This window comes from Extensimonas perlucida, assembly GCF_007655255.1.
GTDB classification, from domain to species: Bacteria; Pseudomonadota; Gammaproteobacteria; order Burkholderiales; family Burkholderiaceae_C; genus Extensimonas; species Extensimonas perlucida.
This window is the reverse complement of sequence record NZ_VMYE01000001.1, coordinates 274099-386481: the sequence shown is the minus strand read 5'-3', so window position 1 is coordinate 386481 and position 112383 is coordinate 274099. Positions and strand designations below refer to the sequence as shown.

At 64.4% G+C, this 112383-nt stretch carries 112 protein-coding genes and 1 tRNA gene (2 of these 113 cut by a window edge); 54 read left to right on the top strand and 59 right to left on the bottom strand.

Annotated features, from left to right (window positions below; translation table 11 throughout):
• Positions 1-1016, bottom strand: partial view of a type IV pilus assembly protein FimV gene (locus tag FK527_RS02070; protein WP_246072624.1) — the start only. The gene continues 1132 nt to the left of window position 1, outside the view; the window shows 1016 of its 2148 coding nt (coding positions 1-1016); it begins with the start codon at positions 1014-1016; its stop codon lies off the left edge, out of view.
• 107 nt (positions 1017-1123) lie between these two features.
• Between FK527_RS02070 and FK527_RS02065 the strand changes: the two genes are divergently transcribed.
• The 4 genes from FK527_RS02065 (at position 1124) to FK527_RS02050 (ending at position 5154) form a co-directional block, all read left to right on the top strand.
• Complete coding sequence (locus tag FK527_RS02065; protein ID WP_144729163.1) at positions 1124-1903, top strand: oxepin-CoA hydrolase, alternative type; 780 nt, start codon at positions 1124-1126, stop codon at positions 1901-1903.
• A 104-nt stretch (positions 1904-2007) separates the two neighbouring features.
• Positions 2008-2727, top strand: a complete 720-nt coding sequence (locus tag FK527_RS02060) for a Crp/Fnr family transcriptional regulator (protein WP_144729161.1) — start codon at positions 2008-2010, stop codon at positions 2725-2727.
• 28 nt (positions 2728-2755) lie between these two features.
• Complete coding sequence (locus FK527_RS02055) at positions 2756-3841, top strand: phosphotransferase (protein ID WP_144729159.1); 1086 nt, start codon at positions 2756-2758, stop codon at positions 3839-3841.
• Between the two features lie 38 nt (positions 3842-3879).
• Positions 3880-5154: an acyl-CoA dehydrogenase family protein gene (locus FK527_RS02050; RefSeq protein WP_144729157.1), complete on the top strand. Its 1275-nt coding sequence runs from the start codon at positions 3880-3882 to the stop codon at positions 5152-5154.
• Positions 5155-5181: 27 nt separating this feature from the next.
• Here the strand turns inward: FK527_RS02050 and FK527_RS02045 are convergent, their stop codons facing one another.
• The 3 genes from FK527_RS02045 to FK527_RS02035 all read right to left on the bottom strand — a co-directional run bounded on the left by FK527_RS02045 (position 5182) and on the right by FK527_RS02035 (position 7796).
• Positions 5182-6111 (bottom strand): LD-carboxypeptidase, encoded by a 930-nt coding sequence (locus tag FK527_RS02045; protein WP_281287814.1) that lies wholly within the window; start codon positions 6109-6111, stop codon positions 5182-5184.
• Positions 6112-6240: 129 nt separating this feature from the next.
• On the bottom strand, positions 6241-7506 hold the full coding sequence (gene tadA, locus FK527_RS02040) for a tRNA adenosine(34) deaminase TadA (RefSeq protein WP_222116113.1): 1266 nt from the start codon (positions 7504-7506) through the stop codon (positions 6241-6243).
• Between the two features lie 77 nt (positions 7507-7583).
• Entirely contained in the window at positions 7584-7796 is a 213-nt protein-coding gene (locus tag FK527_RS02035; RefSeq protein ID WP_144729151.1) for a hypothetical protein, read from the bottom strand.
• Positions 7797-7918: 122 nt separating this feature from the next.
• Here FK527_RS02035 and FK527_RS02030 point away from each other — a divergent pair, with 122 nt between their 5' ends.
• From FK527_RS02030 to argG, 3 genes are all read left to right on the top strand, one after another.
• Positions 7919-8602: a glycine zipper 2TM domain-containing protein gene (locus tag FK527_RS02030; RefSeq protein WP_144729150.1), complete on the top strand. Its 684-nt coding sequence runs from the start codon at positions 7919-7921 to the stop codon at positions 8600-8602.
• Positions 8603-8750: 148 nt separating this feature from the next.
• The gene (gene ppnP / locus FK527_RS02025) at positions 8751-9068 is read left to right on the top strand and encodes a pyrimidine/purine nucleoside phosphorylase (protein ID WP_144729148.1); all 318 of its coding nucleotides are present in this window, start codon (positions 8751-8753) and stop codon (positions 9066-9068) included.
• A gap of 22 nt (positions 9069-9090) precedes the next feature.
• Complete coding sequence (gene argG, locus FK527_RS02020; protein ID WP_144729146.1) at positions 9091-10422, top strand: argininosuccinate synthase; 1332 nt, start codon at positions 9091-9093, stop codon at positions 10420-10422.
• A gap of 127 nt (positions 10423-10549) precedes the next feature.
• On the opposite strand, the gene murB is transcribed toward argG, so the two are convergent.
• Positions 10550-11623 (bottom strand): UDP-N-acetylmuramate dehydrogenase, encoded by a 1074-nt coding sequence (gene murB / locus FK527_RS02015; protein WP_144729144.1) that lies wholly within the window; start codon positions 11621-11623, stop codon positions 10550-10552.
• Positions 11624-11735: 112 nt separating this feature from the next.
• Here murB and FK527_RS02010 point away from each other — a divergent pair, with 112 nt between their 5' ends.
• From FK527_RS02010 to FK527_RS02000, 3 genes are read left to right on the top strand one after another with little or no spacing between them, the layout of a single operon-like run.
• Positions 11736-12221 (top strand): YajQ family cyclic di-GMP-binding protein, encoded by a 486-nt coding sequence (locus tag FK527_RS02010; RefSeq protein ID WP_144729142.1) that lies wholly within the window; start codon positions 11736-11738, stop codon positions 12219-12221.
• Between the two features lies 1 nt (position 12222).
• Entirely contained in the window at positions 12223-12891 is a 669-nt protein-coding gene (locus tag FK527_RS02005; protein WP_425460392.1) for a retropepsin-like aspartic protease family protein, read from the top strand.
• An 18-nt stretch (positions 12892-12909) separates the two neighbouring features.
• Positions 12910-13932 (top strand): HD-GYP domain-containing protein, encoded by a 1023-nt coding sequence (locus FK527_RS02000; RefSeq protein WP_144729140.1) that lies wholly within the window; start codon positions 12910-12912, stop codon positions 13930-13932.
• On the opposite strand, the gene FK527_RS01995 is transcribed toward FK527_RS02000, so the two are convergent.
• From FK527_RS01995 to FK527_RS01875, 25 genes are all read right to left on the bottom strand, one after another.
• Entirely contained in the window at positions 13913-14383 is a 471-nt protein-coding gene (locus tag FK527_RS01995) for a DUF1178 family protein (RefSeq protein WP_144729138.1), read from the bottom strand. The two genes, FK527_RS02000 and FK527_RS01995, sit on opposite strands and share 20 nt — an antisense overlap.
• The gene (locus tag FK527_RS01990) at positions 14370-14681 is read right to left on the bottom strand and encodes a DUF2818 family protein (RefSeq protein ID WP_144729136.1); all 312 of its coding nucleotides are present in this window, start codon (positions 14679-14681) and stop codon (positions 14370-14372) included. The genes FK527_RS01995 and FK527_RS01990 overlap by 14 nt, the downstream gene beginning before the upstream one ends.
• A 21-nt stretch (positions 14682-14702) precedes the next feature.
• The gene (gene nuoN, locus FK527_RS01985) at positions 14703-16196 is read right to left on the bottom strand and encodes an NADH-quinone oxidoreductase subunit NuoN (protein WP_144729134.1); all 1494 of its coding nucleotides are present in this window, start codon (positions 16194-16196) and stop codon (positions 14703-14705) included.
• 24 nt (positions 16197-16220) lie between these two features.
• Entirely contained in the window at positions 16221-17696 is a 1476-nt protein-coding gene (locus tag FK527_RS01980) for an NADH-quinone oxidoreductase subunit M (RefSeq protein WP_144729132.1), read from the bottom strand.
• A gap of 13 nt (positions 17697-17709) precedes the next feature.
• Positions 17710-19734, bottom strand: coding sequence for an NADH-quinone oxidoreductase subunit L (gene nuoL / locus FK527_RS01975; protein WP_144729130.1), 2025 nt, complete (start codon positions 19732-19734; stop codon positions 17710-17712).
• A gap of 28 nt (positions 19735-19762) precedes the next feature.
• Entirely contained in the window at positions 19763-20071 is a 309-nt protein-coding gene (gene nuoK / locus FK527_RS01970; protein WP_144729128.1) for an NADH-quinone oxidoreductase subunit NuoK, read from the bottom strand.
• A complete protein-coding gene (locus tag FK527_RS01965; RefSeq protein WP_144729126.1) occupies positions 20068-20730 on the bottom strand; it encodes an NADH-quinone oxidoreductase subunit J in 663 nt (220 codons plus the stop codon). The genes nuoK and FK527_RS01965 overlap by 4 nt, the downstream gene beginning before the upstream one ends.
• Positions 20731-20778: 48 nt before the next feature.
• A complete protein-coding gene (gene nuoI / locus FK527_RS01960) occupies positions 20779-21288 on the bottom strand; it encodes an NADH-quinone oxidoreductase subunit NuoI (RefSeq protein WP_144729124.1) in 510 nt (169 codons plus the stop codon).
• 12 nt (positions 21289-21300) lie between these two features.
• Entirely contained in the window at positions 21301-22383 is a 1083-nt protein-coding gene (gene nuoH / locus FK527_RS01955) for an NADH-quinone oxidoreductase subunit NuoH (RefSeq protein WP_144729123.1), read from the bottom strand.
• Positions 22380-24524, bottom strand: coding sequence for an NADH-quinone oxidoreductase subunit NuoG (gene nuoG, locus FK527_RS01950; RefSeq protein ID WP_144729121.1), 2145 nt, complete (start codon positions 24522-24524; stop codon positions 22380-22382). The genes nuoH and nuoG overlap by 4 nt, the downstream gene beginning before the upstream one ends.
• Before the next feature lie 14 nt (positions 24525-24538).
• On the bottom strand, positions 24539-25909 hold the full coding sequence (gene nuoF, locus FK527_RS01945; protein WP_144729119.1) for an NADH-quinone oxidoreductase subunit NuoF: 1371 nt from the start codon (positions 25907-25909) through the stop codon (positions 24539-24541).
• Positions 25906-26397, bottom strand: coding sequence for an NADH-quinone oxidoreductase subunit NuoE (nuoE, locus tag FK527_RS01940; protein WP_144729117.1), 492 nt, complete (start codon positions 26395-26397; stop codon positions 25906-25908). The genes nuoF and nuoE overlap by 4 nt, the downstream gene beginning before the upstream one ends.
• Entirely contained in the window at positions 26394-27647 is a 1254-nt protein-coding gene (locus FK527_RS01935) for an NADH-quinone oxidoreductase subunit D (RefSeq protein WP_144729115.1), read from the bottom strand. Before FK527_RS01935 ends, nuoE begins: the two co-directional genes overlap by 4 nt.
• A gap of 6 nt (positions 27648-27653) precedes the next feature.
• The gene (locus FK527_RS01930) at positions 27654-28271 is read right to left on the bottom strand and encodes an NADH-quinone oxidoreductase subunit C (protein WP_144729113.1); all 618 of its coding nucleotides are present in this window, start codon (positions 28269-28271) and stop codon (positions 27654-27656) included.
• A 10-nt stretch (positions 28272-28281) separates the two neighbouring features.
• Entirely contained in the window at positions 28282-28764 is a 483-nt protein-coding gene (locus tag FK527_RS01925; protein ID WP_186298362.1) for a NuoB/complex I 20 kDa subunit family protein, read from the bottom strand.
• Positions 28765-28791: 27 nt separating this feature from the next.
• On the bottom strand, positions 28792-29151 hold the full coding sequence (locus FK527_RS01920; RefSeq protein ID WP_144729109.1) for an NADH-quinone oxidoreductase subunit A: 360 nt from the start codon (positions 29149-29151) through the stop codon (positions 28792-28794).
• A gap of 75 nt (positions 29152-29226) precedes the next feature.
• Positions 29227-29311 (bottom strand) — tRNA-Leu (locus FK527_RS01915).
• Positions 29312-29415: 104 nt separating this feature from the next.
• Positions 29416-29784 (bottom strand): preprotein translocase subunit SecG, encoded by a 369-nt coding sequence (gene secG / locus FK527_RS01910; protein WP_144729107.1) that lies wholly within the window; start codon positions 29782-29784, stop codon positions 29416-29418.
• Between the two features lie 41 nt (positions 29785-29825).
• A complete protein-coding gene (tpiA, locus tag FK527_RS01905) occupies positions 29826-30575 on the bottom strand; it encodes a triose-phosphate isomerase (protein ID WP_144729104.1) in 750 nt (249 codons plus the stop codon).
• Between the two features lie 2 nt (positions 30576-30577).
• A complete protein-coding gene (locus tag FK527_RS01900) occupies positions 30578-31564 on the bottom strand; it encodes an NAD(P)H-quinone oxidoreductase (protein WP_144729102.1) in 987 nt (328 codons plus the stop codon).
• Positions 31565-31654: 90 nt separating this feature from the next.
• Entirely contained in the window at positions 31655-33898 is a 2244-nt protein-coding gene (gene pnp, locus FK527_RS01895; protein ID WP_144729100.1) for a polyribonucleotide nucleotidyltransferase, read from the bottom strand.
• A 202-nt stretch (positions 33899-34100) separates the two neighbouring features.
• Complete coding sequence (rpsO, locus tag FK527_RS01890) at positions 34101-34367, bottom strand: 30S ribosomal protein S15 (RefSeq protein WP_114483383.1); 267 nt, start codon at positions 34365-34367, stop codon at positions 34101-34103.
• Positions 34368-34528: 161 nt separating this feature from the next.
• Positions 34529-34795 (bottom strand): BrnA antitoxin family protein, encoded by a 267-nt coding sequence (locus tag FK527_RS01885; protein WP_144729098.1) that lies wholly within the window; start codon positions 34793-34795, stop codon positions 34529-34531.
• The gene (locus FK527_RS01880) at positions 34779-35078 is read right to left on the bottom strand and encodes a BrnT family toxin (protein ID WP_144729096.1); all 300 of its coding nucleotides are present in this window, start codon (positions 35076-35078) and stop codon (positions 34779-34781) included. Before FK527_RS01880 ends, FK527_RS01885 begins: the two co-directional genes overlap by 17 nt.
• Positions 35066-36274, bottom strand: coding sequence for a pyridoxal phosphate-dependent aminotransferase (locus FK527_RS01875; protein ID WP_144729094.1), 1209 nt, complete (start codon positions 36272-36274; stop codon positions 35066-35068). The genes FK527_RS01880 and FK527_RS01875 overlap by 13 nt, the downstream gene beginning before the upstream one ends.
• Positions 36275-36461: 187 nt before the next feature.
• Here FK527_RS01875 and FK527_RS01870 point away from each other — a divergent pair, with 187 nt between their 5' ends.
• The 10 genes from FK527_RS01870 (at position 36462) to FK527_RS01825 (ending at position 45955) form a co-directional block, all read left to right on the top strand.
• The gene (locus FK527_RS01870; RefSeq protein ID WP_425460395.1) at positions 36462-36686 is read left to right on the top strand and encodes a hypothetical protein; all 225 of its coding nucleotides are present in this window, start codon (positions 36462-36464) and stop codon (positions 36684-36686) included.
• Between the two features lie 89 nt (positions 36687-36775).
• Positions 36776-37381, top strand: coding sequence for a GspH/FimT family pseudopilin (locus FK527_RS01865; RefSeq protein WP_246072622.1), 606 nt, complete (start codon positions 36776-36778; stop codon positions 37379-37381).
• The gene (locus FK527_RS01860; RefSeq protein WP_246072621.1) at positions 37378-37959 is read left to right on the top strand and encodes a GspH/FimT family pseudopilin; all 582 of its coding nucleotides are present in this window, start codon (positions 37378-37380) and stop codon (positions 37957-37959) included. The genes FK527_RS01865 and FK527_RS01860 overlap by 4 nt, the downstream gene beginning before the upstream one ends.
• Positions 37950-38573, top strand: a complete 624-nt coding sequence (gene pilV / locus FK527_RS01855) for a type IV pilus modification protein PilV (RefSeq protein ID WP_144729090.1) — start codon at positions 37950-37952, stop codon at positions 38571-38573. The genes FK527_RS01860 and pilV overlap by 10 nt, the downstream gene beginning before the upstream one ends.
• A 21-nt stretch (positions 38574-38594) precedes the next feature.
• Positions 38595-39434, top strand: coding sequence for a PilW family protein (locus FK527_RS01850; protein ID WP_144729088.1), 840 nt, complete (start codon positions 38595-38597; stop codon positions 39432-39434).
• Positions 39435-39452: 18 nt separating this feature from the next.
• Complete coding sequence (locus FK527_RS01845) at positions 39453-40139, top strand: pilus assembly PilX family protein (RefSeq protein ID WP_144729086.1); 687 nt, start codon at positions 39453-39455, stop codon at positions 40137-40139.
• Between the two features lie 25 nt (positions 40140-40164).
• Positions 40165-43575 (top strand): pilus assembly protein, encoded by a 3411-nt coding sequence (locus tag FK527_RS01840; RefSeq protein ID WP_144729084.1) that lies wholly within the window; start codon positions 40165-40167, stop codon positions 43573-43575.
• A gap of 30 nt (positions 43576-43605) precedes the next feature.
• Entirely contained in the window at positions 43606-44058 is a 453-nt protein-coding gene (locus tag FK527_RS01835; RefSeq protein WP_144729082.1) for a type IV pilin protein, read from the top strand.
• A gap of 39 nt (positions 44059-44097) precedes the next feature.
• Positions 44098-45267 (top strand): bifunctional diaminohydroxyphosphoribosylaminopyrimidine deaminase/5-amino-6-(5-phosphoribosylamino)uracil reductase RibD, encoded by a 1170-nt coding sequence (gene ribD / locus FK527_RS01830; RefSeq protein WP_144729081.1) that lies wholly within the window; start codon positions 44098-44100, stop codon positions 45265-45267.
• A gap of 52 nt (positions 45268-45319) precedes the next feature.
• Positions 45320-45955, top strand: a complete 636-nt coding sequence (locus tag FK527_RS01825; RefSeq protein ID WP_144729079.1) for a riboflavin synthase — start codon at positions 45320-45322, stop codon at positions 45953-45955.
• An 80-nt stretch (positions 45956-46035) separates the two neighbouring features.
• Here FK527_RS01825 and selD read toward each other — a convergent pair whose 3' ends face one another.
• Positions 46036-47100 (bottom strand): selenide, water dikinase SelD, encoded by a 1065-nt coding sequence (selD, locus tag FK527_RS01820; protein ID WP_144729077.1) that lies wholly within the window; start codon positions 47098-47100, stop codon positions 46036-46038.
• 42 nt (positions 47101-47142) lie between these two features.
• Here selD and mnmH point away from each other — a divergent pair, with 42 nt between their 5' ends.
• Positions 47143-48261 (top strand): tRNA 2-selenouridine(34) synthase MnmH, encoded by a 1119-nt coding sequence (gene mnmH / locus FK527_RS01815; RefSeq protein WP_144729075.1) that lies wholly within the window; start codon positions 47143-47145, stop codon positions 48259-48261.
• Here the strand turns inward: mnmH and FK527_RS01810 are convergent.
• Positions 48209-49354, bottom strand: coding sequence for a trypsin-like peptidase domain-containing protein (locus FK527_RS01810; RefSeq protein ID WP_144729073.1), 1146 nt, complete (start codon positions 49352-49354; stop codon positions 48209-48211). The genes mnmH and FK527_RS01810 overlap by 53 nt on opposite strands.
• 104 nt (positions 49355-49458) lie before the next feature.
• Between FK527_RS01810 and FK527_RS01805 the strand changes: the two genes are divergently transcribed.
• Positions 49459-49881 carry a potassium channel family protein gene (locus FK527_RS01805; protein ID WP_144729071.1) on the top strand — a complete coding sequence of 141 codons (423 nt, stop codon included), beginning with the start codon at positions 49459-49461 and terminating at the stop codon, positions 49879-49881.
• Positions 49882-49939: 58 nt separating this feature from the next.
• Here FK527_RS01805 and FK527_RS01800 read toward each other — a convergent pair whose 3' ends face one another.
• From FK527_RS01800 to rpsP, 7 genes are all read right to left on the bottom strand, one after another.
• Positions 49940-50392 (bottom strand): hypothetical protein, encoded by a 453-nt coding sequence (locus tag FK527_RS01800; protein WP_246072620.1) that lies wholly within the window; start codon positions 50390-50392, stop codon positions 49940-49942.
• Between the two features lie 143 nt (positions 50393-50535).
• Positions 50536-51522 carry a CobD/CbiB family protein gene (locus tag FK527_RS01795; protein WP_144729069.1) on the bottom strand — a complete coding sequence of 329 codons (987 nt, stop codon included), beginning with the start codon at positions 51520-51522 and terminating at the stop codon, positions 50536-50538.
• Positions 51523-51733: 211 nt separating this feature from the next.
• A complete protein-coding gene (locus FK527_RS01790; protein ID WP_342778949.1) occupies positions 51734-52348 on the bottom strand; it encodes a CoA pyrophosphatase in 615 nt (204 codons plus the stop codon).
• Positions 52349-52533: 185 nt separating this feature from the next.
• Positions 52534-52923, bottom strand: coding sequence for a 50S ribosomal protein L19 (gene rplS / locus FK527_RS01785; protein WP_144729065.1), 390 nt, complete (start codon positions 52921-52923; stop codon positions 52534-52536).
• Positions 52924-53051: 128 nt separating this feature from the next.
• Entirely contained in the window at positions 53052-53834 is a 783-nt protein-coding gene (gene trmD / locus FK527_RS01780; RefSeq protein WP_144729063.1) for a tRNA (guanosine(37)-N1)-methyltransferase TrmD, read from the bottom strand.
• 37 nt (positions 53835-53871) lie between these two features.
• A complete protein-coding gene (gene rimM / locus FK527_RS01775) occupies positions 53872-54606 on the bottom strand; it encodes a ribosome maturation factor RimM (protein WP_144729061.1) in 735 nt (244 codons plus the stop codon).
• Between the two features lie 84 nt (positions 54607-54690).
• A complete protein-coding gene (gene rpsP / locus FK527_RS01770; protein ID WP_144729059.1) occupies positions 54691-54942 on the bottom strand; it encodes a 30S ribosomal protein S16 in 252 nt (83 codons plus the stop codon).
• 230 nt (positions 54943-55172) lie between these two features.
• On the opposite strand from rpsP, the gene FK527_RS01765 reads away from it, so the two are divergent.
• Both FK527_RS01765 and FK527_RS01760 read left to right on the top strand, forming a co-directional pair.
• On the top strand, positions 55173-55694 hold the full coding sequence (locus FK527_RS01765) for a GNAT family N-acetyltransferase (protein ID WP_144729057.1): 522 nt from the start codon (positions 55173-55175) through the stop codon (positions 55692-55694).
• A 9-nt stretch (positions 55695-55703) separates the two neighbouring features.
• Positions 55704-56171, top strand: a complete 468-nt coding sequence (locus FK527_RS01760; RefSeq protein WP_144729055.1) for an NINE protein — start codon at positions 55704-55706, stop codon at positions 56169-56171.
• A gap of 73 nt (positions 56172-56244) precedes the next feature.
• Here the strand turns inward: FK527_RS01760 and FK527_RS01755 are convergent, their stop codons facing one another.
• The 4 genes from FK527_RS01755 to pgi form a co-directional block, all read right to left on the bottom strand.
• Positions 56245-57255, bottom strand: a complete 1011-nt coding sequence (locus FK527_RS01755; protein WP_144729053.1) for an inorganic phosphate transporter — start codon at positions 57253-57255, stop codon at positions 56245-56247.
• Positions 57256-57277: 22 nt separating this feature from the next.
• Complete coding sequence (locus FK527_RS01750; protein WP_144729051.1) at positions 57278-57925, bottom strand: DUF47 domain-containing protein; 648 nt, start codon at positions 57923-57925, stop codon at positions 57278-57280.
• A gap of 145 nt (positions 57926-58070) precedes the next feature.
• Entirely contained in the window at positions 58071-58433 is a 363-nt protein-coding gene (locus FK527_RS01745; protein WP_144729049.1) for a DMT family protein, read from the bottom strand.
• A gap of 4 nt (positions 58434-58437) precedes the next feature.
• Positions 58438-60030 carry a glucose-6-phosphate isomerase gene (gene pgi / locus FK527_RS01740; RefSeq protein ID WP_144729047.1) on the bottom strand — a complete coding sequence of 531 codons (1593 nt, stop codon included), beginning with the start codon at positions 60028-60030 and terminating at the stop codon, positions 58438-58440.
• Between the two features lie 172 nt (positions 60031-60202).
• On the opposite strand from pgi, the gene zwf reads away from it, so the two are divergent.
• Positions 60203-61660 (top strand): glucose-6-phosphate dehydrogenase, encoded by a 1458-nt coding sequence (zwf, locus tag FK527_RS01735; protein WP_144729045.1) that lies wholly within the window; start codon positions 60203-60205, stop codon positions 61658-61660.
• A gap of 97 nt (positions 61661-61757) precedes the next feature.
• Here the strand turns inward: zwf and glk are convergent, their stop codons facing one another.
• A complete protein-coding gene (gene glk, locus FK527_RS01730; protein ID WP_144729043.1) occupies positions 61758-62903 on the bottom strand; it encodes a glucokinase in 1146 nt (381 codons plus the stop codon).
• Positions 62904-63175: 272 nt separating this feature from the next.
• On the opposite strand from glk, the gene arnB reads away from it, so the two are divergent.
• From arnB to FK527_RS01690, 8 genes are read left to right on the top strand one after another with little or no spacing between them, the layout of a single operon-like run.
• On the top strand, positions 63176-64315 hold the full coding sequence (gene arnB, locus FK527_RS01725) for a UDP-4-amino-4-deoxy-L-arabinose aminotransferase (RefSeq protein ID WP_144729041.1): 1140 nt from the start codon (positions 63176-63178) through the stop codon (positions 64313-64315).
• Complete coding sequence (gene arnC / locus FK527_RS01720) at positions 64312-65385, top strand: undecaprenyl-phosphate 4-deoxy-4-formamido-L-arabinose transferase (RefSeq protein WP_144729039.1); 1074 nt, start codon at positions 64312-64314, stop codon at positions 65383-65385. The genes arnB and arnC overlap by 4 nt, the downstream gene beginning before the upstream one ends.
• 4 nt (positions 65386-65389) lie before the next feature.
• Positions 65390-67444, top strand: coding sequence for a bifunctional UDP-4-amino-4-deoxy-L-arabinose formyltransferase/UDP-glucuronic acid oxidase ArnA (arnA, locus tag FK527_RS01715; protein WP_144729037.1), 2055 nt, complete (start codon positions 65390-65392; stop codon positions 67442-67444).
• Positions 67444-68346, top strand: coding sequence for a 4-deoxy-4-formamido-L-arabinose-phosphoundecaprenol deformylase (gene arnD / locus FK527_RS01710; RefSeq protein ID WP_114482927.1), 903 nt, complete (start codon positions 67444-67446; stop codon positions 68344-68346). The genes arnA and arnD overlap by 1 nt, the downstream gene beginning before the upstream one ends.
• Positions 68343-69983 carry a lipid IV(A) 4-amino-4-deoxy-L-arabinosyltransferase gene (arnT, locus tag FK527_RS01705; RefSeq protein ID WP_144729035.1) on the top strand — a complete coding sequence of 547 codons (1641 nt, stop codon included), beginning with the start codon at positions 68343-68345 and terminating at the stop codon, positions 69981-69983. The genes arnD and arnT overlap by 4 nt, the downstream gene beginning before the upstream one ends.
• On the top strand, positions 69980-70324 hold the full coding sequence (gene arnE, locus FK527_RS01700) for a 4-amino-4-deoxy-L-arabinose-phosphoundecaprenol flippase subunit ArnE (RefSeq protein ID WP_114482925.1): 345 nt from the start codon (positions 69980-69982) through the stop codon (positions 70322-70324). The genes arnT and arnE overlap by 4 nt, the downstream gene beginning before the upstream one ends.
• Entirely contained in the window at positions 70321-70749 is a 429-nt protein-coding gene (gene arnF, locus FK527_RS01695) for a 4-amino-4-deoxy-L-arabinose-phosphoundecaprenol flippase subunit ArnF (protein WP_144729033.1), read from the top strand. Before arnE ends, arnF begins: the two co-directional genes overlap by 4 nt.
• Positions 70750-70771: 22 nt before the next feature.
• Positions 70772-72142 carry a UDP-glucose dehydrogenase family protein gene (locus tag FK527_RS01690; RefSeq protein ID WP_144729031.1) on the top strand — a complete coding sequence of 457 codons (1371 nt, stop codon included), beginning with the start codon at positions 70772-70774 and terminating at the stop codon, positions 72140-72142.
• A gap of 13 nt (positions 72143-72155) precedes the next feature.
• Here FK527_RS01690 and FK527_RS01685 read toward each other — a convergent pair whose 3' ends face one another.
• Positions 72156-73313: a PA0069 family radical SAM protein gene (locus FK527_RS01685; RefSeq protein ID WP_144729029.1), complete on the bottom strand. Its 1158-nt coding sequence runs from the start codon at positions 73311-73313 to the stop codon at positions 72156-72158.
• A 133-nt stretch (positions 73314-73446) separates the two neighbouring features.
• Between FK527_RS01685 and rnk the strand changes: the two genes are divergently transcribed.
• On the top strand, positions 73447-73863 hold the full coding sequence (rnk, locus tag FK527_RS01680) for a nucleoside diphosphate kinase regulator (RefSeq protein ID WP_144729027.1): 417 nt from the start codon (positions 73447-73449) through the stop codon (positions 73861-73863).
• 246 nt (positions 73864-74109) lie between these two features.
• Here rnk and FK527_RS01675 read toward each other — a convergent pair whose 3' ends face one another.
• From FK527_RS01675 to FK527_RS01665, 3 genes are read right to left on the bottom strand one after another with little or no spacing between them, the layout of a single operon-like run.
• Positions 74110-74523 carry a helix-turn-helix domain-containing protein gene (locus FK527_RS01675; protein ID WP_186298354.1) on the bottom strand — a complete coding sequence of 138 codons (414 nt, stop codon included), beginning with the start codon at positions 74521-74523 and terminating at the stop codon, positions 74110-74112.
• A gap of 20 nt (positions 74524-74543) precedes the next feature.
• Entirely contained in the window at positions 74544-74837 is a 294-nt protein-coding gene (locus tag FK527_RS01670) for a type II toxin-antitoxin system HigB family toxin (RefSeq protein ID WP_144729025.1), read from the bottom strand.
• A gap of 58 nt (positions 74838-74895) precedes the next feature.
• Entirely contained in the window at positions 74896-76014 is a 1119-nt protein-coding gene (locus tag FK527_RS01665) for an acyltransferase family protein (RefSeq protein ID WP_144729023.1), read from the bottom strand.
• Between the two features lie 245 nt (positions 76015-76259).
• Between FK527_RS01665 and FK527_RS01660 the strand changes: the two genes are divergently transcribed.
• Positions 76260-76466, top strand: coding sequence for a hypothetical protein (locus FK527_RS01660; RefSeq protein ID WP_144729020.1), 207 nt, complete (start codon positions 76260-76262; stop codon positions 76464-76466).
• Here the strand turns inward: FK527_RS01660 and FK527_RS01655 are convergent.
• The 7 genes from FK527_RS01655 to FK527_RS01625 form a co-directional block, all read right to left on the bottom strand.
• Complete coding sequence (locus FK527_RS01655) at positions 76463-77434, bottom strand: NAD(P)H-dependent flavin oxidoreductase (protein WP_144729018.1); 972 nt, start codon at positions 77432-77434, stop codon at positions 76463-76465. The genes FK527_RS01660 and FK527_RS01655 overlap by 4 nt on opposite strands.
• Positions 77435-77531: 97 nt before the next feature.
• Entirely contained in the window at positions 77532-79352 is a 1821-nt protein-coding gene (locus tag FK527_RS01650; RefSeq protein WP_144729016.1) for an acyl-CoA dehydrogenase, read from the bottom strand.
• A gap of 100 nt (positions 79353-79452) precedes the next feature.
• A complete protein-coding gene (locus FK527_RS01645; RefSeq protein ID WP_144729014.1) occupies positions 79453-80385 on the bottom strand; it encodes an electron transfer flavoprotein subunit alpha/FixB family protein in 933 nt (310 codons plus the stop codon).
• A gap of 13 nt (positions 80386-80398) precedes the next feature.
• Positions 80399-81148 (bottom strand): electron transfer flavoprotein subunit beta/FixA family protein, encoded by a 750-nt coding sequence (locus tag FK527_RS01640; RefSeq protein ID WP_144729012.1) that lies wholly within the window; start codon positions 81146-81148, stop codon positions 80399-80401.
• A gap of 186 nt (positions 81149-81334) precedes the next feature.
• The gene (locus FK527_RS01635; RefSeq protein WP_144729010.1) at positions 81335-82690 is read right to left on the bottom strand and encodes a mechanosensitive ion channel family protein; all 1356 of its coding nucleotides are present in this window, start codon (positions 82688-82690) and stop codon (positions 81335-81337) included.
• 87 nt (positions 82691-82777) lie between these two features.
• Complete coding sequence (locus FK527_RS01630; RefSeq protein ID WP_144729008.1) at positions 82778-83581, bottom strand: enoyl-CoA hydratase; 804 nt, start codon at positions 83579-83581, stop codon at positions 82778-82780.
• A 41-nt stretch (positions 83582-83622) separates the two neighbouring features.
• The gene (locus FK527_RS01625) at positions 83623-84576 is read right to left on the bottom strand and encodes a histone deacetylase family protein (protein ID WP_246072619.1); all 954 of its coding nucleotides are present in this window, start codon (positions 84574-84576) and stop codon (positions 83623-83625) included.
• Positions 84577-84612: 36 nt separating this feature from the next.
• Between FK527_RS01625 and FK527_RS01620 the strand changes: the two genes are divergently transcribed.
• The 7 genes from FK527_RS01620 to FK527_RS01590 all read left to right on the top strand — a co-directional run bounded on the left by FK527_RS01620 (position 84613) and on the right by FK527_RS01590 (position 96786).
• Positions 84613-85542, top strand: a complete 930-nt coding sequence (locus FK527_RS01620; RefSeq protein WP_144729006.1) for an AAA family ATPase — start codon at positions 84613-84615, stop codon at positions 85540-85542.
• 46 nt (positions 85543-85588) lie between these two features.
• Entirely contained in the window at positions 85589-86806 is a 1218-nt protein-coding gene (locus FK527_RS17415) for a DUF58 domain-containing protein (RefSeq protein ID WP_246072618.1), read from the top strand.
• Positions 86807-86932: 126 nt separating this feature from the next.
• Positions 86933-89041 (top strand): transglutaminase TgpA family protein, encoded by a 2109-nt coding sequence (locus FK527_RS01610; RefSeq protein WP_144729004.1) that lies wholly within the window; start codon positions 86933-86935, stop codon positions 89039-89041.
• Between the two features lie 15 nt (positions 89042-89056).
• Positions 89057-90268, top strand: coding sequence for a lytic murein transglycosylase B (gene mltB / locus FK527_RS01605; RefSeq protein WP_144729002.1), 1212 nt, complete (start codon positions 89057-89059; stop codon positions 90266-90268).
• Positions 90269-90591: 323 nt separating this feature from the next.
• Positions 90592-91785, top strand: coding sequence for a CaiB/BaiF CoA transferase family protein (locus tag FK527_RS01600; protein WP_144729000.1), 1194 nt, complete (start codon positions 90592-90594; stop codon positions 91783-91785).
• A 93-nt stretch (positions 91786-91878) separates the two neighbouring features.
• On the top strand, positions 91879-93039 hold the full coding sequence (locus FK527_RS01595) for an acyl-CoA dehydrogenase family protein (RefSeq protein ID WP_144728998.1): 1161 nt from the start codon (positions 91879-91881) through the stop codon (positions 93037-93039).
• Between the two features lie 240 nt (positions 93040-93279).
• On the top strand, positions 93280-96786 hold the full coding sequence (locus tag FK527_RS01590; RefSeq protein WP_144728996.1) for an indolepyruvate ferredoxin oxidoreductase family protein: 3507 nt from the start codon (positions 93280-93282) through the stop codon (positions 96784-96786).
• Between the two features lie 11 nt (positions 96787-96797).
• Here FK527_RS01590 and FK527_RS01585 read toward each other — a convergent pair whose 3' ends face one another.
• A complete protein-coding gene (locus tag FK527_RS01585) occupies positions 96798-98018 on the bottom strand; it encodes a M20 aminoacylase family protein (RefSeq protein WP_144728994.1) in 1221 nt (406 codons plus the stop codon).
• Between the two features lie 474 nt (positions 98019-98492).
• On the opposite strand from FK527_RS01585, the gene gshA reads away from it, so the two are divergent.
• The 4 genes from gshA to gshB all read left to right on the top strand — a co-directional run bounded on the left by gshA (position 98493) and on the right by gshB (position 104166).
• Complete coding sequence (gene gshA / locus FK527_RS01580; RefSeq protein WP_144728992.1) at positions 98493-99788, top strand: glutamate--cysteine ligase; 1296 nt, start codon at positions 98493-98495, stop codon at positions 99786-99788.
• A gap of 153 nt (positions 99789-99941) precedes the next feature.
• Positions 99942-101813, top strand: coding sequence for a potassium transporter Kup (locus FK527_RS01575; protein ID WP_144728990.1), 1872 nt, complete (start codon positions 99942-99944; stop codon positions 101811-101813).
• Between the two features lie 177 nt (positions 101814-101990).
• Complete coding sequence (locus FK527_RS01570; protein WP_144728988.1) at positions 101991-103178, top strand: benzoate/H(+) symporter BenE family transporter; 1188 nt, start codon at positions 101991-101993, stop codon at positions 103176-103178.
• Positions 103179-103209: 31 nt separating this feature from the next.
• On the top strand, positions 103210-104166 hold the full coding sequence (gene gshB / locus FK527_RS01565; protein WP_144728986.1) for a glutathione synthase: 957 nt from the start codon (positions 103210-103212) through the stop codon (positions 104164-104166).
• Positions 104167-104176: 10 nt separating this feature from the next.
• On the opposite strand, the gene FK527_RS01560 is transcribed toward gshB, so the two are convergent.
• The 3 genes from FK527_RS01560 to FK527_RS01550 are packed head-to-tail and all read right to left on the bottom strand — an operon-like array spanning position 104177 to position 106430.
• Positions 104177-104950 (bottom strand): crotonase/enoyl-CoA hydratase family protein, encoded by a 774-nt coding sequence (locus tag FK527_RS01560; protein ID WP_144728984.1) that lies wholly within the window; start codon positions 104948-104950, stop codon positions 104177-104179.
• Positions 104951-105006: 56 nt separating this feature from the next.
• Entirely contained in the window at positions 105007-105834 is an 828-nt protein-coding gene (locus tag FK527_RS01555) for an SAM-dependent methyltransferase (RefSeq protein ID WP_144728982.1), read from the bottom strand.
• Complete coding sequence (locus FK527_RS01550; RefSeq protein ID WP_144728980.1) at positions 105831-106430, bottom strand: Maf family nucleotide pyrophosphatase; 600 nt, start codon at positions 106428-106430, stop codon at positions 105831-105833. Before FK527_RS01550 ends, FK527_RS01555 begins: the two co-directional genes overlap by 4 nt.
• Positions 106431-106469: 39 nt before the next feature.
• Here FK527_RS01550 and FK527_RS01545 point away from each other — a divergent pair, with 39 nt between their 5' ends.
• From FK527_RS01545 to fabF, 8 genes are all read left to right on the top strand, one after another.
• The gene (locus FK527_RS01545; protein ID WP_425460390.1) at positions 106470-107045 is read left to right on the top strand and encodes a YceD family protein; all 576 of its coding nucleotides are present in this window, start codon (positions 106470-106472) and stop codon (positions 107043-107045) included.
• Between the two features lie 241 nt (positions 107046-107286).
• Positions 107287-107469, top strand: coding sequence for a 50S ribosomal protein L32 (gene rpmF / locus FK527_RS01540; RefSeq protein ID WP_144728978.1), 183 nt, complete (start codon positions 107287-107289; stop codon positions 107467-107469).
• A gap of 102 nt (positions 107470-107571) precedes the next feature.
• A complete protein-coding gene (gene plsX / locus FK527_RS01535; RefSeq protein ID WP_144728976.1) occupies positions 107572-108621 on the top strand; it encodes a phosphate acyltransferase PlsX in 1050 nt (349 codons plus the stop codon).
• Complete coding sequence (locus FK527_RS01530; RefSeq protein ID WP_144728974.1) at positions 108618-109595, top strand: beta-ketoacyl-ACP synthase III; 978 nt, start codon at positions 108618-108620, stop codon at positions 109593-109595. The genes plsX and FK527_RS01530 overlap by 4 nt, the downstream gene beginning before the upstream one ends.
• 54 nt (positions 109596-109649) lie before the next feature.
• Entirely contained in the window at positions 109650-110600 is a 951-nt protein-coding gene (gene fabD / locus FK527_RS01525) for an ACP S-malonyltransferase (protein ID WP_144728972.1), read from the top strand.
• Positions 110597-111349: a 3-oxoacyl-ACP reductase FabG gene (gene fabG / locus FK527_RS01520; RefSeq protein WP_144728970.1), complete on the top strand. Its 753-nt coding sequence runs from the start codon at positions 110597-110599 to the stop codon at positions 111347-111349. The genes fabD and fabG overlap by 4 nt, the downstream gene beginning before the upstream one ends.
• Positions 111350-111471: 122 nt before the next feature.
• Positions 111472-111711, top strand: a complete 240-nt coding sequence (acpP, locus tag FK527_RS01515) for an acyl carrier protein (protein WP_144728968.1) — start codon at positions 111472-111474, stop codon at positions 111709-111711.
• 154 nt (positions 111712-111865) lie between these two features.
• On the top strand, positions 111866-112383 hold the 5' end (the start) of the coding sequence (gene fabF, locus FK527_RS01510) for a beta-ketoacyl-ACP synthase II (protein ID WP_144728966.1). Its footprint extends 727 nt past the window's final position; 518 of the gene's 1245 nt are visible here — the first part of the coding sequence; it begins with the start codon at positions 111866-111868; the stop codon falls past the right edge of the window.

The window sequence follows — 112383 nt, the reverse complement described above, 5'->3', positions numbered from 1 at the left end:
TGCCAGAACCAGCTCAGTGTCAGCACCGCCGCCGCCAGCAAGCCCAGCAGCGCATAGACCCATGCAGCTGCAAAACGCTCTTTTTCCATGGCGTCGAGCCGCCGCTGGAGCTGGGCCACACCGGTCTGCTGCTCCGCGGAGCGTGCGCGCAAGGTGGCGAGTTCGACCTCAAGGGCGCGCATGCGCTCGGTGTCGCTTTGCACGCCCGAACCGGAAGCGTTCAGCGCCTTCCAGCTCGCAGCTGCCTCTGCCCGCTGCGACGTGGACGCCTGCGACGGCGCGGACGCCAGTTCGCGCGAAGAGTGCAAGGCCGCAGGAGCTTCCGCCCCCAAACCATCGAGCGGCTCCATCACCAGACGCGAGCGCGCCGGCGCCGCAGCGACCGGCACCGCGGCGACAGGGCGTGCCGGCGCAGCAGCCTTGGGCACCTGCGGGGATGGGCGCTCCCGAACTCTGACGGGTCGCGCTGCCGGCCGGGCTGCAGGGCGTGTTCTGTGTCTGGCGCTGGGGTTGGAGCCGTCGGCCGGAGACGAACGGGCGTCGGCGCCGTCTGCCGCCGTGCCCGCCAGCAGACCAGCTTCACGCCCCTCACCCTGGGGCTGTGGCGGCGCAATCCGCGCAATATCCACGGGCGCCGCAGAGCTCGCTCCCACGGGCATATCCGCCAAAAAGATGTAAGTGCGCGAGACCTTGCCAGAACAACCGGCCGAGAGCTTGACTTGAACAACGGGCTCGTCCACGGCGATGGCGGCGCGCACCCGCACTGTCGCCGCACGTCCAGGCACCTCGGGCAAAGGCAAAACCCGCACCTTCTCGCTTGCTATGGACACATCCCCCACCAGCAAGTCGGCCGTGACGCACGAGGACGCCACGCTGGTGCCCGGATCCGGCTCTATCTCGAAAACCAGATCGACGGGCGCACCCAGCAGCACTACGCCCTTGGCTGGCCCCAGAGAAAGGGCCGCAGCGCTGCCTGCCAACAGCATTCCGCCCAATCCCACAATGGTGTAACGCATTTTCACGAGAGTTTCATTTTCTTCGCGCGGATTCTGGCACACAAATGCTTTGGCGCAGGCTCGCCATAATCATGTGGCGAAAAAACCATGCCCACAGGAGACTCGCCATGCCCGCCGAACTTTGGAGCCGCAGCCACGGACAGACTCTGGTTCTGACCATACACAACCCTGAATCGCGCAACGCGATCGAACCGGCCATCTACGCCGCCGGCATAGAAGCCTTGAACATCGCCGAGCGCAGCCCGGAAGTGCGCAGCGTGGTCATCACGGGTTCTGAGGGCATGTTCTGCGCAGGCGGGAATCTGCGCCGGCTGCTCGCCCAGCGCCAGACCGCACCCGAAGTGCAGGCACAAGGCATAGAAGGGCTGCACCAGTGGATCAGCACGATACGCGCCTACCCCAAGCCCGTCATCGCCGCAGTCGAGGGCGCTGCGGCGGGCGCGGGGTTTTCGCTCGCACTGGCTTGCGACCTCATCGTCGCGGCGCGCAATGCAGTGTTCGTGATGGCCTACAGCAACGTTGCGCTGTCGCCCGACGGCGGCGCGAGCTGGAGCCTTGCCCACGCCTTGCCGCGCCAGCTCGCGAGCGAACTGCTGCTGTGCGGCGAGCGCATCTCGCCCGAGCGCCTGCACGCGCTCGGCATCGTGAACCGCCTGAGCGAGCCGGGCAGCGCGCTCGCGGACGCGCTGGCGCTGGCCGCAAATCTCAATGCCCGCGCGCCCAATGTGCTCGCGAGCAGCAAGGAGCTGCTTACCGAAGCGCCGTTCAACCCGCTGACCACGCAGCTCGACCTCGAACGCACGCATTTTTTGCAAAACCTGTACCACCCGAACGCGGGCACAGGCATTTCAGCCTTTCTGGAAAAGCACCAGCCACAGTACGAGTGAACGCCGGTGCGAACGCGCCGTGCCGTCGGTGCGCACGCACGCAGGCTGCAGAGGGTCACCCACGCGACAGAACCCACGCTTGCAAGTCACCCACAAGACAGACCATGGACGAGCCGATTCTTACCATCGAGGAACGAGAGGCGATCAATTCCGGTCGCTGGTTTTCCTCCCTTTCCCCCTCGCTGCGCCACGACATACTCCGATGCGCCTACGTCAAACGCTTCCAGGACGGCGGTTTGATCGCTGCACGCGGCGACCCGCCCCACGAGTGGATCGCCTGTGCGCGCGGCGCGGTGCGTGTGAGCTCGACCTCCCTTTCGGGCAAGCAGATCACGCTCACCTATGTGGAGCCAGGCATCTGGTTTGGCGATGTGGCGATCTTCGACGGCGACCAGCGCACGCACGACGCCTACGCGCATGGCGACACCACCATTCTGTGCGTGGCCAAGGCCGATTTCAAAAAAATTTTGGCCGCGCACGTGGAGTTCTACGAAGCCATGCTGCGCCTGCACGCGCGCCGCATCCGCCAGCTGTATGGACTGGTGGAAGACCTCAACACCCTGCCCTTGCGCGCGCGCCTGGCCAAGCAGCTGCTGCACCTGGTGCGCAGCTACGGCATCCCCAGCCTCGCGGACGGCAGCGAGATGCGCATCGGCCTGCAACTGGCGCAGGAAGAGCTCGCGCAACTGCTCGGCGCCTCGCGCCAGCGCGTGAACCAGGAACTCAAGGGCATGGAGCGCGAGCACATCATCCGCATCGAGCCGGGTGGCTTGGTGGTGCGCGACCGCGCAGCGCTGATGCAGATCGCCGAATCGACCTTATGAATCCGTCACTCAAAAAATGGAGACAGCCTTGAGCCAATACGACCAATTCGTCGGCACGCGCCCCGTCGCACCCCAGCACAGTTTCGATGTTGCTGCGCTCAGCGCCTGGCTGAGCGCGCACCTCGAAGGGTTTCGCGGCCCTTTGCAGGTGGAAATGTTCAAAGGCGGGCAATCGAACCCCACCTACAAGCTCGTGACGCCCACGCAAAGCTATGTGATGCGCGCCAAACCGGGGCCCGTGGCCAAGCTGCTGCCCTCGGCGCACGCGATCGAGCGCGAGTTTGCCGTGATGCGCGGCCTCTATGGCACCGACGTGCCCGTGCCACGCATGTACGTGCTGTGCGAGGACGAATCCGTCATCGGCCGCGCGTTTTACGTGATGGAATACATGCAGGGCCGCGTGCTGTGGGACCAGTCGTTGCCGGGCATGACGCCCGCCGAGCGCGGCGCCATTTACGACGAGATGAACCGCGTGATCGCGGCCTTGCACACCGTGCCCTACGCCGAGCGCGGTTTGGCGAACTTCGGCAAGCCCGGCAATTACTTCGAGCGCCAGATCAGCCGCTGGAGCAAGCAATACCAGGCCTCTATCACCACGCCCATCCCCGAGATGGAGCGCCTCATGGAATGGCTGCCCGCGCACATGCCGGCGAGCGCACGCGACGACAGCCATGTCTGCATCGTGCACGGCGACTACCGGCTCGACAACCTCATGTTCCACCCCAGCGAGGCGCGCGTGATCGCGGTGCTCGACTGGGAGCTTTCCACGCTCGGCCACCCGCTGGCCGACTTCAGCTACCACTGTATGTCGTGGAACATTCCGGCCCATCTGTTTCGCGGCATCGGCGGGCTGGACCTCGCAAGCCTGGGTATTCCGAGCGAAGACGAATACATCCGCCGCTACTGCGAACGCACGCGCATCACCACGCCCGAGGCGCTGCGCGCCGACTGGAACTTCTACATGGCCTACAACATGTTTCGCATCGCCGCGATCCTGCAGGGCATCGCCAAGCGCGCCGAGAGCGGCACGGCGTCGAGCGACCAAGCCAAGGACTCGGGCGCGGGCGCACGCCCCATGGCCGAGCTCGCCTGGTCTTTCGCGCAGCGCGGCTGACGCTGCACCTCTGACACTTTTTTCACTGGAGACCTACCATGGACTTTGAGTATTCCCCCAAGACCAAGGAACTGCGCGCCAAGCTGCTGCAGTTCATGGACGACTACATCTATCCGGCCGAAAAGGATTTCGCCGATGAACTCGCGGCCAACACCGCGGCGGGCAAGCGCTGGACGCCGCTGCAGACCATAGAAAAGCTCAAAGTCAAGGCGCAGGCTGCCGGTTTGTGGAATCTTTTTCTGCCCGTCGATACAGCCGAAGTCTCGGGCTACCACGGTGCGGGGCTCACCAATTCCGAATACGCGCCGCTGGCCGAGATCATGGGGCGTGTGCCTTGGGCGAGCGAGGTCTTCAACTGCTCGGCGCCCGACACCGGCAACATGGAAACCATTGCGCGCTACGGCGACGCCGCCGCCAAGGAGCGCTGGCTCAAGCCGCTGCTCGAAGGCAAGATCCGCTCGGCCTTCGCGATGACCGAGCCCGCCGTGGCCTCGAGCGACGCAACGAATGTGGAGACGCGCATCGAGCGCCAGGGCGATGAATATGTGATCAACGGGCGCAAGTGGTGGATCTCGGGCGCGTCCGACCCGCGCTGCGCGGTGTTCATCACCATGGGCAAGACCAACCCCGACGCCCCCAAGCACTCGCAGCAAAGCATGATCCTCGTGCCCGCCGACGCGCCTGGGCTCAAAATCCTGCGCCCGCTCAACGTGTTCGGCTACGACGACGCGCCGCACGGCCACGTCGAAATGGTGTTCGACAAGGTGCGCGTGCCGGCGTCCAACATCCTGCTCGGCGAGGGCCGCGGCTTCGAGATCGCGCAGGGGCGCCTCGGGCCGGGGCGCATCCACCACTGCATGCGCCTGATCGGCCTGGCCGAGCGTGCGCTCGAGCTGATGTGCAAGCGCACCAGCTCGCGTATGGCGTTCGGCAAGCTGGTGTCGCAGCAAACCGTCACGCAAGAGCGCATCGCCGAGGCGCGCTGCAAGATCGACATGGCGCGGCTGCTCACGCTCAAGACTGCGTGGCTCATGGACGTGGCCGGCAACAAGGTGGCCAAGACCGAAATCGCGATGATCAAGGTCGTGGCGCCCAACATGGCCTGCCAGGTGATCGACTGGGCGATCCAGGCGCACGGCGCCGGCGGGCTGTGCGACGACTTTCCGCTCGCCTATGCGTATTCCACGGCGCGCACGCTGCGCTTTGCCGACGGCCCCGACGAAGTGCACCGCAACGCGATCGCCAAGTGGGAGCTGGGCAAATACGCGCCCGCCCTGCGCGACACGCCGCCGCCCGTCACGCGCGGCTACTGAGCGCAACGCTCCCATCGGGGGCGTCGCTCAGACATGCCCCCAATACAGCAAGGCATCGCGCCCCTGGACAGACAGCGTGACCTTGGCGCCCACGGGCAGCAGCACTTTGGTCGGCACATGGCCAAACGGCAGGCCCGTGAGCACGGGCGCGTCGATGCGGCTGCGCAGCCAATCGACCACCGATTGCAACCTGTAGCCCTTGTCGTGCGGCGCGAGCTTATAGCCCGTGAACTGGCCCAGCAGCACGGCCTTTTGCCGCGCCAGCACGCCGGCATACAAGAGCTGCGTGAGCAGGCGCTCGATGCGGTAAGGGTGCTCGTTCACGTCTTCGAGGAACAAAATCCCGCCCTGCACCTGCGGAAAGTAGGGTGTGCCCACGAGTGACGCGAGCACGGCCAGATTGCCGCCCCACAGCACGGCGTCTTCGACGAGCAGTTCTGCATCGTTCGCCTGCGCCGCCGTGGCGGCTGCGGCGCTACGCTCGCGTGGCAGGCGCCAGCCCGCGCCTTCGCCCTGGCCTTGCAGCAGGTCGTCGAAACAGGCGAGCATGATCTCGTCGGGCTCCCCTGCCACGCCAAAGTCCGCCGTGAGCGCCGGGCCGGCCCAGCTCACGGCACCGGTCTGCGCGAGCAGCGCGCTTTGCAAGGCCGTGAAGTCGCTCATGCCAACGAAGCGCGTACCGCGCGCCACGGCCTGCGCCACTTCGGCGTAGCGGATGCCGTGCAGGATGCGCGTGAGGCCATAGCCACCGCGGGCGATCAGGGCCAGGTCGGCGCCGCTGGCCGCAGCGCGGTGCAATGCAGCCAGGCGCGTGGCGTCGTCGCCGGCAAAGCGCGTGTGGCGCGCGAGCGCATCGGGATCGACCTCGACCTCGTGGCCGAGTGCGCGCAGGCGCGCGACGCCGCGCCGAAATGCCGCTTTGTCGATCACAGCGCTCGAAGGGGCATAGATATAGATGTGGCGCGCACCGGGCGCATGCGCGGCGTGATCATGCGGCGCATGCGCGGCGGCGTGGACGGCGTTGGATTGGGGGGGATGCGCGGGAGACAAAACGCTCGGCCCCGGCGGGCCGCTCCGTGGAAAAGATCAGGCCGCGAAGTATTCCACAGCCTGCGCTGCCAAGGCAGCGCCAGGTTCGAAAGCGCTGGGTAGGCATAGCACCCGCTGGCGCGGTAGTGCCTCCTTGCAGACTTCGGTAGCGGTGGCGGACGCATGCCACTTGCGCCAGGCGCGCAGCGCCGCGCAGTAGCCCGGGTCGGGAAAAGGCGCGTCGTAAGCGGCGCAATTTTCCACCGCTGTCGCGTGCGCAGCGTAGGCGTGCGCCTCGGCTGCGACGTGCGGCGCAAGCTTGGCACGGCGCGCCAGCCAACGGCCCGGCGCCGAAGCGGGCAACTGCTCGGCCCAGCTTCCCTGCAAAATCAGCACACCCTCGAAGCGCCCTGGCAGTGCCTCGAGCAATTCCGGCCCCAGCCAAGCCCCCGTGCCATGCAGCACCAACACGCCGCGCGCAATGTCCAGCCGCTCGACCAGCTCCTGCAGTATCTGGCGGTGCCACGGCAACGAATGCAATTGCTCTTTCTTGGGTTTGTCACTCTTGCCAAAACCGATCAAGTCCGGCGCGATGACGCGGTCGTCCGCGGCCAGGAACACCGGGATCATGTGGCGGTACAGGTAGCTCCAGCCGGGGCTGCCGTGCAGGCACAACCAAGTGCGCGCCGTTGCAGAACGGGTTTGCGGCCCGAGGTCGATGAAGTGCAAGCGCAGGCCGCCCAGCGCGGGCAGATCGTTGACATAGCGCGGCTCCCAGGGGTAGGCGGGCAGATCGGCAAAACGCCCGGGCGGCGTGCGCAGGGCATCGTCGCGCAAAGGATGCGCGGCCACGGCCTGCGCGCGCTGCGCATCGCGCCGCTGCGCAAAAAAATCGCGCAAAAGCGCTGCGCATTCGTGCGCGAGCACGCCGCCTTGCAACTGTGTCTGGTGGTTGAGCGCGGGCTGCGCAAATAGGTTCAGCACCGAACCGGCGGCGCCGGTCTTGGGATCGGCGGCGCCGAACACCACGCGGGCCAGGCGCGCGTGCAGCATCGCGCCGCTGCACATCGCGCAAGGCTCGAGCGTGACGTACAGCGTGCAGCCGTCGAGGCGGTAGTTACCCAGGCGCTGCGCCGCGGCGCGCAAGGCGACGATCTCGGCGTGTGCGCTCGGATCGTGCGCGGCGATGGGCGCATTGCGCCCCGTGGCGATCAACTCGCCGTCCTTGACCACGACAGCCCCCACCGGCACCTCGCCCGCCTGCGCCGCCGCGTGCGCCTGCGCAAGCGCGAGGCGCATCCAGTGCGCATCCTGCGAACGCATGTCGATTGCTTCCATACCAGTAGCTGCCTGTGCTTTACACATGAGGGGAAAATGCCGATTTGACTATGATTTTTGGGTCAACGAGCGTCCTCTGGCATGGGCCGGGGCTGCGTCAGTTCCTGCACCTGCTGCTCCATTTGGCGCGGCGTCTGCGCTGCAGCGCCCGGCTGCGCCGGCACAGACTGGGCCGCTGGCGATGGCCCCCGCAGCGCGGCAAACTGCTGGCGCGCCAGCAAGGCCACCAAAGCCAGCGCGACGAGCAGCGCCAGTAAGGTAAAAACACTTCGCATCTTTTCGAACCCCCACAAAAACACTACCAAGCTGCGACAGCAGTCCCTATCTATCTTTACAAGGCTGTGTCAGCCTTTGCGGCACGTTCTGCGTTAAGCAGCTACCCTCAGGAGTTTTTTTCATGCGCAACATGGCGATTGTTTCCGCTCTGGCCCTCATGGGCACAATGGCCGCGGCCCAAGAGCAGGCCAAGGTAATTTCCTCCACGCCCGTCATTCAGCAGGTGGCCATCCCGCAGCAGGTGTGCAGCAACGAAACCATCTACAACAGCAACGCCCAACCCTCGGGCGCAGGTGCGGTGCTCGGTGCGCTCGCGGGCGGCGCCGCCGGCAACACCATAGGCAACGGCGGCGGACGCGCAGCGGCCACCGCGGTGGGCATCATAGGCGGCGCCCTGCTCGGCAACGCAGTGGAAGGCAATGCCCATCCGGCGCAGCAGAACGTGCAGCGCTGCACCACCGAAACCCGTTACGAAAACCGCACCATAGGCTATGACGTGGTCTATGAATACGCCGGGCGCCGTTACACCACGCGCATGCCCACGGACCCCGGCGCGACGATTCCCGTTATGGTCCAGCCAGTCATCAACACGCCCTCGCCGGCCAACTACCCCGCGCCGACGCAGCAGGCACCCAGCTACTACCCCCCGCCCTCCGGCCCACAAGGGACATACACGCCTGCCCCCTTGTCCTACTACCAGCCTTACTACCCGTCGTGGACGCCGTGGTATGCGGCCATGCCCGCTATCACGCTGCAACTGGGCTATGCCAACATCCGTTCGGGTGGGCACGGGCACCGACACTGAGCCACGCAAGGCGGAACAAACACCGCGGCCCCGCCCGCAGAGCGCGCAACGCGCCTGCGCAGGCCCGGCATCGGGCTGGCTCGTGGTCTCGTCTTGCGCCCCCTCCCCTACAATCGCGCGTTTGTTCTGCTCTTTGCCTTGCGCCCCCATGACCACCGAGAAAATCGACGGCGTCAGCGTCGCCACCCAAGCCAGCGTCTATTTCGACGGCAAATGCATCAGCCACGGTATCACCCTGCCAGATGGCACGCGCAAGTCTGTGGGCGTGATTCTGCCCGCGACGCTCACCTTCCAAACCGGCGCGCCCGAGGCCATGGAATGCGTCGCGGGGGGCTGCGAATACAAGCTTGCGGGCAGCGACACCTGGCTGCGCTCGGGCCCCGGCGACACCTTCAGCATCCCCGGCAACTCCTCGTTCGACATTCGCGTCAGCGAGGCCTATCACTACATTTGCCATTTCGGCTGAAACCCCGCACCCGTTCAATCCCATGGCAACGATCCTCCAAGACCTGCCTGTCGGCCAGAAGGTCGGCATCGCCTTTTCGGGCGGCCTCGACACCAGCGCTGCGCTGCTCTGGATGCAGCGCAAAGGCGCCCTGCCCTTTGCCTACACCGCGAACCTGGGCCAGCCCGACGAGCCCGACTACGAAGCCATCCCGCGCAAAGCGCTCGAATACGGCGCCCAGAAGGCCCGCCTGATCGACTGCCGCAAGCAGCTCGCGCACGAGGGCATCGCCGCGCTGCAGGCGGGCGCCTTTCACATCTCTACCGCGGGGCTGACCTATTTCAACACCACGCCGCTGGGCCGCGCCGTCACGGGCACCATGCTCGTGGCCGCGATGAAAGAGGACGACGTCCATATCTGGGGCGACGGCAGCACCTACAAAGGCAACGACATCGAGCGTTTTTACCGCTACGGCCTGCTCACCAATCCGGCACTCAAAATCTACAAGCCCTGGCTCGATCAGAAGTTCATCGACGAGCTCGGCGGCCGCAAGGAGATGAGCGAATTCCTCATCGCCAACGGCTTCGACTACAAGATGAGCGCCGAAAAGGCCTACAGCACCGACAGCAACATGCTGGGCGCCACGCACGAGGCCAAAGACCTCGAATACCTGAACTCGGGCATCCGCATCGTCAACCCCATCATGGGTGTGCCTTTCTGGCGCGAGGATTGCCAAGTAAAGGCCGAGGAAGTCAGCGTGCGCTTCGAAGAAGGCCAGCCCGTGGCGCTGAACGGTGTCGAGTTCAACGACCCGGTGGCGCTGATCCTCGAAGCCAACCGCATCGGCGGACGCCACGGCTTAGGCATGAGCGACCAGATCGAAAACCGCATCATCGAAGCCAAGAGCCGCGGCATCTACGAAGCGCCCGGCATGGCGCTGCTGCACATCGCCTACGAGCGCCTCGTGACCGGCATCCACAACGAAGACACCATCGAGCAGTACCGCATGAACGGCATGAAGCTCGGCCGTCTGCTCTACCAGGGCCGCTGGTTCGACCCGCAGGCCATCATGCTGCGCGAAACCGCACAGCGCTGGGTGGCGCGCGCCGTCACCGGCATGGTGACGCTGGAATTGCGCCGCGGCAACGACTACTCGCTGCTCAACACCGAAAGCCCCAACCTCACCTACCACCCCGAGCGCCTGACCATGGAAAAGGGCGAGTCGATGTTCTCGCCACGCGACCGCATCGGCCAACTCACGATGCGCAACCTCGACATCGTGGACACGCGCGCCAAGCTCGGTATCTACGCTCAAACGGGGCTGCTCGCGGCAAGCAAGGATTCGCCCTTGCCGCTGCTGGGCAATGATTCCTGAAATGTTGGCACGAATCCTTGCGTTGCCAGTGTAAAAAACCGCCCTTCGGGCGGTTTTTTGTAGTCTTTTGGGGCAATAGTGCTTGATACACAAGCGTAGATAGCTCTCATTAGAAGAGCAATTTCCGTCACACCACCACGGGCTCGGGCTCCAAGCGAATGCCAAAGCGCTCATAGACGCTGGTCTGGATCGCGCGCGCCAGCGTCATCACCTCGCCGCCGGTCACGCTGTCCTGGCCCTGCCCGCGGTTGACCAGCACCAGCGCCTGCTTTTCATACACCCCGGCCTTGCCTATGGACTTGCCGCGCCAGCCGCAGGCATCGATCAGCCAACCCGCCGCCAGCTTGAAGCTGCCATCTGGCATGGGGTAATGCACGATCTTCGGGTCGCGCGCGATGATGTCGGCGCACTGTTCGGGCGTGACGCTGGGGTTTTTGAAGAAACTACCTGCATTGCCAAGCACCTGCGGATCGGGCAGCTTGGCGCGACGGATGGCGCAGACCCAGTCGAACACCTGCTGCGCCGTGGGCTGCGCAATCCCGGTTTCGGCGCTGCGGCGCTGCAGATCGAGGTAGCTCAGTTCCGCCTTCCAGGGCTTGGGCAGGCGCAGGCGCACGCGCGTGATCACGGCGCGCCCGGCCAGCCCCATGCCGCGCGGCAGACCGCCACCCGCCATCGCCAGGGATGGCGCGTGCTTGAACACTGAGTCGCGGTAGGCAAAACCGCACTGCGCGGCATCCAGCGTGAAGCACTGCCCGGTGGCCAGGTCCACGGCGTCCAGCGACTCGAAACGATCCTGCAGCTCCACCCCGTAGGCGCCAATGTTTTGCACCGGCGCCGCGCCCACAGTGCCGGGAATCAGTGCCATGTTTTCCAGGCCGGGCAGGCCGTGGGCCAGCGTCCAGCGCACACAGTCGTGCCAGAGCTCACCCGCCCCCGCCTCCACGATCCAGGCTTGCGCAGTGTCTTCGAGCACACGCAGACCCTTGATTTCGACTTTGAGCACCACCGCCTTCACATCCCCCGTGAGCACGATGTTGCTGCCGCCGCCCAGCACAAAAAAAGGCCCGCGCCCCAGTTCCTTGTGCTCCAGCAATTGCAAAATGTCATCGACGCTGCGCACATGCACCAGGGTCTGCGCGCGCGCTGCGATGCCAAAGCTGTTGAAGGGCTGCAAAGAGCAGTTTTTCTCGACTAACATAGGGCGATTTTCGCATTCCGATGATGCGCCACGCACCTGAGAACAGGTCCACGATCTTTTCGTGGTGCCCGCAAGGCAGCTGCCCCCATCGATCGAACCACCGAGAAACACCATGCCCTCCTTTGACACCGTGTGCGAACCCGATCTCGTAGAGGTCAAAAACGCCGTCGAAAACACCGCCAAGGAAATCGCCACCCGCTTCGACTTCAAGGGTACCTCCGCCGGCATCGAACTCAAGGACAAGGAAATCACGCTGCTGGGTGACGCCGAATTCCAGCTCACGCAGATCGCCGACATCCTGCGCGCCAAGCTCGCCAAGCGCGATGTGGATGTGCGCTTTCTCGATATGGGCGAGGTGCAGAAAGTCGGCGGCGACAAAGTCAAGCAAGTGGCCAAGGTGCGCAGCGGCATCGAAAGCGAGCTGGCCAAAAAGATCCAGCGCCTGGTCAAAGACAGCAAGCTCAAGGTGCAGGCGGCCATCCAGGGGGAATCGGTGCGCGTCACGGGCGCCAAACGCGACGACCTGCAGGCCGTGATGGCGCTGCTGCGCAAAGAGGTCGCAGACGTTCCCTTGTCTTTCAACAACTTCCGCGACTGAAATGCAGCCCTTGCAGCGCCACGCCCTGCGTTTTCTTGCTGCGATGGCTCTGTGCTCCAGTGGCAGTCTTTTTGGCGTGCCCGTACACGCCGAGCAGGCGGTGGCCCTGTCCGGCATTCTGGGGAGCAAGGCACTTCTGGTCATAGACGGCAACCCACCGCGCAGCATGGCGGCGGGCGAAGTCCACCAGGGCGTCAAGGTGCTCTCCGTCGGGCGCGATGATGCCGTGGTAGAAGTCAACGGTCTGCGCCGTAACCTGCGGCTCGGAGAGGCCCCGGTGAGCGTGGGCAGGCAGGGCGGCAGCGGCCGGCGTGTCACACTGCTCGCCGACGGACGCGGTCATTTCGTGGGCAATGGCACCATCAATGGACGCACCATGGACTTCGTGGTGGACACTGGGGCTTCCATGGTCGCAATCGGCCGCCCCGACGCCGAACGCCTCGGCTTGAACTATCAAAATGGCCAGCCCGTGCGCTTGAGCACCGCAAACGGCATTGCGCAAGGCTGGCGCATCAAGCTGGACTCCGTGCGCATTGGCGACGTCGAGGTTTTCGGCATCGACGCCATCGTCACACCCCAGCCCATGCCCTTCGTGCTGCTAGGCAACAGCATTCTCGAAGAGTTCCAAATGACCCGAATGAACGACCGGATGGTGCTGGAAAAGCGCTGAGTCACTGGCCTGGCACCCATGTCACCACCGTCTGCCTTCAGCCACCGCGGCCACGATGGCGAGTACGAGGACTTGCTCGGCCTCTGGGCCGACCTGGAATCCGCCCTCGCGATCTTGTTGTCTGCACCCTTGCAAGCGCTGCACTTTGCAGACAAGGTGCGCCAGCTCGACCGTTGGCTGCAGGACCTGATGGCGCATGACACCGACGCCGGGCTCTACCTCATGTTTCAACTCGCCAGCACCTCCACCGTGGGCTACAGCACCTCGCATGCCCTGGTGTGTGGCACGCTGTGCCACGTGCTGGCGCAAGAGCTGCAACTCGGCCAGCGTGAGCGCGACAGCCTGGTGCATGCGGCACTCACGATGAACATCGGCATGACTGCGCTCCAGGATGAATTAGCACAACAGCGCGAAAAACCCAGCGCAGCACAGCAAAACGCGATCCGGGCGCATGCAGAAAATGGGCGCGACTTGCTCGAGCGCCTGCGCGTGCAAGACGAACTCTGGCTGCGCGTGGTGCAACTGCACCATACCCACCTCCCCCCGCCGGGCAACGCCTTGTCGGCACAAGCGCCGCAAGAGCGACTCGTGCGTATCCTGAGCACCATAGACCGTTACGCCGCAATGATCAGCCCCCGCCAGAGCCGCGCCGGCCGCAGCATCACGGAATCGGTGCGTGCCATTTTCAGCCGCAGCACTGAAGCCACAGACGAAGTCAATCGCGCGCTAGTGCGTGCGCTTGGCCTGTGCCCGCCAGGCGTTTTTGTGCGCATGGACAATGGTGACACCGCACTCGTGTTGCGGCGCGGCACGGCCACCAACCATCCCCTCGTCGCCAGTTTGCTGGATCGCAGCGGCAAGAGCTACCCCAAGCCGTCGATTTACGAGACCGCGGGCGGCAAACCGCGCATCGAGTCATCGCTGCCGCGCGCCGCCGTGCTGTTGAAGCAGGATCACAGAACGATGGTGCGCCTGGGTCTTTATGCCGCGCAGCGCAGCCTGGAACTCGTCAAGCCGCACCCTATTGCAGCGTTTCCTTGAGTGCCGGGGGCACCATCCACGGGATCACGGGAATGCCCTCCGCGCGCAATTGCGCGATCTCCTCAGCGCAGGCTTGGCCGCGGATCGCCCGCTCCTGGGCCGCACCGCTATGCATACGCCGCGCCTCCTCAGGAAATCGCTCCCCAACGTCTTCAGTATGCGCCATGATTTCGCGCGTCAACGCAAGCCAGGCGCCCTGCACGGCAGCTGTCACTCCCTCGAGCGAGGCATTTGCCGCAGGCAACGAATCTTCGTCTGACGCGCCTACAGCACGAGGCGCTTTGGCACCAAGATTCAGGCGCGGAGCACTGAGCTGCTTGTCCACACCCGTGTCGCCACACAAAGGGCACTGCAGCAAGCCCTTGTGCACCTGCTCCTGAAAGTCCGTTTCGGATGCAAACCAGCCCTCAAAGGAATGGTCTTGCCCACACTTCAGGTCAAGCACCTTCATAGCGACGCAACAGATAACGATAAACGAAACCCGGAAACGCGAGTGTCAAAAACAATGTTCCCGTCACGGCATAAAACTCCCAGGTCTGCGGACTGATCTGGCCCAAGCGTCGCTCCAGCAGCAAGGCCAGTGCGCCCACGCAAAAATACAAGACGAGCAATTCCAGGAGGCGCAGCCACAAGGTTTTTTTTCCTCCCGCCCGCGGGCCGACAAAGAAATAACGCTGGCTCAAAAAAGGCAAATTGGCCGCCAGTGCGGCGGCCAATATCACCAGCCATATCGATGCAGTCTGGCTCATGAGGGAATGAAAGCCTACAAATCAGGTGACCAACGCGCGCAACACCGCATCCGAGCACAAAGCCATCAGCCCGCCAGGCAACAGGCCCAGCAAAAGCACCAGCGCACCATTGAGCGTAAGCACCACCCGCACATCCGGGCCCGCAGACACGCTTGTGGCCGTTAGCGGTGCATCGAAATACATCACCTTGATGACCCGCAAATAATAGAACGCACCGACCAGCGACATGATGACCGCAAACACGGCCAAAGCAATGTAAGCCGCCTGCCCCGACGCGATCAAGGCCTGCAAAACCGCAAGTTTTGCGTAAAAACCCACCAGAGGCGGAATGCCCGCCAAAGAGAACAGACAAATTGCCATCACGGCAGCATACAAGGGGCTGCGCTGGTTCAGGCCCGCAAAATCAGAAATCTCCTCACTCTCGAAGCCTTCACGCGCTAGCAACAAAATCACGCCGAAGCTCGCCAAGGTTGTCAACACATAAGTCACCACATAAAACATGGCAGAGCTATAGGCAGTTTGTACCGCAATGGCCTCCACCTGACCATTCACCACGCCCGACAGCAAACCCAGCAGCACGAAACCCATTTGCGCAATGGTGGAATAGGCCAGCATACGCTTCAGATTGGTTTGCGCAATGGCTGCCAAATTTCCCAAAAGCAATGAAGCAATCGCCATGATCGCCAGCATCTGCTGCCAATCGATCGCCATCGGCAAAAGCCCATCCACCAATAGGCGAATGGTGATCGCGAATGCCGCAAGTTTAGGGGCCGCGCCAATCATCAGGGTGATTGCCGTAGGCGCACCATGGTACACATCGGGAATCCAGAGGTGAAACGGCACCACGCCCAGTTTGAAAGCCAAGCCACTCACCACGAACACCAGCCCAAAAACCAGCACCTGATGGCGCACCTGTCCAGAAATGACCGCCTTGAACACCTGTCCGATGTCCAAAGACCCCGTCGCTCCGTAAAGCATGGACAAGCCATACAGCAGGAACCCACTGGCCATGGCACCAAGCACGAAATACTTCATTGCCGCCTCCGTCGCTCTGACATCGTCACGCCGCAGGGCGACCAGCGCATAGCTCGATAGGGTGAGCAATTCCAAACCGAGGTAGATCACCAGCAGATGGTTGCCTGAAATCATGATGAACATGCCGAGCAAGGCGAACATCGACAAGGTGAACAACTCGCCGCCGCGCAGCATGTCTCGATCAGCCGCATAGGACCGGCCATAGACCAAGGTCACCATGACCGCGATCGTGGCGAAGCACTTGAGCCAATTTCCCATGGCGTCACTGACCACCATGTTGCCAAAGCCGTAAAACGTACTCCCGTTGCGCGCGTACATGGCCTGCAATGCAGCCACGACCGCCAGCGTCAACAGCGTCAGCACATAGGTTCCCGTCCGGCGGTGGCTGCGCACACCCAAGTCGACCAACGCGATCACGCACGCCATCACCAGCAGCACAATCTCTGGGTAAACGGCAAGCCAGCTGATGTTATCAATCATCTCGAATCTTTCGGTTCAGTCTTGTCAGTTTAGCTTGGACAGGGCCACATGGCGCAGCAGTTCCGTGACGGAAGCATTCATCACGTCGGTAAAGGGACGGGGATAAATACCCATCGCCAATACCGCCAGAGCGAGCAATGCCAAGATCAAAAACTCCCGGCTCCCGATATCGCTGAGGCTACGCACGTTTTCATTGGCAATCGGCCCCAAATACACCCGCTTGAACATCCACAAGGTATAAGCCGCACCCAGTATGAGTGCCGTGGCTGCGGTCAGGCCAATCCAGAAATTCGATTGCACGGCGGCAAGAATCACCATCCACTCACCGACGAAACCCGCCGTTCCAGGCAAACCGCAGTTGGCCATGAAGAAAAGCAAGGCAAATGCCGCGAACCTGGGCATGGTATTGATAACGCCACCATAGGCGGCAATTTCGCGAGAATGAACGCGATCGTACAAAACACCGATCGCCAAAAACATCGCACCCGACACAAATCCGTGGGCGATCATTTGCACCAGGCCACCCGACACCCCGAGGTCATTGAACACGAAAAAGCCCAGCGTCACAAAACCCATGTGCGCCACCGAAGAATAGGCCACGAGCTTTTTCATGTCGGTCTGCACCAAGGCAACGAGCCCCACGTAAACGACCGCAATCAGCGACAGCGCCACCATCAGCCAGGCCCACTCATGGGCTGCGTCCGGGGTGACAGGCAGGGAGAAGCGCAAAAAACCATACGCGCCAAGTTTGAGCATGATGGCGGCAAGCACTGCGGAGCCACCGGTCGGCGCCTCCACGTGCACGTCCGGTAGCCAGGTATGCACTGGCCACATGGGCACCTTGACCGCAAACGCAGCGAAAAACGCGAAAAACAGCAAGGTTTGCGCGGTGGCACCCAAAGGCATCTTGTGCCAGGTAGCGATATCGAAACTACCACCAGACTGGTTATAGAGGTAGACCAGCGCTACCAGCATCAACAAAGAGCCGAGCAGGGTGTAGAGAAAGAATTTGAAAGCAGCATAAATCTTGTTCGGCCCACCCCAAATACCAATGATAAGGTACATGGGTATCAGCGTGGCCTCGAAGAACACGTAAAACAGCATGCCATCAAGCGCGGAAAAAACGCCGATCATCAGGCCCGAAAGAATCAGAAAGGCGCCCATGTACTGGTTTACACGCTCCGTCACCGACTCCCATGAGGCAATCACCACGATCAGCGTGATGAACGCCGTGAGCGGCACGAACCAGAACGAAATGCCGTCCAGCCCAAGATGGTAGTAAATGTTAAAGCTTTCGATCCAGCTCGTCTTTTCGACGAACTGCATCGCCGCAGTTCCAAGTTTGAACCCTTCGTACAAGGGCAAGGTGACCAAAAGGCCCAGAAACGCGCCCAGCAGGGCAAGCCAGCGCACAGCGGCTACCTGACCCTCACGTCCCATGGCCAGCAGCAGGGTGCCAAAGCCAATGGGCACCCAAATAGCAAGACTCAACAGTCCCATTTTTCTTTTTCTCCTACTTGTTGAGCCAGACAAAATACGTCAAGAACACGAAGACGCCCAAAATCATGAACAAAGCATAGTGGTAAACGTACCCAGACTGCACCCAGCGCACGACACCGGCCACCCAACCCACGATTTTCCAGGAGCCATTCACCACGGCACCATCGATGATGGCGCGATCGCCACCCTTCCAGAGAACCGTACCCAGAATTCTGGCTGCACGCGCAATGATGTTCTCGTTGATCCAATCCAGGTAGTATTTGTTGTCCATCAGGACGTATAGCGGATGCAGACGCCGCTTGATCGCAGCAGGCAAGGCCGGATTCACCAGATACATGTAGTAAGCAAGGGCAACGCCCGCCAAGGCAAGCCAAAACGGCGCCGCCTGCAACCCATGCAATGCCATGGCAACCGGCCCATGAAACGCCTGCGCAAGTTCTGCCATCGCGGGATGCTTGGCAAGATCGACAAAAATGGCATCTTTGAAGAAGTCACCAAACAACATGGGTCCGATGAACAGGAAGCCTGACACCACCGAAGGAATCGCGAGCAACACCAAAGGTACCGTCACCACCCACGGGGACTCGTGCGGCGCATGGTGGTGTGCATCATGCCCGTGCGCGTGCGCTTCCGTCTCATGTGCGTCGGGATTCTGGTCATACCGCTCCTTGCCATGAAAGACCAGAAAATAGAGGCGAAACGAATAAAAAGCGGTAATGAAAACCCCTGCGAGCACTGCGAAATGCGCGAATCCAGCGGCTGGCAAGTGGCTGGCGTGCACGGCCTCGATAATGCTGTCTTTGGAATAAAACCCGGAAAAGAAAGGCGTACCGATCAACGCCAAAGATGCCAACAGGAAAGTGATCCACGTGATCGGCATGTATTTGCGCACCCCGCCCATCCAGCGAATGTCCTGGTTGTGATGCAAGCCCATGATGACCGAACCTGCGCCCAGGAACAGCAGCGCCTTGAAAAACGCATGGGTCATCAAGTGAAATACCGCCACCGAATATGCGGACGCGCCCAGCGCCACCGTCATATACCCCAGCTGCGACAAGGTGGAGTATGCCACCACGCGCTTGATATCGTTCTGAATGATGCCCAGCAAGCCCATGAACAGGGCCGTGACGCCCCCAATGATGAGGATGAAATTGAGCGCGGTATCCGAAAGCTCGAACAATGGCGACATGCGCGCGACCATGAAAATCCCCGCCGTGACCATGGTGGCTGCATGAATCAGCGCGGAGATGGGTGTCGGACCTTCCATGGAATCCGGCAGCCACACATGCAGAGGAAACTGCGCACTCTTACCCATTGCACCGATGAACAGACAGATGCAGATCACGGTAATGAGCAGCCAGTCCGTTCCTGGGAATCCTAATTCCGCCAGCACATGCGCTTTGGCGAAAATCTCGCCGTAATTCAGAGTGCCTGCATAAGCAGCAATCAAACCAATTCCCAGAATGAACCCGAAGTCGCCAACCCGGTTGACCAAAAAGGCCTTCATGTTGGCAAAAATTGCGGATGGCTTGTTGAACCAGAATCCAATGAGCAGATAGGAAACCAATCCCACGGCTTCCCAGCCGAAAAACAGCTGCAGCAGGTTGTTGCTCATGACCAGCATGAGCATCGAGAAAGTAAACAGGGAAATATAGGCAAAAAATCGATCGTAGCCCTCGTCCTCTGCCATGTAGCCAATCGTATAAACATGCACCATGAGCGAAACAAAGGTCACGACGACCATCATCATCGCCGTCAAGCTGTCCACCCAAAAGCCCACTTCCATCTTCAAGCCGCCCGCCACCATCCAGGTGTAGATGGTTTCATTGAAGCGCGCACCATCGAGCGCCACGCTCTTGAGCGTCATGACCGACAGAATGAAGGCCACGAGGACACCCAAAATCGTCAGGCCATGACTCAGGGTGCGGCCAATTTTGTTTCCACCGAAGGAAGTGCCGAAAATACCTACCAGCACGGCGCCGGCGAGCGGCGCCAACGGCACGGTCAGAAGCGTGGAAGCAGAGAGGGTTTGACTCATTCTAGAGGACCTTGCGTAGGGCTACGACTCAACCCTTGAGGGTATTGAGATCTTCCGCATCGATGCTGGCCTTGTTGCGGAACAAAAGCACCAGAATGGCCAGACCAATGGCTGACTCAGCAGCCGCGACCGTCAGAATGAAAAATACGAACACCTGACCGTGCATGTCGCCAAGGTAATGCGAAAAAGCCACGAAGTTGGTGTTCACCGCCAACAGCATGAGTTCTATGGCCATGAGCAGCACAATGAGATTCTTGCGATTCAAGAAAATGCCGATCGCCGCAAGCGCAAAAAGCATTGCCCCCAGTGAAAGATAATGCCCCAAGGTCAAGGTCATACTTTTTTCTCCTCGACCGGCACATCGCTGGCCGGCGCAGCTCGCGGGATTGCCGCGATCTTCAACACTTCCAGCCGATCTGCGGCGCGCACATGCACCTGTTCGGATGGGTCTATCGCCTTGCTGTCTTTGCGCTGACGCAGAGTCAAGGCAATGGCGGCAAGCATGGCCACCAGGAGGATGACGGCAGCAATTTCAATCGGGAAAAGATACTCCGTATAAAGCAGCTTCCCCAAGGCCTTCACATTGGATGCCTGTACCGCGTGTCCCGCCGCATCCGCGACGACAGACGTGGACTTAGGCTCCCCGACACCGCGGAAACCACCCATCAGCACGGCGGCCATTTCAAGCGCGATCAGCGCGCCCACCGTCGCCGCCAAGGGAAAATGATTCCAGAATCCCTTGCGGACGGTGTCAACGCGAATGTCCAGCATCATCACCACGAAAAGAAACAGCACCATCACCGCACCCAAATACACGAGCACGAGCGCAATGGCGAGAAACTCTGCCTTCAGCAACATCCAAAGCCCAGCTGCCTGGGCAAAGGCCAGTATCAAATACAGCACCGCATGCACGGGGTTGCGCGCCGTCACCACCCGAAAGGCCGCAAACAGCAGTACGATCGAGAAAAAATAGAAAAAACCAGTCTTGGCGTCCATGAATCGGTTCTTTATAGAAAGTCTGGCCCAGTTTTTGGTCGCGCCGCTTCAGCGGTATTTTGCGTCTGCAGCCTTGGCCGCAGCAATTTCCGCTTCGTATTTGTCGCCGACGGCCAGCAACATCTCTTTGGTGAAATACAGATCGCCGCGCTTCTCGCCGTGGTATTCGAGGATATGGGTTTCGACGATCGAATCGACCGGGCAGCTTTCCTCGCAAAACCCGCAGAAAATGCATTTGGTCAGGTCGATGTCATAGCGCGTGGTGCGACGGGTGCCATCTTCGCGTTGTTGCGATTCTATGGTGATGGCCATCGCAGGACACACGGCCTCGCAAAGTTTGCAGGCGATGCAACGCTCTTCGCCGTTTTCGTAGCGGCGCAAAGCGTGCAAGCCACGAAACCGCGGTGACAGCGGCGTCTTCTCCTCGGGATATTGCACGGTAACCTTGCGGCGAAACGCATAACGCCCTGTCAAGGCCATGCCCTTGAACAATTCGACTAGCAAAAAGCTCTTGAAAAAATCCTTGAGCGAAAAAGGTGTAGCAGCAACAGCAGCCATTTGTGTCCCCGCTTACTTCCAGATATTCCAGGGCGAAAGCAACCACGCGCCAACGACGAGAAGCCACACCAGCGTCACTGGAATGAATATTTTCCACCCCAGACGCATGATCTGGTCATACCGGAAACGCGGGAAGGTGGCGCGAATCCAGATGAACATGGAAACCACGACGAAAGTCTTGAGGCCCAGCCAGATCCACCCTGGAATGGCATTGAAAAATTCGGTGTTGATGGGCGAGAGCCATCCGCCGAGGAACATGAGCACCGCAAGAATCGACACCAGCCACATGCTCGCGTATTCGGCCAGGAAAAAGATGGCGAATCCCATGCCCGAATATTCGACCATATGACCGGCGACGATTTCCGCTTCGCCTTCGACCACATCGAACGGATGCCGGTTGGTTTCGGCGACGCCGGAAATCAAATACACCATGAACATAGGCAACAGCGGCAGCCAGTTCCACGACAAAAACGCCAACCCCATGTCCGCAGCCATACCACGCGATTGCGCCATGACGATGTCCGTGAGGTTCATGCTGCCGGAAACCATGATGACCACGAGAAAGCAAAAACCCATGGCAATTTCATAGCTCACCATTTGCGCCGAAGCACGCAGTGCACCTAGAAAGGCATATTTGGAATTTGACGACCAGCCTGCGATGATCACGCCATACACCTCTATGGAAGTGATGGCCATCATCAGCAACAAACCGGCATTCACGTCGGCCAAGGCCACGTGCGGGCCAAAAGGAATCACAACCCAGGCCGCAAGCGCAGGCATAATGGCCATGACAGGGCCGAGAACGAACAGCCCTTTGTCAGCCGCTGTCGGCTGAATGATCTCTTTGGTCAGCAACTTCAGCGCATCGGCGATCGGCTGCAGCAAGCCCATGGGACCCACGCGATTGGGGCCGTAGCGCACCTGCATGAAGCCCAACAGCTTGCGCTCCCACAGCGTAAGGTACGCGACTGCGAGCAGCAGCGGGATCAGCACGGCGACGATCTTGAGCAGTGTCCAGACAACAGGCCAGCCGGCGTTCATCCACCATCCCTGGCCACTCAAACCGAGCCCTGCGTTGTAGAGCGCATCGATCATGCCATACCCCCTTCCCTTGCGCTGCGCGCATCGGCAGTGCGCTGCAAAGCGGGAGCGCGGCGCACCAAGCCGTCGAGTTGGTAAATGGATGCCACCACAGGGTCAGCCGCGCTGCTGGCAGCCTCGCCCCCGTCGCTTCCTTGGGCCGGCTGATTGCTCAATGCGGAGGTGGCAATGACGGGCTCCTGCCCGACCGGAGTCTTGGTTGCCAGCATCAGCACTTCCTGCGAGGACTCGAACTCGAAGCCGGGAAGTCCGAGCATGTTTGCCAGCACACGCAACACCTTCCAGGCCGGGCGCGTCTCGCCCAAAGGCCGCACCACGGCATGAAAGCTCTGCAAACGCCCTTCGGCATTCACGAAACTCCCGGAAGTCTCCGTGAACGGCGCGATCGGAAGAAGCACATCGCTGAACTCCATGTTCGCCTTGAAGGGACTCATGGTCACGACCATGTCTGCGGCGTCCAGGGCGGCAACGGCTTTGGCACCCGCTGCGGAGTCAAAGACAGGCTCGGTATTCAGCAATAGCGCAGCTTTCAGTCCACCCGCAAGCATTTGCGCGGCATTTTGGCCTCCCTGCAATGGCTGAGCACGCACGAACTGGGCGCCCACGGTGTTGGCGGCTTCGGTCAGATAGCCGACCGATGCACCTGTCTGTGTACCGATCCAGTGCGCGAGGGCCAACAAACGCGAGGCTTGCGCATGGTGTGCAGCCGCATTGCCCAGCAGCACGGCCTTGCGCTCGCCGCCGAGCAGCGATTGCGCGATCGCCTGCGCTGTGGCATCAAAAGAAGCGCTTGCACCCGCAGGCAGCGGCACCCCTTTTGCCTCGGCAATCGCCGCCGCCACCTGGGCCAATGCCTGCACCCAGTCGGCAGCTGGCTGCAGCAACGTATGGGCCACCGGCATGGCCCAGTCGCGCTGCTGGACATCGATCATGCTGACCACACAGCCCTGGCGCGTTGCCTGGCGAATACGCTGGGCGAAAAGCGGGTGGTCTTTGCGCAAATTCGAACCAACGACCAAGACACGCTGCAGCTTCGAGAGCGATGCAATCAGCGTGCCCAGCCAGCGCACCCCCGCAAAGGGCGGGAACTCCGCATGGCGCAAGCGATGGTCTATGTTGTCACTGCCCAGACCGCGCATGAACTCTGCGGCGAGATAGAGTTCTTCGAGCGTGCTGTGTGGGCTGACCAAAGCGCCTATGCTCGCGGCGCCTTGTTTTTTCTTGATGTCTTGCAGGCCATTTGCCACGTATTCGAGCGCAGTCTGCCAGTTGACCTCTTTCCAGACGCCCCCCTGTTTGAGCATGGGCTGGGTCAAGCGCTCTGCGCTATTGAGCGCTTCATAGGAAAAGCGGTCGCGATCCGCGATCCAGCATTCGTTGACTTCTTCGTTCTCGAAGGGAACGACGCGCATGACCTTGTGGTTTTTGACCTGCACGATCAGGTTTGCCCCGGTGGAATCGTGCGGGCTGATGGACTTGCGGCGCGAAAGCTCCCAGGTGCGCGCGCTGTAGCGAAACGGTTTGCTCGTCAAGGCACCAACGGGGCAAATGTCTATCATGTTGCCCGACAGTTCCGAATCGACCGTGCTGCCGGATACCGTGGTGATTTCGGAATGCTCGCCACGGTGGATCATGCCCAACTCCATGACGCCGGCGATTTCCTGGCCGAAACGCACGCAGCGCGTGCAATGGATGCAGCGGCTCATCTCCTCCATGGAGATCAATGGGCCCACGTCCTTGTGGAACACCACGCGCTTTTCTTCCTGGTAGCGCGAGGCCGAGCCGCCATAACCCACGGCCAAGTCTTGCAACTGGCATTCACCGCCCTGGTCGCAAATCGGACAGTCGAGCGGGTGGTTGATAAGCAAGAACTCCATCACGGACTTTTGGGCCTTGATGGCCTTCTCGCTCGTGGTGCGCACAATCATCCCCTGCGTGACCGGCGTCGCGCACGCCGGCACGGGCTTGGGCGCCTTCTCCACATCCACGAGGCACATGCGGCAATTGGCCGCGATCGAGAGCTTCTTGTGGTAGCAGAAATGGGGAATGTAGGTGCCCGCCTTTTCGGCCGCATGCATCACCATGCTGCCTTCGGCGACTTCCACTTTCTGACCGTCCAGTTCAATTTCAACCATATTCGTTCTCGCGATCAGGCAGACGCGGAGTTGACGGAAACAGCACCCTGCCCGGCCTTATTGCGGATCTTTGCCTCAAACTCGGGACGGAAATGTTTGAGCATGGCGCGCACCGGCATGGCCGCAGCATCGCCGAGCGCGCAAATCGTACGGCCCATGATGTTTTCGCCGACCGAGTCGAGCAGTTCCAGGTCACCCTCGCGGCCTTGTCCTTTGTGGATGCGATCGACGATGCGCCATAACCAGCCCGTACCCTCACGGCACGGCGTGCATTGGCCGCAGGATTCGTGGGCATAGAAGTAGGACAGTCGCAGCAGGCTTTCGACCATGCAGCGCGTGTCGTCCATCACGATGACGGCGCCCGAGCCCAGCATGGAGCCGGCCTTGGAGATGGAGTCGTAGTCCATGGTGCACTCCATCATGATGGCTGCTGGCAGCACCGGCGCTGAAGACCCCCCCGGGATCACGGCTTTGAGCTGGCGCCCTTTGCGCACGCCGCCCGCCAATTCGAGCAATTTGGCAAATGGCGTGCCGAGTGGAATCTCGTAATTGCCGGGATTTTCTACGTCGCCACTGACGGAAAAAATCTTGGTGCCACCATTGTTGGGCTTGCCGCACGCCAGATAGGCTGCGCCACCATTGCGGATGATCCAAGGCACGGCCGCAAAAGTTTCGGTGTTGTTGATCGTCGTGGGCTTGCCGTACAAACCGAAACTTGCAGGGAAAGGTGGCTTGAAGCGCGGCTGGCCTTTTTTGCCTTCGAGCGACTCGAGCAAGGCGGTTTCCTCGCCGCAGATGTAGGCACCAAAACCATGCGCGGCGTGCAACTGGAAGCTGAAATCGCTACCCAGAATGCGCTCACCGAGGTAGCCGGCAGCACGCGCTTCTTCGAGCGCCGCTTCGAAGCGCTCATACACCTGGAAAATCTCGCCGTGAATGTAGTTGTAGCCTACGCTAATGCCCATGGCATAAGCCGCGATGATCATGCCCTCGATGACGGTATGCGGGTTGTAGCGCAGGATGTCGCGGTCTTTACAGGTACCCGGCTCGCCTTCATCGGAGTTGCACACCAGATATTTTTGCCCCGGGAACTGGCGTGGCATGAAGCTCCACTTCAAGCCCGTGGGAAAGCCCGCACCACCGCGTCCGCGCAGGCCCGAATCCTTCACCGTGGCAATGACCTGGTCCTGCGTGAGCCCTTCGCCGCCATCCTTGCCGAGAATTTTGCGCAAAGCCTGGTAGCCACCGCGCGCCTCGTAATCCTTGAGGCTCCAGTTGCTGCCGTCCAGCCCGGCGTATATCTGCGGATTGATGTGGCGCCCGTGAAAACAGGTCTGTACGCCTGTGGCCTGGAACTGCGCCAGAATTTGTGCTGCCGTGGTCATGGGCGCTCCTCAGCCTGGCGCAGGCCATCGATCAGTTGGTCGAGCTTTTCGTCGTCCATAAAGCTGCACATGGTGCGGTCGTTGACCAGCATCACAGGGGCGTCTGCGCATGCGCCCAAGCATTCGCATTGCTGCAGCGTGAACATGCCGTCGGCCGTGGTTTCACCCATCTGGATACCGAGTTTTTGCTCCAAATGGTGCAGCGCCTTGAGACCGTCGCGCAGTTGGCAGGGCAGATTCGTGCAGACGTTGAGCTTGAAACGGCCCACCGGCGCCTGGTTGAACATGTTGTAGAAAGTCGTGACCTCGTGCACGGCGATGGTGGGCATGCCGAGGTATTCGGCCACGTCCTGCTCGGCTTCGGGGCTCACCCAGCCCTGTTCCTGCTGCACGATAGACAGGCAGGCCATCACGGCAGACTGTCTTTGCTCGGCGGGGTACTTGGCCACTTCGCGTGCAAAGCGGGCTTTGGTCGCTTCAGAAATCATCGGTCAATCTCTCCGAACACGATATCCAGGGTGCCTATGATGGCCACGGCGTCGGCGAGCATGTGGCCCCGCGCGATTTCATCGAGTGCGGACAAGTGCACAAAGCCCGGCGCGCGAATCTTCAGCCGGTACGGCTTATTGGCGCCATCGCTGACGAGATAGATGCCGAATTCGCCTTTGGGATGCTCGACGGCCGCGTACGCCTCGCCTTCGGGCACATGGAAGCCTTCGGTGAAGAGCTTGAAGTGGTGGATCAGCTCTTCCATGTTGGACTTCATGGCCTCGCGCGATGGCGGGGCCACCTTGTGGTTGTCGGTGATCACCGGGCCGGGGTTGGCGCGCAGCCAATCGACACACTGCTTGATGATGCGGTTGGACTCGCGCATCTCATGTACGCGCACGAGGTAGCGGTCGTAGCAGTCGCCCGTTTTGCCCACGGGAATATCGAAATCCATGCGCTCATAGACTTCATAAGGCTGCTTTTTGCGCAAGTCCCAGGCGATGCCGGAGCCCCGCAGCATGGGGCCGGTCATGCCAAGATTGAGCGCGCGCTCGGGCGTGACGACGCCGATTCCGACGGTGCGCTGTTTCCAGATGCGGTTGTCGGTGAGCAGGGTTTCGTATTCATCGACGCACTTCGGAAAGCGCTGCGTGAAATCATCGATGAAGTCGAGCAAAGAGCCCTGGCGGTTGCGATTGAGTTCCGCGAGCTCTTTCGGCCCTTTGATCTTGCTGACCTTGAATTGCGGCATGCTGTCGGGCAGGTCGCGGTAAACGCCGCCAGGGCGGAAGTACGCCGCGTGCATGCGCGCGCCGGACACGGCCTCGTACATGTCGAACAGGTCTTCACGCTCGCGGAAGGTGTAGATCAGGATCGTGGAGCTGCCGCAGTCGTTGCCGTGCGAGCCCAGCCACATCAGGTGGTTCAAGAGGCGCGTGATTTCGGCGAACATCACGCGGATGTATTGCGCGCGCAGCGGCACCTCTATGCCCAGCAGCTTTTCGATCGCGAGGCAGTATGCGTGCTCGTTGCACATCATGGACACGTAGTCGAGCCGGTCCATGTAGGGCAGCGACTGGATGAAAGTCTTGTGCTCGGCGAGCTTTTCCGTCGCGCGGTGCAGCAGGCCGATATGCGGGTCGGCGCGCTGCACGACTTCACCGTCGAGTTCGAGCACGAGGCGCAGCACGCCGTGCGCTGCCGGGTGCTGGGGGCCGAAGTTCAGCGAATAGTTTTTGATTTCAGCCATGGTGGATCACAAACGGCGCGCCGCACCCAGGCCGGCGTATTTGTCTTCACGGACGATGCGCGGCGTGTTTTCGCGCGGCTCGATCGAGACCGGCTCATAGACCACCCGGCGCCGCTCCTCGTCGTAGCGCATTTCGACATGCCCCGAGAGCGGGAAATCCTTGCGGAACGGGTGACCCGCAAAGCCATAGTCGGTGAGGATGCGGCGCAGGTCGTCGTGCCCCTCGAAGACGATGCCATACAGGTCGAACGCCTCGCGCTCGAACCAGTTCGCCGAGGCCCACAATTGCGAGACCGAGGGCAGCACCGGAAGATCGTCGTCGGGGCAACGCACTTTGACGCGCACGCGCTGATTCAGGCTCAGCGACAACAAATGCACCACGACGCCGAAGCGGGGGCTTTCTTGCCCTGCAAAGTCTGCGTAGTCCATACCGCACAAGTCGATGAGCTGCTCGAAACGGCAGGCATCGGCATCACGCAAGCGCTGCATCACACCAAGATAGTCAGCGGCCGTCACTTGTACCGTGACTTCTCCGAGGCGAATGGAAATGCTGCGTGCAGCATCACCCAATACGCTGGCGATGGTTTCCTGGAGCTGTTCGGGCCGAATGGCTGTTTCTGTCATCGTCAACCCTTCAAACCCGTGCGATGGTGTGGGTGCGGCGGATTTTCTGCTGCAGCTGGATGATGCCGTAGAGCAAAGCCTCGGCCGTGGGCGGGCAACCGGGCACGTACACATCGACCGGCACGATACGGTCGCAGCCGCGCACCACCGAATAACTGTAGTGGTAGTAGCCCCCGCCATTGGCGCAGGAGCCCATGGAAAGCACCCAGCGCGGCTCGGCCATCTGGTCGTAAACCTTGCGCAGGGCTGGCGCCATTTTGTTGCACAGCGTCCCAGCGACGATCATCAGGTCGGACTGGCGCGGACTGGCGCGAAAGACCTCGGCACCGAAACGCCCGATGTCGTAGCGTGCAGCAGCCGCGTGCATCATCTCGACAGCGCAGCAGGCCAAACCAAACGTCATGGGCCACAGCGAACCCGTTTTGGCCCAGTTCACCACCGCGTCATAGCTCGTGGTGACGAAGCCTTCTTTCATTACGCCTTCAATCATCAGATCCGTCCTCGTTGAAGCCTGTCGCGCTCATTCCCAGTCGAGGGCGCCTTTTTTCCACTCGTAGACGAAGCCCACGACCAGGATGGCGAGAAAGATCAGCGCAGCGATAAAGCCGGTCAGACCGACTTCGCGCATCACCACCGCCCAGGGGAAGAGAAAGGCAACCTCGAGGTCGAACAGAATGAACAGGATGGCGACGAGGTAGTAGCGTACATCGAACTTCATGCGCGCGTCTTCGAAGGCCTCGAAGCCGCACTCGTACGCAGAATTTTTGGCCGCATCGGGCCGGTTCGGCCCCAGCACATAACCGAGAACCAGAGGGACGACACCGATGGCGATGCCGACCAAGATGAACAACAAAACGGGGAGGTATTGATCGAGGTTCATCTTGTGGATTTGCTCACCGCTGTAGCCGCGCCTGCAAGAAACTCGACGGACGCGAGCAACAGGCGGGTTTTTGTATGGTGCCGTCGGCGAGACTCGAACTCGCACAGCTTTCGCCACTACCCCCTCAAGATAGCGTGTCTACCAATTTCACCACGACGGCGGTTTTTTGCTGACTGGATGGCTTGAGGCTTGCGCTCCAGACAGACGCAAATTCTAACCCGGAAAAACCCTCATTCGCCGGCTTCGGGCGTCTTTTGCTGCAGATTATTTGGTGGGAATCTGCGCCGCCCCCGAGGCAGCGGTAGCAGGCGCGGAGGCTGCAGCGGACGCTGGGGCCGCAGGCGCAGCAGGCGCGACAGCGGCGGATTCGAGCACGCTGTTGGAGCTCGTGGGGCGCGCATTGCCGAAGTACGCCAGCGCCAGCGTGGCGACGAAGAAGACGGTCGCGAGCACTGCGGTCGAGCGCGAGAGGAAGTTCGCGCTGCCGCTGGCGCCGAACAGGCTGCCTGCGCCACCGCTGCCAAAGGCGGCCCCCATGTCCGCGCCTTTGCCATGCTGCACCAGCACCAGACCGATCATGCCCACGGCCGCGAGCATCTGCACGACCAAGATCACGTTGACGAGCACATTCATTGTATTTTTACTCCTTTTTCAATAGCTTCTTACGCTGATTTTCACTTGACTGAAGCGATGATTTGCAAAAAATCGGGCGCTTTCAATGAAGCGCCGCCGATCAGGCCGCCGTCGATGTCAGGCTGGGCCAGCAGGGCCGCGGCGTTGCCCGCATTCATGCTGCCGCCGTAGAGCAGGCGGATGCGGTCAGGCTGCTCGGTTGCGGCCGCAAGCTGGCTGCGCAGCACGGCGTGCACCTCCTGCGCCTGTTCGGGCGTGGCCGTGAGCCCCGTGCCTATGGCCCAGACGGGCTCGTAGGCCACCACGATTTCGCTGATGCAGTGGCCGTTGAGGTGGATCACCGCGGCGAGCTGGCGCTTGACCACGGCTTCGGTCAGGCCGGCCTCACGCTCCTGCATGGTTTCGCCCAGGCAGACGATGGGCGTGATGCCCGCGGCGAGCGCCCTCTGCGCCTTGATGGCGACGAGGGAGTCGTTCTCGTGGTGGTATTGGCGCCGTTCGGAATGCCCGACGAGCACGTAGCGCACGGAAAATTCCTTGAGCATCGCGGCCGACACCTCGCCGGTGTAGGCCCCGGCCTCGTGCGCCGATACGTCCTGCGCCGCCACGGCCAGCGACGAGCCGGCGGTGAGCGCCTGCACCTGCGCGAGATACGGCGCGGGCGCCGCCACGGCCACGTCACAGGCGGGCGCCTGCTGCGCCATGCCGTCGAGCACGGCGCGCAGCAGCGCCTCGTTGCTGGCCAGGCTGCCGTTCATCTTCCAGTTGCCTGCAATGAGCTTCTTTTTCATGGTTACCACGTCAAAACGATCTTGCCTATATGTTGGTTGGACTCCATCAACGCATGCGCCTGGGCGGCGTCGGCCGCTGCAAAAGTGCGATGCACGACGGGGCGTATCTTGCCTGCGGCGATGAGCGGCCAGACGCGCTCGCGCAGAGCGCGTGCGATCGCGCCCTTGAACGCCACGGGGCGCGGGCGCAGCGTGGAGCCCGTGATGACGAGCCGCCGGCGCAGCACCAAGGAGGCATCGAAACTGCTTTTAGTGCCACCTTGCACGGCGATGATGAGCAGGCGCCCGTCTTCGGCCAGGCATTCGACCTCGCGCGCGACGTAATCGCCCGCGACGATGTCGAGGATCACGTCCACGCCCCTGCCTTGCGTGAGGCGCAGACACTCGGCGGCGAAGTCTTGGTTTTTGTAGTGGATCGCGTGGCTTGCGCCGAGCTCCACGCAGGCCTGGCATTTTTGCTCGCTGCCGGCGGTGGCGATCACGGTCGCACCGAAAGCGCGCGCCAGCTGGATCGCCGTAACGCCTATGCCACTGGTGCCGCCTTGCACGAGCAGGGTTTCGCCGGCCTGCAGGCGGCCCCGGTCGAACACGTTGCTCCAGACGGTGAAAAAGGTCTCGGGCAAAGAAGCCGCTTCGGCATCGCTCAAACCCTCGGGCACGGGCAGGCACTGCGCCACGGGCGCGACGCAGTATTCGGCGTAGCCACCGCCAGCCACCAGCGCACACACGCGGTCGCCCACCTGGAAGCCCGCTTCGGCCAGCGCAGCCGCGTCACCGCCTTCGATCACGCCCGCAACTTCGAGGCCCGGCAGGTCGGACGCGCCCGGCGGCGGCGGGTAATGACCTTTGCGCTGCAGCACGTCGGGCCGGTTGACGCCGCTCGCGCGCACGCGGATCAGCACCTCGCCCGCGCCCGGCTGGGGCTGCGGGCGCTCGGCCAGACGCAGGACTTCGGGCTTGCCAAAGGCAGGTATTTCTACGACACGCATACAAAAACCATAGCAATTTTGTATGGATGAAAAATGCTAATAGCGCTTGAATGACAAGCGCTAGCAGCTCTCATTGAATGAGCAAAAAGCTCAAACTTCCTCAGGCGCTGAACCCTCTTCGGGCGCAGCTTGCGGCGCAGGCGCGCGGCCGGCGCCGCGGCCGCCTTCACGGCGTTCGCGCTCACCGCGTTCACCGCGCTCGGTGCGTTCGCCACGCTCGGCGCGTTCACCATTGCCCGCGGGCCGATCGGAGAGCGCCTTCATCGACAGCTTGACGCGCCCCTTGTCGTCGGTCTCGAGCACCTTGACCTTGACGATCTGGCCCTCGCTGAGGTAGTCGCTCACGCGCTCGACACGCTCGTTGGCGATCTGGCTGATGTGCAACAGGCCATCCTTGCCCGGCAACACGTTGACCAGTGCGCCAAAGTCCAGAATCTTGACCACCGGCCCTTCATAGACCTGCCCCACCTCGACCTCTGCCGTGAGCTGCTCGATGCGCCGCTTGGCCTCCTCGGCCTTGGCACCGTCGGTCGCGGCGATGGTGATGGTGCCGTCTTCGGCGATGTCGATCTGCGTGCCGGTTTCCTCGGTCAGCGCGCGGATCACGGCGCCGCCCTTGCCGATCACGTCGCGGATCTTCTCGGGGTTGATCTTCATCGTGAAGAGCTTGGGCGCAAAGCTGCTGACCTCGGTATTGGCGCCGGCCATGGCCCCCTGCATCTTGCCCAGAATGTGCATGCGCGCCTCCTTGGCCTGCGCCAGCGCCACCTGCATGATTTCTTTGGTGATGCCCTGGATCTTGATGTCCATTTGCAGCGCCGTGATGCCGCTCGTGGTGCCCGCGACCTTGAAGTCCATGTCGCCAAGGTGATCTTCATCACCGAGGATGTCGGTCAGCACGGCGAAGCGGTTGTCTTCCTTGATCAAACCCATGGCGATGCCTGCGACATGCGCCCTCAGCGGCACGCCCGCGTCCATCAGCGCGAGGCAGCCGCCGCAGACCGAGGCCATGGACGAGGATCCGTTCGATTCAGTGATTTCGGACACCACGCGCATGGTGTAGGGAAATTCGTCCTTCTCGGGCAGCACGGCCGTGAGCGCGCGCTTGGCGAGGCGACCGTGGCCGATCTCGCGGCGCTTGGTGCTGCCCATGCGCCCGGCTTCGCCCGTGGCGAACGGCGGCATGTTGTAGTGCAGCATGAAGCGGTCTTCGTACTCGCCCAGCAAGGCGTCGATGCGCTGCGCGTCGCGCTCGGTGCCCAGCGTGGCCACGGCCAGCGCCTGCGTCTCGCCGCGCGTGAACAGCGCCGAGCCGTGCGTGCGCGGCAGCACCGAGGTGCGGATTTCGATCGGGCGCACGGTGCGCGTGTCGCGCCCGTCGATGCGCGGCTCGCCCGCGAGGATCTGGCTGCGCACGATGCGCGCCTCGATCTCGAACAGCAGGCCCTCGACCTTCACCGGGTCGAACTCCAGCCCGGCTTCGCGCAAATCGGCCATGACCACGGCGTAGGCCTCGCGGCAGGCCTGGGTGCGCGCCTGCTTGTTGCGGATCTGGTAGGCGGCGCGCAGGCGCTCTTCACCGAATTCGGTCACCTTGGCGATCAAGGCTTCGTCACGCTGCGGCGGCTGCCAGTCCCACAGCGGCTTGCCGGCCTCGCGCACCAATTCGTGGATGGCGTTGATCGCGATGTTGCTCTGCTCGTGGCCGAACACCACGGCGCCGAGCATGACCTCCTCAGGCAACTGCTGCGCCTCGGACTCGACCATGAGCACGGCTGCCTCGGTGCCGGCCACGACCAGGTCGAGCTGGCTTTGCTTGCGCGCCGTCTGGCCGGGGTTGAGCACATAGGCGCCATTGACATAGCCCACGCGCGCGGCACCGATCGGGCCGTTGAACGGGATGCCCGAGACGGCCAGCGCCGCGCTGGTGGCGAGCATGGCGGGGATGTCGGCATCGACCTCGGGGTTCAGCGACAAGGTGTGCACGACCACGTGCACCTCGTTGAAAAAGCCCTCGGGGAACAGCGGACGGATCGGGCGGTCGATCAAGCGGCTCGTGAGCGTTTCATACTCGCTGGGCTTGGCCTCGCGCTTGAAAAAGCTGCCCGGAATCTTGCCCGCGGCGTAGGCTTTTTCGATGTAATCCACGGTGAGCGGGAAAAAATCCTGCCCCGGCTTGGGCGACTTGGACGCGGCCACCGTGGCCAGCACCACGGTATCGTCCATGTTGACCAGCACGGCGCCGGTGGCCTGGCGGGCGATCTCGCCCGTTTCCAGGGTGACTTGGTGCTCGCCCCACTGGAAGGACTTGGTGACTTTGTTGAACAGACTCATAAATGCTCCAAATTAAATAGCTAAAAGCGCATACCTATCAAGCGCCAGAGCCCCATTCAGAACACGATGCCATTCCAGTGGCCCTGCGCCAGGACAAGGCCATTGGAATGACACAGCTTCGCTCTGCAGTGGTGACTCCGAAGCAAAAAACGCCTGAGCTAGCGTATGACTAACCCAGGCGTCCCATGCGTACAACGTCGAATTACTTGCGCAGCCCCAGCTTGGCGATCAGCGCGGTGTAGCGGTCGGCGTCCTTGGCTTTGAGGTAGTCGAGCAGCTTGCGGCGGCGACTCACCATGCGCAGCAGACCGCGGCGGCCGTGGTGGTCCTTGGCGTGGGTCTTGAAGTGCGGGGTGAGCTCGTTGATGCGCGCGGTGAGCAGCGCGACTTGAACCTCGGGGCTGCCGGTGTCGTTGGCAGAACGGGCGTTGGCCTGGATGACTTCGGCCTTGATGGAAGATGCGATCATGGGTTTTCCTGAAAGAATCGGGCGCAGACGATGGGCATGAGCCCTTGCAACCCGGGTTTTGACTTGCGCCAGCGGCCGGAACGAGCCACGCGGCGTGCGTTTTGCACCATGCAAAACCTGTGGATTATAGCTGCTCGGTTTTTCTGCCCATTCGGCCGCGCTCAATGCTCCTGCAACTTCTCTTGCAGCCACACCTTGATCAAAGACTGGTAGGGCACGTCCCGTGCGTTGGCGGCAGCCTTGAGCGAATCCAGCAGGTGTTGCGGCAGCCGCAATGAGATAGTTTTGGTCGTGGGCTTCAGGTTTGGCAAGGTCACTCTCTGGGCCTTGGACCAGTCCACATGATCCGTGGAGTCATGCGACTCCCAATAGGCGCGCTCCTCGTCTTCGGAAGCAAACTTGGGAACAGGTTTAGCGGGCTTGTGCATAGATGAGCCTCTCTTTCCGATGCATGTCTCGCGCGGAAATCACGCGAATCAGCGTGCCAGCATGCCGCAACGTGAAAGTGAGGTGCAGCGGCCTTCCTTTGTCCGTTTTCCCCAGCGCGTGAAAACGCGGCTCGTTCAGACTGTGCACCGCATCTTCCACGAACAACAAAGGCGTGCTGAAAAAGACCTGTTCGGCCTCGGCCATGGATACGCCATGTTTTTCGTTCTTTCGGGCATTGCCATCATCCCGGTCGAACCCCGTGATCTTGCTCAGGTCGAGCATTTTTGTATATCACCAACGTATCCTCCCTGGCGCACACTTTGCACCTGCAACCAAGCCTTCAGCCGCTCCACCCCCTGCACCAGACGCTCAGGATCGTGCGAGGCGAAGCACCAGCGCAGCCAGCCCTGCCCCTCGGGGCCGAAGGCGTTGCCGGGGGCCAGGCCCAGCCCGGCCTCGGTGACCAGGCGCTTGGCCGTGGCGAGGGAGTCGCCTTGCCCATGCAGGCGGAAAAACGCATACATGCCGCCCAGCGGCGTAGCCACCTCGACGCCCGGTAGCGCCTGCAACAAGGGCAGCAGGGTATCGCGGCACGCGCGCAGGTGCGCCACCACGCGCGGCGTGATCTCGTCGGCGTGCTGCAGCGCCGCGATGCCCGCGCGCTGCGTGAACACGCTCGTGCACGAGGTGTTGAACTCCACCAATTTGCCCACGTGGTGCACCGCCGCGGGCGGCAGCACCAGCCAGCCCAGGCGCCAGCCCGTCATCAAAAAGCTCTTGGAAAAGCTGTGCACCACCACCAGCCGGTCTTCGGGCTCGGCCAGGTCGAGGAAGCTCGGCGCGCAAGCCTTTGGCGAGGGCGCGTAATACAGGCGCTCGTACACCTCGTCGGCCAGAATCCAGGTGCCCGTGCGGCGGCAATGCGCGAGGATCGCGCGCTGCTCCTCGGGGCGCAAAGTCCAGCCCGTGGGGTTGTTGGGCGCGTTGAGGATCAGCAAGCGCGTGCGCGGCGTGATGGCGGCCAGCAAGGCGTCCAGGTCGAGCGCCCACGCCCCACCCGGCTGCGGGCGCAGCGCCACGCACTGCAGGCGCGCGCCCATGATCTGCGGCTGCGCCGTCAGATTGGGCCACACGGGCGTCACGGCGACCACCTCGTCGCCCGCATCGACGAGCGCCTGCACGGCCAGCATCAGCGCATTCACGCCGCCCGAGGTCACGACGACGCGCTCGGGCGCCACGGCGCGATGCAGATCGCTCATGTAGGCGGCAATGGCTGCGCGCAGCTCGGGCAGACCGAGGTTGTGCGAATAAAAAGTCTCGCCGCGCTCGATCGAGGCCACCGCCGCCTGGCGCACCACCGCGGGCGTGCCCTCGTCGCTCTCGCCAAACCAGAACGCCAGCACGTCGCTGCGCCCCAGGCCAGCGTTGGCCACTTCACGGATACGGGATTCCTCGAGGTTCAAAACGGCTTGGCGCATGGCAGTATGTGAAATGGAGCGGAATGATCCTCCATCCTACCGCCTGCCCTTCACACTTCACCCTCGTCTTTTTGGAATGCCCATGCCCACTACCGCCCAAAAATATGCAACAAACGTAGCAACTCACGCACGCCGCTCCTCGATAAAAGCCCTTTTTGCCTTGTGTTTTATCGTGAGCCTCAGCGCCCTGCCCTCGTCGGCCTTCGCCGCAAGCAAAAAATCCCAATCCAGCGACACCACGGCCACGACATCCGGCAACACCGGCACGGCAAGCAAGAAAAAGCACAGCGTGCGCATCACCCACCAGCGCAGCCCCAGCGAAGAAACCACCGCCGAGCGCGACCGCCGCCTGTACCGCGAATGCCGCGGCATGCCGAATGCGGGGGCGTGCTTGGGGTACACCGGGCGATAGCGCCACATAATTCCCGCCGCTCATCGGCCTGCGCAGGCCATCCGTCGCTTGCCACATGCAGCACATGGGATATTGATTACCATCGCCCCATGCAATCGCTTGCATCTTCGTATGTCTGCACACAAAAAACCCGCCGCACGCGCTCGTCATCGCGTCTGATGGGTAACGCCGCAGGCATCACCTTGATCGAAGCCATGGTCGTGGTGGCCATACTCGCCATACTCGCGGCCCTCGCAGGGCCCGCATTCACACCCCTGATGCAGCGATGGCGCGTGCGGCAAGCTGCAGAAAGTTTGCAGTCCTCCTTGTACCTGGGGCGATCCGAAGCCATCAAACGCGGCGGGAATGTTTCCATCAAAAGCAATTGCGCTAGTGCCACCACCGATTGGAGTTGCGGTTGGACGGTTTTCATCGACACCAACAACAACGGAGCCCAAGATTCGGGCCAAACCCCGGCAGAAGATAGCCTGCAAATGGTTTCCGTGCCATCCAATACGCAAGTGACGCTGACCAGCAGCAATGGTTATTTGCACATAGACCGCTGGGGCCAGTTTGACAACAACGGCAACAAAACCGCCGCATTCCGGCTTTATCCACAAGGTGCGAGCACTGCGCACCCTGCAGCCGAAACCGTATGCGTGAAGCCCGGCGGGCAAATCAAACGCATGGATGGGGGGAGCAGCACATGCCCATGAATACCGCCATACCCCATCAAGTGATGGCTATTTCGCAAAGAATGGCAAAGGTTACCGGCATGAGTGCAATTGAACTTTTGACTGTGCTCAGTATTTTGTCCCTCTTGATGGCCTTGGCTGTCCCAGGCTTTCAATCGCTCATTGAACGCTGGCGCGTACAGCAAGCCGTAGAGGCAATGAAGTCAACGCTCTACTATGCCCGCTCCGAAGCCGTGAAGCGCGGTGGCCGCATAGGCATCCAGAAAAACGCCAACAACACCAACGGCTGCAGCTTGGCTTCCACCAACGAAGAATGGAGTTGCGGCTGGTTCGTCTTCCATGACAGCAACAACAACGGCACATGGAACAGCGGTGAAGAAATCCTGCAAACCTATTCCACGCCCGCAAAAGTCAACGTCATTCACCACTCTGGCGGCGCAAAAATCAAGGTGGATCGGTACGGCAAGATGAGCGGGCTCAACGCCAAAGGTTTTTCTTTTTCTCCCGATCCCGCAGGCATTAGCTCCCCAGCCACGCGCGGCATTTGCATGGCATCTGGCGGCCGCATTCGGGTCATAGAGGACATTCCATGCGCCTGAAACACAGTCCCATTCCATTACAACGCGGCTTCAGCCTGATAGAAGCCATGGTGGCCATCGTCGTCATGGCGCTCGGTATTTTGGGCATTTTGGGGGTACAGCTGCGTACCCTGACCGACAACCAGACGGGCGTGCGGCGCGCGCAAGCCGTGCGCTTGATTGAAGACTTGAGCGAACGCCTCAAGGCCAATCCCGATGCCATCGGCAATGCGAGCGCCTATGTATCCAGTTGGGGCGCCACACTTTCCACTCCGACCAATTGCTCCATTGCAACCGGCTTTCCTGGTACCAAATGCGCCCCCGCACAACTCGCCGCATATGACAAAGACCGCTGGATTCGTTCGGTACGCGCCGCCTTACCTTTGGGTGACGCCGCCATTTTCATATCTCCCAGCGACACGCGAGAACTCGGCGTGATGATCGCCTGGCGCGCCAACGAACGCGGCGACAGCGCTTCGGACAGTGCATACACAAGCGTCTTCGCACCCGCCAGCACCGGCGGGGCCGCCATCAACTGCCCGGCGGGCAAGATTTGCCATCTGCAATACATCAGCCTCACGCAACGCTGCCTGCCCGATGCCGCCAGTTCCAGCATGGTGTATTGCCCTGAGTAACCCCTATTTCATCGTCCCAACATGCCCGCACCCTTGCTTGTCCCTCACCGCGGCCGGCCCTCACGCTGGCGGCAAAAGGGCGCCACTTTGGTCGAACTCATGGTGGGTATCGCCATTGGCCTGCTGACCGTGGCCGCCGCCGTGGGTGCGCTCATGGTTTCACGCAGCATCAGCGGCACCGTGAGCGACTCCAGCCAATTGCAACAGCAAGCCGCCTACGCCTTCCGAGTCATCGGCCAACAATTACGCCAGTCCGGCGGGTTGAGTATCGATCCTACGACGGGTGCCAAAGACGTTGTCGTATTCCTCTCATTGCCGGCAAGTACTCCTTTGTCCGTCGCTGGAATGGACTCGCCAGCCAGCAATGAATACAAACTCACCGTCACCTACCAAAACGTGCAAGAGCCCACGTATTCCGGCGGCTCCACCCCCACAAATGGCTATTTGATGCGCGACTGCCTCGGCGAATCGCACGATATTGCCAGTGACCCACTCATCACCAGCCGATTCACGCTCGATGCCAATGGCAACCTCGTCTGCGCCGGCAATGGCAGCGCCCAGCCCTTGATCAGCGGCGTGAAGGATTTTCGGGTGACCTATCTACAGCAGACATTGGATGCAGCCACCTTGCAACCCCAATTCCGTTACGCATCGGCGACCGCCCTCACAAGCACTGACTGGCCAAGCGTCTATGCCGTAGAGGTCTGTCTGGAGCTTGAAGGCACCGAAGCCATAGACACCGTAGGCAGCACCTACACCAAATGCGACGGCAGCAGCGCCAGCCGTGGCAACAAGTTGCGCATGGTGTTCCGCAACACCTTTTATATCCGCAACCAAGCCTGGCCGGCTGCGGGCATTTGAGCAAGCGGACCGATCGACATGAAAAACGCACGCAAAAACCAACGCGGCATTGCGCTGTACGTCATCATCGTACTGGTCTTGCTGACGATGCTGCTGGCACTGTGGGCCTCACGCACCGCCATCTTCAACGAACTCATCGTTGGCAACGACGCCGACTACCAACGCGCCTACGAAGCCGCGCAGGCTATGCTTGAAGACGCCAAAACCGACATCATGATGCAAACCAACGGTGCCAGCCCCTACCCCAGAGTGGACAACGCCAAGACCCTGTTCCCGCCTGACGACGATGCTGCCTTCGACAACTTCATCGATGGCACCCTGGAGTCGCAAACCACCAAGTGTCTGCACGCCATTTGCGAAAAAATCACTGGCGCGCAGGACTTCTGGAACGATTCCACCATCTTCAACAACATGGTTGCTACAGATGTAGGAGCCCGTTACGGCCAATACACGGGCGCTACGGCCGGAACCACCGGCAATCCCATTTTGGCTGACACGAGCGCAGGACGCGGCGCCTGGTATTGGATAGAAGTCATGAAAAACAACCCCAGCGGCACCGGTGGTCTGCTCACCAATGCAACCTCCGCAGGCGCCGTCAACGCCAAGCTGATCTACCGCATCACCGCCATCGCCCGCGGCCTCAAACCCGCATCGCAGGTGGTTTTGCAGACCACCGCAGCTTTTCCCGCCATTGCGGGTGAATGAACCATTCTCTTTCAGGGAGCAAGCCATGTCCAAGAAACATCCGCGCCACACCCGCCGCACCGCACTCAGCTTGCTGATTGGCAGCATGGGTATACACCATGGGGCCATGGCAGGGGACTTTTTAAGTCTGGCACAATATCCCGCGGGGTCAGCAGTGAAGGAGCCGACGCCTAATGTCATTATTTCGATCGACAACTCGGGAAGCATGAGCTTTGATCTCAATGGTTGTTACACAGCAGAAACCGATGATGACTATGGCAGCCCCCCTTCCGGGTGTCCCCGCCCAAAATCAAAAAACCCGAATCCATCTAGGTTAGCATCTCTCAGAGCCGCGTTGATTTCACAATTTGGCGACGCCACCGCATCTCCCTCTACCACAGGAAGAACCCCTGACAATTCCATTCGCCTGGGTTGGCAATCCATGTGGAATACCACCAAAGCCCCCGGAGCCCCCCCTATCACTACTGGAATAACAAATTCTCTTGGTTATTTATCAGGTGACCACAGAAGAGACTTCTCGAGTTTTGTCAATAATTTGAAAGGTTATAACGGCACACCATCGCACTCCATGATGCAAAGTGTCTATAACTACATGAAGACAGCGAAAAGCAGCGATTACAACCCATGGTCAGACGACCCAAGTCAAAGAAGCTCCACCTATGATAAGGGCGCCGAATGTCGCCGGACCTACCATATTTTCATGACGGATGGCGCATGGAATACCGAGTCCAATCAACACACATCACCAGCCAACGCAGACGGTACTTCACAAAACCTGGGCGATGGCTCGCCATATGATCCCACTTCTAATCAAACCCAGGCTTATGCGGACACCTATGGCAGCACCAGCTTGAGCACGCTCGCAGACTTCGCATTCAAAAGCTGGGCAGAGGATTTTCAGCCTTCCATTGACAATGGCGTTCGTCCATTGATTCGAAAATCGAGTACGGAAACCATAAGCTCAGATAGCACGCACAGCGTAACTCTACAGGAATTTTGGAATCCCAAAAATGATCCTGCCACTTGGCAGCACGTGACTACCTATACCATCGGATTCGGTACCGCCGCAACAAATTGGCCAGGTAATCCACAATGGGACAACACCACCGACAACAACTATGCCGGTGACTACGCCAAACTCGTGAACAACCAAGTGGAATGGCCCAGTGTAATTTCGCTAGGGGAAGATTATCGCCCGGCTGAACTTTGGCATATGGCCTTAAATGGCCGAGGGAAATATTACCCTGCACGCGATGCCAATGCACTCGCCAATGCTTTCCGGGAAATTCTGAACATCATCGTCGCCGACACGAGCACACCTATTACAGGGTTTGCCAGTGCATCGAGTTCTATCGTCAGCAGCGGCACGACAGTTTACCAATCGCAATACAGCGCCACAGGCTGGAAAGGCGGTGTCGTTTCATATACAGCCGCCCAAAGTACCGGCGCCCTTACCCCCAACACCGCGTGGGGCGTCACTGGCGCAGGTAAGCCAAAAAGCACGGGCGACATTTTGGATGCGCTCGGTGATGTATCCCAGCGCGTGATTTATACCTACAACGGCGGTGGGCAGCAATTTTTGTGGAGCAAGCTCAGCACGACGACAGGTGGGCAGCAAGCCCTTTTGAAGGCTGGCGATTCGGATACCGTTGGACAAAACCGGCTGAATTTTTTGCGCGGCGATCGAAGCCAGGAAATAGCCAACGGCGGCACGTTGCGAGACCGCATCTCCCGCGAGGGCGACATCGTCAATTCGACCCTTTGGTACACAGGCCGCCCAGCGAGTGGCTACACCCTTGCTGGATACAGCAGTTTTGCAAGCACCAATAAAAACCGCCTACCCATGATTTATGTGGGCGGCAATGACGGCATGTTGCACGGCTTTTCAGCCGAAAATGGCAGCGAGAAAATTGCTTATATCCCGCAAGGGCTTTACCCGAACCTCAAATTATTGACCCAAACGGATTACCAAAACAACCACAAATATTATGTCGATGGCTCGCCCTTCACTGGCGATGTCAACGTTGGCAGTGACGCGTCCCCCGATTGGCGCACTCTGCTGGTCGGCACATTGGGCGCCGGTGGCAAAGGTTATTTCGTGCTCGACGTCACCAAACCGGGGCTCAAATCGGGCGCTACGGATGGCCCTTCGAGTAATTTCACCAACAACGATGCCAATGCCGCCGCAGTAGTGCGCATGGACAAGACCGACGGAACGGATGCCGACATAGGCTCTATCTTTGGCGACCCCACCACAGCCGATCTCAACCCGTATATGGCAACGCAAATTGCCCGCATGAACGACGGCCGCTGGGCTGTGTTATTTGGCAACGGTTACAACAGCACAAATGAGGACCCTGTGCTGGTCATCCAATACCTGGATGGCGGCTCACCCTCACTCGTCAAAATCGCTGCTGCAACAGGTACGGCAGGCAATGCAGTGGCTAACGGGCTCTCTACCCCCAGGCCCGTTGATTTGAACGGCGACGGCACGCCCGATGTGGTCTATGCTGGTGATTTGAAGGGCAATCTGTGGAAATTCGACGTTGCAAATTCAGACCGTACGAAATGGGGTGTGGCTTTTTCGAGTGCCGGTTGCGGTAGCACTGCCTCTCCCTGTACGCCCTTTTATACCGCCACCTACAGCGGCACTGCCCAACCGATTACCGCTGCGCCCAATATCCGCGCCGTTCCTGGCCTTGGCGGGATGATGGTTGCCTTTGGCACGGGTAAGAATTTGACGGAAGCCGACCGGACGGACACCGCCGTACAAACTTTTTATGCCTTGCTGGACAACACCAAATACAAGATCGATACGGCAACTGGGACCAACAAAGGAAAAGTGCTAGTAGATACGGACGCAGCAACCCCGACAGCCATTGGCTCAGGTCGCAGCAACTTGACAGCACGCACCTTCAATAGCTCCCGCATCAATGGAGCTGGCATCAGTGCCGGCGAAGGTTTTTGGAACATGACCACAGGGCAGACGGCTTTTGCTTATAGTGGCGACAGTGCAAAGAAAGGATGGTATTTCGATTTCCCCGCAACAGGTGAGCGCTTGCTGCAAACACCCGAGTTTCTCAGCGGAAGCAATGTTCTGCAAATCAAAAGCACCATACCTGCATCAGGCGGCGGCGTGGATTTGGCGACGGAATCGTGTTCGCCCAGCCCTACAGCGGCCAAATCCTTTTTGACTCTGATGGGGATAGAGCAGGGACTCAAGCCCGTCGTGCAATTGCTCGATGCCAATGGTGATGGAATTTTCAATGCTGCCGCAAGCAACGACAACAGCGTAAATAGAACCACGACGAGCCCGGAAGAAATCGTCTTGAATGCCCCCGGAAAAAAGGTGCGCATAGGCTCCGACAATAAAAACCGCACTGTCAAAGACTTGCCGAAACCGGCCACAACGATCAATTGGCGTCAATTGCAATGAAGCGCTCGCCTGAACAACCGGAGCAATTTGATGAAATGTCTGAATTTGCGCAATGAAAGTCAACGCGGTTTTACGCTAATCGAATTGATGATCGTGGTTGCAGTCGTGGCCATTCTGGCGGCAATTGCCCTTCCAAGCTACAGAGAGTACGTGCGCCGCGGTTACCGCGCCGAAGCCCGTGGCGCCCTCTTGCAGGGGGCTCAGTGGATGGAACGTGCGGCCACGGCAACAGGCACCTATCCTTTGACGGCTTCTTTCCCTACCACACTCACTAGCGTACCGTCAGGGCGTTACACCGTAGCCGTCCAATCTCCGCCCGCCAGCGCCGCGTCAGGCACTGCCTTCACGTTGACGGCGACTCCTGCGAATGGGCAGGTGGGCGATAAGTGTGGCAACCTGACGTTGACACACACGGGGGTACGCGGCGTCGCTTCTGCCACCGTGCCTGCAGCCAACGCCATTGCAGAGTGTTGGGACAAATAAAGAAGCCTACCTCAGCGTGCTGCCTTAGCATTCGGCCCCATGGCAAGCACTTTCCACTTCATGCAGCAAGCGCTGCAATTGGCCGAGCAGGCGACATTTCTCTCCAACCCCAATCCACGCGTGGGCTGCGTGATCGTCGATGCGCACGGCCAGGTGCTCGGCCAGGGACACACGCAGCGCGTCGGTGGCCCGCATGCCGAAGTCATGGCCTTGCGTGCGGCGCAAGAGCATGGTCACGACGTGCGTGGCGCCACGGCGTTCGTCACGCTCGAGCCTTGCTCCCACTTTGGCCGCACGCCCCCATGCTGCGATGCGCTGATCCGCTCCGGCATTGCCAAGGTTGTGGTGGCCCAGCAAGACCCGAACCCGCGCGTGGCGGGTCAAGGCATTGCGCGCCTGCAGGCGGCGGGCATAACGGCGCATGTGCTGGCACCCGACGATCCGCTGGCCGTGGCCACGCGCGAGCTCAACATCGGTTTTTTCAGCCGTATGCTGCGCCAAACGCCCTGGGTGCGGCTGAAAGTGGCCGCATCGCTCGACGGCACCACCGCCTTGCACAATGGCAACAGCCAATGGATCACTTCCGCACTGGCACGCACCGACGGCCACGCCTGGCGCGCCCGTGCCAGCGCCGTGCTGACGGGGATAGGCACGGTGCTGGCAGACGACCCACGGCTGGATGTGCGCCTGGTGGAAGCGCCGCGCCAGCCGCACGTGGTGGTGGTGGACAGTCGCCTGCAGACACCGCCCGACGCGCAGCTTTTCGTCCCCGGCCGCGGTGTGTTCATTTATGCCGCTGTGCCGCATGCCGCCAGGCAGGCCGCCCTGGAGGCACGCGGTGCTACGGTGATCTTGCTGCCAGACCAACGCCCGGCCAAGGCCGGCAAGGTGGACCTCGCGGCCATGCTGCGCGATTTGGGCCAGCGTGAGGTCAATGAATTGCATGTGGAGGCCGGACACCAGCTCAATGGCGCGCTGCTACAAGAAGGCCTGGTGGATGAGCTGCTGATTTACCTGGCCCCCAAGCTGCTGGGCCCTGGCCGAGGCATGGCCGATTGGGCGCCCCTGACCGAGCTGGCGCAGGGCATTGCGCTGGAGTTCAAGTCGGCCGATATGCTGGGCCCAGACCTGCGCGTGCTGGCGCGCCTCCCCGGGCGCGACCAGTTTGAGACCCCACTCCGCCAGGGCGGCACGCCTGCGGCGCCTTGACAACGCGTTGAACGGCGACGGGGTTACGCCAGATTCGAGAGAGAATAGCGCCATGTTCACAGGCATCATCACCGGCCTAGGCCGCATCACCACCGTGCAAACCCTGGGCGATTCGCCCACGCATGGCAAGCGCTTGACCATCGCAACCCCGGCGCACTACCTCGACGACGTGGGTTTGGGCGACAGCATCGCACTCAACGGGGCCTGCATGACCGTGACCGCGCTGGACGCGGCGCAGCAGCAATTCAGCGTCGATGTCTCGGCCGAATCGCTCGCCAAGACCGCGGGGCTCGACGCGCCGGGCCCGGTGAACCTCGAGAAAGCCCTGCGCGCCAACGACCGGCTCGGGGGCCATTTGGTTTCGGGCCACGTCGATGGCATCGGGCAGGTGCGCCACTTTGCGCCCGTGGGCGAAAGCTGGGAGCTGCGCATCCTGGCGCCGCAGGAGCTCGCGCGCTATCTGGCCTACAAGGGCTCGATCACCGTCAACGGCGTGAGCCTGACCGTGAACCGCACCGCCGACTTGCCCGCTGGCTGCGAGCTCAGCATCAACCTGATCCCGCACACGGTGCAGAACACGGCCTTGCAGTATCTGCAGGCCGGTGCGCGCGTGAACCTCGAAGTGGACTTGATTGCGCGCTACGTGGCGCGCATGCTGGAAGCGCCACCGCCAGCGCGCGCCGCCTGAATCCTGATAGACCCAGCGGTAGCGCTTCGTACCCCTGCACGGGGGCTGGCTGCTGCCGGGCCGCCCGTTCGCTCTCTCATTCAGAGCACGCACTCAATTCCCGCTGCCGAGCTTTCCAATGGTTGACACATTTCACCGATGGCGGCGGCGTGCGCAAAGCCTGCTTCGTGGAAGGCTTGCAGCACCGCGCCCAGCGCCTCGGGCGCACAGCTCACGAGCAGGCCGCCGCTGGTTTGCGGGTCGGTGATCATGTGGCGCAACCACGGCGGGGCGGCCTCGGGCCACTGCACCTGCGCGCCGTACGATGCCCAGTTGCGGCCCGACGCGCCCGTGACCACGCCTTGCGCGACAAAGCCCTGGGCGGCGGCAATCAAGGGCAGTTGCGCCAGATGCAGGCGTGCCGACAGGCCCGAGCCGCGGCACATTTCAAGCAAATGCCCGCCCAGACCAAAGCCGGTGACGTCGGTCATCGCGTGCACGCCCGCGAGCTCGCCCAGCGCCGCGCCCACGCGGTTGAGCTGGGTGGTGTGGCGCAGCATCTCGGCGTAGCCGGCTTCGTCCAGCAGCCCTTGCTTGAGCGCGGCCGACAGCACGCCCACGCCCAGCGGTTTGCCCAGCACGAGCGCGTCACCCGGCTGCGCATCGGCGTTGCGGCGCACGCGCTCGGGGTGTACCAGGCCCAGCGCGACCAGACCGTAGATCGGCTCGAGCACGTCGATCGAATGCCCGCCCGCAATGGGGATGCCGGCGTCGCGGCACACGGCCGCCCCACCTTCGAGCACGCGGCCTATGACTTCGGGCGGCAGCTTGGCGATGGGCATGCCCACGAGCGCGAGCGCCAAAATGGGGCGCGCGCCCATGGCGTAGATGTCGGAGAGCGCATTCGTGGCGGCAATGCGGCCAAAGTCATACGGATCATCGACGATGGGCGTGAAAAAGTCCGTCGTCGCCACCAGCGCCTGCTCGGCGTTCAGCCGGTACACGGCCGCGTCGTCGCTGGTTTCGGTGCCCACGATCAGCTCGGGCGGCACCAGGCCCTGCGGCGCACGTGCCAGAATCTCGCTGAGCAGGCCCGGCGCGATCTTGCAGCCGCAGCCACCTCCATGCGCAAATTGCGTCAGTCGAATGTTTTGTAACTCCGTCATAGTGCCAGTCATTTTGCCAGCCCTTGCTTTTGCGCCATGGCCATGAACCAGCGTGGCCCCGTTTCCGTGGATGCGCTCCACCGCTTCGATGCCATCATCGACGCACGCTCGCCGGCAGAATTTGCGCGCGACCACATCCCCGGTGCCATCAATTGCCCCGTGCTCGATGACGAAGAGCGCCGCATCGTCGGCACTCTTTACAAACAGCAAGGCCCTTTCGAGGCGCGGCGCGTGGGCGCGGCCATGGTGGCGGCCAATCTGGCGCACCACCTGCGCACGCAGTTTGCCGAGCGCCCGGCGCAATGGCGTCCGCTCGTGTATTGCTGGCGCGGCGGTCTGCGCAGCGGCGCTATGGTGACCTGGCTGCGCATGGTGGGCTGGGATGCCCAGCAACTGGCGGGCGGCTACAAGACCTGGCGCCGGCACGTGCTGCACCAGCTAGCAACCCTGCCGCCGCGGCTCGACCTGCGCGTGCTCTGCGGCCCCACGGGGAGCGCCAAAACGCGTGTGCTGCAGGCGCTGGCGGCGCAAGGCGCGCAGGTGCTGGACCTGGAAGCGCTCGCGCAGCACCGCGGCTCGGTGCTGGGCGCCCTGCCCGGCGTGGCCCAGCCCACGCAGACCGCCTTTGAAACCCGGCTCGCACATGCCATGCAGGCGCTGGACACGCGCCGCCCCATCTTCATCGAAGCCGAGAGCGCACGCATAGGCTGCCTGAATGTGCCGCAGCCCCTGGTGCAGCGCCTGCGCGCCAGCCCTTGCATCGAAATCCAGGCCGACACGCCCGCACGGCTGGATTTTTTGCTGCGCGACTACGCGCACCTGGGCGACGACCCCGCGCTGCTGGCCAAGCGCATCGCGGCGCTCAAGGAATTGCACGGCAAGCAGGTGATCGCACGCTGGCAAGCCTGGGCGCAGGAGCGCGCCTTGGCGCCACTGTTTGCCGAGCTGATAGCGCTGCACTACGACCCGCTGTACGCGCGCTCGCAAAACACCCACCTTTACCAATGGCCGCAACGCCACACTGTGAACACGGAGGCCCTCACGCCAGCGCACATAGACACACTGGCGCGGCAGATTCTCGCCCTGGAAACAGCTGACCGACAGCTGACTAACGCAGCGCCGGGCGTGGCATGCGCGGGCGCAGGTCCGGCACGACCTTGAGCTCCAGCGTTTCATCACCGCGCTGCACGGCGAAAGTGCTAGGTGCCCCCGGCTTGAGCGCCGCGACCATGTTGAGCAGCTCGGGCACGTGCGAAACGGGCTTTCCGTCCACCTGCAAAATCACGTCGCCAGGGCGTATGCCCGCGCGTGCGGCCGGGCCGCCCTGCAACACACCCGTGATGATCACGCCCCGGTTTGCCTTGACGCCGAAGGTCTGGGCCAGTTCGGGCGAGAGTTCATTGGGCTCCACGCCGATCCAGCCGCGCGTCACCTGGCCCTCTTTGACGATGCCTTCGAGCACCTGCCTGGCCGTGGCCACGGGAATGGCAAAGCCTATGCCCATGCTGCCGCCCGAACGCGAATAAATGGCGGTGTTGATGCCCACGAGGTTGCCCTGCACGTCGATCAGCGCGCCACCCGAGTTGCCCGGGTTGATCGCAGCGTCGGTCTGGATGAAGTTTTCGAACGTGTTGATGCCGAGCTGGTTGCGCCCCAGCGCGCTCACGATGCCGCCCGTGACGGTCTGGCCGACGCCGAAAGGGTTGCCTATGGCCAGCACCTGATCGCCCACATCGAGGCCGTCGGAATGGCCCAGCACGATCACGGGCAGTTTGTCGAGGTCGATCTTGAGCACGGCAAGGTCGGTGTCCGGGTCCGTGCCCACCACGCGCGCACGGCTGCGGCGCCCGTCCATGAGCGAGACGTCGATCTCGTCCGCGCCTTCGACGACGTGATTATTGGTGAGGACGTAGCCTGTCGCGCTGACGATCACGCCGCTGCCCAAACCGATCTGGGTCTGGTTGGGGATGTCACCGAAGAAAAAGCGGAACCACGGGTCGTTGGCCCGTGGAGTGCGCACCTCTTTGCTCGTGGTGATGCTCACCACGGCCGGCAGGGCCTTGTGCACCGCGGCACGGAAGCTCCCCGGCGGGGGCGCAGTGCTGGCACTGGGTGGTGCCTCGAACAGCGCCACGCCGGCCCCGGATGACCAGGGAGATTGCCGTACCCAGCCTGGCTGCAAGGTGGCGATCACGAAATACACCGCGACGCATACCGTAACGGTTTGGGCAAACAGCAGCCAGAAGCGTTTCATCGTAGAAAATTCCCAAAAGCATAGTGAATGCGGCGCGGCTATTGTCGCTCAGCCAGGCAATCAATAATGTGCGGGCATACCGCATGCGCGCCCCCACTGCCACCATGAAACGACCCGCCCCATCCAAAAGAATCCACCTGGCCCGGCAGGGCGTGGTTTATTCACTGATTTTGTGTTCGCTGATCCTGGGCTTGGGCGGCATGGGTTTTTGGATGCTCGACCCCCAGGTCGAAACCTTTTCAGACGGCTTATGGCTTGCCTTCACCACCGCCGCCACGGTGGGTTATGGCGATCTGGTTCCGAGCACCCATTTTTCGCGCGTGTTTGCCGTCATCGTGGTGCTGCTCGGGCTGGCCGTGCTGTCGATCGCCACGGCCTCGCTCGCGGCGATCTTCGTCGAGAAAAAGGTGGAGGTCGAAGAAAATCAGATCGAAGAAGCGCTGATGCAGGAACTCATTTTGCTGCGCGAGGATGTGCGCGTGCTGCGCGCCGAAGTGCGCGCGCTGCGCGGTGAAGTGGTGGAGTAGCGCCGGGAGGCGGGAAAGAAGAACCGGGACCCAGGAACCGGCCTCCACAGCGCCCGGCTCAGTCGTGGCGGCCGGCCCCGTTTCCACGGCCATTGCCATGGCCCTTGCCACGCTCGTCCCCATGATCACGGCCATTTTTGCGCCCACGGTCATGAGGATTCTCGTGGGGGCCGTAGCCATCGTGACGGTACGCAGGCGCTGGCCCATAGGCTGGAGGCGCGCGGCGCGACGGCTCTTTCACAAAATACACTGGCTGATCGCATGCGGCGTAGCGAGAGCAGTAACGGCTCCAGTTTTTTGCATGGCCCGGCGGCACGTAGAGATAGATCGGCGAGCGCGGCAGCAGCACGGCAGGGCGATGGATGATCACCGGTTGCGGATAGATCACCGCAGGTGGCGGCCCGTTGCCGATATCGACGCGGCCATAGACGCCCGGCGACAGTTCGCCGCCGACGGTCGCGTTGATGTAAGTCTGCGCGTGGGCACCATGGGCCACTGTCAGAGCCGTCAAGGCCAAAGCGCCGGCCCACGCAGGGCACCCCAAAAATCGAAGCTTCACGATGTTCCTCCCAAAAAAGTGATGGCCGCCGTTTGGAGCAAACCAGGCGCGGGCCCAAGCACCACGGCGCATAAAGGACGTAACTTTGTGTGCCCTCAGCCGAGCAAGCGCGCCAAAGTCAGCAAGGCCAGCAACAGCAGCCAGACGACCACCGAGCGCCACACCAAGCCCACCACACTGCGCAAATGACCGAGTTCGGCCTCGCGCCCTGGCGTGCTGCCGCTGTCGCCCATGTCCGCATCGGCTTCGAAGTCCTGCAACGACGGCACTTCGGCACGGGCTTTGAGCGCGGCGCCCCCCAGGCGCACGTCGATCGCGCCCGCCGTGGCTGCCAGGATCACGCCGTCGTTGTCGTTCGGAAAACGCTGCGCATAAAAACGCCAGCCCTCCACGGCCTCCTCGAAGTCACCCACCACGGCAAAGCTGAGCGCGGTCAAGCGGGCCGGCAGCCAATCGATGAATGCCCACGCCTGCATTGCCGCGCGCTGCAAAGCCTCGCTTGCCGGCTGGACCAAGCTGACGTTTTTGTGGCGCCAAAAGCGCGCGACAAATTCGGCCATGCGGTAGAGCACGGCCCCCGCGGGCCCGAGGCCGAAAGCCGCCAGCAAGGAATAACAGGCGAGCACGCCAAACACATGGCGGTGCGCGGCCAGCACCGAATATTCGATCACATGGCGCACGATCTCGCTGCGCGGCAAGTCACCGACATCGACCTGCTGCCAATGCGCGAGACGCGCGCGTGCCGTGTCTTCGTCGCCTTCTTCGAGGGCATCACGGATGCGCGTGAAGTGGTGGCTGAACTGGCGGAACCCCAGCGTGACGTAGAGCACGGCCACGTTCCACAGCACCGCCACAGGCCAGCCCACCCACTCCAGCAGCAGCCAGTGCACGAGCAGCGCCAGCAATGCGGGCGGCAGCACCGTGAGGCTCCACACCACCCAGCCATGGTGGGCTTTGCCGGCGTCGAAGTTGCGGCCCACGGTCAAGACCCAGGCGCGCAAAGCAGCATGGATAGGGTTGCTACGGGCAAGCGGGCGCGCCTGCTCGATCAGCAAGGCCAGCAAAATGGCGAAAAAGCTCATGGGCCGGAATCATACTGAGGTCGGGCGAGCGCCCATCGCCCGCTGCACCTCAGAGACTGAGAGTTTTTCGGCCGTGGCCGAAAGGCGCATCAAAACGCCACCGATCGAGGCGCAAAGCGCAGCCATAGCTCGGGCTATGGCGAGCATTTGCAACGATGAGCGGGGGTGTTTTGGTGTGCAAGGCGGCAGTGGACGAAAGACTCTCAGCCTCTCAGGCCATCAGAAACCGGTAAAAATTGCGCAGCATGCCTGCCGTGGCGCCCCAGATGTAGTAGCTCTTGCTTCCATATTCATAGGGCATGGAGAACCATTCACGCCGGATTCCGCCAGATTCGTACACATGGCGCCGATGGTGTGCCGGGTTCAGCAAAAATGCCAGCGGCACTTCGAAAACCTCGGCCACTTCATGCGGGTTTGGCTGCAGCTGACCTGGCGGCTGTACCAGCGCCACCACGGGCGAGACGGCAAAGGCCGAGCCCGTGATGTAGGTTGGAAGCAAACCCAGCACTTCGACGACCTCGGGCGGCAGCCCCACCTCTTCCTGCGCCTCGCGCAAGGCGGTATGCACGAGCGAGGCGTCTTCAGGATCGACACGCCCACCCGGAAAGGCCACCTGCCCTGAATGCGAAGACAGGTGCGGCGTGCGCTGTGTGAGCAACACCGTGGGCTCGTCGCGCAAGACGATGGGCAGCAGCACCGCCGCCTGCGCCAGCGGGCGGTTGGCAAACACCGGCTCCTGCGCCACTTCGGGCGTCCATTGCGGCGGCATGGCAAAGCGCGCACGCAGGGCCTCGGGCGTCTGCAGTTGCGCTGGCACGGCAGGCAAGTGGGTATCAATACCGGAAACAGGAACTTGGCGCGGATCGAAACCAGGCTGGGTCAAGGAAGGCGCGCGCGCGTTGGTAGAGGAAGAGTCAGAAGAAGTCACGGCAAAGAGTAAAAGCCGCGGCACAAATAAAAAAGCCGCTACAGCACCTACTGTAGCGGCTTGTGCGCGATGGCGCCTGCGGCTTATTCGGCGGCTGCAGCGCTGGCCGAGGCCTTGCGTGCCGGCAGCTTTTCCTTGATGCGTGCCGACTTGCCGCTGCGCTCGCGCAGGTAGTAGAGCTTGGCGCGGCGCACGTCGCCGCGGCGCTTGACTTCGATGCTCGCGATCAGCGGGCTGTAGGTCTGGAAAGTGCGCTCAACGCCTTCACCGCTGGATATCTTGCGCACCGTGAAGCCGCTGTTGAGCCCGCGGTTGCGCTTGGCGATGACCACGCCTTCGTAGGCCTGCACGCGCTTGCGCGTGCCTTCGACCACGTTGACGTTCACGACCACGGTGTCGCCGGGGCCGAATTCGGGGATGTTCTTGTTGAGGCGGGCGATTTCTTCCGCTTCGAGGATTTGAATCAGGTTCATGTGTGCCATCCAAGGATCATGTCCGCGCCAAGAGTGGCTGCGCCGGGATTGACGCTTCGATGTTTTACAAGAGCAATTATGCGATTTTGCTCGCAAAACGGCCGGACAGAGGATCGAAAAGCCGGCGATTATAGCAAGCCCGCCGTATTTTCTTGCAGGGTTTTTGCAAGAATGGCCTCATCCTCGGCACTCAGGCGCCCCGCCGTACGCGTCGCATCGATCAGGTCGGGGCGGTGCCTGGCCGTGAGGCTCAGACGCTCGGCGCGCCGCCAGCGCTCGATCTCGGCGTGGTGGCCGGACAGCAGCACGGCGGGCACGGCGCGACCGGCCCATTCTTCGGGGCGGGTGTAGTGCGGGCAGTCGAGCAGCCCATCGAGCGCCTGGCTGAAGCTGTCGTAGGCGTGGCTTTGGGCGTCGTGCAACACGCCGGGTTGCAAGCGCGCCACGGCGTCGAGCAGGGCCATGGCGGCGATCTCGCCGCCGGAGAGCACAAAGTCACCCAGGCTGATCTGCACATCGACGTGCGCGTCGATGAAGCGCTGGTCTATGCCCTCATAGCGGCCGCACAGCAGGATGGCGCCGCTGCTCGCGGCCCAGCGCTCGACCTGCGCCTGGTTCAGCGTCTTGCCTATAGGCGAAAACAGCAGCACAGGCGCCTGTGCGCCTTCGCCTTCGCGCCGCGCCGCGCGGATTGCCGCAAGGCAGCGCGCGAGCGGCTCGGCCAGCATCACCATGCCCGGCCCGCCGCCGAAGGGCCGGTCATCGACGCGGCGGTACGCGCCCTCGGCATAGTCACGCGGGTTCCACAACTGCACCTGCACCTGGCCACTGGCGTAGGCGCGGCGCGTCACGCCAATGGCCAGAAAGGGCGCAAACAGCTCGGGGAACAAGGTGATGATGTCGAAGCGCATGCGGCAGTCTGAGCAAGACTATCGGGGCCCAAGGGGCTCAGTAATCGGGCTGCCAATCGACGAAGATGCGCCGCGCCGCGAGATCGACCCGATCGACGTAGGCCGAGACGAAGGGAATCATGCGCTCTAGGAGCCTGTCGGACTTTGGAATCGTCGGCTGCGAATGCGCCGCAGCGGCCCATTTTTTACTGTCTTCTTGCCCCATAGCACCACTATGGAGCGGCGAATCCGGCAAAAACTGGCCTCGCTGGGGCGCATTCTCGCTTTCGACGCCCAAAGTCCGACCGACTCCTTGCGCTTTGCCTTCTTGCTGGTAGCTCAGCACGAGCACGGTTTGCGGGCCTGTGGAGAGCAGTTCGCGCACTTCGCCCAGCTCCACGCCTTCACGGTTGACCACGGCCAGGCCGATGAGATCGACCCAGTAGTATTCGTCGGCGCCGGTGCTCGGGAAGCTCGAGCGCGGCACGAAGACGCGCGCGCCGCGCAGGGCTTCGGCAGCGCCGCGGTCGGGGATGTCCTGCGCCCAGGCGACGATGGTGTCCGCGTGCTCCTTGGCCTCGCGGATGCGCAACAGGCGCGTGCCTTCGAAGCCGCGCACGCCGCGCTCTGCGGGCTGCAAGTACCAGCGCTTGGACGAAAACAAGGCCTCGGGCGCGGCGCTGTAGGGCAGCACCTTGAACCAGCCCTTCACACCCCACGCGTCCGCGATGCGCCCGACTTCCACGGCGTCGGCGGGCAGGTCAACCAGATCGAGCGGCAAGGCGGCGGACATAACAAAGAAGGAACGAAGCCCCAGGGAAAAGAAAAAACGGGCCCGTCAGCCCGAGCCAACGGAGCCCGCTGCGCGCGCCAAAGCTCAGGCTGCCTGCTTGGCAGCTTGCTTGATCAGGCGATCGACCGTGGGCGAGGCTTGTGCGCCCACACTCTTCCAGTAGGCCAGCCGGTCCTGGGCGATACGCAAACCCTCTTCGCCTTCTTTGGCTACGGGGTTGTAAAAGCCCAAGCGCTCGATGAAGCGCCCGTCGCGGCGCACACGCTTGTCGGCAACGACGATGTTGTAAAACGGACGGCCCTTGGAGCCGCCGCGGGAGAGTCGAATGACGACCATGTTGATTTATCCTCGGGGGTACAAAAACTCGCGCCACAAACCCAGCAAAAACCGTCTGTATGCGTCGAGCCTCGGTTTCATGCCGCCCTGAGCCAAAGCCATGACCCAAAACGGCGATTGCGCAGCGTTGAGACACGCGGCATGACCACCCAGCCAGCCACACGCTGCAAAGCCGCTGATTATATCGAGTCCGGCCGATTGACATTCCTGGTTTTCCCCGCTCGCACTCCATGCTCTCCATCCGCCCCTGCTCCTCTGACGACCTGGCTGCCGTCACCGCCATCTATGCCCACCATGTGCTGCACGGCACGGGCACCTTCGAAATCGAGCCGCCCGACGCCGCCGAAATGTTGCGGCGCCACGCCGAGGTGCAAGCCCGCGGGCTGCCCTGGCTGGTAGCGGAAAACGAGGGGCAAGTCCTGGGCTTTGCCTACGCCAACTGGTTCAAGCCGCGCCCGGCCTACCGCTATTGCTGCGAGGATTCGATCTACCTCGCAGACGCGGCACGCGGCCAGGGGCTGGGGCGGGTGCTGCTCGCGGGGCTGGTCGAGCAATGCAAGGCCCGCGGCGTGCGCAAGCTGCTCGCGGTGATCGGCGACTCGGCCAACGCGGGCTCGATCGGCGTGCACCGGGCGCTGGGTTTCACCGACGTGGGCATCGTGCGCTCGGCCGGCTGGAAGTTTGGCGCCTGGCGCGACATCGTGCTCATGGAAAAGCCCCTGGGCGATGGCGACCGCAGTTCGCCGGAATAATCGCGCACCATGTCCACGAAAAAACCCACAACCAAGAACAAAACCATCGCCGCCTGGCTCGCCTTCGTGGGCGGGCCGCTGGGGCTGCACCGTTTTTACCTGCACGGCCTGGGCGACTGGCTTGGCTGGCTGTTGCCCATTCCCACGGCGCTCGGGCTCTATGGCATGGAGCGCGTGCAGCAGCTGGGGCAGGACGACGCGCTGAGCTGGCTGCTGATCCCGCTGCTGGGCTTCACGATCGCGGGCTGCGCGCTGCGCGCCATCCTGTACGGGCTCATGACGCCCGAGAAATGGAACGCGCGCTTCAACCCGCAGATCGCGCCCGACGCCGCACCTGGGCGCACGAACTGGTTCACGATCTTCGCCATCGCGGGCGCGCTGATGGTGGGCACGGCGGTGCTGATGGCGAGCATCGCGTTCAGCTTTCAGCGTTATTTCGAGTACCAGATCGAAGAGGCACGCCGCATTTCGCAGTGAGCTCGAAAATACTAATGAAACATGGCTTTAGCGCTTATCCATCAAGCGCCAAAAGCTATCAATAGAAGAGCAATCAATAAAGCTGCAAGCTCAGCCAATACGCAATGGCGGCGACGAAGGCGCTCGCCGGGATGGTCAATATCCACGCCCAGATGATGTTGCCCGCCACGCCCCAGCGCACCGCGCTTGCGCGTTGCGTCGAGCCTACGCCGACGATGGCGCCCGTGATGGTGTGCGTGGTCGACACCGGAATACCGAGCGCGGTCGCGAGAAACAGCGTCAGCGCCCCGCCCGTTTCCGCGCAAAAGCCGCCCACGGGCTTGAGCTTGGTGATACGCTGGCCCATGGTCTTGACGATGCGCCAGCCACCAAACATGGTGCCCAGGCCTATGGCCAGGTAGCAGCTCACTATGACCCATGTAGGCGGCGCCGCATCGCCCGCAGAGGCATAGCCCGTGGCGATCAACAGCAGCCAGATCATGCCCATGGTCTTTTGCGCGTCGTTGCCGCCATGCCCAAGGCTGTACGCGCCCGCCGACAGCAGTTGCAGGCGCCGAAACCAATGGTCGACGCGGCTCGGGCGCGTGCGCCGGAAAATCCAGGCAACCAGCACCATCATGAGCGAGCCGAGCAAAAAGCCGAGCAGCGGCGAGACGAAAATGAACAGCACCGTCTTGAGGATGCCCGCGCCAATCAGCGCGCCCGCGCCGGTCTTGGCGATCACCGCGCCCACGATGCCGCCGATGAGTGCGTGCGAGGAGCTGCTCGGAATGCCGTACAGCCAGGTGACGATGTTCCAGGTGATGGCACCCACGAGGGCGCCGAACACCACGTGGGTATCGACCACCCCTGGCTGCACGATGCCCTTGCCGATCGTGGCGGCCACGCTGAGGTGGAACACGAACACCGCCACCACGTTGAAAAACGCCGCGAACAACACCGCCTGCGCAGGCTTGAGCACGCCGGTAGAAACGACCGTGGCGATCGAATTCGCGGCGTCGTGAAAGCCGTTCATGAAGTCGAACAGGATCGCGAGCGCGACCAGCAGAATCACCACCCAAAGGGCTGTAGGGACGGTTTGCATGCGCCTTGGCTCCCTGCCCTGCTCAGGAGTTTTCGAGGACGATGCCCTCGATGATGTTGGCCACGTCTTCGCACTTGTCGGTGATGGTTTCGAGCAGCTCGTAGATGGCCTTGAGCTTGATCACCTCGCGCACATCGGGTTCCTCACGGAACAGTTTGCTCATGGCCGCGCGCATCACGCGGTCGGCATCGCTTTCGAGGCGGTCGATTTCTTCGCAGGTCTTGAGTGCGGCCTCGGCCACGGCGGGCTCGGCGATTTTTTCGAGCAGGTGCACGGCGTCGCGCAGGCGCTCGCAGCACTTGACGCTCAGATCGGTGAGGCGCGAAATCTCGACCGTCATGTGGCGCACGTCATACAGCGCCATGGTCTCGGCCGAGTCCTGGATCAAATCGGCCACGTCGTCCATGGTGTTGATGAGCGAGTGGATCTGCTCGCGGTCTATGGGTGTGATGAAGGTCTTGTGGATGCTTTTGTTGACCTCGTGCGTTACGCGATCCGCGGCACGTTCGGCGTTATCGACATCCTGGTTGTATTTTTCGCGCAGGTGCAGGTCGTTGTAATGCGCCACCAACTGGGCAAAGGCATGGGCAGCCTCGACGATGCGCTCGGCATGCTGGTCGAACATCTTGAAAAAATTGCCTTCGCGTGGCAACAGCTTGCCAAACAGCATGGGCGGGGCTCCTGTGGGAAAACATGGGTTTCGCGAGCCCAAGACGGGTCGGCGAGGGTGAAGACTTGTGACAATTTCGTGACACACGAGTTTAACCGCGCAGATTGCGCGGAAAACCGAGCTGCGAAACCACTGCTGCTCTGCGTCAGGCCCCGCGAAAAACGAAATGCACCGCACCGACCATGCACAGTGCCGCCCAGAGGTAGTCCCAACGCAGCGGCTGACCGAGGTAGAACACCGCAAACGGCATGAACACCGTGAGCGTGACGACCTCCTGCAGGATCTTGAGCTGCCCCACGTCGAACCGGGTGAAGCCGATGCGGTTTGCCGGCACCTGCAGCAGGTACTCGAACAAGGCGATGCCCCAGCTCACGAGCGCGGCCACATACCAGGGCGCGGTGGCAAGGTTCTTCAGATGCCCGTACCACGCAAAGGTCATGAAGACATTGCTGGCCACGAGCAGCAGCACGGTCTGCAAAGGAACGGGCAGGGACTGGAAGAGCTGCACGGATTCACACTCCCTCTCGGCGGCGCAACCGCTGCAACAGCCCCGCGGTCGAGGCGTCCAGGCCCGTCGCGTCACCGCTTGCCAGGCGCGGCTCGAGCTCGCGCGCGAGTACCTTGCCGAGTTCCACGCCCCACTGGTCGAAGCTGTTGATGCCCCAGAGGCTGCCGCTCACGAACACGCGGTGCTCCTGCAGGGCGAGCAAGGCGCCGAGCGCGGTGGGCGTGAGCGCGTCGAGCACGATGAAGGTGCTGGGCCGATTGCCCGGAAAGTCGCGGTGCCCGTCGCCCACCATCTTGCCCTGCATCAGCGCCTGCGCCTGCGCCAGGGCGTTGGCGAGCAGCTTTTCGTGGTGGCCGGGCAGCGGGTGCGTGGGCGTGCGCACGGCGATGAATTCGAGCGGCACCACGTCGCTGCCCTGGTGCAGCATCTGGAAAAACGCATGCTGGCCGTTGGTGCCGGGCTCGCCCCACAGTACAGGCGCCGTGCCGAGCGCGAGCGGCTTGCCGTCCAGCCCCACGCGCTTGCCGTTGCTCTCCATTTCGAGCTGCTGCAAATACGCGGGCAGGCGCCGCAGCGCCGCGTGGTAGGGCGCGACGCAGCGGCTCGTGAAGCCGTGAAAATTGCGATACCACAGGTCGAGCAAGCCTAAGCGCACGGGCAGGTTGGCGGCCCAAGGCGCGCTGCGAAAGTGCTCGTCCATCGCGTGCGCGCCCGCGAGCAGCGCGCGAAAGCCCTCGGCGCCGATGGCGATCGCGAGCGACAAGCCGATGGCCGACCACAGCGAATAGCGCCCGCCCACCCAGTCCCAAAAGCCGAAGGTGGTGGTGATGCCCAGCGCGCGCGCCGCTTCAACATTGGTAGTAAGCGCCGCAAAGTGGCGCGCCACGTCGCGCCCGCCCTGCGCGGCAAACCAGGCCAGCGCCGAATGTGCGTTGGTCATGGTCTCGATGGTGGTAAAGGTCTTGGAGGCGATCAGAAACAGCGTGCGCTCGGGGCGCAGCGTCTGCAGCGTGGTGTGCAGCTCGTGCCCATCGACGTTCGAGACGAAATGAAAGCGCTTGCCCGCAATGCGCTGCGCCTCGAGCGCGAGCACGGCCATCTGCGGGCCGAGGTCGGAGCCGCCGATGCCGATGTTGACCACGTCGGTGATGGCCGCGTCGGCACGCTGCGCCTCGGCGTAGGCGAGCATCGCGTCGAGCGTGGCGTGCACCTGCGCGAGCTCCTGCGCCACCTGCGGCAAGTCGCCGGGCAGCGCCAGCCCTTTGGGGCGGCGCAGCAAGGTGTGCAGCACGGCGCGGCCCTCGGTGGTGTTGATGGGTGCGCCCGCAAACATCGCATCGCGCCGCTCGGCGAGGCGGCAAGACTGCGCGAGCGCGAGCAGCAGCGCCTCGGCCTCGCGGTTCCAGAGGTTCTTCGACAGGTCGGCGAACAGGTGCGGCGCCTCCTGGCTGAAGTGCGCAAAGCGCCCCGCGTCTTCGGCAAAGGCGCGGCGCAGGTCGAAGCCTGGCCCCTGCGCGGCAAACAAGGCTTGCAGGCGCGGCCACTCGGGCGCGTGGTCGCAGGGCACAAAGGGCGGCAGGGAGCTCGTAGGGTTCATGGTCAAAAAGCACTCCAAGGCTTATGGGTAAGGCGCAAGCAGCTTCCATTTTCAGAGTATTGGCAGGCGCTGCAAGGGCATGACACACCGGGGCAGCCGCATGCCACATGGCAAGGGTACACTGCGCCGCAGGGCCTTTCGTGACGGATGGCCGCACGCGCAGGAGCACCCCATGGGATTCGACCTCGTCTTGTTCGGCGGCACGGGCGATCTGGCCTGGCGCAAGCTCATGCCGGCCTTGTTCCAGGCCTTTCGCCACGGCACGCTGCCCGCAGGCGGGCGCATCATCGCCGTGGCGCGCGACACGCTCAGCGACGAACAATACCGCCGCCTGATGTACGAGCGCTTCGACAAGGTCGAGCTCGCCAAACGCCCTACGCCCGACGAATTCGCACGCTTTGCGCAGCTGCTGCACTACCTGCGCATGGACTTGTCGCAGCCGCAGGACTACGCGCAGCTCGCCGCGCTGCTGCAGGCGCGCCAGGCCGACACCGTGGTGATGTACGTGGCGACCGCGCCCAGCCTGTTCACCACCGTGTGCGAGCAAATCGCCGCCGCAGGGCTCAACGGCCCGGCGACGCGCGTGGTGCTCGAAAAACCGCTGGGGCACGATCTGGCCTCGAACCAGGCCATCAACGCCACCTTGCGCCGCGTGCTGCGCGAAGACCAGGTCTTTCGCATCGACCATTACCTGGGCAAGCCCTCGGTGCAAAACCTGTTTGCGATGCGCTTTGGCAACGCTTTGTTCGAACCGCTGTGGCGGCGCGAGACCATCGCCAACATCGAGATCACCATCGCCGAAGACCTGGGCGTGGAAACGCGCGGCGCCTTTTACGACCAGACCGGCGCGCTGCGCGACATGATCCAAAACCACGCGCTGCAGCTGCTGTGCGCGATCGGCATGGAGCCGCCGATCAACGCCAGCGCCAACGCCATCCGCGACGAAAAGCTCAAGGTGCTGCAATCGCTCAAGCCCTGGGACGAGGCCACCATAGGCCAGAACGTGATCCGCGGCCAATACGCCGCAGGCATGGTGCGCGGCCAGCCCGTGCCCGGCTACCGTGAAGAAAAAGGCGTGGCGCCGGACAGCAACACCGAAACCTTCGTCGCGCTGCGCACCGAGATCATGAACTGGCGCTGGGCGGGCGTGCCGTTTTACCTGCGCACCGGCAAGCGCCTGGCCGAGCGCAGCGCGCAGATCATGGTGCACTTTCGCCCCGTGCCGCACCACATCTTCAAAACCCCGGTGGACGCGGCCAACCGCCTCGTGATCCACCTGCAGCCGCAGGACGGCCTGGACTTGCGCCTGCTCGCGCAGGGCGCGACGCAAGCGCAGAGCGTCGAAACCATCCTCACGCCAGTGAGCCTGAACCTCGACTTCGCCCAGCGCTTCGGCACCGAGCGCGTGGGCGCCTACGAACGCCTGCTGCTCGACGTGATCGCCGGGCGCCTGAACCTGTTCGTGCGCAGCGACGAGCAGGAAGAAGCCTGGCGCTGGGTCGAACCCATCCTCGAGCACTGGCGCCGCGACCCCACAGGCCCGCGCCCCTACGCCGCCGGCAGCTGGGGCCCAAGCGCCGCGAGCGCCATGATCGCGCGCGACGGCTTTTGCTGGAGCGAGGAGGTGTGAGCCCGGCTGCAGAAATTGGGGTCAGATTCCAATTATTCAAAAAGCTAGCAGCCAGCGCTTGCTGCATCTGCGCAAACGGCCAAAATGATATGAATTGCTAAGACGGCTGCGGCCGATCGAGCGCGCGTGCCGCGCCGTACAGTGCCGGGGCCGCGTCGGGGTCTATGACCCAGCAGGGAATCGGCGCCAGGTACGCCTGAAAGCGCCCTTTGGCCTCGAAGCGCGCGCGAAAGCCCGACTGCTCGAACCACGTGCCCAGGCGCGGCACGATGCCGCCGCCCAGATACATGCCGCCGCGCGCGCCCAGCGTGAGCGCCAAATCGCCCGCCACCGTACCCAAAAAGCCGCAAAACAGTTCGAGCGCCTGCAAAGCCAGCGCGTCGCGCGCGTCACCCGCATCGAAGGCCAGCGCCGTGACCTGCGCCGCTTCAGTCACCTCCGCGCCGCCTGGGAGCCTGTCGGACTTTGGAATCGTCGGCTGCGAATGCGCCGCAGCGGCCCATTTTTTACCGTCTTCTTGCCCCATAGCAGCACTATGGGGCGGCGAATCCGGCAAAAACTGGCCTCGCCGGGGCGCATTCTCGCTATCGACGCCCAAAGTCCGACAGGCTCCTAGGCCCGCGTGTTCGCGCAGCGCGTGGTACAGATCAACCAGCCCCTGGCCGCTGAGCACGCGCTCGGCCGATACGTGGCCGTAGCGCCGCTGCAGGATGCGCAGCAGCTCCCATTCGAGCGGCGTCTGCGCGGCCAGCGTGGCGTGACCGCCCTCGCCTGCGAGAGGGATGTCCTTGCCGTCGGGCGCAAACACCAGCCCCGACACGCCCAGCCCCGTGCCCGGCCCGAGCAGCCCCACGGCCGCCCCCGCTTGCGGCGCGCCGCCGCCGACCTGGCGCAGCATCTGCGGCGTGAGCAATGGAATGGCAAGCGCGAGCGCCGTGAAGTCGTTGAGCACGACGAGCCGCCGCAGCCCCAGCGCCGCGTGCAATGCGCTTTGCGAAAAGCTCCAGTCGCGGTTGGTCATGCGCACCGCGTCGCCCGTCACGGGGTTGGCGATGCCCAGCGCAGCCTCCTCGGGCACGGAGATGCCCACCTCGGCCACATAGGCGCGGATCGCCGCTTCGAGCGAGGCAAACTGCGCGCAGGGCCGCACCCACAGGTCGTGCAAGGCGTCGCCGGCCCCGGCCTGCCAGGCCAGGCGGATATTGGTGCCGCCGATGTCGGCGAGCAAGCGCGTGTGCGCCATAGTTTCCCTTTCAAAAATCTGTCGAATGCAGGCAGCCCCGCGCGCTGGGCGGCTGCAGCGGACAGCCCCGAAACCGTCCCGCGCGCCTGTTAAACTGCCGCCCGCCCCGCTGGTGGGACGCCGTTTGGCCACGGTTGCAGGCAGCTGCACCAAGGCCCGCCCTCATCCTACGGCCCCTTTCGGGAAAGTGTGTACCACGCCCTCGCCCGCCATCCGACTTTTGCCGCCACCGTCAGCGCCGCGCCGCTTTCTTTCTGCGCAAAACCAGCCCCATGGAACTTCCCTTTCTCCCCTTTTCGCGCCCCAGCATGGGCGAGGCCGAGATCGAGGCCGTCGCGCAGGTGCTGCGCTCGGGCTGGATCACCACCGGCCCCAAGAACCAGGAGCTCGAGCAGCGTTTTTGCGCGCATTTCGGCTGCCAACACGCGGTCGCCGTGAGCTCGGCCACGGGCGGCATGCACCTGGCGCTGCTCGCGCTGGGCATAGGGCCGGGCGACGAGGTGATCACGCCGTCGCAGACCTGGGTTTCCACGCTCAATATGATCTGCCTGCTGGGCGCGACGCCGGTGTTCGTCGATGTGGACCGCGACACGCTGATGGTCGATGCTGCGCGCGTCGAGGCCGCGATCACGCCGCGCACGCGCGCCATCGTGCCCGTGCACTACGCGGGCGCGGCGCTCGACCTCGACCCGCTCTACGCCCTCGCGCACCGGCACGGCATTGCGCTGATCGAGGACGCCGCGCACGCCGCCGGCACGCTGTACCGCGGCCGGCCCGTGGGCGCGCAGGGCACAGCGATTTTTTCGTTCCATGCGATCAAGAACATGACCTGCGCCGAAGGCGGCATGTTCGTCACCGACGACGCGGCGCTCGCGCAAAAGGTGCGCATGCTCAAGTTCCACGGCCTGGGCGTCGATGCCTACGACCGCCACACGCACGGGCGCAAGCCGCAGGCGATGGTGCAGCAGCCGGGCTTCAAATACAACCTCGCCGACATCAACGCCGCGATCGCGCTGGTGCAGCTCGAGCGCCTCGCCGCCATCAACGCGCGCCGCGCCGAGATTGCCGCGCAATACCTGCAACGCCTGGCCGCATTGCCCGTGCAGCCGCTCGCGCTGCCGGCCTACCCGCAGCAGCACGCCTGGCATTTGTTCATCCTGCGCATAGACGCCGAGCGCTGCGGCATCAGCCGCGACGGCTTCATGCAGGCGCTGCAGCAGCAGCACATCGGCACGGGCATCCACTTCATCGGCGCGCACCTGCACACCTGGTACCGGCAACAATTCCCGCAGGTGCAATTGCCGCACACCGAGTGGAACTCGGCGCGCCTGTGCTCGATTCCGCTGTTCCCGGACATGACGCAGGCCGACATCGACCGCGTGGTGAGCGCCATCGAAAGCATCGTTGCATGAACACGCTCAAGCCCTACCCGATAAGCTGCGTTTCGGTGGTCATCCCGGTCTATAACGAGCAGGAAAGCCTGCCCGAGCTGCTGCGGCGCACCACGGCGGCCTGCGAGAGCCTGGGGCGCAACTACGAAATCGTGCTGATCGACGATGGCAGCCGCGACCGCTCGGCCGAGCTGCTGCTCGAAGCCGCGGCCGCGCCGGGCAGCCACGTCGTCGCCGTGCTCCTGAACCGCAACTATGGCCAGCACGCGGCCATCATGGCGGGCTTTGCGCAGTGCCGCGGCGACCTGGTCATCACGCTCGACGCCGACCTGCAAAACCCGCCCGAAGAAATCCCGCGCCTGGTGCAGCAGGCCGCGCTGGGCTACGACGTGGTCGGCAGCGTGCGCAAAAACCGTCAGGATTCGGCGCTGCGCCGCTGGCCCTCGCGCCTCATCAACTGGGCCGTGCGCCGCGCCACGGGCGTGGGCATGAGCGACTACGGCTGCATGCTGCGCGCCTACCGCCGCAGCGTAGTGCAGGCCATGCTCGCCTGCCCCGAGCGCAGCACCTTCATCCCGATTCTGGCCAACAGCTTTGCGCGCCACACCACCGAGATCGAGGTCGGCCACGCAGAGCGCGAGCACGGCACGTCCAAGTACGACTTTTTGCGCCTCATCAACCTGATGTTCGACCTGGTCACCTGCATGACCACGGCGCCGCTGCGCCTGTTGAGCCTGGCCGGCGCGGGGCTTGCGCTGCTGGGCTTCGGCTTCGGGCTGCTGCTGCTGGTGCTGCGCCTGGTGTTTGGCGCGCAGTGGGCGGGTGACGGCCTGTTCGTGCTGTTCGCGGTGCTGTTTTTCTTCAGCGGCGTGCAGCTCCTGGGCATGGGAATGCTCGGTGAATACCTGGGGCGCGTGTATGACGACGTGCGCGCGCGGCCACGCTTTTTCATCGAACGCATAGCGCGTGGAGCACTCGCCCCTACGCTGCCAGCGCCGGCACTGCCAGCGTCTGCCGCTGCCGAAACCGCCACGCACACCCAGGCGAATACGCCCGCCCCTTGCTGCACTCCACCCTCTTGCGGGTCTTGAATCCATGAGCCTCAACACCATCGTTTTCGCCTACCACGACATCGGCTGCACCGGCATCGAAGCGCTGCGCGCCGCGGGCTACACCATTGCGGCAGTCTTCACGCACGCCGACGACCCGAAGGAAAACCGCTTTTTCGGCTCGGTGGCGCAACTGTGCGCGCGCTACGGCATCCCCGTGCACGCGCCCGAAGACCCCAACCACCCGCTGTGGATCGAGCAAGTGCGCGCGCTGCAGCCGGATTTCATTTTTTCGTTCTACTACCGCCACCTGCTCGGCGAAGAGCTGCTCGCGAGCGCGCGGCGCGGCGCGTACAACCTGCACGGCTCGCTGCTGCCGCGCTACCGCGGGCGCGCGCCGGTGAACTGGGTGCTCGTGAACGGCGAAACGGAAACCGGCGTGACCCTGCACCGCATGGTGCAGCGGCCCGACGCCGGCCCCATCCTTGCGCAGCAGCGCGTGCCTATCGCCGACGACGACACGGCCTACACGCTGCACGGCAAGCTGCGCGAGGCCGCACGCACGCTGCTCGACGCCGCGCTGCCGCGGCTTGCGCGCGGCGAGCTGCCCGAAGTGCCGCAGGACGAAGCGCAGGCGAGCTACTTTGGCCGGCGCACGCCCGCAGACGGCCGCATAGACTGGAGCCGCCCCGCGCGCGCGCTGCACAACCTGGTGCGCGCCGTGACGCAGCCCTACCCGGGCGCCTTTGCGCCGGTGGGCGAGCGCAAGCTGATCGTCTGGGCCTCGCGCGTGGTGCCCGGTGCGCACGGGCGTGCGCCGGGCACGGTGCTGGGCACCGCGCCGCTTTGTATCGCCTGCGGTGAAGACGCGCTCGAAATCCTCGCGGGCCAGCAGGGCGACGCGGGCCTGTACCTGGCCGGCCCGCAGCTCGCGCAGGAGCTGGGCCTGGTCGAGGGCTCGCGCCTGCACGCAGCCCCGATGGGCCCGCAGCGCAAGACGCGCGTGCTGATCCTGGGCGTGAACGGCTTCATCGGCAACCATTTGTCGGAGCGCCTGCTGCGCGACGGTCGCTATGAAATCTATGGCATGGACATAAGCTCGGACGCGATCGAACGCCTCAAGAGCAACCCCGACTTCCACTTTGTCGAGGGCGACATCAGCATCCACACCGAGTGGATCGAATACCACATCAAAAAGTGCGACGTGGTGCTGCCGCTGGTCGCGATCGCCACGCCCATCGAATACACGCGCAACCCGCTGCGCGTGTTCGAGCTCGACTTCGAGGAAAACCTCAAACTCGTGCGCCACTGCGTCAAGTACCGCAAGCGCGTGATCTTCCCCTCGACCTCCGAGGTCTATGGCATGTGCACCGACGAGCGCTTCGACGAGGACAAGTCCAACCTCGTGGTCGGGCCGATCAACAAGCAGCGCTGGATTTATTCCGTCTCCAAGCAGCTGCTCGACCGCGTGATCTGGGCTTACGGGCAGCAGGGCCTGCGCTTTACCCTCTTTCGCCCGTTCAACTGGATGGGGCCGCGGCTCGATAGGCTCAACTCGGCACGCATCGGCAGCTCGCGCGCGATCACGCAGCTGATCCTGAACCTGGTCGAAGGCACGCCGATCCGCCTCGTCGATGGCGGCGCGCAAAAGCGCTGCTTCACCGACGTGGACGACGGCATCGAGGCGCTCGCGCGCATCGTCGAGAACGCGGGCGGGCGCTGCGACGGGCAAATCATCAACATCGGCAACCCCGACAACGAGGCCAGCATCGCCGAACTCGCCCACGAGCTGCTGCGCCAGTTCGAGCAGCACCCGCTGCGCGGCCACTTCCCGCCGTTCGCTGGCTTTCGCGCCGTCGAGAGCCGCTCGTTCTACGGCGCCGGCTACCAGGACGTGTCGCACCGCAAGCCCAGCATAGAGAACGCGCGCCGCCTGCTCGGCTGGAACCCCACGGTGCCCATGCACGTGACCATCGAAAAAACGCTGGACTTCTTCCTGCGCGAAGCGCTGGCCGAGCCCGGCATGCTCGCCGCGCAAGAAGAGCGCGACGAACCCATCGCCGCCGCACCAGCAGCCGCACAGGAGGCGCGGAGCGCCTGATGCCGGTCGGCCTGCGCATCGACGTGGACACCTACCGCGGCACGCGCGAGGGCGTGCCGCGCCTGCTCGACCTGCTCGCGGCCGCGCAGGTCAAGGCGACGTTTTTCTTCTGCGTGGGGCCGGACAACATGGGCCGGCATCTGTGGCGGCTCGTCAAGCCGCGCTTTTTGTGGAAGATGCTGCGCTCCAGGGCCGCGAGCCTGTACGGCTGGGACATTCTGCTCGCGGGCACGGCCTGGCCCGGCCGCCCGATCGGGCGCGACCTGGGCCCCTTGATGCGCCGCGCCCAGGAAGCCGGCCACGAAGTGGGCCTGCACGCCTGGGATCACCACGCCTGGCAGGCGCACGCGGGCGACTGGAGCCGCGCGCGGCTCGCGGCCGAATACCGGCGCGGGCTGGACGCGCTTTCCGACATTCTGGGCCGGCGCGTGGACTGCTCGGCCGTCGCCGGCTGGCGCGCCGACGAGCGCGTGGTCGAGGTCGAGCAGGACTTTGCCTTGCGCTACCACAGCGACTGTCGCGGCCACAGCCTGTTTCGGCCGCTGCTTGAATCCGGCCAGCCGGGCACGCCGCAGATTCCGGTCACGCTGCCCACCTTCGACGAAGTCGTGGGCCCGCAGCTCGCGGCACCCGACTTCAACGACTTCATTTTGAGCCAAATCCGGCCTGAGCCCGCACCGGGCTTGCCGTCTGCGCTACAGGTTTACACGATCCACGCCGAGGTCGAAGGCATCCTCATGGCCCCTGCTTTTGCCGAACTGCTGCGCCGCGCGCAGGAGCGTTCCATCACCTTCGCGCCGCTCGGCGCGCTGCTGCCCGCCGACCCCGCCACGCTGCCCACGGGGCGCCTCACGCGCGGCAGCGTTCCTGGACGCGAGGGCTGGCTGGGGGTGCAGGCATGACGCCGCGCCGCGCTGCGCTCGCGCTGGGCGCCGTCTTTGCGCTTTTTTTCCTCGTGCCGCTGGGACTGCACGGGCTGTGGATTCCCGACGAGTCGCGCTACGCGCAGATCGGGCAGGAGATGTTGCGCAGCGGCGACTGGATCGCGCCGCATTTTCTGGGCCTGCGCTATTTCGAAAAGCCCATAGGCGGCTACTGGCTGATCGCGCTCAGCGAGGCGGTTTTTGGCGAAAACCTGTTTGGCGCGCGCTTTGCCTCGGCGCTCGTGACGCTGCTCACGACGCTGCTCGTGTACGGCTTTGCGCAGCGCCTGTGGCGCGACGCGCGCACGGCCATCGCGGCGGCGCTGGTCTTTTTGAGCTGCGCGCTCGTCGCCGGGCAGGCGGGCTATAGCAACCTCGACCCGCAGTTCAACCTCTGGGTCACGCTGGGCATGGTCGCGCTTTACTTCGCTTTCGAGAGCGGCTCGCGCGCGTCCCGCCTGCGTTGGTGGGCTGTTTTGGGCTTGGCCTGCGGGCTCGGCTTCCTGACCAAGGGTTTTTTGGCCTTCGCGCTGCCGGTGCTCGTCGCGCTGCCCTACGCGCTGTGGCAGGGCCGCTGGCGCGTGCTGCTCGCCTGGGGGCCGCTTGCCGTGGGCGTGGCGCTGCTCGTGTGCCTGCCCTGGGCGCTCGCGGTGCACTGGCGCGAGCCCGATTTCTGGAACTTCTTTTTCTGGAACGAGCATGTGCGCCGCTTTGCGAGCGCCACCGCGCAACACATGCGGCCGTGGTGGTTCTTCGTGCCCATCGTGTTCGCCGGCGCCCTGCCCTGGGCCGCTTTGCTGCCGCCCGCGCTGCGCCTGGCCTGGAGCCAGCGCGGTGAGCGCGCCACGGCCTTCGTGCTGCTGTGGTTTGCCGTGCCTTTCGTCTTTTTCAGCCTGAGCAAGGGCAAGCTGCCGACCTACATCCTGCCGTGCTTTGCGCCGCTGGCCTTGGGCGTCGGGCGCTTTGTGGTGCAGGCACGCTCGCAACGGTCTGCGCGCGCCCTGCGCGTGAACGGCGCGCTCAACCTGCTGATTGGCGCTGGCGCCGTGGCGGGGCTGGTCTGGCTGCAACTGCACGATCCGCTGTACTCCGCGGGCGAAGGTTCGCGCCTCGCGCTCGTCGTGGCGGTGCTTGGCGTTTGGCTGCTCTGCGCCGCGCTGCAGTGCTGGCAGCCGCTGCGCCATTGGGCGGCGCCGGCCTTCGGGGTATGGACGTTTTTCGCGCTCGTGCCCGCCGCGCTGCCGCTTGCGCTCGTGCACAACAAAATGCCCGACCAGTTCATCCTCGCGCACCGCGACGCGTTGCGCGGCGCGCACACGCTCGTGAGCGACGACGTGGGCACGGCGGCGGCGCTCGCCTGGCGCCTTGCGCGCACCGACGTGGTCATGCTCGACACGCAGGGCGAGCTGGCCTACGGCCTGTCGCAGCCCGATGTGCAGGGGCGCTACGTCACGCGCGCCGATTTCCCCGCCTGGCTCGCGCAGGCGCGCCGCAACGGCCCCGTGGGCATCGTGCTGCGCCTGGGCGACGCGGAAGAAGAACCACTGCTCGCGCTGCTGCCGCCCGACGCCCGCGTGCATCGCGCGGGCCGGCTCGTGATCGCCATCGTTCCATGAGCTGGATACTGCTGCTCGGCGCCTGCCTGCTGACCTGCCTCGGGCAGATCGCGCAAAAATACGCGGTACTGCACTGGCAGGGGCGCGCGCTAGGCGGCTGGGCCAAGCTCAAGTCTCCATGGCTTTTGCTGGCTTTTGGCAGTATGGGCGCGGGCTTGCTGCTATGGCTTTTGCTGCTGCAGCGCATGCCCGTGGGCCTGGCCTACCCCATGCTGAGCCTGAACTTCGTGTTCGTCACGCTCGCCGCGCGCTGGCTGTTCCACGAGGCCGTCGATGCGCGCCACTGGGCGGGCGTCGCGCTCATCATGGCGGGCGTGGCGCTGCTCGGGGCGCAGGCATGAAGCAAAGCAAAGGCGTGGGCAAGGGCTTGGGCCTGGCGCTCGCGAGTACGCTCTTGGTCAGCGCCGCGCAACTCGCTTTGCGCTGGGGCATGGCGCGCCTGCCGCTGCCTATGGATTGGCTCACGGCCTGGCAAGCGCACTCGCTCGATGCGGCCGCGCTCGCCAGCGTATGCTCTGGCATCCTGGCCTACGCGCTTTCGATGCTGTGCTGGCTGGGCGCGCTGCAGCACTTGCCGCTGTCGCGCGCTTACGCCTTGCTCAGCCTCAGCTACGCGTTGGTGCACCTGGGCGCGGCGCTGCTGCCGGGCTGGGGCGAAACGCTGAGCGCGGGCAAGGCGCTGGGCGTGGCGCTGGTCGTCTGCGGCGTGCTGCTGATCCACGCGCGGCCTGCGGCGCCCGCGGCACCTACAACCTCTTCGCGCTGATTTTTTCCTTCGACACATCACCATGAAACTCACGATCTTCGGCACCGGCTATGTAGGACTGGTGCAAGCGGCCGTCATGGCCGAAGTCGGGCACGACGTGCTCTGCATGGACATAGACCAGGCCAAAATCGACCAGCTCCAGCAAGGCCAGGTCGGCATCTACGAGCCCGGCCTCGCGGAATTGGTGCGCGAAGGCGTGGCCGCGGGCCATTTGCGCTTCACGCACGACGTGGCAGAGGCGGTGCAGCACGGCGCGGTGCAGTTCATCGCCGTGGGCACGCCGCCCGGGCCCGACGGCGGCGCCGACCTGAGCGGCGTGTTTGCCGTGGCCGAGGGCATTGCGCGCCACCGCAGCGAGCCGGTCATCATCGTCGAAAAATCCACCGTGCCCGTGGGCACGGGCGACCGGCTCAAGGCGCACATCGCAGCGCAGCTCGCACAAAGCGGCAAGCAGCTCGCATTCACCATCGTCTCGAACCCCGAATTCCTCAAGGAAGGCTCGGCGCTCAACGACTGCCGCCGCCCCGACCGCATCATCCTCGGTGGCGAAGACGAAGCCGCACTCGAGGTGATGCGCGAAATCTACGCGCCCTTCAACCGCAACCACGACCGCATCCTGTGCATGAACCTGCGCAGCGCCGAGCTCACCAAGTACGCGGCCAACTGCATGCTGGCCACCAAGATCAGCTTCATCAACCAGATCGCCGAGCTGGCCGAAAACCTGGGCGCCGACATCGAGGCGATCCGCAAGGGCATAGGCGCCGACCCGCGCATCGGCTACCACTTCATCTACCCCGGCTGCGGCTATGGCGGCTCGTGCTTCCCCAAGGACATCAAGGCGCTGATCCACACCGCGCAGGAAGCCGGCTGCACGAGCGACCTGCTACAAGCCGTGGAAGCCGTGAACGAGCGGCAAAAACACAAGCTGTTCCAGCGCATCCACGCCTATTACCAGGGCGACCTCAAGGGCCGCACTTTCGCGCTCTGGGGCCTGGCCTTCAAGCCCAACACCGACGACATGCGCGACGCCCCGAGCCGCGAGCTCATGGAGTCGCTCTGGGCCGCGGGCGCCAAGGTGCGCGCCTACGACCCTGAGGCCATGGCCGAGGCGCAGCGCCTCTACGGCCACGACGAGCGCCTGGCCCTCATGGGCACGCCCGAAGCCGTGCTGCCCGGCGCCGACGCGCTCGTGATCTGCACCGAGTGGCAGGTGTTCAAGGCGCCGGACTTCGAGCTCATCAAGCAGCAGCTGCGCGCGCCGGTGATCTTCGACGGGCGCAACCTCTACGACCCGCAGCGCCTGGCGCGCAAAGGCATCCACTACTTTGCGATCGGGCGCGGCGAATCGCTGCAATTGCCGCTGCCGGGGCGTGCACGCGTGCTCGCGGACTGATCCTCGGCCCCCGTCAAAACAAACACCCCTGCCCACGCGCGAGCGCCGGGCGGAACTGGCTGTAGTCGAGCTCGAGCGGCGTGCAGTTCAAGCCCAGGCGCCGGCACGCGAGCGCAAAGCGCTGGCGCAGCAGATCGGCCCAGTGGCCGCTGCCGTGCATGCGTGTGGCAAAGCCGCCCGTGTAGCTCTTGCCCTCTTGCCGCATCTCGGCGCTGATGCCGTGCACGTCTTGCACGCGCGCCAGGATGCGCGCCGCGCGCTGCGGGTAGTGCAGCTCCAGCCACTCGCGAAACAGCGCGTCGAGCTCCCAGGGCAGGCGCAGCACGCTATAAAAAGCACTGCGCGCCCCGGCCGCGTGGGCGGCGTCGAGCACCTGTTCCATGTTTTCGTTGAGGAACGGTATCTGCGGCGCCACGCTCACGCCCACGGGGATACCCGCCGCGGCCAAGGTGGCGATGGTGCGCAGGCGCCGGTGCGGTGCGGCGGCGCGCGGCTCGAGCCGGCGCGCAAGCTCGGCGTCCAGCGTGGTCAGCGTCACATACACCGCCACCAGGCGCCGCTCGGCCAGCGGCGCGAGCAGGTCGATGTCGCGCTCCACACCGCTGCTCTTGGTGATGAGGCCGAAGGGGTGGCGCGCGTCGCGCAGCACTTCGATCAAGCCGCGCGTGAGCCGCAGCGCGCGCTCCACGGGTTGGTAGCAATCGGTGGCTGAGCCCAGGCTCAGCGCGCTGGGCACATGGCCGGGGCGCGCGAGCTCGCGCCGCAGCACCGCGGCGATGTTCGTCTTGGCGACGATGCGCGTCTCGAAGTCCAGTCCTGGCGAGAGGTTCAGGTAGCTGTGCGTGGGCCGCGCGTAGCAGTAGATGCAGCCGTGCTCGCAGCCGCGGTAGGGGTTGACCGAGTAGATGAAGGGAATGTCGGGCGAATCGTTGCGGCACAAGGCGCTGCGCGCCGTCTCGTGCAGCACCTCGGTCGCGGGCGGCGCGGCGCGCGCATCTTCGCTCGCTGCCGCTTCATGCGCATCACCGGGCCAGCCATCGTCCGCCCCCGCGAGCCGATCCCGCGTGTCGCGCGCAAAGCGGTGCGCAATGCGGCTCGCCGCCCCGCGCCCACGCAGCGCCTGCAGCGGCACACGCACCAGCGGCGCGGGTTCGTCAGCGCAGTCGTTCATGCGATCTTTGGATTTCATACTGTATGAATATACAGAAAATCCGCTCGCATGGCCGCATGCTGCAGTGCGGGATTCACGATCGACTACAGTCCCGCGCTTTGTGGGTCCGCATCATCAGGAGGTCAGTGAAACCATGGCACGCAGCAAACCGCAAATCACCCTGTCGTCTCTGGACCTGGAACGCATCGAAGCTTTGCTGGCAGCGCTCCCTGCAAGCGTCTTCCCCGGCAAGGCGGAATTGCAAGCAGAACTTGACCGGGCCGATGTCGTAGAGCCGCAGGACATCCCACCCACCGTCGTCACCATGAACTCCACCGTGCGCTTCGCGATCGCCGAGACCGGCAAGGAGTTTTGCCTCACGCTCGTTTACCCGCGTGATATGGATGGCAGCGCGGACCGTCTTTCGATACTTGCGCCCGTGGGTGCCGCCTTGCTCGGTCTCTCGGTGGGCGATGAACTGACCTGGCCAGGGCCCGGCGGCAAAACGATGACCGTGCGCGTGCAAGAGGTCGTCTATCAACCAGAACGCGCGGGCGACTTACATCGCTGAGCCGGCATCCATCAGCCATAATCCCAGATTGTTCATTAGGACGCGGGATGATGGCGAGGTGGCTGGCGAGGCAGTTTGGCTGCTGAGGAGAAGTCCATGGCCGGTGCCATGGACGCCGAGGCAGCGGCCAAAATGGCCGTCAGGCGCCCGCCAGCGCCCGCGTAGGTGCGCAGCACCGCCTAATGGACAATCTGGGATAATTCCCCACGAACGACGCCAGCCATCCCACCCTTGTGGAAACCCGCTTTACACGAATGTCGCGGGCGAAACCCTGAAGCGTTCGCTCAAAGCGCGCACCTGACGGATGTTGAGTTCACGCTTGCCCGCGAGGACTTCGGACACGACGCCTTGGCTGCCAACTTCGGGCAAATCGCTTTGTTTCAGGCCATGCTGTTGCATCAAAAACTTCAGGGCCTGGACGCCGGTGACATCGGGCAAGGGGTGATGCACTGTCTCATAGTCTTCGATGAGATCGCCCACGATATCGACCAGCCCCATGGCGGGATGGTTTTCGTCACCCTGGGCTTCATCGAGCAAGGCTTCGAGCACTTGGGTCATCTGCGCATAATGCGCTTCGTCGCGGATGGGGCCGATATCGGTGGCAGCACGAAACTGCTCCCAAACCGGGAGCAGACGCTCAATATCGATGTGTGCATTCATGATGAAAACTCCTCGAGCGCTTATGCGCCCGTTTTCCATGTTCCTTTGTCGTAGTCGCTGTGGCTCAGCACCGCCTTGATGTAAACGATCTGTCTCTCGAACCGAATGTAAGCAATCAGACGGTATTTGTTGCCGCCAATGTCGAACACTGTCAATTCGCCCACTTTGTCTACGGTGTTGAACGTTGCTTTGAGTTCGGCCCAATTGGCAAAGCGATTCTTTTCGATCACACGTCGCCAGCCCTGCAAAGGCCCTTCGGCTTGCGGATGGTAGACAGCAAAGGCCCGCAAAGCGCTGTTGCTGATGATTTTCATGGACTCATGATATCTCAAAACGAGATCATTGTAAGCGACCTAGCCGCCTGTTCAGCGCTCAGCCAAAATTTCCCACGAACGACGCCAGCCACCCTGCACCCAGCAATCCCGCCTGCCAACGCAGAATGGCCGGCCACGAAAAGCCCCGCTTTTCGATGCGCTCGTAAAGCAGCCGTCCCGCCGCGAGCGACAGCAGCACGGCCAGCAGCATGCCCAGCGCATTCCAGCCAGGCGCCTCGGGCCACAGCGTGGTCACGACGGCGTTCACCGCCAGGCACACAGCAAAGTGCAGTAAAAAGACCGAGTACGACATTTGCCCGAGCCGGTTCAGCACCGGCACACCTTGCCACTGGCGCAAGGCCGGCGTGCGCATGGCCACGACGAGCGCCAGCGCCACGACCCAAGCCAGAGCGATGCGCGGGCGAAAATCCACCCCCAACGCAGCCACGCCCAGCGCCACCAGCATGAACAGCCAGGGCCGCACGCGCGGCGCATGCGCGGCCCAGTAGGCCATCATCCCCAGGCCGTAGGCGCCCCAGAAATACACGGCCCAGGCGTCGAGCTGCGGCCAGCGGTTGAAGCCCAGCAGCGACGCCGCCACACCTGCCACCACCGCTGCCTGCCCCCAGCGCGCCGCATCGATCCGCCCACTGCGCCGGGCCCAGGCGCGCACGGCGGCAAAAAGCAGCACCGCGAGCGCAAAGAGCTGAAAATCGATGGCCACGTACCACACGCCGGCCGAGAGCGCCTCGTAGCCGAGGATGTCCTGCAACAGCAAAGCATTGGCGAGCAACTGCGCAAAATCGGGCTCGGCGGGCACCGAATGGTGCGCAAGCCACGGTCGCACCAGCGCCGACACGAGCACCGTGACGAGCAAAGCCACGGCATAGGGCACGACCAACCGGGCGAAACGGCGCGCCACCTGTTCCCAGGCACCCGCAAAGCGTGCAACACCTTGTGGCGCGAGGCTGGCCGCGGCCAAATAGCCGCCCAACACCAAAAACACCTGCACGGCCATGCGCCCATGGCTGGAAAGCCAAGCCAGCAAGCGCGGCGCAAGCGACTCGGCAATGTCCGACATGGGGCCGTAAAACGCGAGGTGGTGGGCGATGATGAGCACACAGGCAAGGCCCTTGACCACGTCGATCAAGGGCGCGCGTGAGGACGCAGTAGGCATGGATGGAATGGATGAGGCACTCAGCAGCGCAGCAGCGCAGGGCAAGGCGATGCTCCTGCTCAAGAGGAAAGTGGGCGATTGTGCGCTCTTGCTCCTTTTTTGCGTGCCCGTCGCCACAAACCCGGGCACGAAACTCAGGGTTTTCCCTGAACTATGAACTGCAAGCTGAAAGAAAACTGCAAGCAGGGTAGCGATAGATTGCGCGCGATGCGACTTCCGCGCAACGATTCCGAGGAGCAGCGTACATGACCGCCCTGGACCCAACCGTTTTTTTGTGGCTCAACCTGTCGCCACAGACGCCGCCAGCAATATTGAATCTGGCACTTTTCGCGACGCTGTATCTGCCCCACTGGATCGTGGCCACGACGCTCACCGTGGCCCTGGTCGGAGGGCACGGTTGGCGCATGCCATCCATCCGCCGCAGCACGTGCAAGGTGCCGACCAGCGGTTAAGGGCGAACCTCGGCCGCGCCGCACAGGCGCTGGCGCGCCTGCACATGTTCACGGCGCAGGCGCTCGACCAGCTCGGCGGCGCTGGTCACCGCATGGACCGCGCCTATGCCCTGGCCGCTGCCCCAGATGTCCTTCCAGGCTTTTTTTCCGCTTTCGCTGAAGTTCATCTTGCTCGGGTCGGATTCGGGCAGGTGCTCGGGGTCGAGCCCGGCGGCGCGGATCGACGGCGCGAGGTAGTTGCCGTGCACGCCCGTGAACAGGTTGGTATAGACGATGTCGTCGGAGGTGCCTTCGACAATGGCCTGTTTGTAAGCGTCGCTCGCACGCGCTTCATGCGTGGCGATGAAGGCCGAGCCGATGTAGGCAAAGTCCGCGCCCATGGCCTGCGCCGCCAAAATCGCGCCGCCGTTGGCGATCGCGCCCGAGAGCGCGAGCGGGCCGTCGAACCATTCCCGGATTTCCTGCACGAGTGCGAACGGGCTCTTGGTGCCCGCGTGGCCGCCCGCGCCCGCCGCCACGGCAATCAGACCGTCGGCGCCTTTGTCGATGGCCTTGTGCGCAAAGGCGTTGTTGATCACGTCGTGCAGCACCACCGCGCCCCAGCCGTGCGCGGCCTGGTTGACTTCGGGGCGCGCGCCCAGGCTGGTGATGATGATGGGCACCTTGTATTTGGCGCACAGCGCCATGTCATGGTCGAGGCGGTCGTTGCTCTTGTGCACGATCTGGTTGATCGCAAAGGGCGCGGCGGGCCGCTCGGGGTGCGCGCGGTCGTGCGCGGCCAGCGCTTCGGTGATCTCGGCGAGCCACTCGTCGAGCTGCGCAGCCGGGCGCGCATTGAGCGCGGGCATGGAGCCGACGATGCCCGCCTTGCACTGCGCGATCACGAGTTGCGGGTTGCTGATGATGAACAGCGGCGAGGCGATCACGGGCAGCGACACGCGCTGCAACGCAGCTGGCAGGCAGGGCATGAAGCACTCCTTTCTCAATCAAAATGGCCTCTAGCGCTTGATAATCAAGCGCTAGAAGCTATTATTTACGAAGCGTCGAGCGATGCCGTGGTACGCCTCAAAAGGCGTCGTTGGGCAGCGCCATCACGCTCTCACCGCCTTCGAGGATCGCATCGCGCAGCCCCGGCACGCGCACGAGGATGTGCTCGGCGTAAAAGCGAGCAGTCGCGATCTTGGCCTGCATGAAGGGCAGGTCCTGCCCCTTGGCGAGCAAGTCTTGTGCGACGAGCAAACTGCGCGCAAGCTGCCAGCCCGCGACGAGGTTGCCGCTTGCGAGCAGGTAGGGCACGCTGCCCGCATGGACCGCGTTGGGCGCTGCCTTGCTGCCGCCAGCGATGAAGTCCACCACGTCCAGATACGCCTCGCGCGCAGCCTGCAGGCGCCTCGCCATCGCGAGTGCGGCCGGCGTGGCGCTGGCTTGCAGTGCGGCCTCGGTCTTGGCGATCTGCGCGGCAATGGCGCGTGCGGTCTGGCCGCCGTCGCGCGCGGTCTTGCGGCCCACGAGGTCGTTGGCCTGGATCGCCGTCGTGCCTTCGTAGATGGTGAGAATCTTGGCGTCGCGGTAATACTGCGCCGCGCCCGTTTCCTCGATGAAGCCCATGCCACCGTGCACCTGCACGCCCAGCGAGGCGACCTCCTGGCTCATCTCGGTGCTGTAGCCCTTGACCAGCGGTACGAGGAATTCATAAAAGGCCGCATTTTGCTTGCGCACCTCGGCGTCGGGGTGGTGGTGCGCGGCGTCGTAGGCCGCAGCAGCCACGGCCGCCATCGCGCGGCAGCCTTCGGTGAGCGCGCGCATGGTCATGAGCATGCGGCGCACGTCGGGGTGGTGCACGATGGTGGCGCTCGCAGGCACGCTGCCATCGACGGGGCGGCTTTGCACGCGCTCTTGCGCATAACGCGCCGCCTTCTGGTAGGCACGCTCGGCAATCGCCACACCCTGCACGCCGACGGCATAACGCGCCGCGTTCATCATGATGAACATGTATTCGAGGCCACGGTTTTCCTGCCCGACAAGGTAGCCCACGGCGCCGGGGCCGCCCTGCTCGGCCACGCTGCCGGCCAAACCATCGCCATACTGCAGCACCGCCGTGGGGCTGGCCTTGATGCCGAGCTTGTGCTCGATCGACACGCACTGTACGTCGTTGCGCGCGCCCAGGCTGCCGTCTTTGTGTACCAGGAACTTGGGCACCACGAACAAGCTGATGCCCTTCACGCCCTCGGGCGCGCCCTGCACGCGCGCGAGCACCAGGTGCACGATGTTCTCGGCCATGTCGTGCTCGCCGTAGGTGATGAAAATCTTGGTGCCGAAGATTTTGTAGCTACCGTCGGGCTGCGGCTCGGCGCGCGTGCGCACCAGCGCGAGGTCGGAGCCCGCCTGCGGCTCGGTGAGGTTCATGGTGCCCGTCCACTCGCCGCTCACGAGCTTGTGCAAATACGTGGCTTTGAGCCCGTCGTCCGCCGCGGTGAGCAGCGCCTCGATCGCGCCGTCTGTGAGCAAGGGGCACAGCGCAAAGCTCATGTTGGCGCTGTTGATCATCTCCACGCAGGCCGCGCCTATGGTCTTGGGCAGGCCCTGGCCGCCGTAGGCCGGCGGGTGCTGCAGCCCTTGCCAGCCGCCTTCGGCGTACTGGTGGTACGCCTGCTTGAAGCCCGGCGTGGTGAGCACGCGCCCGGCCTCCCAGCGCGAGGGGTTGCGGTCACCCTCGGCGTTGAGCGGCGCGAGCACGTCCCCGCTGAAGCGCGCGCATTCCTCGAGCACGGCGCGCGCCGTGTCCAGGCCTGCCTCCTCGAGGCCGGGAATTTGCGCAATCTGCTCGATGTTGGCAAGGTGCTCGATGTCGAACAACATGTCTTTGACGGGGGCGATGTAGCTCATGGGGGCTCCGGGAATGAGAGGGAAAATGACAAGAGGGCACCGCGAACGATGCCCTCATTTTCGGGGAATGCCGACGCAAGGCCGGCAGCGGCGCTGAAGCTTACAGCGCCTTGACCAGTTCCGGCACCGCCTGGAACAGGTCGGCCTCGAGGCCGTAGTCGGCGACGCTGAAGATCGGCGCTTCAGGGTCTTTGTTGATCGCGACGATGACCTTGGAATCCTTCATGCCGGCCAAGTGCTGGATGGCGCCCGAAATGCCACAGGCGACATACAGCTGCGGCGCGACGATCTTGCCGGTCTGGCCCACCTGCAGGTCGTTGGCCGCATAGCCGGCATCGACGGCAGCGCGGCTCGCGCCGATCGCGGCGCCGAGCTTGTCGGCCAATGGCGGAATGACTTCGTCGAACTTCTCTTTGCTGCCCAGGGCACGGCCGCCCGAGACCACGATCTTGGCCGCGGTGAGTTCGGGGCGCTCGCTCTTGACGATTTCGCTGCCCTGGAAACTGCTCTTGCCCGAGTCGGCGACCGCAGCAATGGTTTCGACCGCAGCGCTGCCGCCCGTGGCGGGCGCGGCGTCGAAGCCCGTGGTGCGCACGGTGATGAGCTTGATCGCATCGGCGCTTTGCACCGTGGCGATCGCGTTGCCTGCGTAGATGGGGCGCTCGAAAGTGTCGGGCGACACAACCTTGATGATGTCGCTGATCTGCGCCACGTCGAGCTTGGCCGCGACGCGCGGCGCCACGTTCTTGCCGCCGGCCGTGGCCGGGAACAGGATGTGCGTGTAATTGTTGGCGATGGCCAGCACTTGCGCGGCCACGTTTTCGGCCAGGCCGTGCGCGAGGCTTTCGCCGTCGGCGTGGATCACCTTGCTGACGCCGGCGATTTGCGCAGCAGCGGCGGCCGCGCCGCCAGCGTTGTGGCCCGCAACGAGCACGTGCACGTCACCGCCACAGGCCTTGCCTGCGGTGACGGTATTCAGGGTGGATGCCTTGATGGAGGCGTTGTCGTGGTCGGCGACGATGAGAACAGTCATTTCGTGCAACTCCTTAGATCACTTTGGCTTCGTTCTTGAGCTTGTCCACCAGCGTGGCGACGTCGGGCACCTTCACGCCGGCACCGCGCTTGGGCGGCTCGCTGACCTTGAGGGTCTTGAGGCGCGGCGTGACATCGACGCCCAGGTCTTCGGGCTTGAAGGTGTCGAGCTGCTTTTTCTTGGCCTTAATGATGTTGGGCAGGGTGACGTAGCGCGGCTCGTTGAGGCGCAGGTCGGTGGTGATGACTGCCGGCAGCGTGAGCTCGAGCACTTCGAGGCCGCCGTCGATTTCACGCGTCACGCGCAGCTTGTCGCCCGTTACTTCCACCTTGCTTGCAAAGGTAGCCTGCGGCAGGTCGGCGAGCGCGGCGAGCATTTGGCCCGTTTGGTTCGCGTCGTCGTCGATGGCTTGCTTGCCGGCGATGATGAGGCCGGGCTGTTCTTTGTCGACGATGGCTTTGAGCAGCTTGGCCACAGCCAAGGGCTGCAGCTCGGCGTCGGTTTCGACCAGGATACCGCGGTCGGCACCGATGGCCATGGCCGTGCGCAGGGTTTCCTGGCAGGCAGCCACACCGCAAGAGACGGCGATGACCTCGGTCGCCACGCCCTTTTCCTTCAGGCGCACGGCTTCTTCGACGGCGATTTCGTCAAACGGGTTCATGCTCATCTTGACGTTGGCGATGTCCACACCCGTCCCGTCCGACTTGACCCGGACTTTGACGTTGTAGTCCACCACGCGTTTGACAGGGACCAAGACCTTCATTACTGCGACTCCTTGATGGGGTTGAATGGATTCGAATGCTTGTTAGGCTGAGCCGTCGATTCTAATGCTTGTTAGGCTGTTCGGCCGATGCCCCTAGGCCCCTGCGCCGCACCTTGCCAAAATAGAACGACCGTGCGTTTTTCGCCGGGAATTATAGGCGAGCGCCCGCTGCGGGCCTGCGCCAGATCACGCCGCGCGCCCATAGTCAGCGCCAGCGGGCAGTTGGGTGGCAGGCTCCCCGGCGACGGGTGCCCCCGCATCGGCCGGCTGCCAATGCAGCACCCGCTGCGGATAGGGAATGTCGATGTTGTGCGCACGCAAGGCGCGCAAAACGGCCAGGTTGATTTCGGAGCGCAGATTGAGCACGCCGTTTTCGGGATCGACGATCCAAAAGCCGATGGTGAATTCGAGCCCGTCGGCGCCAAAGGCCGACAAGGCCACGCTGGGCGCAGGGTCGCGCAGCACGCGCGGGCTCACGAGCGCGGCTTCGCCGAGCAGGCGCATGACCAGCTCGACGTCGCTTTCGTAGCCCACACTGACCACCGTGGAATGCCACACGCGCGGGTCGGCGAGCGAGAGGTTTTCCACGCGCTGGGTGATGAGCATTTCGTTGGGCACGATGGATTCGCGCCCCACCGCCGAGCGGATCAGCGTGTAGCGGCCTGCAATGTCGGTGATGCGCCCCTCGAAACCGTCGATGCGCACGTTGTCGCCGATGCGCACGCTGCGCTCGGCCAGGATGACGAAGCCGCTCACGTAGTTGGCGGCGAGCTTTTGCAAGCCAAAACCTATGCCCACGCCGAGCGCGCCACCAAACACCGACAAGGCCGTGAGGTCTATACCCACGGCCGACAGCGCCAGCACCAGGCCCAGAAACAACAGCAGCGCGCGCAAGGCATTGCTCAGCGCCTTGCGCACCGAAAGCACACTGCCGGTGGCCGAGCGCAGCAGGCGCGCCTCGATGGCCGACGAAATCCACAGCGTGACGAGCAGCACGGCGCCCGTCGTGAGCACGCCTTCGAGCAAGGTGCGCACCGACATGCGCGAGCCGCCCACCTTCCAGCTGATCTCGTCGAGCTCCTGCAGCACGCGCGGCAACAGGCCCGTGACCCACAGCACCATGATGAACCACGCGAGCCACGAAATGGTGCGCTCCATGGGGCGCACCCAGGGGGAGTTTGGGAACGCCGCCTGCAGCACCTTGACGCCCACGCGGATCGCCACGAGCGCGATCAGCACCGGGATCACGATCTCGAACGCCGCGAGCGAAATCCACTCGCGCAACAGCGCGCGCGCCACGTAGCCCAGGCCCAGCAGCACGATGGGGAACAGGGCGCCATCGACGACTTTGCGCCCGAGCAGGATCGAAGGCCGGGCGTCGTCCGTGTAATGAAAGGCCCGGCGCAGTGCGGTCACGGCCAGCCACGCGAGGCCCACACACAGCGCCAGCGCGGCAAGCTCGATGAGCACCGTGGGGTGAAAAAAAGAGCGCAGCAGATGTTCGAGCTGCGCGAGTGCGGGTGGCGGTGGCGTCTTGACCATTCCTCTTTGCTTGATCTTGGTATCGCTGAATGCGGCTGCGGGATGGGCCTGGGTGTGGCTTGGTGCCTATGTTGGGCAGTTTGGGGCTCAGGGTTTCCAGCTTGGCTTGCGCTTTTCGACGAAGGCACGCGCGCCCTCCTGGGCGGCCTCGTCCATCATGTTCGCGGCCATGGTCTGGCCCGCGAGCTGGTAGGCCCCCGCGAGCCCGAGTTCGCGCTGCTGATAGACCAGCGCCTTGCCCATGGCCACGGCCACGCGCGGCTTTTCGAGGATGGCGCGCACGAGCTTTTCGACCTCCTCGTCGAGCGCCTCGGGCGGCACCACGCGGTTCACGAGTCCATGCGCCTGCGCCGTGTGCGCGTCGATGAACTCGCCCGTGAGCAGCATTTCCATGGCCTGCTTGATGGGCATGTTGCGCACCAGCGGCACGCTGGGCGTGGCGCAAAAGAGGCCATAGTGGATGCCGCTCGTGGCAAAGCACGCGTCTTCGGCCGCCACCGCCAGGTCGGCCTGCGCCACGAGCTGGCAGCCCGCGGCCGTGGCCATGCCGTGCACGCGCGCGATCACGGGCACGGGCAGCTGCTGCAGGCCGAGCATCACGCGGCTGCACTGCGCAAACAGGCGCTGGTACCAGGCCAGATCGGGGTGCGCGGCCATGTCCTTGAGGTTGTGCCCCGCGCAGAACGCCTTGCCCGCGCCGGCCAGCACCAGCACGCGCACGCTGTCGTCGCCCTGCAGGGCGTCCAGCGTCTGCTGCAGCGCAGAGAGCATTTCGTCGCCGAGCGCATTGAAGCGCGCCGGGTCGTTGAGCGTCAAGGTGACTACGCCGCGTGCGTCGCGCTGCACGGCGAGCGGGCTTGCGGCGGTAACGCTGGAAAGCGGGTCATTCATGGGCGGCGCTCCTGATGCAAACAAGATAAGGCGCGCGCCGATCAAACGTCCGCGAGCACGCGCAAATGGGCTTCGACGCTGCGTGCGAGCGCGCTCAGGGCGTAGCCGCCCTCGAGGCACGAGACGATGCGCCCTTTGCTGAAACGCCGCGCCACGTCTTTGATGCGCATGGTGATCCAGGCGTAATCCTGCTCGGTCATGCCGAGCTGCCCCATGTCGTCCTCGCGGTGCGCGTCGAAGCCGGCGCTCACGAAGATCAGCTCGGGTTTGAACTCCTCGAGCCGCGGCATCCAGGTGATGTCGATGATCTCGCGGATTTCCATGCCGCGCGTGTAGGCCGGCACGGGCACGTTGAGCATGTTCGGCCCCGCGGGGTGCTCGCCGCTGTAGGGGTAGAACGGGTGCTGGAAAATGCCCACCATGAGCGCGCGCGGATCGCCCGCGAGGATGTCCTCGGTACCGTTGCCATGGTGCACGTCGAAGTCCACCACCGCCACGCGCTGCAGGTTGTAGCGCTGCAGCGCGTACTTGGCGGCAATGGCGACGTTGTTGAAAAAGCAAAACCCCATGGCCTTGTCGCGCGTGGCGTGGTGGCCGGGCGGGCGCACGGCGCAAAAGGCGTTTTCGATCTCGCCCGCCATGACCGCGTCGGTGGCCGCGATGGCCGCGCCCGCCGCACGCAGCGCCGCAGGCCAGGTGTAGGCGTTGATGGAGGTGTCAGGGTCTATCTGCGAGTATGGCGGGCCACCGGCCTCCAAGTCTTCGCGCAGCCAGTCGTGCAGGCCGCGCAGCGCCGCGATGTGCAGCCGCGGGTGCGCCAGCTCGATGTCGGCCAGCGCCGCGGGCGGGGCCTCGTAGCGCTCGAGCGCCACGTCCAGCCCGGTGACGAGCAGCCGGTCCTCGATCGCGTCGAGTCGCTCGGGGCATTCGGGATGGCCCGGCCCCATTTCGTGTTTTTTACAGTCGGGATGGGTGAAGTAACCTGTCTTGCTCACAATGCGACCCTGTCTCTCGATTTTTCCGAACTATCCATGGATGCACAACGCACAATCCAATCGCTGCTGGCTCAGCTTAACACGGTCATCGTCGGCAAGTCGGCGCAGGTACAGGACTGCGTGGCCTGCCTGCTTGCCGGCGGGCATCTGCTGATCGAGGACGTGCCGGGCGTGGGCAAGACCACGCTGGCGCAGGCGCTCGCGCGCAGCTTCGGCCTGCAGTTTGCGCGCGTGCAGTTCACGGCCGACTTGCTGCCCAGCGACCTGCTGGGCGTGTCCGTCTATGAGCGCGCGCAAGAAGGCTTCATATTCCACCGCGGGCCGGTGTTTGCGCAGGTACTGCTGGCCGACGAAATCAACCGCGCGAGCCCACGCACACAAAGCGCACTGCTCGAAGCCATGGAGGAAAAGCAGGTCTCGATCGACGGCGAAACGCACGCCCTGCCGCGCCCGTTTTTCGTGATCGCCACGCAAAACCCCAACGACCAGCTGGGCACTTACGCGCTGCCCGAGTCGCAGCTCGACCGCTTTTTGATGCGCATCTCGCTCGGCTACCCCGACCGCGCTGCCGAGCGCGCGCTGCTCGCGGGCGGCGACCGGCGCGCGCTGCTCGAGGGCATGCTGCCGCTGCTGTCGGGCGAAGACCTGCTCGCGCTGCAGGACGCCGTGCTTGCGGTGCACACATCGGAGCCGCTGCTCGACTACGTGCTGGACTTGATCGCCGCAACGCGCTCGGGGCGCTGGTTCGTGCAGGGCCTGTCGCCGCGCGCGGGCATCGCGCTCGTGCGTGCGGCCAAGGCGCAGGCGCTGATCCAGGGGCGCGACTACGTCGCCCCCGACGACGTGCAGGCCGTGTTGCCGCAAACCATCGCGCACCGTCTCGTGCCCGTGGTGCCTGCGGGCGAAGCTGGGCGCGGCGCCGTCGAGCAGGTGCAGGCCATGCTCGAAGCGGTGCCGTTGCGCTGAGAAGGTGTGCCCTCTGCCGAATCACACGCTCCGCCCTGCGCACCCCATGCCCGCCTCCGCTGCATCTCCCGCACACACCGACTCCCGCGCTGCATCCGCCAGCCCCGGCCGGTTGCTGCGCCCGCGCGCCTGGCTGCGTGCACGCTTTGCGCAGTGGTGGCAGGCGCGGCTGCCGCTTTCCGACCAGCTCACGCTCACGCAGCGCAACATTTACATCCTGCCCACGGGCGCGGGCTGGATGCTGGCGCTGACGCTGCTCGTGCTGCTCGTGGCGGCGATCAACTTTCAGCTCAACCTCGGCTACCTGCTAACGTTTTTGATAGCAGGCAGCGCCGTCGCGGGCATGCACTTGTGCCACGCCACGCTGCGCGGCCTGCATTTGCACCTGCTGCCGCCCGCGCCGCAGTTCCTCGGCGCGGGCGTGCCCTTGCAAGTGCAACTCACCAACACGCGCCGCAGCCCGCGCTACGCCATCGCCCTGGCCGTGCGCAATGACGACGCGCCCGCCTGGGTCTGGAGCGACGTGCCCGCGCAGGGCAGCACGCAGGTGCAGCTGGCCTGGCGCCCCACGCAGCGCGGACGCCAGCGCGTGCCGCCCATCGTGCTGCAGACGCGCTTTCCGCTGGGCACCTTCCGCGCCTGGAGCTACTGGCGGCCTGCGGCGCAAGTGCTGGTTTACCCGCAGCCCGAATCCCCCGCCACGCCGCTGCCGACCGGCGCGTCCGACGCAGACCCGCATGGCGCCCGCACCGTGGCCAAAGGCGCTGGCCAGGACGAATGGGACGGCGTGCGCGCGTACCGGCGCGGCGACACGCGCAAGCAGATCGTCTGGAAAAAAGCCGCGCAGGCGCTGGCCGCGGGCTCGGACGCGCTCGTCAGCCGCGACACCGTCGCCACGCCACGCCAGACGCTGTGGCTCACGCCCGCGCAAGCCGGCCTGCCCACGCTAGGAGGCTGTCGGACTTTGGGCGTCGATAGCGAGAATGCGCCCCAGCGAGGCCAGTTTTTGCCGGATTCGCCGCCCCATAGTGGTGCTATGGGGCAAGAAGACGGTAAAAAATGGGCCGCTGCGGTGCATTCGCAGCCGACGATTCCAAAGTCCGACAGCCTCCTAGAGTCGCGCCTGTCGCGCCTCACTGCCTGGGTGCTCGAGGCCGAGCGCCTGGGCCTGCGCTACGGTTTGCGCCTGCCGGGCGTGGAAATCGCCCCCGACCTGGGCCCGGCCCACCAGCGGCGCTGTCTGGAGGCGCTGGCGCTCGCCTGAAAATAATTGGAATCTGACCCCAATTTCCTGATTTGATAGCTGCTAGCGCTTGATGTACCTTGTAAAAATGCCTTTTTGATCTGGAAAACCAAAATAATTGGAATCTGACCCCAATTAACTTCTCTGATGTCTTCGACGTTTTTCGCCCTCTCCCGCCTGCCCCGCGAAGCGCGCGATACGCTGTTTCTGCTTGGCGTGGTGGGCTGGATCATCGTGCCGCTGATCCCCCACGTTCCGCCGTGGGCCAGTGCTTTCGCGGCGGCGCTGCTGCTGTGGCGCGCGGGGCTCGCGGGGCGGGGGCGGCCGCTGCCGGGGCGCTGGGTGCTGGGCGGGCTGCTCGCGCTGGCCGTGGCGGGCACGGGGCTTACGTTCAAAACGCTCGCGGGGCGCGATGCGGGGGTGACGCTGATCGTGCTGCTGCTCGCGCTCAAGACGCTGGAGCTGCGCGCGCGGCGCGATGCCATGGTGGTGTTCTTCCTCGGCTTTTTCACGCTGCTGAGCAATTTTTTGTTCTCCCAGTCGCTCCCCACCGCGGCGGCCATGCTGCTCGCGCTGCTGGGGCTGCTCACGGCGCTGGTGCAGGCACACATGCCCGTGGGCCGGCCGCCGCTCATGCTGGCCATGCGCACGGCGCTGCGTCTGATGCTGCTGGGCGCGCCGGTGATGGCGGCGCTGTTTTTGCTGTTTCCGCGCATCGCGCCGCTGTGGGGCCTGCCCAAGGACACGCTCGGGCGCAGCGGCCTTGCGGGTGACATGCAGGTGGGGCGCATCGCCGCGCTCGCGCTCGACGACGGCATCGCGCTGCGCGTGCGCTTCGACCTGCCCAATGGCAAAACGCCGCCGCAAAGCGCGCTGTATTTCCGCGGCCCGGTGCTGGCGAGCTTTGACGGGCGCACCTGGCGGCCGCTCGACGACATGGCTCAAGGCGGGCCGTGGCGACGTATATCCAGCCCCGCGGCGCTGCAGGTCAGCGGCGCGCCGCTGCGCTACGAAGTCACGCTGGAGCCGCACCAGCAAAACTGGCTGCTGCTGATCGACGCCGCGCCTGCGCCACCCGGCTTGCCCGAAGGCTTTCAGGCCGCCATGTCACCCGAGCTGCTGTGGCGCACGAACCGGCCCGTGATGAGCGTGTTGCGCTATCGCGCCGAGAGCTATCCGCAGTTTCGCCACGGCCCGCTGCAGCGCAACGCCACGCTCAACGCCTATACCGAGCTGCCGGCGGGCTTCAACCCGCGCACGCTCGCGCTCGCGGCGCAGCTGCGCACGCAGACGCCGGTGGCGCCCGGCGCCGACCCGGCCCCTGCGCTGGTGCAGGCGGCGCTCGCGCGCCTGCGCACGGGCGGCTACCGCTACACGCTGGAGCCGGGGGTGTTTGGCACGCACAGCGCCGACGAGTTCTGGTTCGACCGCAAGCAGGGTTTTTGCGAACACATCGCCTCGGCCTTCGTGGTGCTGCTGCGCGCCATGGGCCTGCCCGCGCGCATCGTCACCGGCTACCAGGGCGGCGAGGTGAACCCCGTCGATGGCTACTGGACGGTGCGCCACAGCGACGCGCACGCCTGGACGGAGGTCTGGCTCGCGGGCCAGGGCTGGGTGCGCGTCGATCCCACGGCCGCCGTCGCGCCGGGGCGCGTGGGCAGCTTTGCGCGCCTGCAGGCCCCCGCCGGCGCCTTCGCCACGGCCGTGAACACCGTCATCAGCCCCGGCATGGTGCAGCAGCTGCGCGCCGTCTGGGAGGCGATGAACAACGGCTGGAACCAATGGGTGCTCAACTACACGCAGGGCCGCCAGCTCGACGTGCTGCGCGCGCTGGGCTTCGACGCGCCCGCGTGGCCCGACCTGATCCGCCTGCTCGGCGCGCTGCTGGCCGCAGCCGCGCTGGGCGGCGCCGCCTGGACGCTGTGGGAGCGGCGCCAGCACGACCCCTGGCTGCGCCTGCTCGCACGCACGCGCCGGCGCCTCGCGCGCGCGGGCCTGCCGCTGCCCGCGCACCTGCCGCCGCGCGCCATGGCCCGCGCGGTGCAAGCACACTTCGGCCCCGCTGCCGCGCCGCTCGCGCAGTGGCTGCAGCAGCTGGAGCAGCTGCGCTACGCTGCGCCGGCGCCAGGCGCGGCGCAACAGCCCACGCAAACCCTGCGCACGCTTGCCCGCACATGGCGCCGACTGCCCTGGCCGCGCCCGCAGCCGCGCCACGAGCGCCGCCAGCGCCACGAGCGCCGCGACAATGGCGGCTGAACGATTCCCGCCACCATGCCAAAGATCCCCTGGATTGCACTTCTTTCGATAGCTGCTTGCGCTGTATCCATCAGCACAAACGCCCAAAAACACCTGAACATTGCCGCCGACGATCTGCGCGCGGTGCAAGCTACGCCGCAGCCTGCTCCGGCGGCAGCACCCACTTCTGCGCCCGCTTCTTCCCCCGCCTCTGCGCCCGCTGCCTCCCCCGCTTCCACACCAGCAGTTTCCACCGCTCCCGCCCCCTTCGCCCCGGCTTCAGCCCTCGGCAACTACGCCGCCCGCCCTGACGCCCTCGCCTTTGCCGACGACCTGGCCGCGCGCCGCGGGCTAGACGCCGCCTGGGTGCGCGCGGCGCTTGCGCAGGCGCGTTACCTGCCGCAACTGCCCAAACTCGTGCTGCCGCCCCCGCCGGGCAGCGCGGTGAAGAACTGGCAGGTTTACCGCAGCCGCTTCGTCGAGCCCGTGCGCATCCGCGCCGGCGTGCGCTTTTGGCGCCGCAACGCCGCCACGCTCGCGCGCGCCGAACGCGAATACGGCGTGCCTGCGCAGGTCATCGTCGGCATCCTCGGCGTCGAAACCATTTACGGGCAGCAAATGGGCACACTGCGCGTGCTCGACACGCTGAGCACGCTGGCCTTCGACTTCCCCGCCGAGCACCCGCGCGCGGCCCAGCGCCAGGCCTACTTTCGCGGCGAGCTCGAGCAATTCCTGAGCCTGTGCAGCCACACCGACACCGACCCCACCGAGCCGCGCGGCAGCTACGCGGGTGCCATGGGCATGCCGCAGTTCATGCCCTCGAGCTGGGTGCGCTGGGCCATCGATTACGACGGCGACGGCCGCGTGGACCTGAGCCACAGCGCCGCCGACGCCATAGGCTCGGTGGCCAACTACCTGGCGGGCCACGGCTGGACGCCCGGCATGCCCGCGTACTACGCGCTGCAGTTCGACCCGGCACACCTGCAGCTCGACGCCCTGCTCGCGCCCGACATCCTGCCCAGCTTCAGCGCCGCGCAGATGCAGACGCAGGGCGTGCTGCTCGACGCCGCAGGCCAGGCGCACGAGGGCATGCTCGCGCTGATCGAGCTCAAAAACGGCGCTGCCGCGCCAAGCTATGTCGCCGGCACGGGTAACTTCTACACCCTCACGCGCTACAACTGGTCCAGCTACTACGCCATGGCCGTGCTCGCGCTCGGGCAGGCCGTGGCGCAGGCCTATGGCCGCTGACGCTCCTATAAAAGAAGCTATCAGCGCTTGATGGGTAAGCGCTAGAGCCATTTTTTGTTCTAAACCCGCAACCCCAGCCGAGCGTCGCGCACACGCTGAGGGCGGCAAACAGCTGCGCATCCATAGGGACTAACCCGCATACGCTCGCACCCCAGCGGTGGCACTATTTGTCCGAACAAGCAGACAAGGTGACCGGGCGCAGGCTGCTGTCATACGCATCCCCCACACCTTGCCCGGGCTTGCCTTGCGCCGCGCGCCGGCGCATGGGCCACGTCCACGGGCTGCGCCACACCCCACGGACAACCACAGAAAAACGCCCCTCCATGCTCGAAAACGTACTCTCCGGCTACCGCGTCATAGACCTCACGCAAAACGTCGCTGGCCCTTTTTGCACGCAAATCCTCGGCGACATGGGCGCCGAAGTCATCAAGATCGAACGCCCCGGCGCGGGCGACGACACGCGCGCCTGGCCGCCGCTCTTTCCCTCGGGTGACTCGGCCACCTACGCGGCACTCAACCGCAACAAAAAAAGCGTCTGCATAGACCTCGACCAGCAAGCCGGCCAGGCGCTCGTGCGCCAGCTCCTGGGCACGGCCGACGTGTTCGTGCATTCGCTCAAACCCGGCAGCGCCGAGGCGCGCGGCCTGGGCGAGCAGACGCTGCGCGCGGCCCAGCCGGGGCTGATCTACTGCGCCATCAGCGCTTTCGGGCAGGTGGGCCCGCTGCGCTCACTGCCCGGCTACGACCCCGTGATGCAAGCCTTCACCGGCATCATGAGCGTGACCGGCAACGAAGGCGACGACCCGGTGCGCGTGGGCCCCTCGGTGATCGACCTGGGCACCGGCATGTGGGCCGCCATGGGCACGCTCGCGGCCTTCTTGCAGCGCAGCCGCACCGGCCAGGGTGCCTGCGTCACCGCGAGCCTGCTCGAAACGGCAATGTCCTGGATGTCGCTGCTCACCGCGATGTTTCTCGCCTCGGGCGCTTTGCCCAAAAAGATGGGCTCGGCCATGACCTCGATGGCGCCATACGAGCTGTTCAAGTCCGCCGACGGCATGGTGTTCATCGCCGCAGGCAACGACCGCCTGTTCGCCAACGCCTGCGCCGCGCTCGAATGCCCCGAGCTCGCCACCGACCCGCGCTTTGCCACCAATGCCCAGCGCACCACGAACCGCAAGGCTTTGCACGAGGCCATCGAGCAGCGCACGCAGCTGCTGCCCACCCAAGAAATCGTCGCGCGCCTGCGCCGGCACGGCGCACCCTGCAGCGAGATGCACAACATCGCCCAGATGATCCAGCACGAACAGGTGCAGGCCATGCAAATGCTCAAAGACCTGCCCTTGCCCAAGGTGCCCGAGCACCGCGCCATGGCCTTGCCGCTGGCGCTGGACCACCAGCGCAGCCAGCAATGGGCGCCCCCGCCAGCGCTGGGCGCGCACACGCTCGAGGTGCTGCAGGGCCTGGGCTGCAGCGACGCGCAGATCGCGGCGCTGCGCGCGCAGGGGGTGATTGCCTGACATTGCCTGCCGCGGCACACCAGCAGCCGCGCCACGCGCCCTCTCCTTTCTCTTGGCCCCACGCTTTTTGATCCATTTCCTGAGAGCCATTTCATGAATTTCGACTACACCGACACCCAAAACGAAATGCGCGCCGCCGTGCGCGCGCTATGCCAGGAGTTTGGCGACGAATACTGGCGCCGCCTCGACGAGCAGCACGCCTACCCTGAAGAATTCGTGCAGGCGATGACCAAGGCGGGCTGGCTCGCGGCGCTGATCCCTGAGGAATACGGCGGCTCCAACCTCGGCATCCTCGACGCGAGCCTGATCCTGCAGGAGGTCAATCGCTGCGGCGGCAACGGTGCCGTGTGCCACGCGCAGATGTACACCATGGGTTCGGTGCTGCGCCACGGCAGCCCCGAGCAAAAGCGCAAATACCTGCCGCGCATCGCCGACGGCAGCCTGCGCCTGCAGGCCTTCGGCGTGACCGAGCCTGACGCAGGCTCGAACACCATGCGCATCAAGACTTTTGCGCGCAAGGTGCCGGGCGGCTATGTGATCAACGGGCAAAAAATCTGGACTTCGCGCTTCATGCAGTCCGACCTGTACCTGCTCATCACGCGCACCACGCCGTATGAAGAAGCCAAGCGCAAGACCGACGGCCTCACTCTGTTCCTCGTGGACATCAAAAAGGCCGGCTCCGCGTTGCAGGCCAAGCCGATCCGCACCATGCTCAACCACCACACCAACCAGGTGTTCATCGACAACCTCGAAGTGTCGGATGACGACCGCATCGGCGAGGAAGGCAAGGGCTTTTACTACCTGCTCGACTCGCTCAACGCCGAGCGCATCATCGCCACGGGCGAAATCCTCGGCAACGGCCAGTGGCTGGTCGAACGCGCCTCGCGCTATGCCGGCGAGCGCGTGGTGTTCGACCGCCCCATAGGCGCGAACCAGGGCGTGCAATTCCCGATCGCGCGCGCCCACATGAACCTCGAAGCCGCCGAACTCATGCGCAACAAGGCCGCGGCACTGTTCGACCAGAACCGTCCCTGCGGCCCCGAAAGCAACATGGCCAAGTACCTCGCAAGCGAAGCCGCCTGGGAGGCCGCCGAGGCCGCCATGACCACCTACGGCGGCTTTGGCGTGGCCTGCGAATACGACATCGAGCGCAAGTGGAAAGAAACACGGCTGTTTCGCACCGCGCCGATCTCCAACAACCTCGTGCTCGCGCAAGTGGCGCAGCACCAGCTGGGCATGCCGCGCTCGTATTGATCGAGGCCAGCCCTAGGAGCCTGTCGGACTTTGGAATCGTCGGCTGCGAATGCGCCGCAGCGGCCCATTTTTTACCGTCTTCTTGCCCCATAGCACCACTATGGGGCGGCGAATCCGGCAAAAACTGGCCTCGCCGGGGCGCATTCTCGCTATCGACGCCCAAAGTCCGACAGGCTCCTAGGAGCAATAGTTCGGCATCGAAACCGATCCGGCATCCGCCGCCACCCTGAGGAGCCATCCATGACTCACACGCTGCCACTCCGTCTCGACGCTTCGCTCGACGACAAATACACCCTCACCGAGGGCTGGGCCTACATGACCGGCACGCAGGCGCTGGTGCGCCTCGCGCTCGACCAGCGCCGACGCGACGTGGCCGCCGGCCACCACACCGCGGGCTTCATCTCGGGCTACCAGGGTTCGCCGCTCGCGGCGATCGACGGCGCGCTGCGCAAGACGAGCAAGCTGCTGCAAGAGAACCACATCGTCTTTCGCCCCGGCGTGAACGAGGAACTCGGCGCCACCTCGGTGTGGGGCTCGCAGTACGTGAACATGTTCCCCGGCGCGAAATACGACGGCGTGTTCGGCCTCTGGTACGGCAAGGGGCCGGGGCTGGATCGCGCGATGGACGCCCTGCGCCACGCCAACTGGGCCGGCACGAGCCGCCTGGGCGGCTCGCTCGCGCTGGTCGGCGACGACCACGGCGCCAAGTCCTCCACCGTGGCCTGCTATTCCGACATCGCGCTCGAATCGCTGGGCATGCCCGTGCTCTACCCGAGCAACGTGCAGGAGATCCTCGACTATGGCCTGCACGGCATCGCCATGAGCCGCTACAGCGGCGCCTGGGCCAGCCTCAAGCTCGTCACCGACGTGGTCGAGAGCGCGAGCGTGCTGCAGCTCTCGCCAGAGCATCCGCACATCACCCTGCCAGACGCGGACGCGACGTTTGATACCGAGCGCTGGATCCAGCCCGCGAGCCTGGCGACCATCCTGCCGGCCGAAGAAACGCTCTACCACCGGCGCCTCTACGCTGCCCTCGCCTACGCGCGCGCCAATGGCATCAACCGCATCACGCACGATGCGCGCGAGGCGTGGCTGGGCATCGTCTGCGCGGGCAAAACCTACCACGAGGTGCGCAAGGCCCTCGCCAACCTGGGCCTGGACGCAGAACGCGCGCTGGCAGCGGGCGTGCGCGTGCTCAAGCTCGGCATGGTCTGGCCCGTCGATCCGGAAATCGTGCGCCAGTTCGCGCGCGGGCTGCGCACCGTGCTCGTGGTCGAAGAAAAGCGCCCGCTCGTCGAAGACCAGGTGCGCTCCATCCTCTACGGCGCACCCGACGCGCCGCGCGTGTTCGGCAAGGTGCGCACGGGGCATTTGTTCGACGCCAGCCCGGCCTGGCTTTTTCCCAACGCAGGCGAAATCAACGCCCTCATGGTCACGCGCGTGCTCAGCCAGGTGCTCGCCGAACGCGACCCGAGCTTCGCGAACTGGCAGGCGCCGCCCAACACGGTTGCGCTGCAAAGCACGCCAGCGGTGCGCCGCACGCCGAGCTTTTGCTCGGGTTGCCCGCACAACCGCTCGACCAAGCTACCGCCCGGCAGCCGCACGCTCGGCGGCATAGGCTGCCATGGCATGCAGCTGATCCTCGATCCGGCCAATTGCAAGACCATCTCGCAAATGGGCGGCGAGGGCGCGCAGTGGGTGGGCCAGCAGCCCTTCACGCAAGAGCGCCACGTGTTCGCCAACCTCGGCGACGGCACCTACGCGCATTCGGGCTCGCTCGCCATCCGCCACGCGGTGGCCGCGGGTGTGCCCATCACCTACAAACTGCTCGCCAACGGCTTCGTCTCCATGACCGGCGGGCAGCCCATCAGCGGTGGCCAAACCGTGCCGCAAATGGTCGAAGCCCTGCGCGCCGACGGCGTGCAGCGCATCGCGGTAGTCACAGACGACCTGCAAAAGTATGCGGGCGTGCAGTTCCCCGCCGGTGTGCCGCTGCTGCCGCGCAACGAAATGGAGCGCGTGCAGGCCGAGATGCGCGAGTTTCCGGGCGTCTCGGCCATCATCTACGAGCAACCCTGCGCCACCGAGCGCCGGCGCCTGCGCAAGCAAGGCCAATGGGAAGATCCGCCCAAGCGCAGCTTCATCCACAGCGCCGTGTGCGAAGGCTGCGGCGACTGCGGCAAGGTTTCCACGTGCCTCTCCATCGAGCCGCTGGACACCGAATTCGGGCGCAAGCGGCGCATCAACCAATCGACCTGCAACAAAGACTTCAGCTGCGTCGAAGGCTTTTGCCCGAGCTTCGTCACCGTACACGGCGGGCGCCTGCGCAAACCCGAGAAAAGCGCCACAGCGCCGCAGCGCTTCGACGTGCCCGAGCCCGAGCACGCGCCGCTCACGGCACCGGTGCACGTGCTCGTGGGCGGCATTGGCGGCACCGGCGTCGTGACCATAGGCCAGGTGTTGGCGATGGCGGCTTATGTCGATGGCACGCCCTGCCTCTCGCTCGACGTGATGGGCCTCGCGCAAAAATACGGCGCGGTCTATTCGCACCTGCACTTCGCGCCGAGCGCCGAGCAGCTCACGGCGCCGCGCATAGGCCCCGGCGAGGCCGACACGCTGATCGGCTGCGACCTGATCGTCGCCTCGGGCGACGAGCCCGTGTCCATGCTCGCGCCCGGGCGCAGCCGCGCCGTGCTCTGCAGCGAAGTCACGGCCACGGCCGAATTTGCGCGCAACCCCGACTGGGACGCCAGCCCCGAGCAGCTCATAGAGCGCGTGCGCCGCGTCACCGGCGACGCGACCACGCTGGTCGAAGGCCAGCGCCTGGCGGTAGCGCTGCTCGGCGACGCGATCGCCTGCAACATGCTGATGGTGGGCGTGGCCTGGCAGCGTGGGCTGCTGCCGCTGTCGCTCGCTGCCATCGAGCGCGCGATCGAGCTCAACGGGGTGTCGGTCGCCATGAATCGCGAGGCCTTCCACTGGGGCCGCTGCATCGCGCACGACCCGGCCCGCGTCGAGCGCATGGTCTCGGGCGCGCAGGTGATCCAGTTCCGGCCGCGCCACGCGCAACCGAATCTCGAAGAAACCATCGCGCGCCACGTGGCCTATTTGACCGAATACCAAAACGCCGCCTACGCCAAGCGCTATCAAAACTTCATCGCTGAAGTGCAGCGCGCCGACACACAAGCTGCGCATAAACAAGCGCTGAGCCTGGCCGTGGCGCAAAGCTACTTCAAGCTGCTCGCCACCAAGGACGAATGGGAGGTGGCACGCCTCTACACGCTGCCGAGCTTTCGCGCAGAAATCGAGCAGACCTTCGAGGGCGACTACGAACTGCACTTTCACATCGGCGGCGGCCCCTTCGCCAAGACCGACCCCCAAACGGGTAAAGCCGTCAAGCGTGAAGTCGGTCCGTGGCTCCTGCGCGCGTTCACCGTGATGGCGCGCCTGCGCGGCCTGCGCGGCACACTGTTCGACCCCTTCCGCCACGGCGCCGAGCGCAAGCTCGAACAAGCGCTGCTCGCCCAGTATGAGCAAGACCTGCGCACGCTGCTGCCCAGGCTGAATGCAGACAACTACACGCAGGTGGTGGCTTTCGCCGCGCTGCCGCAAAAAATTCGCGGCTTTGGCCATGTCAAACTGGCGAACGCCCAGGCTACTGCAAGCGAGCGCGAACGGCTGCTGCAGGCGCTGGCCATTCAGGCCACTCCCGCCCCAGTGGCGCAAAGTCTGACGCGGGCTGCATAACTCTCCGCCTCTCACTCCGCCGCGGGCAGGGGCATGGCCTGCTCGATCAGGCTGGCGTGCAGGGCGGCGCCAAGGGGCAGGATTTCGTCGTTGAAGTCGTAGCGACTGCTGTGCAAGGTGCCGCCACTGGCGGCACCTCCTTGCCCCAGGCGCAGATAGGCCCCGGGCTTGAGCTGCAGCATGAAGGCAAAGTCCTCCGCCCCCATGCTGGGCTCGAGATCACGCACCACGTGGTCGCCCCCCACGAGCGATTCGGCCACCTGGGCGGCGAAAAGGGCTTCGCTTTCGGTGTTGATGGTGGCTGGATAGATGCGCTCGTACTGCACCGTGGCAGTGGCGCCCAAGCCCAGCGCCACGGCGCTGCACATTTCCTTGAGGCGCTTTTCCACCATTTCCTGCACCTCGGGCTTGAAGGTGCGCACCGTGCCCACGAGGCGCGCCTTGTCAGGCAGCACGCTGAAGGCCCCCAGATCGCCCGCCTGCATGGCGCACAGACTGAGCACCGCGCTGTCCATGGCCCGCACGTTGCGCGCGACGATGCTTTGCGCCGCGGTGATGATGTGCGCCGCCGCCAGCACCACGTCCACCGCCTGGTAGGGGTGCGCGCCATGCCCGCCCCGCCCGGTGATGTCTATGGTGATGCGGTCTGCCGCGGCCATCATGGGGCCAGGGCTCAGGCCCACCGTACCTGGCGGCAAAGCCGGCCAGTTGTGCATGGCAAAGATAGACTGCACCGGAAAGCGCTCGAACAAGCCATCCTCTATCATCGCGCGCGCACCGGCGTAGCCCTCTTCGCCAGGCTGAAACACCAGCACCGCAGTACCGTCAAAATTGCGCGTCTGCGCGAGGTAGCGTGCTGCGCCTATCAGCATCGCCGTGTGGCCATCGTGGCCGCAGCCGTGCATCAGGCCCGACTTGCACGACTTCCAGCCAAACTCGTTGTGCTCGACCATGGGCAGAGCGTCCATGTCGGCGCGCAGCCCCACCATGCTGCCGCTGGAGTGGCCACGCCCGCGCACCACCGCCACCACACCGGTGCGGCCTATGCCGTCGTGGATTTCATCGACGCCGCACAGCTTGAGCGCCTCTTTGACGCGCGCGCTGGTATAGACCTCCTGAAACCCCAGTTCAGGGTGCGCATGCAGGTCGCGGCGCAGCGCCGTCAATTCGGGGTGGTACTGCGCAATCTGCGCAAATGCACGTCCGCCGATGCGCAAACGAGGGGCTGACATTTCGATCTCCTGATTCGTTAGCTGTCTGTTGAGTTCTAGGAGCCGGTCGGGCTTTGGGCGTCGATCGCGAGAATGCGCCCCGGCGAGGCCAGTTTTTGCCGGATTCGCCGCCCTATAGTAGTGCTATGGGGCAAGAAGACGGTGTTCTCGAAGATCGGCGAAGCCAAAAATGGACCGCTGCGGCGCATTCGCAGCCAACGATCACAATCCGACAGGCTCCTAGCTGGTCACCTTGTGGACCCGCACCAAGTACCTGGGAGCCTGTCGGACTTTGGGCGTCGATAGCGAGAATGTGCCCCGGCGAGGCCAGTTTTTGCCGGATTCGCCGCCCCATAGCGGGACTATGGGGCAAGAAGCCGGTGAAAAGTGGGCCGCTGCGGCGCATTCGCAGCCGACGATTCCAAAGTCCGACAGGCTCCTAGGCGCGAGCGCGGCACCTACAATCGTCGGCGTCCCGTCTGACGAAGAGCATCCATGGTCCCGCACCTCATCACGGCCCTCACGGGGCCGATCAACGAACTCGAGCAACGCATGCTCGACGCCATGCCGGCCATAGAGCGCTGGTTTCGCCTCGAGTGGATGGAGCACACGCCGCCGTTTTACACCTCGGCCCATTTGCGCAACGCTGGCTTCAAGCTCGCGCCCGTGAACACCAACCTGTTTCCGCGCGGGTGGAATTTTCTCTCGGAAGACATGCTGCCGCTGGCCGTGCAGGCAGCGATCGCCGCCATCGAAAAGATCTGCCCCGAGGCGCGCAATCTGCTCATCATTCCCGAAAACCACACGCGCAACCTGTCTTACCTTGCCAACCTGGTGCAGTTGCAGCGCATCTTCCAGCGCGCGGGGCTGAACGTGCGCGTGGGCTCTATCGACCCCGGCGTCAAAAAGGCCACGCGCATCGAGCTGCCCAATGGCGACACCGTGGTGCTCGAGCCCGTGATGCGCACGGGTGGGCGGCTCGGGCTCAAGCACTTCGACCCCTGCACCATCTTGCTCAACAACGAGCTGGCCACGGGTACGCCCGGCATCCTCGAAGACCTGTACGGGCAATACCTGCTGCCGCCGCTGCATGCAGGCGCGACGGTGCGGTGCAAGAGCAAGCATTTCAGGTGCTACGAGGAAGTGGGCAAACGCTTTGGCAAGATGTTGGGCATAGACCCCTGGCTGATCCACCCAATTTCCGCGCCCTGCGAAGACGTGGACTTTGTCCAGGGGGCGGGGATGGAGCGCCTGCAGACCGAAGTCGATGCGCTACTCACCAAGGTGCGGCGCAAATACAAGGAATACGGCATCCACGAAAAGCCTTTCGTGATCCTCAAGGCCGATCAGGGCGCCTACAGCATGGGAGCGATGCCCGTGCACGACGCCAAGGAGCTCGAAGCGCTGAACCGCAAGGCGCGCAGCAAGATGGCCGTCACCAAGGACGGCATGCCCGTGCAGGCCGTGCTGATCCAGGAGGGCGTGCCCACGCAGGAGCGCGTGCACGAGTCCGCGGCCGAGCCCGTGGTCTACACGATGGACCGCTACGTGATCGGCGGCGTTTACCGCGTGCACCCCGAGCGCGGCACGAACGAAAACCTCAACGCGCCGGGCGCGAGCTTCGTGCCGCTGGCGTTCACGCACGGCACGCAAATGCCCCAGCCCGGCGTGCGCCCGGGCACCAGCGCGCCCAACCGCTTTTACATGTACGGCGTGGTCGCGCGCCTGGCCATGCTCGCGGCGAGCTACGAGCTCGAAGCCACCGACCCCAACGCCGAGGTCTATGACTGAAGGTGCGGGAGGCCGACACATGGGCCTGTCGGGGCAAAGTTGCCGCAGCGCAACAGGGCCGCTCAGACCATGCCACATGCCTGGGCTGAGGGCACAATCAGCGCCTTCGATGTAACGAAACCCTGCCGAGCCTGCGGGCGCGGGGGTCTATCTGTGCAAAGCTCGAAATCCTCCCTTGCCGCGCTCACGCTCGGCGCCGTCGGCATCGTTTATGGCGATATTGGCACCAGCGTGCTCTACACCATCAAAGAGGTGTTCGGCGCCGGCCATGTGCCCTTTACCCACGCCAATGTGTACGGCGTTCTGTCCATCGTGTTCTGGACGCTGACCGTCATCGTGTCCATCAAATACGTCGTGCTGGTGCTGCGGGCCGACAACCACGGCGAGGGCGGCCTGGTGGCCATGCTGGCCCTGGCGTCGCAGGCGGTGCGTGACAAAGCCCCGGCGCTGCGCAAGTGGATGCTTCCCATAGGCATTTTTGGTACCTGCCTGTTTTATGGTGATGGCGTCATCACCCCCGCGATCACCGTGCTGTCCGCCGTGGAAGGGCTGGATGTGGTGTCCCCCACGTTCAAGAAAGCCGTGATTCCGCTGACGCTGGTGATCTTGCTGGCCTTGTTTTGGGTACAAAAGCGTGGCACGGCAGGCATTGGGCGTTTTTTTGGGCCCGTCATGGTGGTGTGGTTCCTCGCCATTGCGGCGCTGGGCATCTACCACATCGCCGGGCACCCCGAAATTCTGTGGGCGCTCAGCCCGCATTACGCGGTGGGCTTCATCGGGCGCCAGCCCGGCACGACCTTCATCATCCTGGGGGCGGTGGTGCTGTGCGTGACCGGGGGCGAGGCGCTGTACGCGGACATGGGGCATTTTGGGCGCAAGCCCATTCGCGTGGCCTGGTTTGGACTGGTCATGCCCTGCCTGACACTCAACTACTTTGGCCAGGGCGCTTTGCTGCTGACCGAGCCCGAGGCGGTGGCCAACCCGTTTTTCCACATGGCGCCCGACTGGATCACGCTGCCGCTCGTGGGGCTGGCCACCATGGCGGCCGTGATTGCCTCGCAAGCGCTGATTTCAGGTGCCTTCAGTGTCACCAAGCAGATCATCCAGCTGGGCTACCTGCCGCGCTTGCAAGTGCAGCACACCAGCACCAAGGACACGGGGCAAATCTACCTGCCCTTCGTGAACTGGAGCCTGTTCGTCATGATCGTGCTGGCGGTGGTGCTGTTTCGCTCCTCCAGCAATCTGGCCGCGGCCTATGGCATTGCGGTGACGCTGGACATGCTCATCACCACCGTGCTGACCTTTTTCGTCGTGCGCTTCGGCTGGGGCTACCCCCTGTGGATGTGCGTGGGCGCGACGGGGTTTTTCTTTTTGATCGACCTGGCCTTTTTCAGCTCCAACCTGCTCAAGCTGATCGATGGCGGCTGGTTCCCCTTGCTGATAGGGGCGGCGGTCTTCACCCTGATGAGCACCTGGAAGCGCGGACGAGAATTGCTCAACCAGACCTTGCGCGAAATCTCGGTGGACTTGAAGTCCTTCCTCGATTCCGTGTTTGTCAATCCGCCCGCGCGGGTGCCCGGCACCGCGGTATTCTTGACCGCGCAGCCCGGCATCGTGCCGACGGCGCTGATGCACAACCTCAAGCACAACAAGGTGCTGCATGCGCAGAACCTGTTCGTCACCGTGTGCAACCACGAGGTGCCCTGGATCGGTTTGGACCAACGCCTGGAGATCGAACCGCTAGGGCACGATTGCTGGCAGGTCATCGTGCACTACGGTTTCAAGAACGACCCCGACTTGCCCCGCGCGCTGAGTTTGCTCGAGGGCCGCGGCGTGGACCTGAACCCCATGAGCACGAGCTACTTCCTCTCGCGCGACATCGTCACCCCCACGCTGGGTTCGGGCATGGCCCCTTGGCGCGAAAAGTTGTTCGCGCAAATGCACCACAGCGCCACGGCGGCGGCAGAATTCCTCCACCTGCCCAGCAACGCCGTCGTCGAACTCGGCTCCAAAATCGAGATTTGATTTTGAGCATTTTTGGCCGTTTGCGCGCTACCATCAAGCGCTATCAGCTATAAATAACGTAGTAATGGGGCCTTGGGCGGCGCTCCACCCACGCTTGGCGAGTGTTCGACACGCGCGGCGGCGCTCCCTGATTGCCCTGCCCTGCACGCCCGCGCCGGCGATGCCAGAATCGCGGCCATGCAGTTTTTCAAAGACCTCAGCCTCTCGGCCGTGACCGCGGGCTTCGTGGCCATGCTCGTGGGGTTCACGAGTTCGGTGGCCATCATCTTCCAGGCCGCGCAGGCGCTGCACGCCACGCCGGCGCAAATCACCTCGTGGGTTTGGGCGCTCGGGCTGGGCGCGGGGCTGTGCACGCTGGTGCCCTCGCTGCTCGTGCGCATGCCGGTGATGGTGGCCTGGTCCACGCCGGGGCTCGCGGTGATCGCTACGGCCGGGCTCGAAGGCGGCTTCGACATGGCGCAGGCCGTGGGCGCGTTTCTGGTCTGCGCGGTGCTCATGACGCTCGCGGGCGCGACCGGCTGGTTCGAGCGCGCGATGAACCGCATTCCCATGGAGATCGCCTCGGCGCTGCTCGCGGGCGTGCTCGCGCGCTTCGGGCTGCAGGCCTTTACTGCGGCGCAGACGGCGCTGCCGCTGGTGCTGCTGATGCTCGGCGGCTACCTGCTCGCGCGCCGCTTCGTGCCGCGCTACGCGGTGGTCGTGACGCTGGCCGTGGGCGTGGCCTGGGTGCTGCTGCGCGGCGAGCTGGCCTGGGCCAGCGTGCATCTGGAGCTCGCGCGCCCGGTGTTCACCGCACCCGTGTTCAGCCTCTCGGCCACCATCAGCCTCGCGGTGCCGCTGTTCATCGTCACCATGGCTTCGCAAAACCTGCCCGGCGTGGCCGTGATCCGCGCGACGGGCTACAAAATCCAGGTCTCGCGCCTCATCACGCTCACGGGCCTGGCCACCGTGGTGCTCGCACCGTTCGGCGCGCACGCGCTCAACCTGAGCGCCATCACCGCCGCCATCTGCATGGGCCCCGAGGCGCACCCAGACCACGCCAAACGCTACACCGCCGCCGTCGCGTGCGGCGTGTTTTACGTCGTCGTGGGCCTGTTTGGCGCGATCATCACGAGTCTGCTCATGGCCTTCCCGAAAGAGCTGGTCGCGGCGATTGCGGGCCTGGCGCTGCTGGGCACCATTGGCAACGGCCTGGCCGTGGCGCTGCGCGAAGAGGCGCACCGCGAGGCCGCGCTCATCACCTTCCTCGTCACCTTGAGCGGCGTGGCCCTGGCCGGCGTGGGCTCGGCCTTCTGGGGCGTGGCTGCGGGCAGCCTGGCGCTGCTTGTGCAGGGCTTCCGAAGCGGCCATGCGGCGCGCGGCTGACCTTCGTTTCATTCATTTTTCCTCTCTCACCATGCACCTGCTGTTCATTGCCGACCCGCTCGAAACCTTCAAGATCGCCAAAGACACCACGTTCGCGATGATGCGCGAGGCGCAGCGCCGCAGCCACACGCTGGCCGTGTGCGAGCCCAGCCAGCTTTCATGGCGCAGCGGCGCTCGCGTGCACGCGCAGGTGCGCGAGCTGACGCTCACGGGCCGTGCCGATGACTGGTTCACGGCGCAGCCGCCCCGTCCGGCAGCGCTGGCCGACTTCGACGCCGTGCTCATGCGCAAAGACCCGCCCTTCGACAGTGAATACTTCTACGCTACGCACCTGCTCGAGCAGGCCGAGCGCGAAGGGGCGCGCGTCTTCAACAAGCCCCGCGCGCTGCGCGACCACCCCGAAAAGCTCGCGATCATGGAATTCGCGCAGTTCAGCGCGCCCACGCTGGTCACGCGCGACGCGCAGGAGATCCGCGCCTTCCACGCCGAGCACCAGGACATCATCCTCAAGCCGCTCGACGGCATGGGCGGCATGGGCATTTTCCGCGTCGGGCCCGACGGCCTGAACCTGGGCAGCATCACCGAGACGCTGAACCGCCACGGCGCGCAGACCGTGATGGTGCAAAAATTCCTGCCCGAGATCGTGCAGGGCGACAAGCGCGTGCTGCTCATCGGCGGCGAGCCCGTGCCCTATTGCCTGGCGCGCATCCCGCAGGGCAGCGAGGTGCGCGGCAACCTCGCCGCGGGCGGCAAGGGCGTGGCCCAGCCGCTGTCCGAGCAAGATTGGCGCATCGCGCGAGCGCTCGCCCCCATCCTCCATGCGCGCGGTCTGCTGCTCGCGGGCGTGGACGTGATAGGTGCGTGCGTCACCGAAATCAACGTCACCAGCCCGACCTGCTTCCAGGAAATCCACGCCCAGACCGGCTACGACGTGGCGCGGCGTTTCATCGACGCGCTCGAGGACGCTGCTGCATCGCCGGGCCGATAGGCCAGAGCGGTCACTCCGGTTTGCCGTGGCGCCCAGCGCCCGCGGCAAAACGCGCGGCGCCGGCTACGCCCTCGGCCAAAACCACGGGCGCACCGCGCACGCCCTCGGCGCGCAGCGCCTCCTCGAGCGGCAGGCTCCATTGCGCATACGCCGAGGCGCGGTCGATCAGCATGCATTGCTGCGGGAACGCAGCAATCTGCCGTGCGAGTTCCTGCGCCGCGGCCAGCGCGCCGCCGACGGGTGTGACGCGGTTGACCAACCCCATCGCGAGCGCCTCCTGCGCCGAGACCCCGCGCCCCGTGAGGATCAGGTCCAGCGCGCGCCCCATGCCCACGATGCGCGGCAGGCGCACCGTGCCGCCGTCGATCAGCGGCACGCCCCAGCGCCGGCAGGCTGCTCCTAGCTTCGCGTCCTCGTCGGCCACGCGCAAATCGGCCAGCAGCGCGAGTTCGAGACCGCCGGCCACCGCGTAACCGTTGATCGCCGCGATCAGCGGCTTGCGCAGCGCCATGCGCGACGGCCCCATGGGCCCGCTGCCGCTGCCATCGGGCGTGACCTCGTTGCGCAGCTGCGCGTCGCCCATCGCCGCCAGATCGGCCCCGGCGCAAAAATGCCCGCCCGCCCCCTGCAGCACGGCCACGCGCAATTCATCGTCGGCCTCGAAGCGCTCGAACGCTGCGCGCAAAGCCTGCGCCATGGGCCGGTGCACGGCATTGCGCTTGTCGGGGCGGTTGAGCGTGATCGTGGCGATCGGCGCGGCAGCTTCGAAGAGGACGTCGGGCATGGGGACTCCTTGGTGCGACGAGGGGATTTTGCACGCGGCTGCGCGTTCGCGCTTTCTCAGACGCCGATGCCAAAAACCGTGGGCGTGCGCGGCCCGGGCGGGCTGGGGTCGCGGCGCCAGTCGGCCACGGATTTGCAGGCGATGCGCGCATTTGGCAGCGTCAGGCCGCTTGCGAGCGCCAGCCGCGTGCGCGGCTGCAGGGTTTGCAAGAGCGCCTGCCAGAGCGCGGTGTTGCGGTAGGGCGTTTCGATGAAGAGCTGGGTCTGCCCGCTTTGCAGGGCGGTGGCCTCGAGGGCGCGGATGCGCTGGGCGCGTGCGCTCGCATCCTGCGGCAGGTAGCCCGTGAAGGCGAAGTTCTGCCCGTTCAGGCCGCTGGCCGCGAGCGCAAGCAGGAGCGAGACGGGGCCGACCAAGGGGCACACCGGCACGCCCAGCGCATGCGCGGCGCGCACCACCGAGCTGCCGGGGTCGGCCACGGCGGGCATGCCGGCTTCGCTGACCAGGCCCAGGTCGTGCCCGGCGAGGGCGGGCGCGAGCAGCGCGCGCGCATCGAAGGCGGCCATGCCCTGCGCACCGTGGTCGCCCTTTTTGTGTACGGCGCGCGGCAGCTCGGTGAGGTGCTGCTGCTGCAGCGGCGCTGCCAAGGGGTAGAGCGCAGCGACGCGCGCAAGGTAGGCGCGCGTGCTTTTGGCGTTTTCGCACACCCAGTGCGTGAGGTGCGCGGCCACCTGCAGCGTGCCTGCGGACAGCACGCTGTCGAGCGGCACCTGGCTCGCGCAGCCGAAGTCGAGCGGCGCGGGCACCAGGTACAGCGTGCCCGGCGCCGTTCGCGCAGCTTCGGCAAAGGTGCCGGCGTTGGGCGCGTGGCTGCTGGGAGTGCTCATGGCAGCGTCAACCCAGCCGCGCGCAGCAGGCGGCAGGTGTGGATCAGCGGCAGGCCCACGAGCGCCGTGGGGTCATCGCTCACGATGGCGTCGAGCAGCGCGATGCCAAGGCCCTCGCTCTTGGCGCTGCCCGCGCAGTCGTAGGGCTGCTCTGTGCGCAGGTAGCGCTCGATTTCATCGTCCGAGAGCGTGCGAAAGCGCACTTCCACGGTCGCGAGCTCGGTCTGCGCAAAGCCCGACGCGGCGCAAACCACGGCGACGGCTGTCTGGAACAGCACCGTGTGCCCACGCATCTGGCGCAGCTGCAGGGTGGCGCGCTCGTGCGTGCCGGGCTTGCCCAGCGGCTGGCCATTGAGGTCGGCAACCTGGTCCGAGCCTATGACCAGCGCCTGCGGGTGCTGCGCGGCCACGGCCTGCGCCTTGGCATGCGCCAAACGCAGCGCCAGGTCGCGCGGCGACTCGGCGGGCAGCGGGGTTTCATCGACTTCGGGGGCGGACACGGTGAACGGCACGCGCAGGCGCGCAAGCAATTCGCGCCGGTAGCGCGAGGTGGAGCCCAGGACCAATGGGCGTTCTGCGGCAAGGGGGATAGGCATGGGGCGCGATTCTCTTACACTGGCGCGATGGAAAAGCCAATGCGCAAGCCAATGGACAAGGAAGCGGGCCAGGGGTTCTCTGCCGATAGCCTGGACGTACGGACCTTCGCCCAGGCCGGTGGGCAACTCGCGGGACGCGATTCACTCCTGAAATATGAGCGGCTTGCGCTCGATACACAAGGGCCACGCCCCGATTTGTTTGTGGATTGGCGGGCCGAGGGCAGCGTGCGCAAGGCGCTGGGCGGCGTGGCGCAGGTCTGGCTGCAGCTGCGCGTGCACGCCACGGTACCCCTGCAGTGCCAGCGCTGCCTCACGCCCGTCGATGTGCCGCTGGTCGTGGAGCGCGCATTTCGCTTCGTCGCCGACGAGGCCACGGCCGAAGCGCTCGATGAGGGCTGCGAAGAAGACCTGCTGGTGATGAGCCGCAGCTTCGACCTGCGCGCCCTCATCGAGGACGAGTTGATCCTCGCGCTGCCGCTCGTGCCGCTGCACGAACATTGCCCAGTGGCCGTGCCCATGGCCAGCAGCGACCCGGATTTCGACGCTGCGGGCGACGACAAGCCCCATCCTTTTGCCGCTTTGGCGGGTTTGCGCAAAGACCACGGCAATCAGTGAAGGAAAACGCAAAAGTGATGCAAAACAAAGCGGCGCAGCTATAATGCCAGGCTTCGCGCGAATTGCCCTTGGTTTTTATCCCAAGGACGGCAGGCGGATGGGGTCACTGGTGACGTTTGCCCGGTGGCCCGAATCTGTGGCTTGCACGCGCTTTGCGGATGTCCGGCTGCATCAGGGACCTGATGGGGAACAGATCGGCTGACCGCATATTTACCAACCCTGTTCCAGACCAGGAGCCATCATGGCCGTTCAGCAAAACAAAAAATCTCCTTCCAAGCGCGGGATGCACCGTTCGCACAACGCCCTGAGCGTGCCGGGCATCGCTGTCGAGCCCACCACGGGCGAAATCCACCTGCGCCACCACATCAGCCCCAACGGTTTCTACCGCGGGCGCCAGGTGCTCAAAAATAAATCCGAACTCTGATTTTCGTTTTCGGCGCAAAGCCCGTTGCTACTATTGACGTAGCGCGGGCTTTTTTGTGAACCTTTCCTTTTCTGGCCTGTATGCGGGCCGCAGCGGATTTTCATGATCACCCTGGCTGTTGACTGCATGGGCGGTGACCACGGCCCGCCCGTCACGCTTGCGGCGTGCCGGAAATTTCTCGAGCGCCACGCGGACGCGCGCCTGTTGCTGGTCGGTCTGCCAGACAGTCTGCGTTCGTTCGCGCACGAGCGCGCCGCCATGGTGCCCGCGAGCGAGGTCGTCACCATGGACGACCCCATCGAGGTCGCGCTGCGCAAGAAAAAAGATTCGTCCATGCGCGTGGCCATCCAGCAGGTCAAGGATGGCACTGCCGCTGCGGCCGTTTCAGCGGGCAATACGGGCGCGCTGATGGCGATCGCGCGCTACCTGCTCAAAACGCTCGAAGGCATAGACCGGCCTGCCATCGCCACCCAGATGCCCAACGCCAAGGGTGGCGCGACCACGGTGCTGGACCTGGGTGCAAACGTCGATTGCTCGGCCGAGCACCTGTTGCAGTTTGCTGTCATGGGCTCGGCCCTGGTATCGGTGCTGCAGGGCGGCGAGCCCACGGTGGGCTTGCTCAACATCGGCGAAGAAGCCATCAAGGGCAGCGATACGATCAAAAAAGCCGGTGAATTGCTGCGATCTGCGGCCAATTCTGGTGATCTGCTCTTCCAGGGAAACGTCGAGGGCAACGATATTTTCAAGGGCACGGTCGATATCGTGGTGTGTGACGGTTTCGTGGGCAACGTCGCGCTCAAGGCCAGCGAAGGCGTTGCGGCGATGATCGTCGATGGCCTCAAACAAGAGTTTGCGCGCAACATCTTCACCAAAATTGCTGCCATCGTCGCCTATCCTGTCCTGAAGGCGCTCATGAAGCGCATGGACTACCGACGCTACAACGGCGCCGCGCTGCTCGGGTTGCGCGGGCTTGTGTTCAAGAGCCACGGCTCCGCCGACGCGTTGGCTTTCGAACAAGCGCTCAACCGCGCGTATGATGCGGCCCGAAACAAACTGCTCGACCGCGTCCAGGCGCAGATCGCCCATGCAGCGCCCTTGTTGCTGCCCGTGGAGCCTCTGGCATCCGGCGCGGCGGCGATGACCCGATCATGACCCTGTATTCCCGCATCACCGGCACCGGCAGCTATTTGCCGCCGCGTCGCCTGACCAACGCCGATCTCGTAGCCGACCTGGCGCGGCGTGGCATCGAAAGCTCCGACGCATGGATCGTCGAGCGCACCGGCATCCGCGCGCGCCACTTCGCCGCGCCCGAAGTCACGAGCAGCGATCTGGGCGTGGAGGCCGCGCGCCGTGCCCTGGAGGCCGCCGGCCTGCAGCCGCAGGACCTAGACCTGATCATCGTCGCAACATCGACGCCGGACATGGTTTTCCCCTCGACGGCCTGCATCTTGCAAAACAAGCTCGGCGCCAACGGCTGCCCGGCCTTCGACGTGCAGGCGGTGTGTACGGGCTTCATTTACGCGCTCACGGTGGCCGATGCGATGATCCGCGCGGGCAATGCACGGCGCGCGCTCGTGATCGGTGCCGAGGTGTTCAGCCGCATCCTCGACTTCAACGACCGCGGCACCTGCGTGCTGTTCGGTGACGGCGCGGGCGCGGTGGTGCTCGAAGCCTCCGAAACCCCCGGCATCCTAGCGAGCGACTTGCACGCCGACGGCAAATACGTCGATATCCTCTGCGTGCCGGGGCATGTGTCGGGCGGGCAGGTGATCGGCGACCCGCTGCTCAAGATGGACGGGCAGGCGGTGTTCAGGCTCGCCGTGGGCCTGCTCGAAAAAGCCGCGCACGCCACGCTCGGCAAGGCCGGGCTGCACGAGGCCGACATCGACTGGATGATCCCTCACCAAGCCAACATCCGCATCATGCAGGCCACGGCCAGGAAGCTCAAACTGCCCATGGACAAGGTAGTGGTCACGGTCGATCAGCATGGCAACACCTCTGCGGCCTCGATCCCGCTCGCGCTCGACCAGGGCGTGCGCACGGGCCAGGTGCAAAAAGGCCAGACGCTGCTGCTCGAAGGGGTGGGCGGCGGCTTCACCTGGGGCGCGGTTCTCCTGAAGTTGTAGCTGCTAGTGGTTGCTGCATCTGCGTAAAAGCCGTTTTTCATTCAAATAGCTGCCATGAAATCTTTTGCCTTCGTATTCCCCGGCCAGGGCTCGCAAGCCGTGGGCATGCTCGATGCTTGGGACGCGCATCCCGCCGTGGCGCAAACCCTGCAGGAGGCGAGCGCCGCGCTGGGCGAAGACATAGGCCGTCTGATCAAAGAGGGCCCCAAAGAAGCGCTCGCGCTCACGACCAACACGCAGCCCGTGATGCTCGTCGCGGGTGTCGCAGCCTGGCGCGTCTGGCGTGCCGAGGGCGGCGCGCTGCCGGCGGCTGTGGCCGGGCATTCGCTGGGCGAATACTCGGCGCTGGTGGCGGCGGGCGCGCTCACGCTCGCGCAGGCCGCGCCGCTCGTGCGCCTGCGCGCCGCTGCGATGCAGGAGGCCGTGCCCGTGGGCGCGGGCGCGATGGCGGCAATCCTGGGCCTGCCCGCCGACAAGGTGGTGGCAGGCTGCGCGCAGGCCACGGCCGCCTTTGACGCGGGCAGCGCCGAAGTGGTCGAGGCCGTGAACTTCAACGATCCGATCCAGACCGTGATCGCCGGCACCAAGGCCGCGGTGGACAAAGCCTGTGAATTGCTCAAGGCCGCAGGCGCCAAGCGCGCGCTGCCGCTGCCGGTGTCGGCGCCGTTCCACTCCAGCCTCATGAAGCCTGCTGCCGAAAAGTTGCGCGCCGCGCTGGCGCAGGTGCCGCTCGCGGCGCCGCAAATTCCCGTCGTGAACAACGTCGACGTGGCCGTACAGCAAGACCCTGACGCGATCCGCGACGCGCTCTACCGCCAGGCCTTCAGCCCCGTGCGCTGGGTCGAGTGCGTGCAGGCGCTCAAGGCGCGCGGCGTGACGCATGTCATCGAATGCGGCCCGGGCAAGGTGCTCGCGGGCCTGACCAAGCGCATAGACCCCGCGCTGGTCGGCGCGGCTTTGTACGATCCGGCCACCTTGGCCGAAGTGCGGGAGTTGCTGGCATGACGACCTCTGAAACTTCCCCTGCCGCGCAGGTGGCGCTGGTTACGGGCGCCTCGCGCGGCATAGGCGCGGCGATCGCGCACGAACTTGCCGCGCGCGGCTACCAGGTGATAGGCACGGCCACGACCGACGAGGGCGCGGCGCGCATCGGCCAGGCGCTGTCGGCCTACGCGGGCTGCCACGGCGTGGCCTGCAACGTCAACGATGCGGCCGGCGTCGAGGCGCTGGTCGATGGCATCGTCAGGCAGCACGCCGGCCTGCATGTGCTCGTGAACAACGCCGGCATTACGCGCGACACTCTGGCCATGCGCATGAAGGACGAGGACTGGGACGCCGTCATAGACACCAACCTCAAGGCCGTGTTCCGCCTTTGCCGCGCCGTGATCCGCCCGATGATGAAGCAGCGCTTCGGGCGCATCATCAACATCACCAGTGTGGTCGGGGCCTCGGGCAACCCGGGCCAGGCCAATTACGCTGCCGCCAAGGCCGGCGTCGCGGGCATGACGCGCTCGCTCGCACGCGAACTCGGCAGCCGCGGCATCACGGTGAACTGCGTCGCGCCGGGCTTCATCGAGACCGACATGACGGCGCACCTGCCCGAAGAGCAGCGCAAAGCATTGCAAGCACAGATCGCCGCCGGGCACCTGGGCAAGCCCGCCGACATCGCGCATGCCGTGGCCTACCTCGCGTCCGCGGGTGCGGGTTACGTGACGGGGCAGGAGCTGCACGTCAACGGCGGCATGTATATGTAACACGGCCAACAGCCAGAGCAAGCCAACTTCCAGCCGCATCGTCCGTACGGCAGGCTGCGCGCAAACGATGTGTTTCGTGCAGCTAGAATCGCGGATTCATTCACAACCCCCAGAGGGAAACCATGAGCGATATCGAAGCACGCGTCAAAAAGATCATTGCCGAACAACTCGGCGTCGAAGAGTCCCAGGTCACCAATGAAAAAGCCTTCGTGGCCGATCTCGGTGCCGATTCCCTGGACACCGTGGAACTGGTGATGGCCCTCGAAGACGAGTTCGGCATCGAAATCCCGGACGAAGACGCCGAGAAGATCACCACGGTGCAAAACGCCATCGATTACGCCGTCGCCCACCAAAAGGGCTGATATTTCTTTCATGATGGACGCAAATCGGGCGCCAGCAAGGCGTTCGCCCCATGGCAATACCGGCGTGCCCCCGTTTGCATAAATCCCGTCGCCATCCGGCGATTTTCGGGTGTTCCATCCCCGCCTTTGAGCGCTCCGCAGAAGGTTTTTTCGCATGAGCCGTCGTCGCGTCGTCGTGACCGGCCTGGGTTGCATCAGCCCCGTGGGCAACACGGTCGCTGAGGCCTGGGCCAACATTCTTGCCGGCCGCTCCGGCATCGGCCCCATCACCAAGTTCGATGCGTCGAATTTCTCGTGCAGGATTGCCGGAGAAGTCAAAGGCTTCGACGTCGAGTCCTACATGAGCGCCAAGGATGCGCGCAGCATGGACACCTTCATCCACTACGGCATCGCCGCCGCCGAGCAGGCCGTGCGCGACGCCGGCCTGCCCACGGGCGAGGCGCTCGATGAAGAAACCGCGGCGCGCATAGGCTGCGTGATCGGCTCAGGCATAGGCGGCCTGCCGATGATAGAAAACACCCACGCCGAACTGGTGGCGCGCGGGCCGCGGCGCATCACGCCGTTTTTCGTGCCGGCGTCCATCATCAACATGGTGGCAGGGCATGTGTCCATGCGCTTTGGCTTCAAGGGGCCCAATCTCTCGGTGGTCACGGCCTGTACCACGGGCCTGCA

What these genes read in the sequence shown, in the direction of transcription:
- trmD (WP_144729063.1), bottom strand. Translation starts at nt 53,834, where the DNA reads ATGCGCTTCGACATCATCACCTTGTTCCCCGAGCTGTTTGCGCCCTTT.
- FK527_RS01845 (WP_144729086.1), top strand. Translation starts at nt 39,453, where the DNA reads ATGAAAAACGCACGCAAAAACCAACGCGGCATTGCGCTGTACGTCATC.
- acpP (WP_144728968.1), top strand. Translation starts at nt 111,472, where the DNA reads ATGAGCGATATCGAAGCACGCGTCAAAAAGATCATTGCCGAACAACTC.
- FK527_RS01875 (WP_144729094.1), bottom strand. Translation starts at nt 36,274, where the DNA reads ATGCGCCAAGCCGTTTTGAACCTCGAGGAATCCCGTATCCGTGAAGTG.
- FK527_RS01965 (WP_144729126.1), bottom strand. Translation starts at nt 20,730, where the DNA reads ATGGACGCCAAGACTGGTTTTTTCTATTTTTTCTCGATCGTACTGCTG.
- FK527_RS17415 (WP_246072618.1), top strand. Translation starts at nt 85,589, where the DNA reads ATGCCCGCCTCCGCTGCATCTCCCGCACACACCGACTCCCGCGCTGCA.
- FK527_RS02010 (WP_144729142.1), top strand. Translation starts at nt 11,736, where the DNA reads ATGCCCTCCTTTGACACCGTGTGCGAACCCGATCTCGTAGAGGTCAAA.
- FK527_RS01765 (WP_144729057.1), top strand. Translation starts at nt 55,173, where the DNA reads ATGCTCTCCATCCGCCCCTGCTCCTCTGACGACCTGGCTGCCGTCACC.
- FK527_RS01990 (WP_144729136.1), bottom strand. Translation starts at nt 14,681, where the DNA reads ATGAGCCAGACTGCATCGATATGGCTGGTGATATTGGCCGCCGCACTG.
- FK527_RS01675 (WP_186298354.1), bottom strand. Translation starts at nt 74,523, where the DNA reads ATGAATGCACACATCGATATTGAGCGTCTGCTCCCGGTTTGGGAGCAG.
- FK527_RS01585 (WP_144728994.1), bottom strand. Translation starts at nt 98,018, where the DNA reads ATGTCAGCCCCTCGTTTGCGCATCGGCGGACGTGCATTTGCGCAGATT.
- FK527_RS01640 (WP_144729012.1), bottom strand. Translation starts at nt 81,148, where the DNA reads ATGAAGGTCTTGGTCCCTGTCAAACGCGTGGTGGACTACAACGTCAAA.
- FK527_RS02005 (WP_425460392.1), top strand. Translation starts at nt 12,223, where the DNA reads ATGCAGCCCTTGCAGCGCCACGCCCTGCGTTTTCTTGCTGCGATGGCT.
- FK527_RS01685 (WP_144729029.1), bottom strand. Translation starts at nt 73,313, where the DNA reads ATGAACGACTGCGCTGACGAACCCGCGCCGCTGGTGCGTGTGCCGCTG.
- FK527_RS01665 (WP_144729023.1), bottom strand. Translation starts at nt 76,014, where the DNA reads ATGCCTACTGCGTCCTCACGCGCGCCCTTGATCGACGTGGTCAAGGGC.
- tpiA (WP_144729104.1), bottom strand. Translation starts at nt 30,575, where the DNA reads ATGAAAAAGAAGCTCATTGCAGGCAACTGGAAGATGAACGGCAGCCTG.
- mnmH (WP_144729075.1), top strand. Translation starts at nt 47,143, where the DNA reads ATGAACCAGCGTGGCCCCGTTTCCGTGGATGCGCTCCACCGCTTCGAT.
- FK527_RS02050 (WP_144729157.1), top strand. Translation starts at nt 3,880, where the DNA reads ATGGACTTTGAGTATTCCCCCAAGACCAAGGAACTGCGCGCCAAGCTG.
- FK527_RS01530 (WP_144728974.1), top strand. Translation starts at nt 108,618, where the DNA reads ATGACCCTGTATTCCCGCATCACCGGCACCGGCAGCTATTTGCCGCCG.
- FK527_RS01760 (WP_144729055.1), top strand. Translation starts at nt 55,704, where the DNA reads ATGTCCACGAAAAAACCCACAACCAAGAACAAAACCATCGCCGCCTGG.
- FK527_RS01600 (WP_144729000.1), top strand. Translation starts at nt 90,592, where the DNA reads ATGCTCGAAAACGTACTCTCCGGCTACCGCGTCATAGACCTCACGCAA.
- pnp (WP_144729100.1), bottom strand. Translation starts at nt 33,898, where the DNA reads ATGAGTCTGTTCAACAAAGTCACCAAGTCCTTCCAGTGGGGCGAGCAC.
- fabD (WP_144728972.1), top strand. Translation starts at nt 109,650, where the DNA reads ATGAAATCTTTTGCCTTCGTATTCCCCGGCCAGGGCTCGCAAGCCGTG.
- secG (WP_144729107.1), bottom strand. Translation starts at nt 29,784, where the DNA reads ATGAATGTGCTCGTCAACGTGATCTTGGTCGTGCAGATGCTCGCGGCC.
- ribD (WP_144729081.1), top strand. Translation starts at nt 44,098, where the DNA reads ATGGCAAGCACTTTCCACTTCATGCAGCAAGCGCTGCAATTGGCCGAG.
- FK527_RS01645 (WP_144729014.1), bottom strand. Translation starts at nt 80,385, where the DNA reads ATGACTGTTCTCATCGTCGCCGACCACGACAACGCCTCCATCAAGGCA.
- FK527_RS01995 (WP_144729138.1), bottom strand. Translation starts at nt 14,383, where the DNA reads ATGAAGGTGCTTGACCTGAAGTGTGGGCAAGACCATTCCTTTGAGGGC.
- rimM (WP_144729061.1), bottom strand. Translation starts at nt 54,606, where the DNA reads ATGTCCGCCGCCTTGCCGCTCGATCTGGTTGACCTGCCCGCCGACGCC.
- FK527_RS02035 (WP_144729151.1), bottom strand. Translation starts at nt 7,796, where the DNA reads ATGCGAAGTGTTTTTACCTTACTGGCGCTGCTCGTCGCGCTGGCTTTG.
- fabG (WP_144728970.1), top strand. Translation starts at nt 110,597, where the DNA reads ATGACGACCTCTGAAACTTCCCCTGCCGCGCAGGTGGCGCTGGTTACG.
- FK527_RS01840 (WP_144729084.1), top strand. Translation starts at nt 40,165, where the DNA reads ATGTCCAAGAAACATCCGCGCCACACCCGCCGCACCGCACTCAGCTTG.
- rnk (WP_144729027.1), top strand. Translation starts at nt 73,447, where the DNA reads ATGGCACGCAGCAAACCGCAAATCACCCTGTCGTCTCTGGACCTGGAA.
- ppnP (WP_144729148.1), top strand. Translation starts at nt 8,751, where the DNA reads ATGACCACCGAGAAAATCGACGGCGTCAGCGTCGCCACCCAAGCCAGC.
- FK527_RS01805 (WP_144729071.1), top strand. Translation starts at nt 49,459, where the DNA reads ATGAAACGACCCGCCCCATCCAAAAGAATCCACCTGGCCCGGCAGGGC.
- FK527_RS02060 (WP_144729161.1), top strand. Translation starts at nt 2,008, where the DNA reads ATGGACGAGCCGATTCTTACCATCGAGGAACGAGAGGCGATCAATTCC.
- FK527_RS01920 (WP_144729109.1), bottom strand. Translation starts at nt 29,151, where the DNA reads ATGAACCTCGATCAATACCTCCCCGTTTTGTTGTTCATCTTGGTCGGC.
- FK527_RS01860 (WP_246072621.1), top strand. Translation starts at nt 37,378, where the DNA reads ATGAATACCGCCATACCCCATCAAGTGATGGCTATTTCGCAAAGAATG.
- FK527_RS01755 (WP_144729053.1), bottom strand. Translation starts at nt 57,255, where the DNA reads ATGCAAACCGTCCCTACAGCCCTTTGGGTGGTGATTCTGCTGGTCGCG.
- FK527_RS01670 (WP_144729025.1), bottom strand. Translation starts at nt 74,837, where the DNA reads ATGAAAATCATCAGCAACAGCGCTTTGCGGGCCTTTGCTGTCTACCAT.
- nuoH (WP_144729123.1), bottom strand. Translation starts at nt 22,383, where the DNA reads ATGATCGATGCGCTCTACAACGCAGGGCTCGGTTTGAGTGGCCAGGGA.
- FK527_RS02030 (WP_144729150.1), top strand. Translation starts at nt 7,919, where the DNA reads ATGCGCAACATGGCGATTGTTTCCGCTCTGGCCCTCATGGGCACAATG.
- pilV (WP_144729090.1), top strand. Translation starts at nt 37,950, where the DNA reads ATGCGCCTGAAACACAGTCCCATTCCATTACAACGCGGCTTCAGCCTG.
- FK527_RS01660 (WP_144729020.1), top strand. Translation starts at nt 76,260, where the DNA reads ATGACCGCCCTGGACCCAACCGTTTTTTTGTGGCTCAACCTGTCGCCA.
- FK527_RS01570 (WP_144728988.1), top strand. Translation starts at nt 101,991, where the DNA reads ATGCAGTTTTTCAAAGACCTCAGCCTCTCGGCCGTGACCGCGGGCTTC.
- nuoL (WP_144729130.1), bottom strand. Translation starts at nt 19,734, where the DNA reads ATGAGTCAAACCCTCTCTGCTTCCACGCTTCTGACCGTGCCGTTGGCG.
- FK527_RS01545 (WP_425460390.1), top strand. Translation starts at nt 106,470, where the DNA reads ATGCGCAAGCCAATGGACAAGGAAGCGGGCCAGGGGTTCTCTGCCGAT.
- arnC (WP_144729039.1), top strand. Translation starts at nt 64,312, where the DNA reads ATGAACACGCTCAAGCCCTACCCGATAAGCTGCGTTTCGGTGGTCATC.
- FK527_RS01835 (WP_144729082.1), top strand. Translation starts at nt 43,606, where the DNA reads ATGAAATGTCTGAATTTGCGCAATGAAAGTCAACGCGGTTTTACGCTA.
- FK527_RS01620 (WP_144729006.1), top strand. Translation starts at nt 84,613, where the DNA reads ATGGATGCACAACGCACAATCCAATCGCTGCTGGCTCAGCTTAACACG.
- arnA (WP_144729037.1), top strand. Translation starts at nt 65,390, where the DNA reads ATGAGCCTCAACACCATCGTTTTCGCCTACCACGACATCGGCTGCACC.
- FK527_RS01795 (WP_144729069.1), bottom strand. Translation starts at nt 51,522, where the DNA reads ATGAGCTTTTTCGCCATTTTGCTGGCCTTGCTGATCGAGCAGGCGCGC.
- FK527_RS01595 (WP_144728998.1), top strand. Translation starts at nt 91,879, where the DNA reads ATGAATTTCGACTACACCGACACCCAAAACGAAATGCGCGCCGCCGTG.
- rplS (WP_144729065.1), bottom strand. Translation starts at nt 52,923, where the DNA reads ATGAACCTGATTCAAATCCTCGAAGCGGAAGAAATCGCCCGCCTCAAC.
- FK527_RS01865 (WP_246072622.1), top strand. Translation starts at nt 36,776, where the DNA reads ATGCAATCGCTTGCATCTTCGTATGTCTGCACACAAAAAACCCGCCGC.
- nuoN (WP_144729134.1), bottom strand. Translation starts at nt 16,196, where the DNA reads ATGATTGATAACATCAGCTGGCTTGCCGTTTACCCAGAGATTGTGCTG.
- arnE (WP_114482925.1), top strand. Translation starts at nt 69,980, where the DNA reads ATGAGCTGGATACTGCTGCTCGGCGCCTGCCTGCTGACCTGCCTCGGG.
- rpsO (WP_114483383.1), bottom strand. Translation starts at nt 34,367, where the DNA reads ATGATCGCATCTTCCATCAAGGCCGAAGTCATCCAGGCCAACGCCCGT.
- FK527_RS02065 (WP_144729163.1), top strand. Translation starts at nt 1,124, where the DNA reads ATGCCCGCCGAACTTTGGAGCCGCAGCCACGGACAGACTCTGGTTCTG.
- FK527_RS02000 (WP_144729140.1), top strand. Translation starts at nt 12,910, where the DNA reads ATGTCACCACCGTCTGCCTTCAGCCACCGCGGCCACGATGGCGAGTAC.
- nuoE (WP_144729117.1), bottom strand. Translation starts at nt 26,397, where the DNA reads ATGATTTCTGAAGCGACCAAAGCCCGCTTTGCACGCGAAGTGGCCAAG.
- selD (WP_144729077.1), bottom strand. Translation starts at nt 47,100, where the DNA reads ATGACGGAGTTACAAAACATTCGACTGACGCAATTTGCGCATGGAGGT.
- gshA (WP_144728992.1), top strand. Translation starts at nt 98,493, where the DNA reads ATGGTCCCGCACCTCATCACGGCCCTCACGGGGCCGATCAACGAACTC.
- arnF (WP_144729033.1), top strand. Translation starts at nt 70,321, where the DNA reads ATGAAGCAAAGCAAAGGCGTGGGCAAGGGCTTGGGCCTGGCGCTCGCG.
- FK527_RS01690 (WP_144729031.1), top strand. Translation starts at nt 70,772, where the DNA reads ATGAAACTCACGATCTTCGGCACCGGCTATGTAGGACTGGTGCAAGCG.
- arnB (WP_144729041.1), top strand. Translation starts at nt 63,176, where the DNA reads ATGGAACTTCCCTTTCTCCCCTTTTCGCGCCCCAGCATGGGCGAGGCC.
- FK527_RS01590 (WP_144728996.1), top strand. Translation starts at nt 93,280, where the DNA reads ATGACTCACACGCTGCCACTCCGTCTCGACGCTTCGCTCGACGACAAA.
- FK527_RS01750 (WP_144729051.1), bottom strand. Translation starts at nt 57,925, where the DNA reads ATGCTGTTTGGCAAGCTGTTGCCACGCGAAGGCAATTTTTTCAAGATG.
- FK527_RS01650 (WP_144729016.1), bottom strand. Translation starts at nt 79,352, where the DNA reads ATGAGCTACATCGCCCCCGTCAAAGACATGTTGTTCGACATCGAGCAC.
- FK527_RS01610 (WP_144729004.1), top strand. Translation starts at nt 86,933, where the DNA reads ATGTCTTCGACGTTTTTCGCCCTCTCCCGCCTGCCCCGCGAAGCGCGC.
- FK527_RS01900 (WP_144729102.1), bottom strand. Translation starts at nt 31,564, where the DNA reads ATGCGTGTCGTAGAAATACCTGCCTTTGGCAAGCCCGAAGTCCTGCGT.
- nuoI (WP_144729124.1), bottom strand. Translation starts at nt 21,288, where the DNA reads ATGGCTGCTGTTGCTGCTACACCTTTTTCGCTCAAGGATTTTTTCAAG.
- FK527_RS01980 (WP_144729132.1), bottom strand. Translation starts at nt 17,696, where the DNA reads ATGGGACTGTTGAGTCTTGCTATTTGGGTGCCCATTGGCTTTGGCACC.
- FK527_RS01885 (WP_144729098.1), bottom strand. Translation starts at nt 34,795, where the DNA reads ATGCACAAGCCCGCTAAACCTGTTCCCAAGTTTGCTTCCGAAGACGAG.
- rpsP (WP_144729059.1), bottom strand. Translation starts at nt 54,942, where the DNA reads ATGGTCGTCATTCGACTCTCCCGCGGCGGCTCCAAGGGCCGTCCGTTT.
- FK527_RS01550 (WP_144728980.1), bottom strand. Translation starts at nt 106,430, where the DNA reads ATGCCTATCCCCCTTGCCGCAGAACGCCCATTGGTCCTGGGCTCCACC.
- glk (WP_144729043.1), bottom strand. Translation starts at nt 62,903, where the DNA reads ATGGCGCACACGCGCTTGCTCGCCGACATCGGCGGCACCAATATCCGC.
- FK527_RS01935 (WP_144729115.1), bottom strand. Translation starts at nt 27,647, where the DNA reads ATGGCTGAAATCAAAAACTATTCGCTGAACTTCGGCCCCCAGCACCCG.
- FK527_RS01930 (WP_144729113.1), bottom strand. Translation starts at nt 28,271, where the DNA reads ATGACAGAAACAGCCATTCGGCCCGAACAGCTCCAGGAAACCATCGCC.
- nuoF (WP_144729119.1), bottom strand. Translation starts at nt 25,909, where the DNA reads ATGACCACGGCAGCACAAATTCTGGCGCAGTTCCAGGCCACAGGCGTA.
- plsX (WP_144728976.1), top strand. Translation starts at nt 107,572, where the DNA reads ATGATCACCCTGGCTGTTGACTGCATGGGCGGTGACCACGGCCCGCCC.
- pgi (WP_144729047.1), bottom strand. Translation starts at nt 60,030, where the DNA reads ATGAACCCTACGAGCTCCCTGCCGCCCTTTGTGCCCTGCGACCACGCG.
- FK527_RS01880 (WP_144729096.1), bottom strand. Translation starts at nt 35,078, where the DNA reads ATGCTCGACCTGAGCAAGATCACGGGGTTCGACCGGGATGATGGCAAT.
- tadA (WP_222116113.1), bottom strand. Translation starts at nt 7,506, where the DNA reads ATGCGTTCGCAGGATGCGCACTGGATGCGCCTCGCGCTTGCGCAGGCG.
- FK527_RS01560 (WP_144728984.1), bottom strand. Translation starts at nt 104,950, where the DNA reads ATGCCCGACGTCCTCTTCGAAGCTGCCGCGCCGATCGCCACGATCACG.
- gshB (WP_144728986.1), top strand. Translation starts at nt 103,210, where the DNA reads ATGCACCTGCTGTTCATTGCCGACCCGCTCGAAACCTTCAAGATCGCC.
- FK527_RS01810 (WP_144729073.1), bottom strand. Translation starts at nt 49,354, where the DNA reads ATGAAACGCTTCTGGCTGCTGTTTGCCCAAACCGTTACGGTATGCGTC.
- argG (WP_144729146.1), top strand. Translation starts at nt 9,091, where the DNA reads ATGGCAACGATCCTCCAAGACCTGCCTGTCGGCCAGAAGGTCGGCATC.
- murB (WP_144729144.1), bottom strand. Translation starts at nt 11,623, where the DNA reads ATGTTAGTCGAGAAAAACTGCTCTTTGCAGCCCTTCAACAGCTTTGGC.
- FK527_RS01825 (WP_144729079.1), top strand. Translation starts at nt 45,320, where the DNA reads ATGTTCACAGGCATCATCACCGGCCTAGGCCGCATCACCACCGTGCAA.
- FK527_RS01635 (WP_144729010.1), bottom strand. Translation starts at nt 82,690, where the DNA reads ATGGTCAAGACGCCACCGCCACCCGCACTCGCGCAGCTCGAACATCTG.
- nuoG (WP_144729121.1), bottom strand. Translation starts at nt 24,524, where the DNA reads ATGGTTGAAATTGAACTGGACGGTCAGAAAGTGGAAGTCGCCGAAGGC.
- zwf (WP_144729045.1), top strand. Translation starts at nt 60,203, where the DNA reads ATGGGATTCGACCTCGTCTTGTTCGGCGGCACGGGCGATCTGGCCTGG.
- nuoK (WP_144729128.1), bottom strand. Translation starts at nt 20,071, where the DNA reads ATGACCTTGACCTTGGGGCATTATCTTTCACTGGGGGCAATGCTTTTT.
- FK527_RS01655 (WP_144729018.1), bottom strand. Translation starts at nt 77,434, where the DNA reads ATGCCCTGCCTGCCAGCTGCGTTGCAGCGCGTGTCGCTGCCCGTGATC.
- arnT (WP_144729035.1), top strand. Translation starts at nt 68,343, where the DNA reads ATGACGCCGCGCCGCGCTGCGCTCGCGCTGGGCGCCGTCTTTGCGCTT.
- FK527_RS01850 (WP_144729088.1), top strand. Translation starts at nt 38,595, where the DNA reads ATGCCCGCACCCTTGCTTGTCCCTCACCGCGGCCGGCCCTCACGCTGG.
- FK527_RS01630 (WP_144729008.1), bottom strand. Translation starts at nt 83,581, where the DNA reads ATGAATGACCCGCTTTCCAGCGTTACCGCCGCAAGCCCGCTCGCCGTG.
- arnD (WP_114482927.1), top strand. Translation starts at nt 67,444, where the DNA reads ATGCCGGTCGGCCTGCGCATCGACGTGGACACCTACCGCGGCACGCGC.
- rpmF (WP_144728978.1), top strand. Translation starts at nt 107,287, where the DNA reads ATGGCCGTTCAGCAAAACAAAAAATCTCCTTCCAAGCGCGGGATGCAC.
- FK527_RS01555 (WP_144728982.1), bottom strand. Translation starts at nt 105,834, where the DNA reads ATGAGCACTCCCAGCAGCCACGCGCCCAACGCCGGCACCTTTGCCGAA.
- mltB (WP_144729002.1), top strand. Translation starts at nt 89,057, where the DNA reads ATGCCAAAGATCCCCTGGATTGCACTTCTTTCGATAGCTGCTTGCGCT.